Raw genomic sequence first — 115,343 nt, forward strand, 5'->3', positions numbered from 1 at the left:
AATTCACTCAGCTCGTATACTACCTTCGGCGGCACTTGATTAAAGACCGTTCGAGTAATGATCCCATCCTCCTCCAGTTCCCGAAGAGTCTGGGTCAACATCTTCTGCGTAATGTCCGGCATCTGCTTTTTAATTTCGCTCGTTCGCTTGGGACCATAACTTAAGTGGCACAGTACAATGACCTTCCACTTGCCACCGATCACATCCATCGTCGCTTCAGACGGAATATTGTATTTCCGCTCCCCGTTCACCCGTATACCCCTCCCCTCAAGCGTAGAGTTATATCGACTTCCTACAGGCACTTCCAGGTATTAATGATACTTTTGGGTACCTATAGAACTATTAAGTGCGTACTTCCTTCCTGTCATTATATGATACATAATCTCCTTAAGCCAGTGCTGCAGCAAATTATTGGAGGTGGAATCGCGATGACACTTATTTACATTGCTGGCGGTTATGGTGTAATCGGCAGTGCGCTTAGCATTTTGCTCTCCATTGAGCGCATTCTGGGCTGGGACGGCTCACCGCCTGCCCCGGGAGGCTTTTACCTGTCCGAAACATTAGTGCATGCAGATGCCGCAATGTCGCGTATTGAACAATTTGGCATACAAATTTTCAGAGAAGAAAGAGAAGGTGAATTTTTATGAAAGTACTAACGGTTGTCACACACCCACGGGAAAATTCCTTTACGTTTGCAGTTACCGCGAGATTTGTGCAGGGGCTTCGGGATGCCGGGCATGAAGCGGAAGTACTGGACCTTCATCGCATAGGTTTCAATCCGGTCCTATGGGAGGCCGACGAACCCGATTGGTCTGATCCTAAGAAGCTTTATTCTCCCGAGGTCGAGGCCGAAATATCACGAATGAAGGAGCACGATGCACTGGCTTACATCTTCCCGGTGTGGTGGTATGGGGTCCCCGCGATGCTGAAGGGGTATATCGACCGTGTCTGGAATCAAGGCTTTGCTTACGGCGGCGGCTCGAAGCTTCACCATAAACAGGTGTTATGGCTGGCCTTGGCAGGCGCTTCAGAAGACCATTTTGCCAAGCGCAGCTACGATCAAATGCTCTCCCATTCCCTCAATGTCGGGATCTCCAATTACTCCGGAATCGAGAATTCCCGAGTAGAGTTCTTCTACGACACCCTGGAAGCTATACCGGAGCACATGGAGGGCTTGCTGGAGCGCGCTTATCAGTTGGGACTGCATTATGCGGATCTCAAGGGATAAAGAAATCACTGCTTCATAAAATAGGGTCAAACGTTCGTACGACAAAAAAAGCGACCTCCCTCGGAGGCCGCTTTCTGATTGATAAAACCCTAACAGCTATCCATAGAACTCTGGAGTTTCTATGGATCCACATGCAATCCTGGTCCCAACACACGGGACAGTCTAACGAGCAGAACGGCTGCTTCCGCCCGCGTCATCGGCTCGTTCGGAGCAAAACGGTTAGCGCCTCTTCCTTGGAGCAGTCCATAATCTGCAGCCGCTTGTACGTACGGCTTAGCCCAGACTGGAATCCCGCTGTCATCAGCATAGGAGGTATTCCCGTCCATTTCACCGGACTCATTCATCACACGGGACAGCACCGCGGCGATCTCGGCGCGCGTAATCGGCTGGCCAGGCCGGAAGGTGCCGTCGGCATAACCGATCATAAGACCTTCCGTAACCGCCATATGAACCCCATCATGAGCCCAGGCAGGTATCGAATTGCCATCGGTAAAGCTTATGGAAGAGCCGGTTAGATCGGCTTTCAGCAATCTTCCCATCATAACCGCCCATTCGGCGCGGCTGACAGAAGCATGGGGACGGAAAGTACCGGATACGTCTCCCTTAACAATCCCGAGCGTAAAAGCCTTCTGGATGTCGGACTCGGCCCAATGCCCCTGTATGTCAATAAAAGAGTTCTGAATCTCTTGATTCGGCTGTTCCCCTGTCTCCTCCAATGGCTCCCGCTTCAAGGTAAGGCGATAGGTTGTCGCCGATCCATCCTCAGCCTGAACACGAATCGTCAAGACATTATCCCCGTCCTTTAGAGGAACCGTGTAACCGGAGGTTACCCGCTCACCGTTGATCTCAACTTTTGCAGCAGAATGCATGATACGAGGGCTCACTACAACTTGAGCTTCCTTGGTGGTTACCGTATAATCGTAAACCCCTGCCTGGAATGGTGGAGTCAATGTGATTGGTTGGTCCCCTGCCGTAAGGCTCAGCTGCTGCAGCCTGGATTCCGAAGATAGTACCGATGGAACGGAGCCCGAGGACGATGATCCTGATCCTGACCCTGACCCCGAGCCGGAACCCGGAGCTGATGCAGACTGAATGGTCCCTTCAAGCCCTGGGCTGGCATTTCGGGCCGCATCCACTGCTTTAATCGCAAAATTATAGGTCGTATTCGCGGCCAAGCCGTTTATTGTATAATTTCTAGTTGTTGCAGGAACAGATTGTATAATCGTACCGCTTTGATATATTTCATAAGCAGCAATTCCCCTGTCGTCACTTGCTGCTGGCCACTCCAGGGTAACGGCACTTGACGTAACACTGGAGAATATCAGCTTCGCGCCAGTTTGCCATGAAGGCGGGGACGTGTCCGGAGAATCCGGCGGCACATCCTTAACGAGTGTCATGGAGACAACGGCTGACGCCTCCTGAGCGGATTCATTGCCAGCGGCATCCGTTGCGGTCACAACGAATGCGTAGGTACCCGGACTGAGGTCACCGATATCAGCAGGCAGTATTGAGCCGTCGGCTGCACTGAAGCCCAGCCCAATCGGTGCTCCCCATTCTCCTGCATTTACTGTGCCGTCCGCATCGGCATCTACCCAAGGGTACGCCTTCACCATCGCTCCAGCTTCGCTGACCGCACCTGCCTCACCGTACAATTGATCCGGCATTCCCTGATACTGATCGATGATACGAAACTTGGAGACATCAAGGACAGGGGGCGTTGTATCCGGAACAGCTACCGGTTCACGAATCGTCACTTCGGCTCTCGCAGATGCTCCAAGAACAGCACCGTTCGTCGGATTACCCAGTTCAACAAAAAATGTCCGATCCCCCTGATCCCCATTCCTGCCTATAATGGAAATGGGATAAGACTTGGTTGTCTCTCCTTCATTAAACACAAGCAGCTCATCAACGGAGTTATAATCCGTACCGGCAATTGCTGTTCCTTCTATTGTGCGAAGCGAAACCTTGGTTTGACCGTAGCTGCCTGCTGCCCGGTAGACCGAAACCGTCACGCTTGCCGAATTCTCGGCAGCCTCGTATCGATCCTGCGCCAGGGACACAACACCCTCAGCAGCACTGTTGAAGATTTTAATATAGCCATAACTGATATCGATTATATCCGCTTTGCCGTCCCCGTTAAAATCCCCCGAAGCCACCGCAGATGACGGCCGGTCGAAATATGTCCGGGCAGATTGAAAGGTGCCATCCCCGTTGCCCAGCAGTATCGGATTGGATGAATCCTGGACTCCTCCGAGGAGATCCAGATTACCATCCCCATCAAAATCAGCAACCTCAAGATCTAGAGGAGAATGCCCCAATGGAAGTGTAATAACAGGCCTGAATGTTCCGTCCCCGTTACCAAGAAACACGTTCGCCGTGTGATCTCCATTGGCGGCTAACGCCAGGTCCATGTACCCGTCTGAATTCAAATCGGCTGCTTGAAGACCAATAGGCGATCTTCCCGAACTGATGGCCAATACGGAAGTAAACCCGCCCTGGCCGTCACCAAGCAATATGTTTACGTTATTCGATCCTACATTAGCAACAGCTAAATCCACGATCCCGTCGCTATTCAAATCCTCAGAGGCTACACTGCGAGGTGACATCCCTACAGGTACTGTGATCGCTGTCCTAAATGTTCCATCACCCATGCCCCGCAAGATGGATACGGTGTTGGAGCTGTTGTTCGTTACGGCGAGATCCAAGATCCCATCCCCGTTAAAATCCTTAGCTGCCAATCCCACTGGCCAATTGCCTGTCGGGTACGCCACTTGTTGTTCGAATGTCCCATCCCCGCGTCCTATCAGAATGCCTACCGTATTATCCACGGCATTCGACACTGCCACATCTGCATGCCCATCGCCATTAAAGTCGGCAACAGTGACCGCGCGAGGAGACCTCCCGACAGAAGTATCCTGCTTCATCTGGAAGGTTCCATCCCCGTTACCCAGGAGAACAGATATTTTATTTTCCACCAAATCGAAAACAATGACATCCGCTCTTCCGTCCCCATTGACGTCATCTGCCACAGCGTCGTAAGGATTTGTTCCCGCGTGGTATAACACGCCATCCTGAACTAGCAGTTTGTCCGCGGCATGCCCCTGTAAGGGTGCAGCCAACAGAGACAGACCCAGAAGGATCGGTAGCAATCTGCGGGCTCTGACTACACTTTTCTCCAGCTTCAACTCTCATTCCCCCTTTTAAGCAAATCTATTATATCTCAACCTTTCCAACGAAAAATCCCCCTGCAGGGGGATGTGGGGCCATTACTTATTGCTTCAGTAGGATCGTCGGCAGACATATTTCAAAATTTGAAACATTTCAACCATGGGTACCGTACATATAAACAATGAAAATTACGGACAGAAGGAGGTACCGTCGATGATGCCCCAAGGAATGTCTTTTGGCGGAGGGTTTGATTTTATGTTTACGCTGGTTCCCATTCTAATCGGGATTGTGTTCGTTATTGTGATTGTCGGCTTCATCTCCAATGGCGCCCGCTATGTCAAGAATGCCAAATCGCCACGCACTTCCGAATTTGCCCGGGTGGTCTCCAAACGGATGGACGTCCGCCATCATACCAATCACCACAACGACGACAACGGAATGATGCACGCGAACCACTCGTCCCGCACGTATTATTACATCACCCTCGAATTTGATAATGGAGAACGGAGAGAGTACCTCGACGTCAAAAATCTATACGGTCTTGTTGTGGAGGGAGATACCGGCTATGCTTCCATCCAGGGCGATTGGATCGTTGCGTTTGAGCGGAATCTGCAGCCGCGATCCTAATGGATATGAAGATCATACCATTCTAAATTGCAACCGTGCTCCTACTTAAAATATCGCCACAGAACGACAGCCTTAGCTCCGTGATCATCTCGGGACTAAGGCTGTTGTTCATAACATCGCAAGAAAGGCAGTGCCGTCGTAAGCCATTATTTTGGGATTGATATGGACACGGACAGCACTAATGACGCTGCCAGCAGCTCTCTCCGGGACATGCCGCCCTTCAAACCAAAGCCAATGCTTATTCAAATGTTGGGAAACTTCGCAGAATGGTTTCCTTACGCCCCTTCATGTACCACTGCCCCCACGGATGGAGGTTGTCGAACTTTCCCCCGCAGGCTTGGAACAGTTTGATATAACGGCCCATTTCCCGGAGCTTCATGAAGTATGGGATTTCCCGAAGCCACTTCTCCTCCAGCTGATGCTCTCTACGATATCCATCCAGGAACGGCATAAGGAATTTGCCCGGGTCCGGGTCGGCCCCTTCGGTTAAACTTGAGAAAAAAGCAGCCACCGCAATATCATCAATAAACCATGAATACCGACTCGCATCAAAATCAATCAAACACAGCGAATTCCCATGAACAAAAAAATTACCGTAATGAAAATCAGCATGAATCAATCCATAAGTCTCCGCTGACACCGGAAGGGCTGAGATATAATGAAACAATGCCTGGTACCGAGAGATGATCTCCTGTTCGGATGGTGGTAAATCGATATGCAACACCTTTTGGGCTTCAAATGACCAGTCCGGCCGTTTCGTGACAGGATCCTGGTGAACGTACGCTTGGGTGATGCGGTGCATATGGCCCATGAATTGGCCCATTCCCCTGTATAGATGCTCATTGGCATCATTCTCTCCCACCGGACGCCCCTTGGCCTCCTCGTAACATACGGCCGTATATTCACGGCCTTCCGCCGGGATGCGCTCCGCCAACTTCCCATCTACCGAGTACAGCGGTCTCGAAACACAGACACCCTTGCTTGCCAGAAACTCGACCCACTGTACTTCGCCTGCAATCTTCGCATACGGCTTGTGGGACTCATCGGTTATACGCAGGAAAACCTTGCGCTCTCCATCCCGATAGGAGGAAATCAAGCTATGCTCGGAGTCATGCGTTTGCTCCAGATTCTTTTCCAGCAGTCCGAATTTGTCTGCAGCTTCTATGCTCCACTTCATCCGGTGTTCCAATCCACAGCACCCCCTAACAAACTAAAGAACATTCCATTCCATCAGCCTAACCAAAAAGCGACCCTGTCAGATCTACGGATCACACTCCTCCTCTGCTCCAAGGGTAACCCTCCCAATCCCTTTTTCAATTCCAATTGTTGTGGTCAAAATGTTGGAGGGATATAATACGAGAGATAGATAAAATCGTCATGCATGAAAGAGGACCCCTATTATGAATCCTGAAACTCGCCATACCCGAACCCAACTCATCATAGAAGCAGCCGAGCATGTGTTTGCACATAAAGGCATTGAAAAAGCCACCATGCAGGATGTGGCCACCGAGGCCAAAATAGGCGTAGCGACCGTTTTTCGCTTTTTTCCCCGCAAAGAGAAGCTTGTTGTTGCGGTTGCGACGAAGAAGCTGGAGGCCGTCCTTGAGACCTTTCACTCCATCGCTGACCTGCCGATTTCCTGCATCGAGAAGCTGGAGCTGTTCTTCGACAACTTCATTTCCCTGCTGGAGCAAAAAGCCAGTTCCAACGTCAAGCTGCTCGAGAATTTCGAGAGTTATGCCGCTCAATTCACGGAGCCTCTCGAAGATATCGAGCTGTTTAACGCCGTCTACCGGAACATCTCCAAGGTATTCTCGACCATTGTCGAGCAAGGCATCCAGGACGGGTCGATTCAAGCCGACCTTCCGATCTCCGAGACGCTCTCTACCATCATCAATACGTTTGGTATTTTTGCCAGAAAGCTGTCCCTCCAGAAGAACATTCTGGTGGTCGAGCCTGACCTCGCGCCCGAGAAACAGCTGGCTATTCTTAAGCACATCCTGCTCAATTATTTGAGAACATAAGGATGAAGTCCCCATAAAAAAGAGTGCGCAGCACCCTATCTGCTCACTCTTATTTCGTTATGTCCACATCTACAAACCCAGCTTATGTCCCCGCTCCAAGCGCTGAATCTGCTCTTCGCCCGTTACGGCCAGTTCGCTGAACTGCTGGATCGTCTCCCGCATCCGCGGAAGAGCCTCCTGCTTGTAGGTGCTGATGGAATCCAGAGCCGACAGCACATCCGTGAACGCTTGCTTCAACGTATCCACGGAAATACTCGTTTCGAGCGATTGCTTGTGAATGGCAGCACCCTGATCCTTCAGCATTTTGGAGGTTGCGCTGATCAGGTTATTCGTGGTTTCGTTCAACAGCTCGATTTTCTTCAGGACAATCTTCTGATTATAGAGGGCGCTGGCTACCGTCACCGAGATTTTGAGCGCCGATACCGTTACGTTCCTTGCCCGATCCACGCCGCGGATCAACTCCTTGTTGTTCCGGATGACGACTTCAATAGCCATGATCCCCTGCTGGTTCACGACCAGCATCTGCTGCAGGTCCATCACCCGCTGGCGCAGCGGGAACAGTACCTCCTCGGTAATGAACCGGATTTTGTCCTCCGACTCCTGGCGTATTTTGGCCGCCTCAATCTGGGATTCGATTTCGGTGTCCATCAGCATACCCAGCTGAATTTCCTTTTGCAGCCTTTTGGTGAGCTCGCGGAGGGCCTGCTGCTCGATCTCGAGCGTGGTATTGTCGTTCTTTAATACCGTCTTTCCTTTATCCAGGGAAATGATGATATCCGAAATCACGGCATCCGCTTTTTGAAACTTGGCAAAATATCGCCGGAGCGGGTTAAACACCATGCCCAGAATCCCGCTCTTCGCAAAATCGATGACGCTCGGGTCCAGATCCTTCAGCTGCAGCTGCAGCTCCGTGAGCCCTCTGGCAACCTGGCCGCCTTCGTCCCCGGTTTTGGATAATCTTCCTACCGATACTTGCAGCAGTCCATTCTTCTCCGAAGAGGATCTCATCGTGCCCATACCGAAGGTGTCAATGGATTGCAGTACCTGTCTTCTCTTCTCGAGTGATTCGATATCCAGCTCCATGATGGCCTGCACGTTGCTCGCTGCCAGCTCCTTGAGCTGCGTGACTTCCTCTGGCTCGGGCTTCACCTGCTCTTCAATCGCATGCTTAATCTCTTCGGGACGAATGACTTCCATCGTAAATGACAATATAACCCCTCCTACAAGTTTCTGTAAAAACTTCGATATCAGAATAATATAAGATGCCCTTTCCTTCCGAGATAAGGGGTATGCCTCTAGAGTTTATGCTTGCTTATCTCTTAAAATGAGCGAGTATCACTTGGGATGAAACTACATCTGCACGTTCAGCAGCTGACCGATTTTATACACGACATCATCCGTATCGGCATTGATGCTGGCCGCTTCGTTAATGCTGGAGATGCTTTGAAGCGCCTGGATGTTGGCGTTATATCCAATTGTGTATACCGGGATTTTGAAGGCTTTAATGAGCTCCCGGATATCATCAAGGGAATGCCCTACGTTGGTCTCCCCGTCACTCAGCACAAAAATCAAAGGCTTCACGTCCGGATTCACCGCCATCTCGTCATGAAGCATCTTCATCGCCACCACAATGCCGTCAAATGTTGCGGTATTCCCGCTGGCCTCAAGGCTGTTAATCGCTCCAACAAACATCGACTGCTGGTTCAGGTCGTATTTGCCGATCGGAAGATTGATCGCGACATCCGTGGAATACGATACGAAGCCGATGCTGTTATCTCTGCCCAAATATTTCTGCCCCGTCAGCAAGGATTCCTTAAGACGGTGCAGAGGCTCGCCGTCCATGCTGCCTGATACGTCCGCTACAAATACAGCCGCAACCGGCTTGTTGCCATCCTTCTTCTCCTTCCACAGCTTCTGTGCGGACGGCAGCAGACTGCTGTCCACGATATCCAGCTCGGATTGGTAATCATTAAGGCCATTGAACCCTTTTTTATCGGCTAACTGTTGATATGGATCCTGTTCCACAAACGCTGCAAATTTCTTAATGATTTCTAACTTCTCCTTCGGCAAGTTCCCCAGTGCATACAAGGGACTGTCGTGCCTTACGCCAAACGGAGTAAACACGTAACCGCTCTTCATATCCGCCGCATTGACATAAGTCTGGTACTCCAGAACAAAAGCGTCCAGCATGCCCGACTTCGCCGCATCACGCATCTGGATCGTGGTTGAGGCCGTGAAAGGGACGTTCGCCTGGAATTTCTCGAAGCCCTGCACTGCTTTTTCGCTGAGCAGGTCTGAACTGTCAAACGTTTCAAGTGCCGTAATCAGGAAGTTGAGACCCGTGGAGCTGGCAAAAGGATCCGTGTAACCCATCGCCAGCTCATTATTGGATATCGCATCCGTCAGCGTCTTGACGTTCAGGGAGCCGTACTTCTCCACCAGCTCATCGTATTTGGCCTTTCTGGTCACAACACCGGTCACATTTCCGGTCAGACGCTTGGATACAAGCTCCGCCTTGACGCCATATTCCTTAACCATTGCCCCCCACAGCTCATTCGAGGGCGTAAACGCATCCGGTACGTACTTGCCTGATGTTATGTAATCGGTTGCGGTTCCTGAAGCGATGTTGCGGATCTTTACAGATACCGGCTTTCCATTCACCACCGGCTTCGACAGGTTGAACTCCGTTGCTACTTCATTCAACCATCCGTCAATGCCCGGTCCTGCCTTCTCCGGAGATGAGAAGATTTCGACGAAGAGCTCCGTTGTATTCTCAACCGAGATCGGGAATTTGGATATGTCGGGCAAAGAATCCGCTACGGCGACCGGATCCAGGTCAACCTGACCTTTGATCGGGTCCGCCGCCGTGACCACAATGTCCTTGTAGATTTTGTTTATTTTCTTAGCTGCATCTTCCGAGTTAACCTCGGCTTGGCTTTTTCCCAGATTGGAGGTTAACGTAATCCCCGCATACACCAGAACAAACACAACGACCGCAATGGCCACTAGGACAACAAAGGCACTCCCTTTGCTTCGCATACTCATCTCCCTCTCTTATTGCTTGTATAATTTGGTTTGCTTGATCAACGCATCGATTTCCTTCATGCACGGCATATCTTCAACATCCCGGTAATCGGAACTGCCCAGTAATGAGATTTCCAGCAGCAGCTTATCCAGCTTCAGCATAATTTCCTCGTTGGCATCCAGATAACCGGCAACGTATGCCAGGTACTCCTGGTACAGTTCCGTTTTCTTCTGAGCGACCTTGCTGGATAGCCGGGCTGATTTCTGCGGATTGGACATATTCGTGAAATCGGAAGCGGTGAAGGCACCAAGCTTGTTAAGAATCCCTCTGATATTGAGATAGAAGAGTTTCTCCACCTCGTCAATGACCGCCATGAATTTCTTGTAGCTGAGCTCCGTCGGTTCAAAGCGTTCACCCAGAACGCTTAGCAGCGCGCTTCTCTTTTTCTCGATTCGTTCCAATTGGTCCAGGGCAAGGTCAATGTCGTTCTTCAGCACTTTCACATGGCGGTAATGGTGAAGGGAGTTTATGTAATCCTCGCGGGTTTGAATCGTTTTGATCGGCTTCACAGCCGGAGACTTGAATAACAAGGCATAACTGCCATAGAACAATAGAAGAGCGCTGACAACCCATACCGTAACAACCGATGCCGTCTCGAAGGCGCTGTCGCCGCCGATGTGGAATCCCAGCAAGCCGGGCGAAACAAGCACAACATTCACCATGGCGATAACCGCCATAAGCAGGAGCAGCTTCACAGGTTTCGAGCCATTCAAGAAATTAACACCTCCCCTACTCCTAAAGAGCGATAACTGGTTCTTCCCTATAACAGCCTCTCAAATATCCATAAATCCATAGACAACTGAAGGATATAACACATACTACGTCTTCATTCGAAGTTAGATGCATTTTCCTCACGGGATGGGCCTGGCGATTTACAATTCATGATTCATGGCATACTTATCGGATTTGCGCCTGACCCTGATAATACCCATATTATCGTCCTTGCCTGGAAATTCGTGAGTGATCCTAAAAGAAACTGCCGTACTAACAGGGGATTCAAAGATGAGGTAAGTCAGATCATAGAGGTAGCGTAACTATATCAAAATTACATAAATAATCCAATGGTTCTGCGTCAAAAGACACAAAAAAAGTCTTCCAGGCCATCCCATCCCTGAAAGACTTTTGTTTCTTATAAATAGCTTAAGCTCCGATCAGCGGGCAGCAGCCTTACGCCTTCCCACGCGGGAGTTTATCCGCATACCTTGTCCGCAGTTTCCCCAAATCATCCAGCTTCTTGAGCACCTGCTCCTTGTTCAGCATGCCAATGCTCAAGATCAACTGCTCCACGAGCAGCAGCGGCGTCACCATGGAATGAAATTCTCCCATATCCCCCCGACTGACAAAAAACGAGAGCTGAGCCGGTGTTCCATACCGGAAATCCTCCCGGTCGGTGATCATGATGGCTGCATTTCGAACACGACTCACACAGTCCAGGATGACCTCCGTTTCCGGCAGCATTCGGGTGAAGCTGAAGATGAGCACGACATCGTCCTGTTCCAAATGCGCGAGCGATTCCAGCAGCTCATGGCCGCTTCCGGCCATAAGCCGAATGGACATGCCGAACCGGGACAGGCGATACGATAACAGCTCCCCGAGCGATAAGGACGGTCCCGGCGCATACACATACACACGTCTGGCCGAAGCCATCAGCCTGGCCGCCTGCTCCAGATCATCCGGATCCGTCTTCTTCGATGTCTCTTGAAGATGGTGCACGGCCTGCTCCAGCATCTTTACCGGCAAGCTGGATGCATCCATCTCGGATATCGTTTTTTCCAGCTTCACAGCCGGTGTCTTGTCCGAGGTCTCCCGAAGCTTCAGCTTAAACGCCTTGGCATTCTCGTACCCGACAGCACGCCAGAACCGGGATACGGTTGCAATGCTGGTACCCAGCCGGTCCGCGATTTCCTGCTCCGTCATGAACAGCATCTCCTCGGGATAGCGTTCGATGAAATCGGCGATTTTGAGCTGACTCGGCGAGAATCCGGATTTATCGGAAAATAGGTTCTTCAATTGCGCTGCACTCCTTCTACAGTGGGAATCTTGGGCGTCTTCTTACCAGTCCATCATACGCCGTGATTGTTATGTAAGTTTTATTTCATGATTATATTTATGTAAAAAATATTACACTGCGTTGACATACTACTCCGTTCATTTTAATAATCGCCTCCTATACTAATAGCAAATCCCATTTCCAAGGAGGCTTTTCTTAATGGCAAGCAATTCACGGGTGTACACCCTCACATCTTCCCAGAAAATGATGATCTTTGTTCTGTCCATGTCCCTGTACGGACTATCCAACATGTTCACGGAACTCATCCCGTCATTCCGATTAGGTCCTGTCGAGCTTTCCGTTGAGTATTTCGCTTTTATCCCCCTCACCCTTTGCATGCTGTTTCATCCTTTTTATGCAGCTGTAGGAGCGGCGCTTGGCGAGGTCATCTTCGGTGAACTGATGCTGGGTCAATTCGGTGGATTGGGCGAGCTGGAGAAATTCCTTACCTTCTCCTTCGCCATGTACGTTGCCGGACGCATGGTGAAGGATCCTCTTAACCGGACGCAAGTAGGCGTTGCTGCCATGACCGGCGTTATCATCCATCAGTTGTGCAGCTCATTGGTGGATATCGGCAAGGTATGGATCGGCGTCGAAGAATTTGAAGCCGTTCCCGGCCTTGCGCAGAGCGTGGTTCTGGTTGAAGGCGTCGGCTTCCTGAATGATGTGCTGTTCTCCGGCATTCTGTTTGCCCTGCTGCCTACATTATATCTGGTTCCCCGATTGTATGGAAAAATCGAGCCGCTGCTTGGCATCAAGCCCCGGCAGAAGCTGACCCAGTATGAAGCGGCCGGCATCATCTCGCCGAAACTGGTTATCCTCGGGATCGTGCTTGCGCTCGTTGCCTTCGGAGCCGAATCCCTCTCCGAGACGGACTGGAACTTCGGGGAATGGGACAGCGGCTTTGCAGATCGGTTCGGTGTCGGCGCCATCTGGATCAGTATCGCAGCAGCTGCGATTATCGCCTTGGCCGTGCTGGTGTTCATGCGGGTCCGCAGAAACCGCAGTATGAAAGAAGAACATGCAGCGGAGAAACTGCCTTATGTCTAAACAAGTTCCCCATCCTAATGCCCCGGCTGTAAACATAACCGATGTAACGTTTGTCTATCCCGGCTCCGAGCAGCCGGTGCTGAATGGAGCTTCCCTTACGATTGGCCGGGGCAGCTTCACGGCGATCATCGGCGGGAATGGCTGCGGCAAATCAACGCTATGCAAGCTGTTCAACGGCCTGATCCCCCATTATTATTCAGGGGATTTCACGGGAACCGTTGAAATATGCGGGCTATCCGCCGAGAAGCATACCGTCTCGGAGCTGTCCCGTATGGTGGGTTATGTATATCAGGATTTTGATAACCAGCTGGTCCGACCGACCGTGCTGGATGAAGCGGTATTCGCTCCGCTGAATTATGGTCTGGCCGAATATCGGGAGATGGGTTCCCGCGCCCTTGAGCTGTGCGGACTGACACATCTGAAAGACCGCTACATATGGGAGCTGAGCGGCGGTCAGAAGCATCTGCTCGCCTTGGCGGGAGCGCTCTCGCTGGAGCCGGATATTCTTGTCGTTGATGAGCCGGTATCCCAGCTCGACCCCCAGCATGCCAGGCAAGTATATGATGTGCTGCGCCAGCTGAACCGCGTACACGGGAAGACCATCATTGTAATTGAACATCATACAGAGTTTATTGCCGACTACTGCGAGGAAGTCTGCCTAATGGAGCAGGGAACCGTAAGATGGCAGCGGCCCGTAGCAGAGGCGCTGAACAGCCTTGAGGACCTGGAGCGGCTGGGTATCCAGCCCCCAGAGGTTACCAAGGCGGCCGTCCAGCTGGCGGTCATGCTGAATCGTAGCGACATGGCTGCAGACCGTCCGCTTGGAGCACAGCCGATGCCGACCGGCTCCGAATCCGGATCCCGCGCTGCCGGACTCGCTGAATCTCCGATCAAGCAGCCTTATCCGATTACCGCGGAAGCCGCCGAGATCTACTTCCGCGATCTTCTAACTCGGCAGGATGATCATTCACAGATGAATCGCAAACCACCCGCTCCGGGAGCGAATGATGATGCCCTCTTTACCGGCTTACACACGAAGCGACGAATTCCTGAACCGCTGATGCAGGAAGAGGAGTTAGAGAGGCATCGGCGGCCAAGCACGGCTGTGCAGGAAGAGGTGGCAGGGCCGCTCTGGAAGCACAGCACGGCTGGGCGGGAAGACGTGGCAGAGCCGTTCCGGAAGCACAGCACGGCTGGGCGGGAAGACGTGGCAGGGCCGTTCCGAAAGCACAGCACGGCTGGGCGGGAAGACGTGGCAGGGCCGTTCCGGAAGCACAGCACGGTTGTGCAGTTGAATCAGGCCGCACTAAGGTACCGCACGATCCGCAAAGCAGATCATGAAGTGCTGCGAGGCATCGATTTGAGCTTGCACGAAGGCGAACGGATCGCTCTTGTAGGCAACAATGGTGCAGGCAAATCGTCCCTTCTGAAGCTGATCGCCGGAATCGCCAAGCCTTCAAGCGGCTCTGTGGAAATTATGGGACAAAGCACAGCGTTATCGTCGATGGAACAGATCTCCTCAAAGGTGGCTTATGTCTTTCAGAATCCGGAGGATATGTTCATTGAGGATAGCGTGTATAAGGAAGTTGCCTACGGCTTGACGAGCCGCCACTACCCGGAAGCGGAAGACAGGGCCAATCGAATGCTGGCCCACTTCCGCCTCGAGCCCTTCAGGGAACGAGATGCCCGGCTTCTCAGTGGAGGGCAGCAGCGGCGTGTATCGCTGGCGATAGGCTCGGCGATGATGCCTCATCTTATTCTGCTGGATGAGCCTACCGCCAATCTGGATTTAGCCACCCGTGAAGAGCTGCTGGGCACGCTGAAGGAGCTGGAGCAGCAGGTCCGTACGGTCATCATCGCCACGCATGACATGCAGTTGGTCCACCAATGGGCAACCCGAGTGATTGTGCTGCATCATGGCATGGTCGCTGGGGATGGCTCGGCTTCCGACATTTTTGCTGATCCTGCCTTAATCCATCGAGCCGGGCTAGCGCCTACCCAGATGATGGATTTATCCGCAAGGCTCGGCATCAACCCGCCGTACAGCTCTCCCACTGGGTTGGCACAGCATGTATACGCGATGATGACAGAACAGGAGGGAAGACACGATGCAGCTCGTCCGCAGCTGGTTTAACAAAATTACCATCGAACGCATTCAGCTTGAGCTGATGAATACCGCCTATGGGAGCGGTCATGCCACGCTATCTCGGCTCGATCCGCGCGGGATGCTGATCTGGTATCTGTTTTTTGCCATCGCGCCATGGTTTATCTCCAGTATGACCGTGCTGGCCGGATTGTTTCTCATGATGGTGGTCACCACGATCCTGTCGCGGGTAACGCCGTTTATTATTTTAGTCCTCTGTCTGGGCTTGATCGGGCAAGTCGGCTGGCTGTTTATCCTGTCTCTCTTTTTTGGCGGGGACATCAGCTCGGCCTTGCCGCTGCTGAAGCTGACGCTCAAGCTATCGGTCGTGTCGCTGGCCAGCATCACGGTTTTCTCCGGAATGGATCCTGAAAAAATCAGCGACGGTCTGTTGGCGCTCGGCATGCCGGCCGCTTTCTCGTTCAGTCTGTCTTACGGCTACCGGATTCTGCCGGTACTGTTCGAGGAGTTCCGCCATGTGCTGCTCTCCTACCGACTGCGGGGTAAAGCGCCGGATCAACCCGGCTTTCTCTACTGGCGGCTCGGCGTCTATTATTTGAAGCTGCTGGTGCTATCCTTCTTCCCATTAATGCTGGCCACGGCCAAGCGTTCCCGCACGACGGTGGAAGCGCTGGAAACCCGCGGTTTTTCTTATGGCATGAAGAATCCGGCAGCGAAGAAGCTGAAGCTGTCCCATCTGAAACTAACGTCGCAGGATATGCTCTTCCTATCCGGTACCGCCGGATATACGGCTCTACTGTTCTGGGTCGGCTAACTCTAATACAGATTTTATAAGGAGTGTTTGAATATGAAGATTGATCTGCACACCCATGCCAAATTGTCCAAGGCATCAGACTTCTCACAGACCTACTATGAAGAGATGGTCCGCGAAGCCATGGATAACGGGCTGCATGCACTCGCGCTCACCGAGCATTTTAACACACGCAACTTCGACGAGGTGTACCAGCAGCTGGACCGGATGTTTCCTTACAATGGCGAGTATTATGATGCAGGCGGTTTAAAAATATTCCCCGGCATGGAAGTCGACATTCGGGAGACCGGCCACATTCTGCTCATCGGACGGAAGGAGTTCATTCTGGAAACCCGCCGCCAGTTGAACGATTATACGGAGAAGGGTGCTTTTATTCCCTTTGATGATCTGATGGATCTGGCCGAAGCCCTGCCACTGCTCAAAATCGGAGCCCATCCGTTCCGGGAGAGCACGCCACTCCATCATTTGGACCACAGCCAGCTCCAGCGTCTGGATGCCTTTGATCTCAATGCCAAGGACATGTACCAATACGGCTGTGAGGCCAATCAGGATCAGGTCCAGCGTTTTGCCGCCAAACTCGGCAAGCCGGTGACGGCGGGCAGCGATACCCATCAATGCCTGCAATATGGAAGTGTCTACAACGAGCTGGATATGCCCTGTGAAACTGTTGCCGAGCTGAAGCACGCGATTCTTCAGGGTGCTTACCGGCTTCATGTCTCGGATAGCCTCCCTCTTCAGGTCAAGGCGTCCGTCATGCTGAAAAAGCTGATGAAACAAATCATCCGACTCGAGACAGCTCCAGGCATCGTATAAGGTCACGGAATACGTTGTCAGCCCAGAGGCGGCTGGGTCATAAAAATGACTCGGCCGTCTCTTGGCTGTCTAGTCCCTTAAGTATAAGTAGAAGGGGAATCTGCGGTGAGGAAGGGGAAAAACCTAAGATAATCCATCGAATCTGTGGCTATTGAGCGCAAGAGTGGATAGCAAATCTTGTGACTAATCAATGAATCTGTAACTAACTATTGAACACCAACGTGGGGCAATCTATGCCCATTCAACGAGTCTGTGACTATTGAAAGCCGAGAGTGGAAAGTAAATGTTATGACTAACCAAATGAATCTGTAACAATTGAGCGCCAACGTGGAGCAAATCTATGCTGTTCAACGAGTCTGTGACTATTGAAAGCCAAGAGTGGAAAGTAAAAGTTATGACTAACCAAATGAATCTGTAACTTTTGAGCACCAATCTGGAGAAAATCTATGCGTATCAACGAGTCTGTGGCTATTGAGCGCCAAGAGTGGATAGCAAATCTTGTGACTAATCAATGAATCCGTAACTAACTATTGAATACCAACGTGGGGCAAAACTATGCCCATTCAACGAGTCTGTGACTATTGAACACCAATGTGGAAAGCAGGAGTTGCTATGGCGCTTGAGCTCTACCAAACATGGTAACTAGAACTTCTCTTGACGGATGCCCGTCTATGCGGCTTACGGACCCTGAGTACGCTATTACCGCAAAAATAGTACTTTTCAAATTATAACGGACCGTAGGGACCTTATTTTGCCTTTAATTGCGGTTACGCACGGTTTTTTTGCTAAATAACGGCTGTGGTGTCCGATAAACCACGAAATTATGCGGATGATTGATAATAGCGTACCCTCGGTCCGTTAGATCCGGCCATTGCCAAGCAAACAGGCAGGTGGTGGGTATGTGTGTGTGTGTTACTCACCAAGCGAGCTGAGGAAAGGTGAATGCGGTGACACCATCAGGCGAGTCAAGGATGGTGCACGCACGTTGCCATCATCAAGCAAGCCGAGAATTGGCAAGTCCGATGATATCATCAGGCGAGCCAACGATAGCCGCACGCGGTAACAACACGCGTGCCGAGGATTCGTGCGCACGCAGCATCCCCTAACAGAAACAAGGGGGTGTCCCGCCAGATCCAAGATCTGCTGGGACACCCCCTTTTGATGCATCAGCCGAACCGACCGCTGATGTAATCCTGTGTACGCGAGTCAACGGGATTGGCGAACAGCTGCCGGGTAGCGTCGTGCTCGATAACCTCGCCGTTCAGGAAGAACACCGTCTGCTGCGATACGCGCGCCGCCTGCTGCATATTGTGCGTAACCATGACGATGGTATAGCGATCCTTCAGCTCATGGGTCAACTCCTCGATCTTGAAGGTCGAGATGGGGTCCAGCGCCGAGGTCGCTTCATCCATCAGCAGAATATCGGGCTCTACCGCGAGCGCCCGGGCAATACAGAGCCGCTGCTGCTGTCCTCCCGACAAACTGAGCGCAGGACGCCTCAAGTCGTCCTTCACCTCATCCCACAGCACGGCAGAACGAAGGCTTTGTTCAACGAGTTCGTCCAGCTTCTTCTTGCCGCGAATTCCGTGCTGCTTGGGTCCAAAAGAGACATTATCGTAGATCGATTTCGGGAACGGGTTCGGCTGCTGGAATACCATTCCGATTTTTTTGCGGAGGGATTCCACATGCACCTCCCCGGAATAAATATCGATTCCGCCAATGGCTACCCTGCCTTCAACCCGTGCACCCGGAATCCGGTCATTCATCCGATTAAGGGTCCGCAGCAGCGTGGACTTGCCGCACCCGGACGGTCCGATAAAGGCGGTAATCGCACGCTCCGGAATCTGAACCGAAACATCCTTAAGGGCATGGAACTCGCCATAATACAAGTTCAGTTTGTTCATTTCAATGAAAGGCTGCATGACATGTCCTCCCGGTGTTGTTTTTGACGTGTTATCCAGATCGGCTTGACCCCATCAGGCTTTATTTTTACGTTCATTCAGCCACAGCGGCACACGGAATACGATATTAATGAGCAATGCAACAATGATCAGCACCGCCGTGGTCTTCTGGGCAATCTCCTGGGCATCCGGCACAATGGCCTCGGATTGGACATACCACAGATGTACGGCAAGGGTTCCACCCGGCGATAATAGATTGAAATCCCACATTTCCCCGGAGGTGGATACCCCGGCGGTCAAAATAATGACGGCACTCTCGCCGAACGCCCGGCCTGCTGTCAGGCAGATGCCCGTCATGATACCGTTCATAGCCACCGGCAGCAGCACACGGCGGATCGTCTGCAGATGGGTGGAGCCGAGCGCAAAGGACGCATTGCGAAGCTCAACCGGAACCGCCCGGATCGATTCTTCGGTCACTCTTGTAAGTACGGGCAGATTCAGGAAAGCTAAACTAATAGCCGCACCTAGAATCGTAAGACCGATCTCGAAGAATTCCACGAACAGCGCAATGCCAAACAATCCGAAGATGATCGACGGAACGGATGACAGTCCCTCCACGCATATGCGGACCACCTCAATCAGTTTATTGTTCGGGGCAAATTCCGCCAAATAAATACCGGCTGCTATGCCGATCGGGATGGAGACAATGAGGGAGATGATGAGCACATAGAATGAGTTAAACAGTGCCGGTCCGATGCCGCCGCCCTCTTCAATCTCGCTTGGCAGCCCGTACAGGAAGTTCCAGCTCAGCTGTGGCAGCCCTTTTTCAAGCAGCAGAAACAATAACCCGACAATAAATAAAATCACGATGATGCCGGTACCCCATACGAGTCCCGTAAACAGTCGATCCAGAAGGACGGAGGCCCCTCTGCGTTTGCCAAAGGAATAGGCCAGAGTAGAATGAGCCGGCTTCTTCACACTCATGAGTAGCGCCCCCCTTTTTTCTGAAGTATTCTAACCGCTACGATCATCAGCAGCGAGATGGCGAGCAGAATGAAACCCATCATGTACAAGCCATAATTCCAGGTGGAATCAAATTCCACGCTTGAAATCTGCATGACGATGTTACTTGTCAGCACGGCTGTCGGGGTAAACAGGCTGTTTGGCAGCTGGGCCGTGTTGCCGATGACCATGACTACGGCCATGGTTTCGCCGATCGCACGGGCCATGCCCAGAATTACGGCATACATGATGCCGCTTCTGGCCGCTGGCAGCACGACCCGGAACACGGTCTGAAACCGGTTCGCACCAAGCGCGTAAGCCGCGTCGCGATATTTATTGGGCACGGCAGAGATGGCGTCGTCACTGATCCGGCTGATCGTTGGAAGCACCATGATCGTCAGAACGATGGAAGCCGCAAGCAGACCGTCAGCCAGATCATGTCCGCTGAGGTTGCGAAGCCAAGGAATGAGCAGGGTTAATCCCAAAAAACCGTACACCACCGAAGGAATTCCTACGAGCAGATCCAGCACGGGGCGCAGCAGATTGCGAAGCCACTTCGGCGTCATTTCGGCCAGGAATACAGCGATGATGACAGAAATCGGAATCGATATCAGCATTGTCAGGCTGGTTAGCGCCAGCGTTCCGAGAATAAAGGTAAGCGCTCCATAGTGCTCATTCTCCGGGTCCCAATTGGTGGAGAAGAAAAATTCCGTCAGCGAGACGTTCGAGAAGGTCAGGACGCCTGTACGGAGCATAAGGACCAATATGCATAACAGGACCAGGCATACAAACAGGGCGCTGCCGATACAGATCATGCGAAAAAGTTGGTTGGACCAGCGAAGACGCGCCTTCCGGTCAAACTTGGAGCCGGAAGTCTTGCCAAAGCTTTGACCCAGCTCGGCCGGGGCCTTGCTGTTCGTGGACGGGTTCATATCGATCATGTGGGGCTCTTCCTTTCACATAGAGAAGCCAGCTTGGCGTCCGTGCGCTGAAGCTGGCTAACCCTTTCCTTATGGAATACGCGTATGACGAATGCTCAAAGCGCGCTTATTTAACGGCGGAAAGCGGAATGAATTTCAGCTTTTTGAGGGAACCGTTCTGGAACTTGCTGCTTTGGATGTATTCGATGAAAGCTTTCGTTGCTCCAGTCGGCTGGCCTTTGGTCATGTAATAGCCGATGCCCCACACTTTGTAGCTTCCGTTAAGCACGTTTTTCTCTGTTGGCGCCACACCGTTGATCGACAATGCCTTCATCTTGCTGGTGACGTAAGGAAGGTCGATATAACCGATGGCATTCGGCGTTGTCTCAATCGTGGTTTTCATATCGCCACTGGAGCCAACCTCTTTGTAGTTATCGCCTTTGTTCATAAACTCTTTGCCATCCAGCGCTTTTTGCTGGAAGTTAACGCGGGTACCGGAACCGAACTTACGGTTAACGACTACGATTTTGGCATCCGAGCCGCCAACTTCCTTCCAGTTTGTCACTTTGCCGGAGAAGATGTCCTGAAGCTGCTTGGTCGTCAGGCTGTTTACGCCCACATTCGGATTCGCAACGGCTGTGAACACCGTTACCGCAACGGGGTTTGCTACCAAGCCATCGAATTTATTAAATCCAGGGACGTTCTTGGATGCGTCCCAATCCACTGCGCCGATGTCGGCAATGCCTTTACGTACCGATTGAGGACCCGTGATCGAGCCTGCTGCGGAAGCCGAGATTTTCACTTTCGGATTCTCTTTCTTGAATTCACTCGCGGCTTGAAGCGTAAGCGGCAGCAATGCGGAGGAACCGTTGATGACAATATTGCCTTTCAGGTTGCTTTTGGCTTCTACAGCAGACGAAGCGCCGCCGATCAGAGACACGGCCACCATCACCGCTGTCAGGGATTTCATCCATTTTTTCATGTTATATAAACTCCTCTCGAATTGGAAAAAGATGGTCTATCCTTGATTGAAAACATTACTTCGTAACCGCTCTCCAGCTGTCGCCTGCATTCACCAAAACCCGGCCGTTCTCGATGATGGCGATTTGCGATCCGGCTACGGTGATGGCGGATACGTCAGCAGATACCGTGTACAGCTTGGTTTGTTTGCCCGTCGCCGTATCAATGGAATAGATCACGCTGTTGCTGTCGTCTTGGGCAGCCAGCACATATAGTACTCCACCGGACAGAATCGCTTGCTCCACATCGTAATCGGCAAACACGTTGGCTGCCTTCTGAGAAGCATCCACCGACAACAGCGTGGCTTGATCATCTGTGGACGGGACGCTAACGTAGTATGCTTTCAGTCCATCCGTGGACAGTACAAACACTTTATCATCCGAGGTCGTAGTCAGCTTCACAGCTTCCGGTTTCGATCCGTCGATGTTAAACGAAAAGATTTGCTGCTGATTGGATGAGAAATCAATGGACACATTGTCTTCATCGATATTCGTGGTATCGGAGGTTACCGTACCGAGTGTGGTCACAGTGTAAATGAATTTCTTGCCGTCGGCGGAAACGCTCAGATTTTCCTTATAGTCCACCTTGTCCTCCACCAATTTCGCGATGGAACCGTCGGCCAGACTCAGCTTGGCGATCACGGTGCCTTTATCCCCTTGCAGAAAATAGATAGCACTGCCGTCAGCCGACCACACGAGCTCCGGTTTAATGCTGTTATCGTTCGTGATCTGACGGGAAGCTTTGCTATTCAGATCCAGCACATATACCGCACCTTCTGCGTCCGTGTAGGCTACTTGATTGCCGCTGGGCGCCACCACCAGATCGGACCCGCCGCTTGTTGTCAGCAGCAGCTCGAACTTACCGCTTGTTGTATCAACCAGGTAATCCGTTCTGCCATTCTCATCGCTCTTGGAAACGATCAGTTTGCCCGCTCCGGCAAAACGAGGGTTCTCTGCGCCTTCCAGAAGTGGTACCGTGCTGATCTCAAGCACGCCTGCTCTGCGGGCAATGGTTCCGCCAAGCCCTGATACCAGTGGACGTAATGCAACATAGCTTGTGCCACTAACATTTGTGACAGGCTGGGCCAGCGTGGATTTCACTCCATCTACCATCATCTGAGTCGAATTGGCTTTCAGTACAACGGTATGTCCGTTCAGCGTTATTGTCGTAGTGCCGCTATGTACTTCTGCTTGCGCGCCGGTTGCCTTGATCACATCGCGCAGCGATACAAGCGTCTCGCCTTTCTTCACCATGGAACGAACCACAACCGTGCTGCCATTGATGGTGAACGAGGAATTTTGCACCTGGGCTGCAGCTGCAGCAGGCTTTACAGCCGGTGCGGCCGATACGGCGCTAACAACAGAAGTACCAACTACTGCGGCTACCATGGATACTACGAATGCTTTCTTCATTGACATTGGCTCTTGTCACCCTTCTCTTTTAACATTCTATTGGTTTAGGACTGTTTCACCCTGCTGCCCGGAACTCTGCTATTCTATTTATGAGAGCGTACCTGGCTCATCCCCCCAAACTCCTATCGTTCATGGTAAGCAGTAACCCTGCTTGATTGCTATTATAGGAGCGAATTGTAAACGGAAAATGTTGGAATTGTTATCTTAGTGTCAATATTTTCATATGCAAACAAAAAAGAGCCGCTGGAATCATCCAGGGCTCTCCTTCTCGTATCGCATGGTGTTACTTCATTTGATTCAATAGATTCAGCATGGCCTGTGCGCTTTCAGCACGGGTGGCAATCGCCTTGGGTGCGAATGTTCCGTTCGTATGACCCTTCATCAATCCAAGGGACAAAGCCTGATTCACCTCTTGGGCTGCCCATGCCGATATCTGCGACTGATCCTTCAGCTTCGGAGCTTCCACGGCGGTAGCGTTCCCCTTCAACTGGTAGGCACGGAAGAGCATGACAGCCAGCTCCTCTCGGGTGACAGCCGCATTCGGTGCGAAGGTGTCTTGGCTTCTGCCTTTCACCAACCCATGCTGATGAGCTGCCGCAACAGCGGACGCATACCAGGCATCGCTGCTCACATCATTGAAGATCGTACCTTGAGCATCTTCAAGGTTCAGGGCCGAAGCGAGCATCGCGGCAAACTGAGCCCGTGTCAGCTGCTGATTCGGGCTGAATTTTGTATCACTGGTGCCTTGCACCACCTGTTTTGCCGCAAGCGCTTTTACCGCCTGCTCCGCCCAATGGCCAACCAGATCGGTAAATGATTTGTTGTACTCCAGTACGGCATATGTGCTGAAATGGCTCACCTCTGCCGTCAGCAGCCCATTCACGAGCTTGCCGCCTGCATAAGACAATCGGCCTTGGTCTGAGATTTGGTAGATTCCAGCCAAGCTGCCCTGTATGCCACTGTCAACTGCGAAACCAAGCCGTACGGGTGCGGTGAACTTCTCCTGTACATATTCCTTGCCGTCTTTGGTCTTCACGGAAAGGTTAAAATCATACATCTTGCTGCCCTGCTTCAGCTCAGCCTTCCCGAAAGCAGCGGCTTTAGCTATGAGTGAGGCAGCGGTCTGAGATGCAACCTCTTCCAGCTTGAAGGAAATCATCGCATCCTTGGCTTGATCCGCTGGCACAAGCTGCCGCAGCGCTTTGAGCAGTGCTGACGGAAGCTGGACAACCAGACCGTCTCTCTTTAGTTCCAGCGGCTTCGAACCGAGAATTTCTCCTGCTGTCAGTGGCAGGAGAATCTCGTTATCCTCTGCTCCAAGCTGAATCGTTACGTTCTCTTGCCCGCCTCGCAGTGACTCTTCGGAGATCACGCCCTGCCCCTTATCCGGCTTCGTTCCCGGATCGGTAGACGGGCTACCGCTTGTTCCTCCATTGCCGTTGCCGCTTCCGCTTCCGGAACCGGGATTGCTGCCGTTGCCGCCGCCGCTCTTGGCGTCCGTCTTAATGACAACAGCCGTGAGAGGCTCAAGCGTGATCGAGCCAGCTGTTAATGCAAAGCCCGATTTTGCCTTGACGCCAACCGTGCCTGCCTCGTCATTATCCACAAGCACCGTGCCGGAAGTCAGGTCCTCGCTCAGCGTCAGCGATCTCGACTGGTTATCGGCATTAACAAACACATAGTAGCTGCCTGTTCCGTCCGTCGCTTTGTTTTTGTAGGCTATAACCAGATCCTGGGCTTTCACTTCAGGGATCTGCTGGAGCGTCACATTCGAATCCACTACAGACTTGTCGCCCAAACGGAAAGCATCGGACGATTTTCTTAACTCAATCAATCCGGTAGTGTACTCGCGCGTCTTGTTATTCTCCGGGTATTTGACTTCATTAGTCGCCTTCTCCCAATCAAACATGTTGATGGCATCGGAAGAGTCATATGAGTCATGAATGAAATATCCGAATCCCTTGCCTGTCTCATCAACCAATTCATGATACTTCTGTTCCGGAACGCCAGGCGCTTTCCACTGTTTCGTACGGCCGTATTCCTGCCCGGCATGGAGGAAAGACGTCCCTTGGGAAGTCAGAGTAAGCAGGTTCCCAAGACGTATCCGTTTATGGATCTCCAGATCATGAGCTGCCGCCGAAGGGTCCTTCTTGATGGACTGTGCAATAATATCGTATAACGGCAGATTGTCATGGGCTTCAATGTATTGAACCATGTCGCCCGGATCGTCCTGCTTGGTATTGCTTGGCTGCGCCTTGATATTGTTAAAAATCGTTTGGATATCGCGCGCGCCGCCTGTAATGAATCTAGGCTCGCCTTCGTTACCGAAGCCGGATTTCAATTCGTTGCGGAATTCATCGGAGAATACGCCGACGTCATTCGTTTTGTCCATCCAATTCTGGTCTGCGCCCTTACCCGCCAGGGAAGGATCAGACAGATGTCCTCCGAAGGTTACCCAGCCTTCACCGATAAACAACGCCTTCGGATTAATGGCAGCTGCGGCATCGTATGCGTTCTGTACCGCGTCATACGTGGCGTCGCCCATCATATCCCAGCGCATGCCGTCGATCTTGTACTCCTCGAACCAGTATTTCACGGAGTCTACCATCAGCTTCTCCGCCATTTTGTGGTTCGTTGCCAGGTTGTTGCCGAAGCCCCCAATGAAATTGCCGTTAGCATCCTGGAAGGCATAATAGTTAGGCACGATATCGTTTAAAAATTCAGCCTTGGCCATATGGGTGTACACCACGTCGAGAACGACGCCCATATCCGCCTCATGAATGGCGTCAATCATCGCCTTCAGCTCTTTGATTCGAAGCTCCGGATCCGCAGGATCCTCGGAGTATGCACCGTCAGGCGAGAAGTAACTGTGCGGATCATACCCCCAGTTATACTCGTTGTCTTTTGCCGAATAGTCCAGTTCTCTATTCTTCATGGCAGCTTCGTCCCCGTAATACCAAGCCATCACAGGCAGCAGCTGGACATGAGTCACGCCCAGTGACTTAATATATTCGAGCTTGGTTTTGAAAGCATCGTACGACCCCCAAGTAGCGTTATGCAGGTCATTCTCGATGGTTGGATCTGAGGTAAAATCCCGAACATGGATCTCCCAGATGATGGCGTCTTCCCGCTGCTCATAACCCGGAATATCCGCGAAATCAAACCCGGCCGGATTCGTCTGGCTTAAGTCAACGATGGCCGCTTTGCCGACGGTATCGCCGTCAGGCCCAACTTCGCCCTTCGTATTCACTCTGAATTGCGCCATGGATTTAGCGTATGGATCAAGCACATTTTTCGTTACGCCGTTATGGCTCACCTCGTATTGATAGAAGTATCCTCTGAAGTCCTGAATGCCAAGGTCCCCAGGCTTCACCTGGACAGACCAGACGCCTTTATCGCCTTTTTGCAAAGCGACGTTGCCAATAAACTGCGCAGCATCATCCTTGTCGTATACGTTTGCGGTAACCGTGGTTGCCGTCGGTGCCCACAGCTTGAGCTCGGCCCCGCCAGCCTGGTAGGTTGCCCCAAGATCATTCCCATCGTAAGCATACATTTCATCCAGCATTCTCCAGCCTGTGGAGGCCGATATGGTTTTACCCGCGTAGCTTACCTTCAAGGGAATCTGATCCAGCTGGAATAACGCCATAACTTCAATCGTGGTGTTACCGGTAATCTCCACGTTCTGGATGTTAACGCTACCCCCGTCTTTGTCCTTGATTTGGAGCTCATTCTTCAGGGTCTCCGCTTCCAGACCTTCGGTCATCGTAAAACCAAGCTGGAGCTTCCCGGGTGCCAGCACCTCAGCCGAGACTAATCCGGTAGGCACTTCACCATATGGCGATGTGTACACCGTGTTATCTCCCTCTTTAATAAACAGGTGCTGGTACCGGTCTACCAAAGTGAAGCCTTTGTCACCAGCTTCCTTGCCCGCATCTCCCTTGGATGGATCAAGGACCAGGAAATTCATCTTCTGAGCTCCCGATTTCATCGGGATATCCACATAAGCGCCATAGCGGTCCGTTTGACCCGCAGGGAACATCGTTGCGCCGGTCGGCCAGTCATTCGATGGCGCCGCTACATCTCCCCATAACCATAGACCAAACGGTTGGTAGTTCTGATCCTGTCTTGCATAGTGAACACGTACCGTATCTGCTGGAAGATCCACCGGTTCAAAGCTGTACACCGTATCGGAGCCTTCCTTAAGCCATACTTCCTTCATGTCCGGTGAAGCCAGCGCGAATTTCTTGTCTCCGCCGTCTTTATTGCCGCTGACGCGGTCAACAACGACGATGCCCACCTTCTGTGCCGCATCCTTCAGCGGAATGTCGACGAACGCGCCATAGTTGTCCAGCTGCCCATTCGGGAATGGCGTTGCCCCGTTTGACCAGTTGGCCGAAGGAGCCGCAACGTCGTCGAATACCCACAGCCCTGTGCTGCCGTAATTCGCGTCAGCCCGATTATAATGGACACGCAGGTGGTTTGCGGGAACCGGAATTCCCGGATCTACAGGCACTGTAAAATCGGCAGCAACCTGATGATTGACAGCATTGTAACTGAACGTTACCTTAACATCCTGGGGCAGTTGAAGCGCCTCTCGGTTAGCCGGATACACCGGGCTAGCCGCGTCACCCCCTAAGGCAATCTGGTATTCGTGATCACCGCCATACACATCGGCTGTGACCGTATACACATTGTCATAATCGGCATCCTGCATGATCAGTCGTGCATCCGCCGGCGACCAGTCGGCCGCTTCGCCGATGCCTGATTGGAAGCTTCCTATGACTCTTGGAAGCTTATTCGCTTCCATCGGCGCGTAGTATGTAGAATCTGCGATCCGGTGGGTTCCATGATTGTAATAAAAGGTGACTTGGGCGTCCTGGCTTAGATCGATGAGAATATTGCCGTCCTTGTTGGCACCGCTGGTATTGGAGTAATTAGCGAATCCATAACTCTCCGTCCAATCCCCGTCAATGGCGATCTTGTATTCGTAAGATCCCGCAGGCAAGTGACCGGTAAACCTGTATTCGCCGTTCCCCATATCATTCATGGTGGTTGCGGCTGCTGTTGGATCCCAATCCGTGTTATGACCAAGCTCGGACTGCAAAGTCCCGACCAACGTGACCTGGCTTGGTGCGCTATTGGCATTGGCCGCCGATGGCGGAATGCCTAGCATGGAGATAATCAAAGAAAAAATCATAATGATGGACCACGTTCGCTTGCTTGCTGCAGTCATTCTCATTAACAAATAGCCTCCTTCTGTTTTTTAAATCAGGTAAGTGGTTGATGCTATTCTGATGCCATTCTTTGCGCAAACGCTTGCATTAATGAGTTTAAGCTTCCATCGTTTCAGGGAACGACAATTACTGACAATTGGGGTAGAATCACTCCGATATCTAGTGCTGGAACATGAGATGAAAGCGATTTCAATGAAAACGTTTGCATTTCTTATTGTAGTATCGCATCTCAAGGTCGTCAACCACATTTTGACCTGTTTTTAAAAAGTATTTTTCAGCTTGAATCAAGCTCTATCCAGCAGTATCTAGCTATAACAAATAAAGGGAAACAGCGACTGTATGGCTGATTTCCCTTCAATCTTATTGAACCGTTTCTTGAACGGTTGACATGTCTTATTCCTCTAAGGTGTGCACATTAAACGTCTCGGTGGCTAATGAAACACCATCGATGCCTAGAGCCTGAACATCTACATGGTTATGGAGTGATTGGTCCTTGATATCCCATACCAAAGACCAGCCGTCTTCTCCATCACTATCATACCCTATGAGTTTCCGTTCCTTGCCAACCTCCGTTCCTGTAGGAGATGACCAGAATAACACAGTGTCGGCATGCTGTACCTCCACATAAATGGTTATTGTGTCAGCATCCCTTGGGACAACCCACCATCCATTTTCCTCCTCGGCATCTGTATATACTTTGTCCATCATCACGGATGTTTTGCTGAATCCGGAAGGAGCATCGGAATTTGCTTTATATGGAATGGTTTCAGGTTCCTCGTTGCGAGAACAAGCTGATGCCAGAATCATGGTCAGTATCAGAAATGAGACTGCGATTATTTTTTTCATATAGATCCCCCATGTGTGGTTACTTTGCAAGACTAATGAATTTCTAGATAATAATGTTTTGATGATGATCCGGATGATCTGTTGAATGATCCCCATGCTGTTTTATCGGCTGTCTAGGATATGTGACGTTATATCAAGCATAGGAATTAGCTAATACCCCAGCATAGGACTTATTAGCTACTGCCGCAGCATAAGAGACTTCTCTTTTGCTCTAATATTTACTGTTCATATATATATTAACTCTTAACACAAGCAATGGTTACGCAAAATTTTAGAGAGTTATGCCGCCATACCACTAGTGTTCGCAAAACTTAGGATTGATTTCCCTCAACGATTCCAATAACATTAAACATTATAATGATATAATGTTTAATGTTTGCAAAATCTTGGATGCAGGGGGATTTCATATGAAATTTCGTTTCGCGGGTGCTGTATCGGATATACTGCCCGGTGCGCAGCTGCTGCTAGACGAACTTGGCGTAGAACTTGGGGAAGGCGGAGTCACGGTTGAGATAGCATTGTCCGAGGGCGAGCTTCAAGTCGGACGAGAACATACCCGAGCTTACATTCGTTACGGCAGAAAGCATCAATTCTTCCGGGGGCTCGGCTTGCTCATTCAACATAGCCGCCATAGCGATACGTTCCATCTTCAAGAGAACCAGCAATTTGACCAGATCGGCCCAATGTTTGACCTGTCCCGGAACGCCGTGCTCACGGTGGACAGCTTTAAACTCATGCTGAACAAGATGGCCTTGATGGGAATGAACAGCGTGATGTTATACATGGAGGATACCTACGAGATCAAAGGCGAGCCCTATTTCGGATACATGCGCGGCCGCTACACGCAGGCGGAGCTAAAAGAAATTGACGATTATGCCGACCAGTTCGGCATTGAGGCTTTTCCAAGCATTCAAACCTTGGCGCACCTGGAGGAGTTTCTGAAATGGGAGCCCATCAAGCATTACCGTGATACAAAGGGTGCCCTTCTCGTCGGCAGCGAGCAGACCGATTCCCTGATTGAACGGATGATCGAGGCTGCAAGTGCCCCTTTTCGCAGCAATAAAATTCATATTGGCATGGACGAAGCAGAGGAGCTTGGACGAGGCAAATATTTGGATCACAACGGCTATGTGAGCCGCTTCGATATTATGATCGCCCATCTGGAGAAGGTTCTGGCAGCCGTTCGAAGGCGCGGCCTGAAACCGATGATGTGGAGCGACATGTTCCTGAAGCTCGCTTCCGGCGGAGGCGGCGATGCGGCGTATTACGATAAGGAAGCCTCGATTCCGGAGGAAATGGCCCGCCAGATTCCGAAGGATGTGGACATGGTGTACTGGGACTATACCCATATGGAGCCGGAGGATTACGAAAAGGTGATTGCCAATCATCGGCCGCTCGGCTGCAATCTCGTGTTTGCGGGAGCAGTCTGGATTTTTAACACGTTCGGCGTAAACTACGGTCTGTCCCTGAACGCTTCCGATGTGGCGCTGCAAGTGTGCAAGCAGGAAGGGATCCGTGAGGTATACGCCACGATGTGGGGCGATGATGGCAACGAAGGAAATCCCTTTGCAGCCCTGCTTGGCCTCCAGCTCTATGCCGAGCATGCCTATTCGGAACAGAAGCCTTCACTGGCTCTGTTGGCGGAACGAGTGAAATTCTGTACGGGCATCGATATGGATACGTTCCTCCTGCTGAAGGATCTGGACGAAATTCCAGGCCAGGAGCCGAACAACGCCAAGCAGAGCAACCCGTCGAAATTTTTGCTGTATCAGGACGTGCTCCTCGGGATGTTCGACAAACAGATCGAAGGCCTGGACCTCTCGAACCACTATGCCGAGCTGGAGCAAAACCTGCGCGCGAAGCGCGATAGCAGCGCCGAGTTGGACTATCTGTTCGAGATGCCGGAGAAGCTGAGCGCCGTCCTCAAACGCAAGAGCGAGATTGGCATTCTGCTGAAGCAAGCCTATGATGCCAAGGACACCGATACTTTAAGACATATGGCCAAGAACGTGCTCCCTGCCATTTCCAAAGCCGTTCAAGAGCTGCGCATTGCCCACCGTACGCAGTGGCACCGGATGTTCAAGCCCTTCGGCTGGGAGGTCATCGACATCCGCTATGGCGGCGTTATCACCCGCCTGGACACTGCGTCGTTCCGCATTCTGGAATACGCCGAGGGGCGAGTGGCACGAATCGAAGAACTCGAGCAGGAACGGCTCGTGTTCAGCACGACCCACCGCGGCAACCACAAGGGTGTCGGCTGGTGCAGCCATTATTACCGGATGGCTTCGCCGAACGTGTTCTACCATGTGCTGAATCCTTTTTAAGGGTCCAAGCTGCCTGAAATTGCAATACTTTTCACCAACACATCATGAAAAAGCCCCGGAGACCGGGGCTTTTTTGCATAATCGCTAAGTCTTAGATGATATGCCCTAATCCACGCTTAAGATCCTTGATTTTGCACTTCCTCATACCAGACTCGTACATCCCGGCTAAGGCGCTCCACGATCTCGGGATAACGGTCCGCCAAGTTGGATCGCTCTCCCGGATCCTTGGACAGATCGGACAGATGAACCTGATCCGGAACCACGCGATCGAAATCGAGTTTTCCGTTCAGCACCAGCTTCCAGTTGCCTTCCCGGACAGCCAGTTGACCTTGATACTCCCAGAACAATTGCTTATGCGGTGACGGCTTGCCCCTGAACAGCATCTCCTTCAGGCTGCTCCCATCCAGGGTAATCCCTTGAAGCGGTCCCGCCGCCAGATCGACGCCCGCCAGATCCAAGAAGGTCGGAACGATGTCCATCATGGCCGCGACCTCATCGCGCACTTGTCCGCCTTCCCATCCGTTCGGCCAGTTCAGTATGGCAGGTTCGCGGATTCCACCTTCGAACAGGCTTGCCTTATGCCCCCGAAAGATCCCCGCGCTCCCGCCGTAATAAATGTCTTCCGTCCCGTCCAGCCAGTTACGGCTCTCGGAAGACGGCCCATTATCACTGGAGAAAAAGATGACCGTATCCTCATAACAGCCGGCTTCCTTCAGCGCCTTCACGATCTCCCCGACGCCGTCATCCACCGCTGCAATCATGGCGGCCATGACCTGCCGATCCCAAGGCAAATGCGCAAACCGGTCCATGTATTCCTGTGGTGCATGCATCGGATAATGCGGCGCATTGTATGACGTAAACAAGAAGAACGGAGCCTCCTGCTCCCGAGACCGCTTAATGAAATCAACCGATCGTTCTGTAATCAGTTCAGTCATATACCGGCCGTTCTCCCAAACCTCCGTTTCGTTTTCCCATAGATCATGCAGGGGATTGACGCCATGACCTTGCCCCCAATAAAAAATGTGCGAGTAAAAATCGACGCAGCCTGCCTTAAATCCAAAGAACTCATCGAACCCATGCGCATTCGGGCTGGTTTCCTTGGACAGGCCCAAATGCCATTTTCCATAAAGTGCCGTCCTGTACCCGGCAGGCTTAAGCGCCTTGGCCAACGTCACCTCGGCGGCAGGTAGCCCATGGGAACTGCGCTTCGCCCCCAGGATTTCACCGACTCCCGCTCGGACCGGATATTTGCCTGTCAACAAAGAGGCTCGTGACGGAGAGCAGACCGGGGAATTCGAATACCAATTCGTAAAACGAACGCCTTCATCTGCCAATCCGTCCAGATGCGGGGTTCTCACGGAATCCGAACCATAACATCCAAGATCCCCGTAGCCTAGGTCATCACAATAAACGACGACAAAATTCGGTTGTTTCATATCTCCATTCACCTCGGCTATGCTCGACTTGTTCCTCATATCGTACCCTGTCGCGGATCAACACGGAATGTCCAATCCTTGCAATCGTTATACAATATGTTGCATATTAGCATTATCAAGCGAAGTGATCTTGTTTAGCTGGAAGGAGGGAGCAAAAGCATGACAGTGAACCAACGGCCATCCCGAGAAGAATACTTTAACAACCCGGCTCACTTTGAGACCCAACTGGGATTATGGATATTCAAATCCGGATCCCACCCCTTTTTCACCGAAAAAGTCGGTCCCCGGTCCGTCGAATTTTATAGTATACATTTCGTTGCCAGCGGCAAGGTGCGGTTCGGATGGGACGGCAGCAGCGTCTCCCTCTCGGAAGGCGATCTGTTCTGCCTCTTCCCCGGCTCGGTCTATACATATGCCAAGGACTGTGACCAGCCGTCTACGATGATCACCTGGACGGCCTTTATGGGCGAGTTGATGCCGTCCATATTGAAGCATGTCGATTTATGTCCGGAACGGCCCTATCGTCAAAATGCCTTCAGGGACGATGCCTTGGCTGTCATCAAGGAAATTCAGGGATTGCTCCGGCAGCCCCAACAGGATCACAGCCTTCAGCTGATGTCGCTGGGCTTCCAATTGATCCACAGCATCGATCCGAACCGGAACCAGCGACATCCGGCTTCTTCGTCTGCTTCCGATTGGCTCGAATCCGTTCCCGGGTATATGAAGCTTTATTGCACAGAGAACCTATCTGTGGAGGAGCTTGCTGCGTGGGCCGGTGTGCATCGCAGTCATTTCACCCGTGCGTTTACCCGCCGATACGGTATCTCTCCGTCCCGCTACATGCAGCAGCTCATTATGGAGAAAGCGACCCGCCTGTTATCCGCTGAGGGAACCAGCATCACGCATACCGCTTTATCTCTGGGGTATTCGGATTTGTTTACATTCTCCCGCGCCTTTACCCGGTATTTTGGTATGACGCCGAGTGCATTCGTAAAAGGTCATCGCTCTTCATCGACGGCACGCGAATAAGAAGAAGCCATTGCGCTGAACAAACGCCCTACTCTTCCATCCGTTCCCACAGCGCCGTGAAAGCCTCGGCATCCAATTGAAAGAATACAGGAGCGTTTGCGTATCTTACATATTCCCCGTCTCTGAACAATCTTAACTGGACTTCCGTTCCGTCCTGGAGCTTAATATACAGAAATTTCTGTTCTCCCGATCCGGTCTCGTAGATCCCTTGCTCGAATAGAGGATCGGCCGCAATCGGCTTCGCCTCATACAAGGCCTCGACGAAGGCTTGCACCTCCGACTCGCCGGAAAAATCGTGCAGCTTGTTCTCCCCCATGTTCCAGCTGTCAAAATCCTGCCATTTTACCGATGTCATTCGATCCCTTAAATTCAGCTTGCCTATCAAGTCCTCGCCCTTGGTCACCGTAATCCCATTCAAATGCTCATACAGTTCAGCGTAGATCTCCCCATCATGCTCTACATAGGACATGATTCTAAAATCCAAGTCATACCCTTTTACCGAGTAAATGTCCATTTCTCCTATTGTCGAAGCAAGCTCCGTGTAATCATCAGGGGAGTTCCATTCCGTAATCCCCGACTTCGACCGTCCGAGCTTGTCGCCCAGCAGCTGCTTGGCGGTTTCCGGCGATATTCGCGTGCCGGTCTGGGTGTAGATATTCCCCTGATATACAACCAACCCGATCATGTCGGCTTTAACGCCGCTCTCTCTCGGAAGCTCAATCTTCGGAATGATCACCGGATCGTGACCGACCTTAGCGATCGGTGTCGTGTTCTCTCCGGTCCCGGGAGTCACCGGGGTATTGCTGACAACTGGAGCATCTTCTCCATTCAACATGAGCGAAATAACCAACACCACACCCAGCATGACAGCCGCACTAACACCAGCCATCCCCATCCGGTTCCTTCTTGGCGTTTGGCGCCCATTCTGTTTCATTCCATTCATAAGCCGCTCCTCCAATCCTTGGTCAGGTTCTATTTGATCTATCAATTGGTTATAGTCATTCCGATTCATCAATCGTCCTCTCCTTCCAAGTCCATTCGCAGCAGCTTCCTGCCGCGCTGAAGGCGCATCTTGACCGCGGATTCGTTAATCTGCAATATCCCGGCAATCTCCTTAACAGAATAATCCTCGTAATAAAACAGGTGGATGACCGACTTATATTTGAACGGCAAACTCATGACATGGTCCATCAGCATCCGTTCAGATGGCTCAGCAAAATAATCGTTCATATGCTCCATTTTGGTTACCCGCCTGCGCCACAGGCTTCCTTGCATGTTCTTGCAATAGTTGGTTATCACCCGAATCAGCCAAGCCTTCTTATGCTCCTGGTCGCTGAATTCAGGCGCTTTATGCATCAATTTGATGAATGTTTCCTGAATAGCTTCTTCTACATCCTGTTTGTTCCCAAGGTACACCATCGCTATTTTAAAAAGCATATTGCCATATAATTCATAGGTTTCCGTAAAATCTCCGCCCGGCCGGAGCGAATCCATCTGCATCGCGTGTAGACCTCCTTTTACCCTTAACACAGTTATGGACGTGGATCGGTCACATTTTGTTTTTGCTTTTACGAACTAAAAAAAAGAGCTGCCCCTGAGGGGCAGCTCTTTCTCGCCAACCAATATCTCCGCTTATTGGAACACGAACACTGATGTGAACATCCAATCTCCATAAGCCGCATGCACTGCATGTTTATTTTACATACGTCAAATCCTGAATCATGCGATGAAGCACAGCGGCGCTTTCGGCTCGGGTTGCGCTGGACTGAGGATTGAAGCGCAGCTTCGGATCCCCGTTCAGAATACCAAGACCCGCCAATTCATATACAGCTGCCTGCGACCATGCGCTGATCGAGGACGCGTCAGCGAATTGGGCTTTTGCCGCGTCTGCCTGATGGTATCCGGCATAGTCCATAGCTTTGTATACCATCAGCGCCATCTGTTCGCGTGTAATGTCCCGATTCGGCTTAAAGTTGCCGTCCAAATATCCGGTTATGATGCCGGCATCGGCTGCCGCCTGGATCTCACCGGCATACCAGTCGGATAACGCAATATCCTGGAAAGCCACTGCCTTAGTGTCGGCCGTGAGGCCCAGCGCCCGGACTACCAGTGCCGCGAATTCGGCTCGGGTTATCGGAGCATTCGGAACAAAGTTCTGCTCCGAACGTCCGGTCACGATCATGTTCGCTGCAAGGGATTCAACGTCTCCCTTGGACCAATGTGTCTCCATATCCTGGAACGTTACCGGGTTCAGAAGAACCAGGTACGTGCTGTTCATTTGACTGTAGATATCGATTCGTTGACCATTCACTTTGAACGGCACCGGCGTGTATTCACTGCCTGTTCCGTCAACCCGAACAACCGCAATTTCGGAGGAACGATAGTTCTTGGCAACATTCAGGGACCGCTTCACATACGATTGGAACTTATCCAGCGTGATGGTTTTGCCGCTGCCGGACGTTGCGGTTACCGTGTAGCTTAGGGCTTGCAGCGCATTATGTCCTTTGGAGGCTGCCGATTTAAGAGCATTCGAATCCACGGCAAGTTGAATGACCAGCTGGATACTGTTTATATCCGATCCGGCTTGAGTTGCCAGAGCCTGCAGGTTGATCTCCCGCTTCGGAAGCTCGTAGCTTCCGTATGGAGTGACCACGTTCAGCACTTGAGCGCTTGATTGATCAAGCCATGCCCGCAGCGCTTCATTCTCAATCGTAATGGATGAAGACTCTATAGGCTGCGCACTTGTAACCTCAATGGTGACTTTCCCGTCTGAAGGCAGCTTCAACGCTTCCTTCATAGCCGCTCCGGTTACGGAGCCTGCTGCCGCGCCATTCTCCACTTTAACCGGAACCTTCACCTTGCCTGCTTCCGCCGGTGGCGTCGTGCCAGGGTTTGTAGGATTCACTGGAGGCGTCGTTGGTCCTGGAGTTCCAGGCGTGCCCGGGTTCCCAGGGTTGCCTGTCCCAGGCTCTCCTGGCCCGCCAGGAAGCGGCGCTCCTTTCAGGTCTGTAATCCGACCCTCGACGGCCGAGGTCTTGTCCGTGATGGTGCCTACTTTTTTCACGTAATTCGAGAATACCTCATAGTCAGGCATATAGAGCAGGTTCACGCGCCCTTCCAAATATGCCTTTTCGAGCGAAGCGTAGAAATCGCCGCCCTTAGCGGTAAATGCATTTGTCGCTACCTCATATGATTTGTTCATATCAATCGGCTCGTAGCCGTTCTTGCCTTTCACCTCGATACGCAGTACGCGCGATCCAACCGGTTTGGTTGAATCGTAGATAAACTTCATGCCCGCAATATGCGGGAAGCGTCCATCCTCGGCCGGGGTTTTGGAAACCCCGTTCTCCAACGCTTCTTTAATCTCGGAGCCCGTCAGCGTGATGGTGACGAGATCATTGTTAAACGGCAGGACGGTCATTACGTCACCCATCGTAACTTTGCCGGCTCCAATCGAATCGCGAATTCCGCCGCCATTCTGCAAGGCAATGACCGCATTCGTTCCGGCTGCTTGCGCCGCATCCAGCATTCCGTCCGCGATGAGATTTCCGAGATTCGTTTCCTTCGTGCGCACATCGGCACGGACGCCGTTCAGTTTCACTTCCGTTGTACCAACCTCGGTTTGTTTTAACTGATCTACGCCAGGTTTGTACTTGGCATTCAAAATGGCAAGTGCTTCTGTATCCGGCTGAATGACATACTCGCCTTTGCTGTTTTTCTCGTCAACTGAAATGAGGCGGCTGTTCCACTCCTGCAGAACGCCCTCGTTGTCAAATACGACCTCTAGCTGGCCTAAGAATTGGCCTTTTTCACCTGTCTGCACGATCAGTTTCGGCTCGCTGTCCGAACGGTCTACAACCGCCTGATCCAGCTTGGTATGGCTATGACCGCCCACGATGATGTCGATGCCTTCAACTTGCTTCGCCAGGTTGACATCCACGTCATAACCGAGGTGCGACAGCACAACGATTTTGTTGATGCCTTCATTCTTCAGCATCGTGACGGTGTCTTTTGCCTTTTGCACCGCATCATCAAAGGTAACGTCTCCAGGGGAAGCGATGTTTGCCGTGTCTTCGGTCGTAAGACCGATCAAGCCGACCTGCTCACCGTCTACCTCCATGATGATGGCCGGGTAGATGGTTGCATCCTTGGCATCCCGGGCTACTTCATTCTTGAACTTTTGGCTTAATATAGCATCGGCTGAGAAATTCACGTTCGATGAAACAAACGGGAACTTCGCATGCTCAATGAAATCATTCAGTACTTCGGATCCTTTATCGAATTCATGATTCCCGAAGGTCATAGCATCATATTGAACCATATTCATGAACTCCAGATCCGCAAGTCCCAAGTATTGGTTGAAATAGAGTGTGCCGGAGAATACATCCCCCGCATCCACGAGCAGTGGATTGACCGCATGCGCTCTCGCCTCTTTAATTGCCGTGACCCGGCGAGCAACGTTGTTCGGAGAGCTTGTGGTATCCAGATTGGCATGCGTGTCATTGGTATGCAGGATCGTAAGCGGGAACCCGTTAGCGGCCTCTCCTTGCAAATCGATCTGCGCGACAACCGGATCATGATCCGATACGCGGCCCTTGGAAGCCGGGAAATCGGCGTTCAGGTGCACTACATCGACTTGCGTAGAACGGGTCAGGTTCTTGCTGACCAGAATATGATCCAGCACCTGCGAATTTCCGTCATACGTGTACGTATACTGCTCTTTCAGCGGCAGCGTATCAATCAAGTTATCTAATTCATTCCCTTTCAAAATCGTTGCCGTCTGCGTAAATTGGAAATCATTCAAATCGCCCAGAACAACAACGTTTGCGTCCGGATTTGCGGTTACCACGCTCTTAACAAATCCGTTAACGACAGCCGCGATCTGATGGCGCTGCGCTTCGCTGGAGAGAACCGGCGGCTGCGTATTGCCAAATGGTCCCTGGTCCCCAGATTTCGAGTTAAAATGATTCGCAATCACAATCACTTTCTCGCCCCGGAATTCAAACTGCGCGGCCAGCGGCTTGCGTGAGGCATTAAATGCAGGATTCTGCGGATCAATTCTGCCTGGATTATAGGTCAGCTGATCCTTAGCTGCATCATAGGCCACGGAATCCGTGGAAGAGCCTTTTTTGTTGTTTACACTGTCCGATAATTGAACACGGTCCGGGTTGTAGAGGAATCCGACACGAATGTTGGCTCCCGGCGCTCCCCCGTCATTATTATTAACCGGATCAATGTCGGTAAAGCTGTAGGTTGGGCCTCCCGCTGCCTTAATGGCTTTAATCAGAGCATCGTAGCTTAAGTCTGCTGCGGTGGTTCCATTGTTCTGCTCACCGTTGTTGTCCTGCACTTCTACAAGCCCGATAATATCCGGGGACTTGATGCTGCTAACAATCGACTCGGCCAGCTTGTTGATTTTGCTGGAGCCTACGCCCGGATAGAAGTTCTCGATATTATATGTCGCCACCCGAAGCTGCTCGGCATTCACATCAATGGTGGATACCTCTTGTTGAAATGGGCTGCTGTTAATTGCAGGCAATTCGCCTTTGCCCGGAATCACCTTGAAATTGCCGCTGTTGTATCCGATCACACCGATCACATCATCAGCAAACGTATCCCCGGTGCTTACTTCCTGTCCTGGATTGCCATAGGCAATAATAAGGCGCTGCGGATTGAAATTCCCTTGTTCTTTCAGAACGAGACCGCCAGCCGGCGTAATCACATCTGCTATATGATTTTCCACGCGGGTCGCGATATTGTACGTTCCGCTGCTTGTCCAGTACGGACTAATGATGGTTGGCTGCGGAAGTCTGACCCGCATACCCTCCAGGGACTCATAGAAATCGATAGCGTCTTCCTGCGGCTCGAATGCTGTCATCCCGTCGTTATCGATAATGGCAGCCGGAATCGGACGTCCACCCTTACCTAAAGTAACAGGCTCCGGCAGTGGTTGACCCTGATCCAGATTCTTCAAAGATTGCAGCTCAATTTGAGTCGATGTCAGATTGCTTGAGCTTCCTTCGTTAAATTCGGCCACTTTACCGGTGACGCTGACCAAATCTCCGATCTGAGGCCGGCTTGGATCCGTAGAATACACAAAGATCGCATCAGAGGTATTCGGATTGGAATCCGGCTTCGGATCCTGAATATAAAAACCTTTGATGTTGCCGTTAGAGAAAGTATAGCCGTACTGCGTGACAACACCCTCGATATCTTTTACGGTTTGACCGTTGTAAGGCGAGGCATGGGTTTCCCCCTGAATGTCCGCAATGCGCGGCTGCTGTGTAGCCTTGTAGGCAAATTCGTATACCTTGCTTACATCCACACCAGAAACAACAATCGCTTTGATAGTCGTATCACGGTCAATTGGAATTGGCGAGCTGTACTGCGTGCTGGATGTCGTCGGAACCGATCCGTCCAGCGTATAATAAATGTTTGCACCTTGCGTAGGGCTGGACAGCGTTACCTTTCCGCCGGTAACAATCGGTCCGGCACCCGGGCTCGCCATCACAGAGAATAACTCTTCGATTAAGGCATCCTCACCCAGGGGGATCAGTTCATAAATACTTCCGAACTGCTTCACCACACCCGTAACGAGGCTGAACGATTTAACTGTCTTCAGCTTGGACAAGCCGGAATAGATAATGAATTCATGCCCGCCCTGTTCGGCTGTATACTCACCCGGCTTGTTCTCCGACTTGATGGTTACATCCTCCAGGGAGACGAGCCTTGCTTCGTATGTCTCTCCTGTAGCTGGAGACAGGTCAGCCCCGGTGATTGGGAGAGCCTGCGGCAATCCCACTTGGGTGCCCGTTACGCTGTTCGGCAGCAAGGCGTGTGGTTTAATCTCCTGAAGATTGTTGTAAATCTCCATCACGCCTGCCACACTGACCCGGTCGCCAACACCAGCATTCAGCGGGTAGTCATAAAGCACGATACCGGCCGCGTCGTCTTGAATATAGGTTTCTCTGCCTTCAATATGCGTAATGATGCCTTCTGTCCACACATGCTCGCCTTTTGCCTTGCTGCGGGCTTCCGTAACGGATTTCTGTGTTAAAACATCGTATTGGAACGAGGTTACCGGTCCATCCGGTTGGCCGTCCTGGGCTGCGTACGCATCCACTCGTGTTGGCTCGTTGATCACAATTGGGTTATTGACGAGCTGGAAGCCGGACCCATTCCCGCCGGACAAGTACACATCCGCATAGACGGAAGCTCCCACCGTAGGAGGACTTAGCGTAATCTCCGTTCCGGCTGGCCAAGCATTCGGTCCTGGATTAGCCGTTACCAGGCCAAGTCCATTCCCCGGATTGACCGGTGTTGCAGGAGCTGCACTGTTACGCGGATCCGGCGTCGCAACGATAAAATCCGCTGCATTGTTATCCGTATCAAGACCACGATCCGATTGACCAGTGGTCAATTCTTTGCGAATCGCTGCCGTGCCGTTGGACAAAGCTGCCGTTGGATTCGTTTCAGATTCTATTGCAGTTGATCCATAACCAATGAGATCGATACGATCTCCCGCCGCATTCACCAGATCCACGATTCCGTTGCTGCCGCTTAAATTAAGCGATCCTAGAACATCGGGTGTCGGCAGAGCATTCCCTGTTGTGCCACCACTCTGTTGGACTAATAGATAGGTATAAGGCTCCATAATGCCGTTTAAAGAGGTTGTACCGTTAAATGCACCCGAGGCTGCGCTGGCATAACGTACCTTCCAGCCTGTGAGATCAACTGGACTGCCCGTTGGATTGAACAGCTCGATAAAATCATTCTTATATTGCGCTCCGCTGTTTCCCCCTCCCCCGTATACCTGGCTGATGACAACCTGATCATTGTGGGGAGCAGCCTCCGCAACCTTCACGGGACTGAAAGGAACAAGGATACTCAGGAGCATCACGATGGCCAAAAGCATGCTGAGATGCTTTTGGTACTTATGTAATCGAATGTGCATTCAGGTTTTTCACTCCTCTATTCTATTAAATTTTGTAGCCTTATTAACTATATATAACAGATATGTTTGGGGAGTTCTAACATAAAGTATGCCCTATGTAAAAAAACCTCCGATAGACCTAACCCATAATCTGGATAAGCATATCAGAGGTTCTACTTATGTTACATTTCCTTGCGTATACGTTACCGTTTACCTGAATCGAACGGCTCCCCTACCGCCTTCGGCGCATTCGAGGATTTGGAGAAAATAACCAAAGCGATTAGTGTCACCACATAAGGGAAAATCTTAAGAATAACCGGTGGGAACACCGCCAGCGATGGAATGACCTGCGATACGTTGGCTACCGTCGTGGCAAACCCGAAGAACAAGGTCGCCAGCAGGATGCCAAGCGGCTTCCATTGTCCGAAGATGAGCGAAGCCAAGGCAAGGAACCCTAGTCCCGCAACGTTCCCCGTAAATTCGCCAGAATACGTCAACAGGATAACAGCTCCCCCAAGCCCGGAAAAAGCCCCCGAGATCATGACGCCGACATACCGCATGGACTGGACTTTAATCCCTGCTGCTTCCGCCGCATGCGGATGCTCACCGCAGGACCGAAGTCGCAGGCCGAACGGTGTTCTGTACAATGCCAGTGCACTGAGCACCAGCACCAACAGAACTAACCAGGTCGTAGCATAGGTTTTAGTAAAAAATAAATCTCCGATGATCGGTATCTTCGACAGCCAAGGCACATCGAACGGCGCGAAACCATTCGTGATGCTGATCTTGCCGCTGCCCGTAATGTTGCGGGCCAGGAAAATCGTCAAGGCGCCTGCAATCATGTTGATCGCCGTTCCGCTTATGATCTGGTTGGCACTGAGGTTAATGCTGGCAAAGGCATGCAGCAGAGAGAACAGCGCACTCGCTGCGGCCGCTGCTAACAGCCCTACCCATAATACCCACGATTGGCCGGGCCATTGCGCCTGCATTTTGAAAATAACAAAAGCTCCGATGAAAGAACCGACAATCATCAACCCGTCAAGGCCGATATTCACGACTCCGCTTCGTTCACTGAACAGCGCGCCCAAGGCGGTAATCAAAAGCGGGATCGTGTAAGCGATGGCATACGGAAAAATCTGTTCAATCGTTGTCCACATATGTCCTTACTCCCCCTGCTTTTTATTTGCCGCACGACGCAGCTTCAATTTGCGGTAAAGACGTTCGATCAAGATGCTGGTTGCTGCAAAATAGATAATAATAGCGATGATCGAATCGGCAATCTCCGGCGGAATCTCCGTCATGGCATTCATAAACCCTCTGCCCGAGTAGAGAATCCCGAAGAACAAGGCCGACACCAATACGCCGAGCGGCGCGTTAATTCCGAGCAGGGCAACAGCGATGCCGTCGAATCCCTGGCTTGGCAGCACGCCGATCTGCATGCTGGATGCATTCCCCGCATATTGCGCAACGCCGGCAAGGCCCGCGAGCCCCCCGGAGATGAACATGGACAGGACGATGCTGCGTTTTACGGCAATCCCCGCATATTCGGACGCATGGCGGTTGAACCCAACTGCCTTCAGCTCATATCCCAGCGTCGTTTTGTTAATCAGGAAAGCTACAATCAATACGGCGATGACCGCGATAAAAAAGCCCAGATTGACATAGGAGCCTTGGAACATATCGCTGAGCCACTGCTGATGCAGCATCGCATCCGGCGGAAGCTGGCGAGATTCCGTCTCCAGGCTTGTCCCTTTGAAATAAGCTGGAATGACATAATAAACGGTCCAGTAGGCCGTCCAGTTCATCATGATGGTGGACACGACCTCATGCACGTTATATTTGGCCTTCAAAAAACCGGGAACGACCGCCCATAGCGCACCGCCGATAAACCCGGCCAGCACCATCACCAACAGGAGCAGGGCACGCGGCAGATCCAGCGAGAGACCAACTGCCGTCGCGCAAAAGCCGCCGAACAGCATTTGTCCCGCTGCACCGATATTAAACAGTCCGGTACGGAAGGCAAAGGCTACCGACAAACCGGTCAGAATAAGCGGAGTTGCCGTCGCCAGCGTATTTCCGATCCTCTCCGGGTTCTTGAGTCCACCCTGGATGAGATACTTATACCCTTCTACCGGATTATGACCGGTCAGCGCCATAAGCAGTGCCCCCGCGATGAGTCCGAACAGGACGGCAAGCAACGATTTTACGCTGTTATTCATGTGGTGCCTCCTCTTTTTGATACCCGGCCATCATCAGCCCGAGCTCTCTTTCGTTCGTTTCGGAGGTTTTGACGATACCTACCAGTTCACCGTTATTTATAACGGCAATCCGGTCCGACAAGTTCAGCACTTCATCAAGCTCCAGGGAAACCAGCAGAACGGCCTTCCCTTTATCACGCTGTTCGATCAGACGACGGTGAATGTATTCAATCGAGCCTACGTCAAGGCCGCGGGTCGGCTGGACCGCAATGAGCAGATCGGGATCACGTTCAACCTCGCGTCCGATAATCGCTTTTTGCTGGTTGCCCCCGGACATTGAACGCACGATCGACCGGCCGCCCGTTCCTGACCGTACATCAAAGCTCTGGATGATATGCTCCGCATGCTTGCGAATCGCAGCAGGCTGAAGCAGGCCATTCTTGGAGTAAGGAGGCTTGTTATACACCTCGAGAATCAGATTCTCTTCGATTGTATAGTCCAGAACAAGTCCTCTTTTTTGGCGATCCTCCGGGATATGACCGATCCCGCTCTCATTCCGCTGACGGACAGATAGGCCGTTCAACGCTTTGCCGTTCAGGTTTACCGTTCCACTCTCCGCTTGTCGAAGACCGGTGATGGCTTCGATCAGTTCGGATTGGCCATTGCCATCCACGCCCGCAATGCCCACAATTTCTCCGGCATGCAGATCCAGGCTAAAGCCTTTGAGTGCATCAACCTTCTTGCTGTTTTTCACTGTGAGCGACTGAATTTGAAGAACGGTTTTACCCGGGCTGCTCTCCTGCTTGTCTACCTTGAAGGAGACGCTGCGGCCCACCATCATTTCGGCCATGGCCTCGCGGCTGGTGTCCGCGACATCGACGGTGCCGATTGTTTTGCCCCGGCGGATGACGGTACAGCGGTCCGCAACCGCTTTAATTTCTTTCAATTTATGCGTGATCAGAATGATCGATTTGCCTTCCTTGACCAAATTTCTCATGATGCCCTGCAAATCTTCGATTTCCTGCGGCGTCAGCACCGCGGTTGGCTCGTCAAATATGAGTACTTCCGCATCGCGGTACAGCATTTTGAGAATTTCTACCCGCTGCTGCATACCTACCGAGATATCCTCGATTGTGGCGTAAGGGTCTACGTTGAGGCCGTATCGTTTGGACAATTCCTCCACCCGCTTGGCAGCGGATTTTACATCCAGGCCAAAGTAATATTTGCGCGTCTCACTGCCCAGAATAATATTCTCGGTCACTGTGAACGGGTCGACCAATTTAAAATGCTGATGCACCATCCCGATTCCGAGTTTATTTGCCACATTCGGATTGGAAATCCGCACTTCCTTGCCGTTGACCTTGATCGTGCCACGGTCAGGCTGATACATGCCGAACAGGATACTCATCAGGGTTGACTTGCCCGCTCCGTTTTCCCCAAGCAGAGCATGAATCTCGCCCTTCTTCAGCCTGATCGTGATATCGTCATTGGCCACAATCCCCGGAAATTCCTTGCGGATGCCCACCATCTCGACAACATAGTCCATGGTTTAGGGTCCTCTCCTTCTTCTTGGTTAAATATCTTCTGTGTTCAAAAATTGCTTAAAAAACGCGGATCGACTCACTTCCAAACAGCCAGAACGCAGTTAAATAGTTCTGATTCTATTCAATATCAGGATGCAATCGCTTGCGCCGGTGATACGGTCTGATACCTAAAATAGCCCCACAAAGTGGAGCCTATGCTTCGATGCTTGTTCCAAATACTTTGCGGGGGCCCCAAAACATATAAATGCGATTACAGAATTGCTTACGCTTCGCTGAAATAACTTATTATTTCTAATACCTTAAAAAAAGACGGAAGGAAATCCGTCTTTTTTTCATGCGGTATCGCTGCTTTTCAAGTAAGTCTATCCACGCTCTGCTAATGCTCTTGTTGTCTTGAATTACTTAATCAATTCGCCTTGCTCTCCGGCTACTTTAATTTCCCCGGCTTTGATCTTGTTGAACACATCATCCACTTGCTTGAGGATGTCTTCGCTCAGGTTCGGGTTCTTCTCAGGAAGACCGACACCGTCATTGGTAGCATCCAGTGTGAGTGTTTGTCCACCTGGGAATTTACCTTCGGTTTCCGCTTTGATCATATCGTAAGCCGCTTGGTCGATTTTCTTAACAGCGGAAGTCAGAACGACGGACTTGTCGCCTTCGTAAACGCCATCTTGATACTGGTCAACGTCAACGCCAACGATCCAAACGTCTTTGCCGTTCTGAACGCGGGTCTTCGCTTCGTTAATCGCACCAACACCTACGCCGCCAGCTGCCGCGAAAATGACATTGACACCGCGGTCATACATTTGAGCCGCCAATTGGTTACCTGCTGCAACATCGTCGAAAGTTCCTTGGTATACCACGTTTTCTTTGTTAATAACCAATTTTGTTCCGAGATTATCGTTCGCATAAGTCACACCTTGCTGGAAGCCCCAGTTGAACTTCTGTACAGGCGGAATTTCCATGCCGCCGATAAATCCGGCTTGTCCATCCTTCACATGAAGCGCAGTCGCTACGCCAGCCAGGAAGCCAGCTTCATGCTCAGCGAAGAAGATCGATACCGTATTTTCTTTAACTACCGGGGCTGCGCCTTCTTCTCCTGAATGAGGCGTTCCGTCGATAATAACGAATTTAGCGTCTGTATACTTGTCCTGTGCTTTGAACACGGCTGTTTCAAATTTGAAACCCGGGGTTACGATAAATTTAAATCCGGCATCGTACAGGTTTCCGATCTCTTTGGTGTAGTCAGCTTCTGTTGTTCCTGCAGGCTTCAGGTATTTATACTCCATTTTGAAGTCCTCATTGGCCTTCACAATGCCCTCATATGTTCCCTGGTTAAACGACTTGTCATCAATGGTTCCCGCGTCCGTAACCATACCAACCTTAAAGTTCGCTTTAGGTGCGTCTCCTCCTGCACCGCCGCTTGGTTCTGTAGCTGGTTTGTCGCCGCAACCTGCCAGCATTGTGACAGATAACGCCAAACTGATTAAAGATATGACCCCTTTTTTCATTAAGGATAACCCTCCTAGGTATATATGCCCGAATACTAGATTCGTGCTATTTACAATATATTAATAAAACAGACCCTTTTCAACATAAATTTGGGGGATTCTGTCAAACTGCATCTGTGCCGCGGTGAAACGTTTAAGACATGTTTTATCCCAATTTTAGAAGACTTAGGTAACCGCTCTCAACATGATGTTGATATAACGGTTTTTATAGATAACACGGGGGTTACAGGTGATGTGATACACAAAGCGAGGAGGATATAATATCAACTAAACTTCAAAAAAAATAAATAGACTTTATTCTACCACATTTGTATTTGGGCTTGTTTGTTATGGCTGCGTTAAGTATTAAGGCCTACTGTTTACATTCTGTTCTTGTACAAAAATACAGGTCGTCGGAATGAGACACATTACCAAAACTCCTACTTCCATTCCTTTCGTCACCCGCAAGCTTCCATATCCTGAAAGAAAGCACCTCGGCAAGGTGCTTGAGCAGGATGTCATCCATCCTGTAGCTTGAATTATTATTCATTTACGGCGAACTTTCATCATGCGGTTATACATGACAAATGCGGCAATAATCATCGCAATAAAACCGAGATTGCTCGCCGACTCCGGCGACATGCCGAACACCGCAGCCAGGTTCGAAACCAAGCCGTTCGTAAGCAGCGCAACCGCAATCAGCATGATCGGACGCCACACATTATACCTTCTCATCCTCGAAACACCCCCAAGCCAGTTTCGCAAGCAGAATACCAGAACATCAGAATACCTGAGATCATAGACTATTAGCTGTCATTATACCATGAATAAGAATGCGTTTACATTAATAATTAGATTCATAGGGGAATTTATGAGTCGATTGATTCAATAACAAATCCAAAGTCAAAAAAGAATCGGAGCCGGGATGAGAACGAAATTTCGAGAAAGCTGCTTCATTTGAAAAAGATATTTTATATAGAAGAAACAGCAATTGATTTGTAGAACAAACACCTAATTATAGTAAAACGAACAGCCCCCCGCTCCTTTGAGCGGGGGGCTGTTTTCATGAAGTAATCGATAATTCGCTGGCTCCAGCCAACACTAGTATCGTGAAGTAACGAGTCTGAAACTGCTCAGCGTAACCATATGTTGTGCGGCTATTTCAAGTTAGAGCGAAACTCAGCCCAGCTTATGTCCACAATTCGGACAGAAATTCGCCCCTTCGTTCTTCGCGCCGCAGTTCGGGCAGAAGTTAGGCTTCTTATTGCCTTCGGAGGAAGATGAAGCCGCAGTTGACGCAGATTTCTCCTTCTCAGCTGGTGGCTGCTGGTTTTGGTTTTGGCTCTGGCTCTGGTTTTGGTTCATATTTTTCATCATCTCATTGGCCATGTTCATGCCCATCATCATACCCGCCATATCCGAAGCAGCGCCGCCGCCCTGCACCTTGCCAGATGCGATACCGTCGGTCATGCTGACCTGCTGGTACTTTTGCAGATTGCCAATCATTTCATGGGAAGCCGTCTTCGTAATCATATCCTGAATTTCCTTCGGATAATTGAAGCTCATCACCTGGAAGCCGGTGATTGTCATCCCGTTGTCCATCACCTGCATATCCAGATCTTCACGAATCCCTTGTGCAATATCCGCGGCATTCGCCTGCAGATTGAACATATCCTTGCCTTCTCGACTGATCCACTTCATCAGCAGTTGATCGAGCACCGACGTAATCCGGATCTTCACATCCTCTACAAGGTAACTCTCTTTCATGCCGGCAATTTTGTCGATCAGTGTAACATAATCGGTCACTTTGAAATTGAACGTGCCGTTGGCACGAATTGGCATACCCCCGGGCAGCTGGGGAGTCGGGATCAGAACCGGATTCTGCGTCCCCCACCTGACGGTGAATTCCTTGGTGTTAACGAATAACACCTCCACGCGCATGCCGCTGTTAAAGCCGAATTTAAACCCTTTTAACGTGGACAGGAATGGAATGATATCCGAGTCAATGCTGTATACCCCTTCATCCTCGAAGATCCCTTCGATCTTGCCGTTATTTACAAATATTGCGTCTTGCCCGGAGCGAATGACCAGCTTGCTTCCTTTTTTGATCTCCCGGTTGCTCCATTTCCAGAAAATCATGTCATCTCTAAACTCTTCCCATTCCACGACATTGGAGAATTGGTTCTTAAAAAATCCCATCTATACAATCCATCCCTTCCATTAAAATTTCCCGCTGCTGCTGCTGTGCGAATGCCCACCCCTGGTGACGCCTCCGCCTCCTCCGCCACCCGAACCTCCGCCCGTGTTGCGCTCAATCTTCCGCTTCGTTGTTGTTGTTCGAATGTATCGGTCCTGATGATCCATGATTCCCGATGTGCTGGCATCCTCATAGGTTCGACGGTTGACCGTCACACGGCCGCCGGAGCGGTAAGCCATGATGCCTACGGCAATTGCGCCGATGGCAGCGGCACTGCCAAGTTGGAACCAAATGTTAAACAGGACATTATCCGGGTTCACACCAGGCTCAAAGCCCATATAGCGGTGAGCGGTTTTGATGTATTTTTCAAAAGCCTGTTTATAATCACCATTCGATAAATCGGGTGTAATCTTGCTGCGTATTTTCGTAAGCCTGCCGGAGTCCAGATACTTCTCAGCCTTATAATAACCTTCCAAATGCACGTTCCGAGTACCATCACGAGCACTCATGACCATGGTCAAAATGACGGTATTGCCGTGCGGCTTGTCATACCCGGGTGCATACTCATCGTAAAAATTTTCCGTCCATAACTCATAATCGTCATTGGGGACGCTGTTAACCGTAAGGATCATAAAGTCCGTCTCGCGCTTTGCGCCGTACTCATTCGCCATTGCATTCAGCTCATTGCGTTCTTCCGGACTAAGCAGATTCGCTTCATCGAAGATCAACGGTTTCATATCCGCAGCTGCCACTGCACCGGCGGGAACCATCCAATATACAGCCAGTAAGAATAAGACCGCCCATAACGTATATCGTCTTCTCACAGGAACCCTCCCCCCATCGCCCAGGAGATTAGCTTCAATGATAGCAAGGAGACGCCAGAAATGCCTGCAAACCATGCAGCCACCTTGGCTTTGCTGATCGGCGGTTTGCCGACGACCTTACCCGTCTGACCATTCATCGCAAAGGTATGCTCGAATTTATTGTAGTCATAGTGAACCATCCATACCGGAAGCAGCACATAATCGGCTTGTTTTAAAGTTGTATCGATCTGTTTGTTGGTGTAACTCACGGTTGTATAACCTGACACCGCTGTCGAAATATAGGAATCAATGTAGGAGCTGATTTTTTCTTTGGCGCGTGGATAGAGCTGCTCGTCGTTCTGACTGTATTTCTCCGCTATGTAACCGGCAAGATACGGCGTCTTGAACTCCTTCAGCTGCTGATAGGGAAATGGCTCCAGCTTATCCATCAACTCATCGTTCATCTTCTCCGAAGCGTCAATTGGCACCTTCACATAGTTCAGGCGAATTTTCCGATAGATATCAAAATGCTGCGTTTCCGTGTACTGATAATCGCCTCTCGTGTAGGTTCTCACCTTCGTACCGCGGGCATGAACCTCGACCCGGTTATGCAGTTCATACAACCAGAAGGGCACATACATCCCCGTAATGCCCTTGATGCGATCCGCGGTCATAAACCCGCCTGGCGTCAGCAGGCCGTTTCTGCACCATTTCTTGAAAGCCTTCATGGCCTCTTCCTTCGTAATCGAAAAAGGGATCACCATCACCGGAGCCAAATTACCGCTCAATCGATCGCTGAGCACAACGGCCGAACCGCAGAAGCTGCAGGTCGTTGCACTTGTCTCCGGTTCGGTCACGATGACAGCCCCGCAGCTGTTGCAATGATACTCCTTCACCTCGTCCTCGATAAAAACCTGCTTCTTCAGGGGATCCGGGATTTGCTCGATATTGTCTTTTCTACCGCAGCTTGGGCAGGATAACCTCCCTGTATTACCGTCAAAAACCATGCCACTGCCGCAATTGGGGCATTTGTATTCAATAACCGGCATCTGCTCACCTCAATAACAAAGAAATGGTTAGTCCTTCTTATTCAGCTTTTCCTTCATGGCTTCCAGTTCATCCACGGCATGGGGAGCCTTGGTTGAACCGGCTACGCCCTTCTCCATGTTCTTCTCCAATTCGGCGATCAGATCATCCAGATCATCTTCCTTAGCACCCGCACGAAGCTCAGCCAAGGCGATCGCTTCATCCAGCGCGCGGCTCGCCTTCTCTTCCATCGAATGAAAGGCTGAATTCGCGCCACCCGAGGAAGAGCGGGAATTTAATTCCTGCTGAGCCTTGGCAGCGGTCATTTTCCCTTTCAGCTCGGCATGGCGTGCTTCCAGCTGGCTCATATCCGATACAAGTTTATCCTGCATTCGCTTCATATTCGCGGCGTTTGAGGAAGCGGCATCATATGCAGCCTGCAAATCGTCCAGCTTCTCAGCCTGCACCGCTTTTCTCTGCAGGAACTTCAAGGCATCGTCCTCGTTCCCCGCTTCCACAGCCTTCTCCGCATATCGCTGCAGCTTCTTGATCTCGGCGCTGCACTCATCAAGCGCCCGCTTTGCCCTGCGCTCATCCGATAGCACGGAGGCCGTCTCCGCTTTCACCTTGCCCAGATCACTGCTCAAGCTCCGCATATAACTGTCCACTGTTTTCTCCGGATCTTCGGTCCGTTCCAACAATGAATTCACGTTGACCATCATAACATCCTTAAACCTCGATAAGATTCCCATCATGAGTTTCCCCCTCGAAAAGTTTACATTTATCCTATAATACCCTATGTACCGACGAAAGGTTTCATTTGCCGAAATTCGATGGAATATATGTAAATTTATAACTATTAATCACAGAAAAGAACCCCCCGACCCTAAGGATCGGAGGGTTCGTATAGGATTAGATATCATCCCGAATCTGGATGCGTTTCTTACCGGAGTTAGGCTGCTTCGGTATTTCAAGCTTAAGCACCCCATCCTTCAGCGATGCCGAGATTTGGTCCTCCGCAATCTGCTGAACGTAAAATCTGCGGACATACTCGCCATAACGGCGTTCCTTCCGGACGATGTGCTGGTCCGTATCCTCTACGCTGTGATCTTCCTTGCGAACGGCTTTGATCGTTAAGTAAGGGTCAGCGTAGCTGATTTCGATGTCTTCTTTTTGGAAACCGGGCAGCTCCGCCTCAACCAGATAAGCCTGCTCACTCTCTTTAATGTCCGTCTTGAAGGACATCATCGAGCCCTTAAACGGCGCAAACACGTCATCATTAAAGGCATCATGAAACGACTTCACCAGCTGACCGAAGGCATCTTCTCTGCGCTTCCCAAAAGGAATCAATTCAAACATCATCTATTTCCCCTTTCTTTGACCTTGTTTGACCTTACGCCTTTATTATATGCCGGGAGAACGTAGATGCCAAAACCGATTTAGAAGGAAAACAGACCAAAATAACGCGTTTTCAGCCAATTTACGTGGGTAATTTAGTTTGATCTTTTCGTCTGACCTTTTTTGACCTTCGGACTTATTCACTCTGGATTCATTTCTCATTAAGTAGCGTGAAATTAAAGAAAAGGACATCCCTGAGGATGCCCTTCCATATCGGCTTATCGTTTCTTCATAATCTGATCGATTTCACTCTTCAACAAAAGGTATCGATGCACGCTTCGCATGATCGGAACTTTGGTTAGCTTATTCTGATCGACATAGCTTTTCATTTGATCCTTAGACAGACCTAACAAATTACCTGCTTCAGAAACGGTTAATACCACTTCGTTGCTTGTCGCATTAAACGTTTTCTTCACCTTTAGATTCCAATCCTCGAATACCTGCATGAGATTCTCAACCTTTCTTATACTTAACTAATGAAACGAACAAACCATCTTCTATCGGAATTGCAGGAGCCTGCCTCTTACGATTTAGTATCCTTGCGCTGATTCTTGCGGTAAAGTTTGATTTGCTGATCGGACGAAACGAGTATCGGCAAAATCTTATTGCTGCTGACCATGGACGACGCGCACTGTGAACAAACGGGAACTTCCTTGAACGAGAAGCTGTCTCGAATCCAACCGTTGCACCCTTCCTTCGTACAGGACCAAATGGCGGTCAACTCTTCTGGCAAATTTTCCAGTGGTCTATTCCAAGAGTAAGACATTGAATTTCCCCCTTAGCTACATTTTTAACGCCCTCATTGCCCTTTTACAAAGCTTGCCTTTTATAAAAAAATCCCCAAACGATACGTTTGGGGATCCTTTCAGAAATCTACAGTTTTACAACGTTCTCGGCTTGCTGTCCGCGGTTACCTTGGACTACGTTAAATTCAACGCGTTGTCCTTCGTCCAGCGACTTGAAACCGTCACCTGTGATCGCACTAAAGTGTACGAATACGTCTTCTCCACCTTCAACCTCGATGAAGCCAAATCCTTTTTCTGCGTTAAACCATTTCACTGTTCCTGTTTGCATAGAAACACCTCCTAAATTTATATGATTTTCTCATTTTGGTTAAAAAACAAAAAATTCACATATTGAACAAGGTTAATAATCAAAATAATAACCCTCTGCAATATGTGAATCCCAGGTCAAAATCCCAATAAACTTATTATACCCCAAGGGTCAGGAAATAGCAAATGATAAATCATTTCCAATAACATCTGCACAATTAACGTAAATAAATAAGGTAAACATCGTTTTAAAGATGAAGAAGAAGCCCGCTCCTCGAGCGGACTTCTAAATATTTCACAAAGACAATGGCATACAGATCATGCAGCGTTTTGCCAACGATGCTGTCTAAACCCGTTTAAATTCAATCCAATCGATCTGTAGGCCAGGTTTGACAAAATCCAGCTTCATCTCATAATTACCGGCCTCCAACCGGACTTTGACGAGCTTCTGTTTGATCCATCTGCCGTCCGTGCCGTTCGTTTGAATCGTTGTCACCGGCTGATCATTCAGCGTCACGTTGCACGCGCTTTGCGCCAGCTCGGATTCCGGCGACATGATACGTACAATGATGCGGTATTCGCCAGGCTCCTCCACGTTCACATAAGTCGATCCGCCTGCGGCAGGCTTCACCTGCATATTCCCGGATAAGGTCTGAGCCTGTTCCGGCGAGAGGGAACGATTGGATTTAAAAGCACCAACGGCCTCCTCCTTCACCTGTTTCCTGGAGAATACCGGAGCGTGCATCAGAAATTCGCATATGTTCATCGCGCTGCGCTGCAGCTCCCCACGGGTAAGCGTACCATTTTCGAGGGATTCCAGCGTATTGTCTTCCCACGCATTGATTTCCGCGCCATAGTTCATGACCACCATGTACAGATCATTTTGCGCCCGGATCATCCAGTTCGTATTTTTTCGATCAGCTGGACCCCCGTTTACCACATCATTCATAATGGCCCACCAGTCGGTCATCACGATGCCTTGAAAACCCCACTCCCCGCGCAGGATCGTAGTATTCAGATCATAGTTGGATGCTGCCCAGTGCCCGTTAATCGGGTTATAGGAGGTCATGATGCAATTCGCCCCGCCCTGCTTCACCGCAATTTCGAAGCCTTTCAAATAAATCTCGCGAAGGGCTCGTTCGGACACAATCGCATCCACCTTACTCCGATGTTTTTCCTGATTATTGCAGGCAAAATGCTTCAGGGTAGCGTTGGAGCCGCCCTTCATAATCCCGCGCGTGCACGCCGCAGCAAATGCCCCGGAGATCAGCGGATCTTCCGAGAAATATTCGAAGTTTCGTCCATTCAGCGGACTCCGCCGAATGTTCAGTCCCGGTCCAAGCAGCGCATCAATGTTGTAACTGAGCAGTTCCCGGCCTTCCATAACATACAGCTCTTCGACCAGTTCCGTATTCCAGGTCGCTGCGAGCAGTGTGCCAATCGCAACCTGTGTGGCCTGCTGTCCGCTGTCCATCCGAATCCCGGACGGGCCATCCGCCGTACAAGCCACCGGAATTCCGTAGTCGAGCAAGCTGTCGCTTAACCCGCCGAATGCGGAGGCCGTTCCCGCTGTCACCAGCGGGCTGCTCATGCCCTCCCCTCTGACAATCACCGCGAGATCCTGGTCGCTAAGCTGAGCGACAAAGTCCTCCATGCTGGCTTTGCCCTCATAGACATCCCTCAATGTATAGCCGCGATTACCCGTTTGCTCCAAGGCAGCGGGCAGATTATGCTGGATCCGGTCCGCCATGGATACCTTGCGCTGCGGAACTTCCTCGAAGATCAGTTCATAGGAGCCGTCATCCTTGCGGGCACCCGGCTTCATTCTTGTGAAGCTTTCCGTTGGCGCCATGGCTTCCTGAAGCTGCTCCACCACTCGAAGCGTATCCACCACGTAGCCGCTGTGACCCTCCATACCGATGGGCTCCACGCTTCTCACGCTGGTTCCCACGTACAAGTTATAGATCCCGGCTTCTAACACATACGCGGAAGGCCGCCCCGTCACACCGGCATCATCATAAGAAGCCATTGCATGAACCGGGAAGCTGATCGTAAGCTGCTGCGAAGCACCCGGTTGGAGCTCCCGCGTCTTACCGAATGCGGCCAACACTTTGGCGGGCTGACCCAGCTTTCCTTGCGGCGCTTCGTAATAAACCTGCAAGACCTCTTTACCTGCATAGGTGGACCCTGTATTTTTTACGTTTACACGGACTTCAATGGATTCTTCACTATCTTTGACCGTTCGCTTGGCTTCTTCAAGGGCAACTTCGAACTCGGTATAGGACAATCCGAAGCCGAACTCATACTGAACTTGGCTGGGTCGAAACGTTTCGAAAAAACGGTACCCTACATAAATGTCTTCCTGATACAGGTTCTTCTGTTCATTGCCATAGTTACGGGTGGATGGATAATCCTCGATTGAATAAGCAATGGTGTCGGTTAACTTCCCGCTAGGGGTCACCTCACCGACCAATACGTCCGCAATCGCGTTGCCACCTTCCATGCCACCGTGCCAAGCGTAAATGACACTGGAAATCGGGTGTGCGTAACCTTCATCATTCATCCAGCTCATATCAATAATGTTGGATACATTCAACACAACAACGGTCTTATCAAAATATGATGTCACCTGCTTCAGCATCGCTTGTTCCTCTGCCGTTAACTGGTAGCTGCCGGACTCGTCGGCATTATCCTGGTCTTCTCCCGCGGTGCGGCCGATTACGACAATCGCTTTGTCGGATATATGTCTTGCTGCGGATACCAGTTCATCCGTTAGAGGCATTTCCTTCTGGTGCCACGGCTCAGCCGCCCAGCCACCACCGCCATTATCGAAGGGGTTCTGCTCAATCCACTGTTCATAGGCAGCTGCTAATTCCTCGTTAATCGCAATGCTTTTCTTATCCCGAAGTCCGTCAAGCAGATTCGTGGTATGGGAAACATGAACACTCCCTCCCGAACCGGTACCGCTGCGGTAATAGTTAATCTGCGTTCTGCCAAAAACAGATACGGTATCGTGTGCTTGAAGAGGAAGCACCTGTCCTTCATTCTGTAACAGTACGGCACCTTCGGCGGAGACTTTTCGGCTGAATTCAGCAAAGCCTTCCAAAGGAACTCCTAATCTCTCTGTGCTCAATAGATTCCCTCCTAATAAATAATCGACATCTATTCACTATCATAGTAACAAATTCTGTATATGAATATGTAAAAAACTCTTGTAAGGAAATTCTTATCCTATTTCTTGCAAATAAAATAATTACGATCGAATGGTGAAGCTGGTATACTTGAAGGTATAACGTTTATCTTGATTGGATTGGCACGCTTTTTTTGAGAATATAACTGCGAATGGATCTATATAGACTGAATTAATGAACTGCATTTTGACAAATCATGCGTTCCTAAGTGGGGTAATAAAAGGAAAATAACCATTTTAGGACGTGATCTTATGACAATCACTGATGAAAAGCATCGAGTTGAACTGGCGTTGCGTGAAACTTCCGACAAACGGATGTATGAACGTTATTTGGCAGTTCTCCACCGCCTTGAGGGCCACACAATTAAAGACATTTCGAAGATGATCAAACGTACAGAGAAAACTACCGCCGGATACATTCATCGTTTTGAGCGTGATGGAATCAAAGGTCTGGCGATGGGCCATTCACCTGGCAAACCTCGCCGTCTTACTGACGAGCAAGAGGGGATTCTGGCAGACACAGTTGCTAACAAACGCCCGGTCGACGTAGGGATCGAGGCCAAGTATACCTGGACTCTAAAACTGGCCATGCTCTATGTCGAACGAGAGTTCGGCGAAAGCTACACGGAAAAAGGAATGTCCGTCCTGCTGCACCGGCTCGGATTCAGCCATACCAAAGCGACCTATACGATGGAGTTAGCCGATCCTGCGGAGCAGGAAGCGTTCAAGTCGGTGACCTTTCCCGCACTAAAAAAAAGCTGATGAACCAAGAGATCGACCATTTGCTGTTTGAAGACGAATGTATGATTCGTGCGTATCAGTCGCTGCAATATAACTGGTTCCCTGTGGGGCAGCAGCGAAAGGTTCCGACTTATGGCCGCCATGAAGGTGCGAAGCTGTTTGGCGTATTGAACTATGAGACCGGACACGTGCTTTACCGTGACGGCGAGCGGTATGATGCTCCTGCTTTTATCCAGTTTCTTAATGCTGTGCTGGAGGCATATCCTGAAGGCAAAATCGTGATGGTTCTGGATAATGGCCGAATTCATCGTTCCGCTCAAGTACAAGCCTACTTGCGAAAACATAAACGGTTGCAGTTCGTTTTTCTGCCGAAATACTCCCCGGATCTGAACTTGATTGAAGGCTTATGGAAGTGGCTGAAAAGCGATGTAATTCATAACGTATTTTACAAGAAGTTTTATCACATTCGCATCAACGTAGCCGCCTTCATGAAACGTGTAAATGCCAAGTCCATGGAGGTCATCAATCGGCTGTGTGTCCGCATGTAAATCAAAAATTCAGTCTATATAGTACCTTAATATAATCTGCTTTCAATAAAAGGAGGCACTCCCTTGAAGATCATCTCCAGGCTGTTTTCTGAGTACTTGCTTATCCCCCGGCCTTTTCGGCTATTGATTTTATGGGGCTGGATTTTCCTCTTTTTTGCCATTGGCATTAAGCTCAATTGGTTTTTTAACTTTTAACAACGTACAACCTCCATATTGGAAGTACGACAAAATACAACGATTAAGAATCCCATCTCCGATGGCGGAAATCACAACCCATTACTAAGAAATTGCAGGTAGTCTCCTGGTTCAGATAAAAATTCAATTGCTAAACCAGATATTCCTATTAAAACACCATACAGAATATGAACCTTTTTCTCGCTTAACTTTGTTTTTTCAAAGATAACAATTAATGATATAAGAATCACCAAATAAACAAGATTACTGGCACTACTTTCTTTAACAAAGTTAGATAAGAATAAAGAAACACCAAGAGCAAACAAAAACAACGGTATTCTTAAGGTGACCATTTTATTCATAAACTCCTTCCTTTCTGGGTGCTCAGTGTGCGGAAGCTGTATCGATGGATTCGTCGGAAGCTAAACAAGCAAAAACCACCGTCTAAGGTTGGAGCCTGTTTACGGTGGTTTGTCGTTAGATGATTAAATTATGTCTCAAACGCACGCCGTGGGTTTCACAGCCTTTGATCCTGAACTTTAGAGTCTTCACCGTTCCCGCGGTGAGGGCTCTATTTCTATTATAGTTAGTAATACTACGACGAAATTACTCTTTGTAATCATATTTTTGCGTAAAACAAAAATATTCCTAAACCTGTTGTAACGTTTATCATGATTTACGGATATATAGTTTGGGGAGGCGAACAGATGCAAGACACCGATGAATTATACAGGGAATATTCGACCCAAGTATATAAATTCGTATTCAGTTTTTGCCACAATCACTTGCTGGCCGAAGAAATCACACAAGAAACTTTTTATAGAGCTATAAAATCCATACATAGATACGATGGAACGTGCAAAGTGTACGTGTGGCTTTGTCAGATAGCTAAGCATGTGTGGTACCAGGAGCTGGACAAGCAGAACAAGAGAAAGGCTGACCCGTTGGAAGACAGTTCCTTATCCGAATCCTCCCATTCCACAGAATCTCAGTTCATTCTGGCTCAAGAGAAAATGGACTTGTTCAAACAGCTTCATTTACTGGATCCCCATACAAAAGAAGTCATGTATCTGCGCATGACCGGAGAATTCAGCTTTCGGGAAATCGGCGAAATTCTGGGCAGAGACGAAACGTGGGCCAGAGTTACCTTCTACAGAGGAAAACAAAAATTGATGAAAGGAAGAATGTCATGAAATGCGATATGGCTCGGGACTTGTTACCCTCCTATATTGAGAAACTAACTTCTTCGCACAGTAACGAAGAAATCGAAAAGCATCTGCAAACGTGCGAAGAATGCCTCCAGTATTACAAGGAAATGACCAAACCAACGGATCTCTCCGTGCCCGTCATGGATAAAGAAGAGGTTGAAAACATCAACTTTTTGAAAAAGGTGAAGCAAAAGAACAGAAAAACACTCCTTCTCTCTATCTTGGCGGTGCTCATATTGGTGGCTGCCATTATTAAGCTGTTTGCCATCGGCTTTACGGTGTCATCTCAGGATGTAGATATCGTTCATCAGAAAGTGAATGGTCGCCTGGAGGTACACCTATCTCTGAAGAAGAACGGCCAGGACTTGGTGTTCTCGGGCAATAGCAAATTTATCTATGATGAGAATGACAATGTAATCGGCTACGAAACTCGTTACACCCCTAAAGGCGTGCTTCATAATCCTTTTGATGATGTGGGCGATGAGATTATGCTGGGTACAGAGATGAACAACGATACGGATTATTCGAACACGTTTATTCTTGTATTCAAAGATAAAACCATGACGTTCATCGATGGCGTTCTGGTGGAATAGAATACATCGGATAACATCCGGTCACAGCCTATGCAAAATTAAAGCCAGTCCCGCTCATTTCTTGCGGGACTGGCTTATTGTAACTCCAGCGGTTCATCCATTATCCTTCAGCTATAAGTCTAGCTTCGTGGCTGCCGCCGAAACGAAACGCCCAACCAATCATTCGGTAAAGTCTCTGAGCTTCTTGAATTAATGCACCTGATCGAGCAATTGATAGGCTTGCTCCTTCGTTGTCACCGCCAATAGCGCTTCTCGGAAATCATCATCCATCAGCTTGCGGGACAGCATCTGCAGCACTTTCAAATGCGCATTCTGTTTACTATTCCGCGGCACGGCAATCATAAAGATCAGTTTGGCTTCACTGCCGTCCAGACTCTTCCAATCCACACCATCCTGTTTGATGCCAAAAACCACGCTTGGTTTCAGGACAGCATCCGATTTACCGTGAGGGATCGCAATATTCAGGCCGATGCCGGTGGAGCTTTCTTGTTCCCGGGCTAAAATGGCCTGTTTAAAATCTCCATCAGCGCGTACCGACCCGTTCCGCTCCAAGATCCCGATCATTTCGTCAATAACGGCATCCTGTGTCGTTCCAACCAGATTCAGATTTATAAGCTCCGGTGTTACAATATCCGTCAATTTCTCAACCCGAATAACAGGTGGTTCCGTTACTGTCCCCTTATTACTCTCGATCGAGGACACTTCAGCTGAGTTCCGAGCCAGAGGTACACCTGCACCTGCGTCTTCGTCTGCTGTCAATCCCTCACCTGATCCGGCAGGATTACCAGCCGCTCCTCCTCCAACAGCTGCCGGCGTCACAGCTGCCACATCTTTCTTGAGCAGGCTTACCATCATCACCGATACGGCTGCGCCGACCATGACCGCGATGAAGAACATCAACACATTATCAACGGCACCAAGTACGGCTACAATCGGACCGCCATGGGCTACGCTGTCACCGACACTGCCAAACATCGCAATTACCGAACCTGTCATCGAACCGACCATGATACTCGGTATGACGCGCAGCGGATCTTGCGCAGCGAATGGAATCGCTCCTTCGGTAATACCGAACAGTCCCATCGTAAAGGTTGCCTTCCCAGCTTCACGTTCCGAAGGCGTAAATTTCCTTTTGTTCATCATGGCTGCCAGTCCCATCGCAATCGGAGGAACACAGATGGCAACGGCAATTTGGCCCATAATCTCATAATTTCCTTCACCGATCATAGCCGAGCCGAACAGGAACGCAACCTTATTCACGGGCCCACCCATGTCAAAAGAAATCATCGCGCCCAGAATAAGCGCTAACAGAATCGAACTTGTGCCCTGCATTCCCGCGAGCCATGCGGTCAACGCTTCGAACAGGTCCGCAACCGGAGCACCAATCACAAAGACGAAGATTAACCCTACAACCAGTGAAGCCAGCACCGGAATAACGATAATGGGCATAATCGGCTGCAACGACCGGGGAACCTTGATCTTTTTAATCGCAAGTGCAACATAACCTGCCAGGAAACCGGCAATAATCCCCCCGATGAATCCAGCTCCCGCTTCACTTCCGTAAAAGCTGCCGTTCGCAGCTATGAACCCGCCGACCATACCTGGTGCAAGGCCCGGCCTGTCCGCAATACTCATTGCGATAAATCCGGCCAGGATCGGAACCATGAAGGTAAACGCAGCCCCGCCGATACTCTCAATCGTTTTCCAGATCGAGCCTTCCGGTATAACCAGACCGCCCGGCGTTTTCACACCGCCCATCGTCAGTGCAATCGCAATGAGCAGCCCGCCGATCACGATAAACGGTACCATATAGGATACACCGTTCATCAAGTGACGGTAGATCGGATTTTGTTTCGGTTTGTTCTCTCCTGTATCTTCAACAGACTTGGACTGTGCCTGATAGACGGGCACATCCCCTCTCATCATCCGTTGGATCAGCTCTTCCGGACGACGGATACCCTCCTGCACCCCAACAACAAGCAGTTTTTTACCCACAAACCGGTCTTTCACCACCGTTTTATCCGCTGCGATGATAATACCATCGGCTTCACGGATATCCTGCTCCGTGAATTGGTTCTCCACGCCAATGGAGCCCTGAGTCTCAACCTTCAGATCAACGCCCAGCTTCGCGCCTGCCTTCTGCAGATTCTCAGCGGCCATATACGTATGTGCAATTCCGTTAGGACATGAGGTAATCGCTAATATTTTCATGATCGTCATTCCCCTTCTTTCCTGTCATGTTCCCGCTTACATTTATAGTGTACACGCTGAAAACGCTGTTATCGGACGAACTTTTTACCGGAACTTCCGGAAAAACAGGTTTATTTCGCAATAAAATATCCCGCAAAGTGGAGCCTATGCTACGCCGCTTATTCCAAATACTTTGCCGGGACCCGAAAAAAATGTAAAAAGCAGGACGTATACGCCCTGCTTCATCATCACAAACACTACTATTCATGTTACCCTTTTAACGTATTCAGCAATCGAATCGCATCGGTCTCCTTAGCCAACACACTGACCAATGCCGGCTGCTCACTGATCCGCGACAATTCTTTGAACAGCTGTCGCATTTCTTTCCGCTCATCATGCTTAATCGCAAGCAAGAACACAAGCTCTACCTTCTCGGTTCCCCAGGTGATGGGCTGCTTCAGAGTAACAACAGCGATGCAGGACTGTTTGACCCACTCCGAGCTGCCATGTGGAATGGCAATGCCGCCCCCTATCGTCGTAGCCGACATGTGTTCACGATCCAGCACGCTTTTCGTATACCCTGCCTCGACATACCCTTTGTCCTCCAGCATGAGCGCAAACTTGGCGATTAACTGTTCTGGACGCTCTGCCTCCTGCTGAGGAAAGACAAGAAAAGGTGTCGTATATTTCAAGAAAACCGATTCCTCAGCCGTTCGGCTGTCCGGCTCATCAAGCCGGCGGATCGCCTGCTCCAGCTTCCGTTCATCATTCGCCTCGAGCAGAGGGGAGACGAGGATATGAGGTGATTTTAACTCGGGCAGCTCAACGGTCGTAATAACAAGATCCACCTCATGAGCTGCCAGATAATCCTCAACCTCCGCTCTGGACATCGTTGTCTCCACATGCACGGACGGGAATCTCCGTTCCACCTTCGCTAGAAGCAATTGTGACATTCCAACGCCCATGTGACACACAATAATCACCTTCTGAGGGTGACTCTCATTCTGGTGAAGCCGTTCCACGGACGCCTGAAAGTGCAGCGTCAAATAGGCGGCCTCCTCTTCGGGAAAGTGCAGATGGAGCGCTCCCCCTACCTCTTCCAGTGCGATAATGACCCGATCGAACATATAGGGATACATCCTTTTGATCTCGGCCAGCATCGGATTGGACACAGCCAGACCGTATTCAAGACGATTTATGGTTGTGTACAAATGCACTTTCAACCCGTTCAATAATACCTGGTCCTTGGAAAACGGGATCATATTCAGTTCCGACATTCGCTGAATCAGCTGCTCAACCAATTGGGGCAACAGGGGGTGGCTATCCGCCAGCTCGCTCCGTCCAACGCCCCCATCCTCCTGACTGTATCGGAACTTCCCGCCAAGCAGGTGCAGGGTAAGATAAGCCGTTTCTTCCTTGGAAAAAGGGACCGCGAACAGCTTTTGCAGCTGCTTCAAAAAGCCTATCGCCCATGCAAACTCCGCTTTGTTCTCCAAAAAGGCAATATCCTGCCCGGAAAGCGAGATCGGCTGTCCCAGCTTGGTCCGCTTGACCATGAGCAGAATATGCAGCATCAGGCTTTCAAAGGTTTCATCGGTGAAGCGAAGCTGATGCTGCTGTTGCAAAACCTTCAACTCATTGTATACGGTTGCAATCTCGTGCGGTTCATACTGGTTGCGCATCATCTGTCCCGTTAACTCGGGACGGTTGATCAACTGGTTCAACCGTGCCAGTGCCGTCCGTTTGTTCTTCTCCGAGCCTTCAATCATGAAGCCCACGCGCTGCTTGGTCACCAAGCTCAGATCAAAGCTCCGCAGCCAGTTCTGAATCTTTTCCATATCCCGGCGGATAATCGCCTTATTCACGTAAAATGGGGAAGCCAAATTCTGCAGCGTTACGGGTTTCGCGCTCATCAAGAGCCGATATGCCAGGTGCAGCACCCTTTCCTCATCGGATTCATCGCCGGTGGTGCTCTCGTTGGAATATAAGCGGTGGAATAAATCAGCCTGATCCGCTTCGCTGATCTCCAGATAGATGCCAAGTCCCGGCCTTTTCACCAGATGACCACCGGAGTGCGTAACTATATATTCTTCAATCACCTTCAGATCGTTTCGGATCGTCTTCTCCGAGCAATCGGTCTGATCCGCCAGATCCTGCACGAGCCACAACCGGTTCGGTTCCATTAACAAATTGCGAAAAATCTCTTTTTGCCTGTTATTCATTCCAATCTCCCATATTCAGCTTATTTGGAGAGCTCACGAATCGTGAGCAGGTACTTGGTCCTACTGTATATCATATCCGGCCTGTGTGGCAATCGGATCGGGGAAATGGCAGCAAAAGATATTTAAAAAGCAAAGGATCATCTTTAATTTACAATAAGACTCGCACTCCTGCCGGATGATAAAATTGGGAAAAGGAAAGGAGGTCTCTCACCACATTATGTAAGCGCTTAAATTAATTCATTCATCACGATAAAGGGAGGACAGTAAATGAATAAATGGACCCAACAAGTCATCTCGATGATGACCGCGGCAGCTTTGCTCATACCTTCAGGCTGGTATGCTTCGGACGTAAACGCGGATGCACAGGCATCACTAAATATCGAGACCGTATATCATGAAAGCTTTGAGACCGGAGTTGGAAAAGCCGTGCAATCTGGCAGTGCCAGCTTAACGCACGTTGCCGACAAAGCGTTTGAAGGGAATGATGACGGCGGAGCTCTGTATGTGAGCAATAGAGCAAACAACTGGGATGCCGTTGACTTCAAATATGCCGACATCGGCTTGAAGAATGGCGAGACGTATACGGTAACCGCATCCGTCTACGTGGACGCAGACGTGATCGTGCCAAGCGGCGCACAAGCGTTTTTGCAAACGGTAAACAGCTACGGCTGGCTGGACGGCAAGGATTTTACAGCCGGAAGCGCTGCCGTGCTTAGCAAGGAATTTACGGTCAATACCAGGACGGATTCAGCCCTGCGGATTCAATCCAACGATGAAGGGAAGGCCGTTCCGTTTTACCTCGGAGATGTACGCATTACCAAGAAAGTGACTCCCGGCGGCGGTGAGGAGGAATTACCGAGAGACCCCGCCCTGCCTTTCACCACCATCGACTTTGAAAACCAAACGACAGGCGGCTTTGAAGGCAGGGCAGGCACCGAAACGCTGAGCGTAACAGAGGAAGCCAACCATACGGAGGGCGGCTCGTACGCTTTGAAAGTCGAAGGCCGGACAACCTCATGGCATGGCCCTTCATTGCGAGTGGAGAAATACGTAAATAAGGGCAGCGAATATAAAATATCAGCATGGGTCAAATTGATCGAGCCCGCCAGCTCACAGCTTCAGCTGTCCACCCAGGTTGGCTCTGGAAGCAGTGCGAATTATGTAACTCTGGCACCCAAGACGATCAGTACCAGCGACGGATGGGTTCAATTTGAAGGAACTTACCGTTATAACAGTGTGGGGGACGAATACTTAACCATCTATGTAGAAAGCTCGAATAACGGGTCTGCATCCTTTTATATCGACGACATCAGCTTTACAGCAACAAGCGCGGGCCCCGTCGAAATCGAGAAGGACTTGATTCCCATCAAGCAGGCGTATCAGAACGAATTCCTGATCGGCAATGCCATCACGGCGGAGGATCTGGAAGGTGTGCGACTTGAGCTGTTATCCATGCACCACAATGTCGCCACGGCAGGCAACGCGATGAAGCCGGATGCGATGCAGCCGACAAAAGGCAATTTTACGTTTAGCTCAGCGGACGCCATGGTCGATAAAGTCCTGGCAGAAAATATGCAGATGCACGGACACGTGCTTGTCTGGCACCAGCAATCACCGGCGTGGATGAATACGGCGCAGGACGGACAAGGAAACTCTGTGCCGTTAAGCCGCAATGAAGCACTTGAGAATTTGCGGACGCATATCCGCACCGTCATGGAGCATTTTGGCGACAAGGTCATCTCCTGGGATGTTGTCAATGAAGCAATGAACGACAATCCGCCAAATCCGGCTGATTGGGAAGCTTCGCTCCGCCAATCCCCGTGGTATCAAGCCATTGGACCGGACTATGTCGAGCAGGCCTTCCTTGCGGCAAGGGAAGTGCTGGATGATCATCCCGAGTGGGATGTCAAGCTTCATTACAACGATTACAACGAAGATAACCAGAACAAAGCTACTGCCATTTACAACATGGTAAAATCCATGAACGACAAATATGCAGAAACTCACCCAGGTAAATTGCTGGTTGACGGTGTCGGCATGCAAGGGCACTACAACATCAACACAAATCCGGAAAATGTAAAGCGGTCCCTGGAGAAGTTTATCTCCCTGGGTGTAGAGGTTACCATCAGCGAGCTGGACATCACCGCAGGAAGCGACTACCAGCTTCCCGAGCCGCTTGCGAATAAACAGGGCTATTTATACGCCCAATTGATGAAGATCTTCCGGGACCATGCGGACAGCATCAGCCGCGTGACCTTCTGGGGGATGGACGATAGCACAAGCTGGCGGGCTTCATCCAATCCATTGTTATTTGATAAGAACCTTAAGGCCAAGCCTGCCTACTACGGCGTCATTGATCCTGACACCTTTATCGAAGAACATCAGCCCGGCTCGGAGAATGTCAACCAATCCAGTGCGGCGTATGGTACACCTACCATCGACGGGACCATCGATGCCCTGTGGAATCAGGCTCCCGCCATGCCGATCAATCGGTATCAGATGGCTTGGCAAGGTGCGACCGGCGTGGCAAAAGCGCTCTGGGATGAACACAATCTGTACGTACTGATTCAGGTTAGCGACGCGCAGCTGGATAAATCCAGCACCAACGTCTGGGAGCAGGACTCCGTCGAAATCTTCGTGGACCAAAACAATGCAAAAACGACATTTTACCAAGATGACGACGGGCAGTACCGAATCAACTTCGACAACGAAACTTCATTCAGCCCACTGAAAATCGCCGAAGGCTTCGTATCGGCAACGCAGGTATCAGGCACCAACTATACCGTGGAAGCGAAGATTCCGCTCAAAGCGATCACTCCGGCAAACGGAGTCAAAATCGGCTTCGACTCGCAAATTAACGACGCCAAGAGCGGCGCTCGCCAAAGTGTAGCTGCCTGGAATGATACAACCGGCAACGGTTATCAGGATCCATCCATATTCGGCGTGCTGACCCTTACCGGCAAACCCGGAAGTCCAGGCGGGAATGGCCCCGGCAGCGGGGACGGCAGCAGCGGTGGTCAGAATAACAGTGGCGGCAGCAGCAGTCATAGCAGCAATGGTGCCGGCAGCCCATCCGGCATCTCTGTGAGCGAAAATGGCGTAGTAACCATCAAGGCGGAAGTGAAGGTCATAGGCGGACGCGCAGTGGCTGTCATTTCCAGTGACCTCCTGAAGAAAGCACTTGAGCAAGCTGCTCAAATGGTCAACGGCAAGAAACAGATTATTGTTGAGGTGACCCAACAGAACGATGTCGATTCATACGACATACAGCTGCCTAGCCAAAGCTTGAAGGGTCAGGAAGCCTTTGAGCTATTGCTGAAGACCGAACACGCGGTCCTTCATATTCCAAGCAACATGCTTTCGAGTACAGCGGATCTCGCTGAGCCCGTGTCCGTTCGCATCGGCACAGCCTCTACAGCCCCAATGAGCGCAGCGGACATAGAACGGGTTGGCACCCGTCCGGTGATCCAGCTGGAACTGCTAGCAGGCGGCCATGTCATCGACTGGAACAATCCCAAGGCACCCGTAACAGTAGAAATTCCTTACGCGCCGGCTGTGACGGAACGGATTCATTCCGATCACATCGTGGTGTGGTATATCGATGGCAATGGCAAGGTTCATCCTATTCCAAATAGCCGATATGATGCGGGATCTGGCAGGGCTATTTTCCATACAACCCATTTTAGCACCTTCGCGGTAGCCTATGTGTCCCACGCGTTCGGAGATCTGGCAAGCGTCCCTTGGGCGAAGGATGCCATTATGCACATGGCGGCACGCGATGTCATCAAGGGTACAACTGCGAGCAGCTTCTCCCCGGAGACCTTTATCACGAGAGCTGACTTTGCAGCGCTGTTGGTTCGGGCTCTGGAATTGCAGAGCAGCGGAAACCCTGCGGCTGCCTTTAACGATATCGAGCCAAGCGCTTATTACAGAGATGCCATAGACACTGCGCTTTCCCTTGGCCTCGTGAATGGATTCAAGGACCAGACCTTCAGACCAAACAGCCCCATTTCCCGGCAGGATATGATGTCGATGGCAGCACGGGCATTGTCTGCAGCCGGCAAGAAAGCCGAGGGCAGCGGAAGCTTGGACGGGTATCTGGATGCAGCAAGCATCTCCGGCTATGCCATGGACAGCGTTGCGGCCTTAGTGAAGTCCGGAATCGTAAACGGCAAGAACGGCAAGATCGCTCCGCATGACTCGCTTACCCGCGCGGAAGCGGCGGTGATTTTGCACCGAATTTGGAACCTGTAATGCAGCGATAGAGCCTTCATAAACAGAAACAGACGCCAGTCGATGACTGGCGTCTGCTGTATTTTCAGCACACAATGCAAACCGTTATCCTAAAGCTTACATGTCTCTTTGACGATCTGCGATCTTGGTTTTGGTATCTCAATATCCTCGGGAATACTCTGGACTTTCTTTCAGTTGGACTATATCATGGCCCGTCGGATTCTGGAAGGCACGAAGCCCGAATGTCGGGGCGACGGCAAAAATATGATCAAAAATATCGGCCTGAATCGATTCATACACTGCCCAGTTGATATCATTGGTGAAAGTGTAGATTTCCAGTGGCAGTCCATTATCTCCCGGTGCCAGCTGTCTGACAATCAGCGTCATATCCTTATGAATTTTCGGATGATTTCTTAGATATTGATGGATATATTCTCTGAACACACCTACATTCGTAAGCTGTCTGCCGTTCACTTTGCTATCCGTATTAATCTGATGCTCCATGTTATAAGCGTTAATTTCATTTAATCTGGTCGTGACATAATCACTAAGGTAGTGAATCTTCTGAAATTCCTCAATCATGTCCTGAGTACAGAAGCTTATGCTGCTCGTATCAATGTAGAAGCTGCGCTTAATCCTTCTGCCGCCGGATACCTGCATGCCTCTCCAATTCTTGAACGAGTCCGAGATGAGGGCATAGCTCGGAATCATCGTGATCGTTTTATCGAAATTCATCACCTTTACGGTGTTCAAGGTAATGTCGATGACGTCACCGTCCGCATTATATTTGGGCATTTCAATCCAGTCGCCTACGCGTACCATATCATTCGATGATAGCTGAATGCCTGCTACCAGACCTAGTATGGAATCCTTGAAGACCAGCATAAGAACAGCCGATAAGGCACCCAGCCCACTGAGAATGATCAACGGATTCTGACCGATCAGGTTCGAGATCACCACAATGCCGCCGATGATGAACAGAATGATGTTCGCCACCTGAATGTATCCCTTGATCGGTCTGATCTTGGAGATTTCAAACGAACGATAAATCGCGTCAAAGGCGTTGAGCAGCGCATTAAATACCATGATGGTTACGATAATCATATACGTCATGGCCGCTTTTTCAATCAGAACCTGGTACGAGGGAAAGATGGATGCCGAGAAATAGATGATGATGGCCGGCACCAAATGCGACAGCTTGTGGAACACCTTTTTCTCCACAATGATGTTGTCCCATGTGTAGCGATTGCTGTTGACGATATGTATAATCGTCTTCAGTACGATTTTTTTAGTTATGATATTTGCCAGAATTGAGATCAATGCGATAAATAAGACCATGATCATACTCGAAAGATACACAATGGTCTGTTCACTCATGCCATATCCGTCTAGTTGATTTTTGATAAAATCCATTGGTTCCTCCTACCGCTGTTTATATTAGCCTATTATTATAGAATAGATTCCAGCACGAAGCAAAAGAACAAAAATTCCCATCCGCGACCTCATGTGGGTAATGAACATACAGGTTCAATATCCAGCAGCGGAGATTCGCCATGCTTGCAGGGTGCGATTCCGATATAAGTTGGCTATAATGGAGGTACGCGCCTGCATCTCGCAAGAACGAGGTACACGGCCAATTGATTTATACAAAAAGGCAGGATAAATATGAGTATACATGTCCATATGATTGCTCCATATGAAGCGATGATTCCCGTAATACAAGAGTGTATTCCCCATTTTCCCGAACTAGACATTCAGTATGCGGTCGGCGATTTGATGAAAGGGGCTGAGCTGGCAGCCCATGCTGAGAAAAACGGAGCCGAAGTCATTATCAGCCGCGGCGGAACGGCGCAGCGCATCAAGGACGCCGTCACGATTCCCGTCATTGACATCCACCTGTCGGGATACGACATGATCCGTTCTCTCACGCTGGCGAGTCAGTTTAACGGAAAAACAGCCATCGTGGGCTTTTCCAATATTACTTCCGGCGCACAATCGATTATTGAGCTGATGGATTTGCCATTAAAGGTATACACCATCCATAGCTCCGAAGACGTTGCCAGATTACTGCTGGAGCTGAAGTCTGACGGCTACCGCCAGATTGTCGGCGATGTCATCACCGTGAATACAGCCCAGGCATACGGCTTAAAGGGCTTGTTAATCCATTCAGGCAAAGAATCGATCATAAGAGCTCTGGAGGATGCCCAGCTTATCTATCGCTATCTCAGCAAAAGCAACGTCGTTTCCATGATACTGAACGATCTCGTTACACTGGAGCATCCCAATCTCGTTATTCTGAACGATCGGAATGAGGTCATATTTGAGCGATTGACGGATTTTGACCACAGCCCTTTGACGGACCATCATATTTTTCTGACTAATACCAGCCTGGAATTCCACAAATCCAAAATTCAGAATATGTTCATGGTCGATGATTTCCAGTTGGCGGTCACAGCTTATGAAACAACCTTGAATCATATAAGTTATAAAGTATACACGCTGGAAAAAGAACAGCCTTATGCGTTTGCGCAGACAGGCGTAAAGGCATATCAAGAAGCACTAGCCGAACCTGTTGTCGCGGAATCCCCCGCTATGCGCAGGGCATTGGACCATATCCAAGCGCTCTATCAGCACCATGAGCCCATTCATCTGCTTGGGGAGAAGGATACGGGGAAGTCCTTCCTTGTTCAATATTTTCATCAGTTGTACTCGGACGGCGGCTTGCTGCTTCAGATCGATATGGCCCAAATCTCCCCGGATCAGTTAGAGAAAATTCCGTTGTCCAACGTTCGCAATGTGGAATTCATCCATATCGAACAAAGCGTACCTGATCCTCGTTTTGCTGCATTCGTTCAGGCCTGCCTTCATAGGCAGATCGGCGTATTCATGCTCAGTGAACAGCAGCTTGACCAAGCCGGAACCGGACATATACAGCTCAATACAGTCATCATGCCGTCCCTGTCTGACCGATTGGATGACCTCCCTTCGCTCATTCAGCATTTTCTAAGCCGATACCATCAAAAATACGGAACCAATGCAGTAAAAATAAAGGATGACGCATTGCAGCTGATACGGCAGTCCGCTTCGTTTATGACAATCGGCCAATTAAAACAGCTCATCAAGCAAGCGGCCCTGAACGAGACGGATTACGTGATTTCAGCCGAAACCTTATCTCGCCTGCTGGATGGGCATTCTGCCTCAAACCCTATCCAGCTTGAAGGAACCCTAAAAGAGATCGAGAAAGAAATCATTCAACATGTACTCCGTGAGGAGAATAATAATCAATCAAGGGCGGCAGAACGATTAGGGATTAATCGGGCCACGCTTTGGCGCAAACTTAAAGAATGAATTTAAGTTTGCGTCTTTTTTTCGTTATATATGTTGCAATTTTAAACAGTTAAATAAAATTTTAATATTTACATAAATTATATGTTGCTAAAATAAGCAATATAGACTAGTATAATGACTGCAAGCGCTTCAATAAAACGATTACATTAAGGAGCTAATACTATGAAAATCAAAGCGACATTAGATCGTATCCCTGGCGGTATGATGGTTGTTCCCCTCCTCGTCGGAGCGTGCATCAATACATTCGCACCTAATGCTTTGCGCATCGGCGGTTTCACGGAGGCTTTATTCGTGAACAGCTCGAGTACACTCATTGCCCTGTTCCTGCTGATTGCCGGAACGCAAATCACGTTTAAAACAGCAGGGTCCTCTGTTGGTAAGGGTGTCACACTGCTGGTGTTTAAATGGGCTATCGGTGCACTATTAGGATTGATCGCCATTATGTTTGCCGATTCCAATGGATTATTCCTGGGTCTTGCCCCTCTTGCCATTATCGCAGCGATGACAAATTCCAACGGCGGACTGTATATAGCGCTAGCCGGACAATATGGAAAAGAGGATGACAAGGCTGCTTATCCTTTCCTTGCTTTAAGCGACGGACCGTTCTTGACGATGGTGGCCCTCTCGATCTTCGGCGCTATGGGTTTTGCCAACGGCATGTTCTCGCCGATGTCTTTTGTTGCGGTACTGCTTCCCCTGCTCGTCGGTGTCGTGATCGGGAACCTGGACCGCGATATGGCCGATTGGCTGCATAAAGGCAGTGACAAGCTGGTTCCTTTCTTCGCTTTCTCGCTGGGTATGGGCATCAATTTCTCGTCCATCATTCAGGGTGGACTGAGCGGCATCCTGCTTGGGGTGATGACCGTATTGATTACGGGCGGCATTGGATTCCTTCTCTTCAGAGCCATCGGCTGGAACCCGATTGTCGGTGCTTCAGAAGGCTCCACAGCCGGTAACGCAGTTGGAACGCCGGCTGCAATTTTGGCTGCCAACGCCTCATTCGCTCCCATCGCTGAACTTGCAACTGTACAAATCGCCGCGAGTGTCGTGACCACGGCCATCCTGCTGCCGATCTTTATCGGCTTCCTGTCCAAGAGATTGGAGAAATCAGGCGGCGTAGCCAAATACAATAATCCAACATCATAGAGGTTTTTTTAAGAACCCCTCTATCCATCAGTTTTTTGAGAGGAGGTAGCAGCATGAAATTAGCTATTATCGCAGATGATTTGACAGGTGCCAATGACAGCGGGGTCCAACTCGCCCGTCATGGCTTGAAAACAAGTGTGTTATTCGATATGGACGAAGATAATATTCATCACTATGATGCTGTTGTCTTCGATACGGACAGTCGTTCCATTACATCAGAGGAGGCATATCGGCGAGTAAGCCGAGCCGCCCAATTTTTAACGGATGCCGGGTTTGACACGATTTTCAAAAAAATGGACTCCACCATGCGCGGCAATATCGGGATCGAGATCGATGCCCTGTACGACATAGTGAAGCCTGACTTCATGATGATCGTCCCGGGTTATCCCAAAAACAATCGCACCATTCTAGATGGAACTCATTATCTGAATGGCGTGCCGCTGGCAGAGACGGAGATTGCCAACGATCCCAAGACACCGGTCACCCATTCCTATCTGCCGGACCTGCTTCAATTGCAGACCAAACATGCCGTCGGCGTGATTTCAGTCCGCGATCTGAACGCTGGCAGGGACCATATTAAGAATAAGTTAAAGGAATGGATAGAACAGGATATCCCGTATGTGCTGGTGGACTCCACGGAAGAAGCGCATTTAGAGCAGATCCTGCGAATAACCAAACAACTGGACTATGACTTCGCATGGGCTGGATCTGCAGGCATTGCCAACTATCTTCCTTCTCATTACGATATTTCGAGCCGTCCTGTCGAGCTCACCATCAAGCAAAATCAGGGGCCAATCCTTACCGTCGTGGGCAGCGTGAACAAGAATTCCCGCGCACAGCTTAAACTTCTGCTTGAACAAACCGATGTTTATCCGGTACCATTCAGCTCCTATAAGGCTGTATCCGCGCAAGCAGAGCGCGATGAGGAAATCCAGCGCGTGTATGAAGAAGTGAAGACCCAGGCACTGCAAGGCAAGGACATCGTCATCTACTCAACCGCAGAGCAGTCTGATGTTGACCAAGCACGAGCAGTTGGTGAGACTAGAGGACTTAATCACACCGAGGTCAGCAATGAGATTGTGCGCGCCATTGGTGAAATCTGCGCCAAGCTACTGGAGAACGGGTATTTCCAGGGTGTATCCATGACTGGCGGAGATACCGCCAAGCAGATCTGCATGAAATGGAAGATTAGCGGCTTTGAATTGTTGGACGAGCTTGAGATTGGCGTGCCGATCTCGAAATTTTTAAGCGTTGACGACCTGTATGTCATCACCAAGGCAGGCGGATTCGGCAAACCAGACGTATTTATCCACGCGATTCATAAGTTAAAAGGAGGTCATACCGCATGAAACCGACCGTTGGAATTACGATGGGCGATGCCGCAGGCATCGGACCCGAGATTATTATGAAGGCACTCTCCCATCAGGAGATGTACGATAACTGCAATCCACTTGTTATTGGAGATGCAAAAATTTTAGAGCGGGTACTGCCCATTATCGGTTCAGACTTACAGGTACGCGCCATTCAGGATCCATCCGAGGCCAAATATGAATTTGGCACCGTGGATGTTATCGATCTGGATCTCGTTCCGGCCGACCTTAAATTCGGCGAAGTATCCGCTATTGCGGGAGATGCAGCCTTTCAATTCCTGGCCAGAGCGATCGAGCTGGCGAAACAGCACAAGATCCACTCCATCTGCACAGCTCCACTAAACAAGGAAGCTTTACATCAAGGCGGGCATCTGTATCCCGGTCACACCGAGATCCTGGCGGACCTCACCGATACAACAGATTTCTCGATGATGCTGACAACGCCGAACTTGCGGGTGATTCACCTGACTACACATATGGGGTTGATCGAAGCCATTCAGAGCATCACCCCGGAAAGAACGTATACCGTCGTCAAGCTGGCTCACGATACTCTGAAAAAAGCCGGTTTCGACAATCCAAGAGTGGCCGTCTGCGGAATCAACCCGCATGCGGGCGAGAACGGGCTCTTCGGCAACGGAGAAGAAGAGAAACAACTGCAGCCGGGCATCGAGCGTGCCCAGCAGGAAGGTATTAATGTTGTGGGCCCCCTGCCTGCGGACACCTTATTCTTCAGAGCAGGCAGAGGCGATTTCGATATCGTGGTTGCTTGCTACCATGACCAGGGACATGCCCCCATCAAGGTCATGGGCATCGAAGAAGGCGTGAACATCACGGTCGGACTGAAGGGCGGCATCATCCGCACCTCGGTCGACCATGGCACCGCCTTCGATATTGCCGGGAAGAACATCGCCGACGACAAGAGCATGCTCGCCGCGATTCGCTCGGCCATTGAGCTGGCTCCGAAGGATTGGATTTAGTCGAGTGATGATTTGAAGATGTCACATGTGGAAGACCCGGCCTCTGCCGGGTCTTTTTTTGCTGCACACAATAACGGTTTCTGCAGCTTGCCCTCAATTCAGGCCAATGCGGTAACCACGAATAACCGAATACCAGCCAGCACATACTAAACATCACAATCGATTCCAGTACAAGGAGGACCTTTCCATTGAGCGACCATCAACCGGACAAGAACCTGATCAACACGGTGAAAGACCTCGAAGCGACACCCGTGAACAGCCTGGAGGCCCAGCAGCAGCAGCAGGCCCGCAATGATCGCCGGAAGCAAGCCCAGCATGACAGCAACGGCAAATACAAGGAGAATGAATCCAAGAACTATCATTAACCGCGTTGTGACCATATGGGCTTCTATACATGCCAATCCCCCCTCATATTACACGTCAAAAAAGCGGCCCGTTAGGGACGCTTTTTTGTTTGGCTTAAACGCTTATTCTTTTGTAGTTACATGCTCATACAAATCGCCGCCACTGCTTTCTATTCCTTCCAATTTTCAATTCCGGTTTCGAGCTGCTCGAACGAATGCGGAATCGAAGCTTCCATGATGTCGGAATAGTAGTCATGTCCTTCCGGAACATCGGTCCATTTCGGTTCAACCTTGATATCCCAAGGCTTACGATCCAGCAGCTGGTTAAGGATCCGAATGACCTCTACCCTTGTGATGGATTGGTTCGGATTGAAGGACTTCTCCGTGAAATCGAACAGCAGTCCCTGTTCCTGGGCCGTTGCGATGGCTTTTTCAGCCCAGTGTCCCGTTACGTCCGTATATGTGCTTTCCTGTACGGCATCCCATTGGTACACATTCATAAGGATCTGCGCAAATTCCGCCCGCGTGATCTGTTTCTTCGGTTTGAACGTGTTGTCGCTAAAACCGACCATCCATTTATTATGAGTTGCCGTCGTGATGGCGTTCATTGCCCAATGTTTTGCAGTTACATCCGAATAGGATACTTTGTTAGCTCCCGCTTCAGCTGTATACAAACGGGACAGAATCGCAGCCATCTCCGAACGGATAATTCCGCGGTCCGCTTGGAACGTGCCGTCTGGATATCCGACCATGTAAGCACGATGATCGCCTGAAGCCTTCACTTTCGGCTGTGCAGAGAAACTGAATTTCACGATGGTATCACCGACGTGGATGACTCCGTCCTTAATGTAGCTGTCATTCCCGAAGCGCTCTTCACGCTTGTCATTACGGCTGTCAAACACGATGTAACCATTCTTCTCGCCTAGGAAATAGTAATCGCCATCTGCGTAAACCATCCAGCCGTATTGGCCGCTGTCAGAGCTGCTCTGCGGGTTGTGGTTTTTGTTCGGCGAAAAATCCGGAAGCTCCGGCAGTTGAACAACCGTTCCCGGCACTCTGCCTTTGGAACGATTCAGCTCCGTATCTGCCCAATACAACTGCATATTCACTCCTGCAACCGGCTGACTTGTCACCTTATCGAGAATCGTGCCATATGGATCGACCAGATCAACCGATAGCTTTGCATTACCATTGCTGTCAACGCTTAACTTGCCGGCAGGGCCCGCCAGCTTCTCTCCGTTAGGTGCGATTACATTCAGCGACAATGTATACTCGCCGGCAGCAACTTTCGGAAGCGTAAAGCTGCCGTCCTGGTTCATTACGATACTCGGCAGATTCAGCTCTTGCCCGGTTGCCGACTTTATTTTCCCGGATACTTTTAAGTTGTCGCCGACAAGCTTCGTAATTTTCTCCTGAACGACTTTGCCCCCGTTCGCTTGGTCGGAAACAACCACTTCCGCTTTCATTGTGGCTGCAGGTTGTTGTTGTACAACGCCCGTGTTCCCTGCAGGTGGAGTTTCTTCCAGTACCTCAGGCGCGTGAGGTTTGACGCTGACCACATTGGACACGCCTGCATGTGGACCCGATTGGACGATTAATCGGAAATAGTAGGTTTCACGGCTGGATAAACCGGCTATGGTTGCACTTGTGGAGCCGCTATCCAGCGTCTCTAATGGGCTAACCGGTGTGAAGGTAGTACCGTCTGTAGATCGTTCAATTACAATGCTTGATGCCCCCGTTAGAGCAGGGAAATTCAATGTCACTTGTCCGATGCCTGCAACGGCCGACAACGTGGTGATCGGTTCCGAAGGCAACGCTTCGACCACATTGGATACGCCTGCATACGGACCTGATCCGACGTTCAATCGGAAATAATAGGTTTCGCCGTTCGTTAATCCGGTCAAGGTTGCACTCGTTGAAGCCGCATCCAGCGGCTCTGATGGGCTAACCGGTGTAAAGGTAGTTCCATCGGTAGATTGTTCAACAACAATGCTTGATGCCCCTGTTAGAGCAGGGAAATTCAACGTCACCTGCCCGCTGCCTGCAACGGCCGACAACGTGGTTAACGATTTCGAAGGCGAAGCCTGGACCACATTGGATATGCCGTCATATAGCCCCGATTCAACGTTTAGCCGGAAATGGTAGGTTTCACCGTTCGTTAACCCGGTTACTGTTGCGCTTGTAGAAGTCGCATCCAACGTCTCCAAAGGGCTAACCGGCGTAAAGGTGGTTCCATCAATAGATTGTTCAACAACGATGTTCGATGCCCCCGTTAGAGCAGGGAATTTCAATGTCACTTCCCCATTGCCAGAAGCGGCGGTCAACGTGCCTAAAGGAGCCGGATCAGCCGCATTCACATACACGGTGAATGTCTTCTCGCTTGTAAGCCCGTCCTTGGTGATGGTTGCCGTCAAGGTCACGTAAGTTCCCGACTGGGTGATAACCGGTCTGGTTACGGTTCCGTCGGGCGCGATGATCGACGGCTGGTCAGAGGACCAGACGGTAGTTACTTCATCGTCCTGCTGCAGGGTAAGATTGTTTTTTACCGAGTTTTTGGTGTCGCCGGGCTGAAACCCGATATCGGTATTGCTCTCTGCCTCTTCGATGTCCAGAATAGCCGCTTTATAATCTGTAATCAGTTGATCTGCGATACGATCGGCAATCTCTTGAATGATATCGGCGCTGGATTTGTCGGAATGGATATGTAGTCCGCCGCCTGTAATGCCGTCGATAAACGTTTGGTCGATGTCCGCATACGTGGCGCTGGTTACACCAACATATTGTGCACCGGTGTTATTGAACGAGTTTGTCAGATTGGATTGATTCGAGCCCCCGTCCAAATCCCCGCGAGGGTCATCGTTAATGTTCACGACATAGCGCAGTGGCGACGTTCCCCAAAGGATATTATCCGCAGCCACATCCAGTGTCTTGCTCGACGTTGAATACAACTTCATATTATCAAATGAAAAAATCGAGATGATCTCGCAGCCATGGCCGATATGACTAACAATGGGCCCAAATTCACTCCCGTAAACATCCGGAAGGGTTAAATTCCGAATGATCTGGTCGCCATTATCCCACATGCTCAGCGTGGTGTCCGTTGCTACGATTTTGATGCTGTGATGAGTGGATGCCCCTTTCGGAAAACTTCCGATCGAGGTAACGCCTGTCATCGAACTCAAATCTCTTCCCGTCTCATGATGCAGCGCGGATGCATCCACACCATTGATTTTATATACCTTGACGGCGCTTTGAACATATAAAATCGAATAACCGCTCAACTTTCCGTTGCCATCGATCTGCGTATTAAATAGAAAACCGCCGCCTTCCATGCTGTGGTAATCCACTTTGGATTCGTCCATGTCGAAGGTAATGATCTTTTTGCCCGAAGGGCTTCCCTGCGTCAGCATGTAATCCTTATAAGCAGGCGAGGTATAACCATAGAAGGTTAACGTGCCGCCATTGTTGGAAATTTGAACATGATTGTAATCGGCGGTTTCAACCGCCGGGCGAGTGGCATAAGGTCCGCCTATATACCAGCTGTCATAACCGTTATGGACATACGTCGTATCCGTTACCGTTGCCCGGTCTGCACTCGCGTCCATGATCGACACATATTTGGGATTTACGCCTTCCGCTATCAGCCTGGCTTTAATCGCATCATTTAATTGGCTCTCAAAATCACTAGAATCATAGATGCTCGTCCCAGCATTATAGTAGACCTCTGCTACCGGCGAGAGCGCATATGCCATCGGCATGTTCGTAACAATTAACAGTGCTGCCACTATCATGGATATGATTTTTTTCTTCAACTGTTTCACCCATCCTGTAAGTTTAGTAACCGTCTGACATTCTACACCGACATGTGACCCCTTATCCCCATTTTTGAATAAATTGTGCGGATAACACCCTCCAGCAGATCAGATTGTAAAGAATGTAATTCCAACATATCAGAAGCATCTCTCAAAAATCTCTCAAATTCGACTTCGATCGACAGGTAGATTTTTGAGAGATCTTTGCCATATGATAGAGTCCATAGGGGTGTGACTATACATGAAGAAATGGATTGGTTGTCTGGGTGCCATATGTGCCCTAATCGCCATTCTCTATATGATCTTTAGCGATCAGGATACAGGTGCCGTCAAAATCAAAGCCGTAAACGGCGTGCTTGACCTGCGAGAGCTCAAGGAGACATCGTTTGTCTCGTTAGCAGGCGATTGGAAATTCACCGGCGAAGCTTTTGTTGCCCCGACAGACTTTTCCAGTGAAGCCGAACATCTGCCGGTACCCGGTCCCTGGGCATCGGAGGTCGAGTGGGGCTCCTATCAATTAATGGTATATCTGCCGGACCACTGGTCGGGAGAGATCGGTCTCCGCGTTCGCAATATCTGGTCCGCTCACACCATCTATGTGGATGGCGTAGCCCTCTCGAAAATAGGAGCCGTGGCAGCAACCAAACAAGCGACAACACCGGACAATCCATCCTATGAAGCGTACTTTAAACCGGACAGCCGGCAGCTCCTTATCACCATTCACGCATCCAACTTCTACAATACGAGAGGCGGCATCGTCCTGCCGATTGATTTCGGCGACGCCGAACTGATGAAGGAAGACGTGCAGCGGGATCTGTCCCTGGAGTGGACAGCTACCTTATGTTTGCTGCTGTTCAGCATGTTCCATATGACAATCTACCTGCTGCGAACAAAGGATGAAGCCTTCTTGTACAGCGGGCTGCACTTTCTGCTATTAGCCCTGGTCATCGTGCTGCGAGGGGAACGGCTATTCATTCGGGAGTTCCCCTCGTTTCCTTTTGAGCTCTATTTTCGGCTGCAGGATACCTTTACCTTCCTGGCCTCCATCCTGCTGATTGTCTTTATCGTCAAAATGATTCCTTCCATCATGAGTCGAAAGACGATGTATCTGCTGTTTCTGCCGATCCTGGCCTATGCATTCTTCAATGCGGTTCTCCCGGCCAGAACCCTGTCGGTTACGCAGTACCCGCTCTTTTATTACAACGATGGATTAATCCTGGGCATTATTATTCGCATCTTCTATTTGACGCTTAAAAAGCGAATCAACATACGCCGAAATGAAGCAATCATCCTAATGTCCATGCTGCTGTTTCTTGCCGTATTTGCGATAAGCGCTTCATCGGACAATTTATTCTTTACCGGGCGAAATTACATGAACCGTATCGGGTTGATCGGGTTTGTCATGACAATGAATGTTTTTCTCGGTATACGTCTAATGAACCGGGCTGAGGAATCGGAACAGCTGAGCACGAGGCTGCAAAAGGCAAACGATGCGAAGGATGCCTTCCTGAAAGTCACGACCCAGGACTTGCAGAGGCCATTGCACGATGCCATCCATCTCGTGGGAGCCATGAATCGGGAGCCCGATCGCGAGAAGCAAGGCCAGCAATTGTACTTGGCTGAGCAGCTAATGGGGAACATGGTTTATTTATTGAGGGATCTGCATGATTTTACCCGTCTTCGATTTGATGATTATGCGATCCAGCTTAAGTCCACCAATCTTCGGATGGTCATGCTTCATGTCATTCAGCTGATGCAGTTTACCTTCACGAATAAAAAAATCGCAATCCATGAACAGATTCCGAAGCAGCTTTACGTATGGGCGGATGAGCAGCGCTTAACGCAGGTATTCATCCGGATCATGACAGAGATCTCTCACGATATCGCAGAAGACCAACTGACGATTGAAGCTATACAGGTGGGCACGGATATCCTGCTTAAAGTGACGTCAACCGGCGAATCAACGCCAGTGAATCGGGATCGCCCGCATTCTTCGGGACTCATGATGACAGAAGAACTTGTCCAACAGATGAACGGAAGCATCGCATATGAACGTTTGCAAGGCAGAATTCGCTTTACGGTCACACTGGCTTTCAGCGAATGTAAAGAGCCGGTTACCACAGCCGAATATGAATACAACCTGGAATCTGCGGCACACGCAGAAGATCGGGATCTGGGAACGCTCCTGATTGTCGATGACGATGCGATGCATGCGGAGGTCATGAGGGACATGCTGGGGGATGCCTACCGGGTACGAATCGCGTATACGGCTCAAGAAGCGCTTGATTATTATAGGAATCATCCAAAAATCGCGATGATGATCATGGATGATATCATTCCTGGCGACATGAATAGTCTGGAGCTGCTTCAACAAATCCGTAATCAGGCATCCGTAATGGACCTGCCGGTCTTAATGATGATTTCTTCCGAGTATCCCAGACATATCGAAATGATTTTCGCTGCTGGCGCTAATGATTATTTACTGAAGCCTTTTTCCAAAGAGACCTTGATGGCCCGCTTGAATGCCGCAGAACAAACGAAGCAGTCTATGCAGAAGGCGATTGAATATGAAATGGCCTTTCTGCAGACCCAAATCAAACCGCATTTTCTCTATAATGCGCTCAGCAACATCATTGCCTTTTGTTATACGGACGGGGAGCGTGCAGCCTATCTTCTGACGATGCTCAGCTCTTTCCTGCGTTATATATTTGAGACGAGCCGGGACGGACAATTCTCTACCTTGCAGAAGGAGCTAGAGATTATCGACGCCTATGTAGAGGTGGAAAAAGCCAGATTTGGCGAACGGTTAACCTTCGCTTATGACATCGACCCGTCCATTGCCGCGGAGCATGTTCTGATTCCGAGTCTGCTCCTGCAGCCTTTAGTCGAGAACGCGATTCGCCACGGCCTGTTCGACAAGGAAGGTCCGGGTCATGTTCAGGTCACGGTTTCCTTGCAGGGTTCCTGCTTGAATATCCGCGTCGCCGATGACGGGGTAGGTATGTCGGCCTTGCAATGCGCTCAATTAATGGGGGGAACGGCTGCCCATGCCGGAATCGGATTTACGAATGTACGTCGGCGCGTGCATGACCTATCCCAAGGGAGCCTGGAGATTGACTCCTCGCCGGGTAATGGAACAACCATTCAAATCATGATTCCCGTGAAGGAGGGACAAGGGTAATGTGGAAGATCATCATCGTGGAGGATGAGAAACCGATTCTGGGCCTGCATGCCCGATTGCTTGAAACGTATGGCCCGTTTCAAATTGTAGGCTGCTTCGAATCGCCATTTGATGCGCTGCAGGAAATACCCAAGCTGGATCTGGACGCACTCGTGCTCGACATTGAAATGCCGAGAATGACGGGACTTCAGCTGGCCCAGAACTTGGTGGAGAACGGGATCGACGTGCCTGTGATCTTCACGACCGCTCACCAGCAATATGCCGTGCAGGCCTTTCGCGTGCAAGCCCTGGATTATCTCTTGAAACCGATGACCATGAATATGGTGAAGCAGCTGGATGAACGCCTTCAGAAGTATTATGGTCAGAGACCAAAGCCGATCCCTAAGAATACACTCGATGTCCAGTTATACGGAGAAGCATCCGTTATGAGAGGAGACCAGCTTGTAAAATGGCCTACCCGCTTAACGGAGGAGCTGTTTTACTATTTGCTGCTTCATGAAAATAAGTTATGCCATAAATGGAGAATCATCGATGATCTCTGGACGAACGTAGAGGAGAAGCGAGCGCTGTCCAATTTGTATAATACGATTTATCGGATGCGTCAGCTGTTGATGGAACTGGATATTCCCATCGTCATCGAGCGAATGAATGAAGGTTACATCATGAATACAAACAACAGCATCGTTGTGAAATCGAAGGAAGGGCCGGATGCCCTTCTGCTGGAATCGAAAGGATATCTGTGGGCCTACGCTTTCGAATCCGCACGATAAGCAAAAACCACATTCGCATGCGGATGTGGTTTTTGCATTTTTCAAATCCGATCTCAATATCCTCGTGAATATTCCGGGCTTTCTTTAAGATGGACGTTAGCAAGATATCCGCTTGAATCGATTCATACACTCCCCAGGCGGTCTTTCAAGATGAGCCGTACTAACTTACCGTTTTACCTAAGCCAAAGTTGCAGCAAAAGAGCCCAGCGTCTTTCTGCATGCAGAGAAGGATTGCAGCTCAATGCAAATCTGTGGTTCCTCATTTCTGTCCGCTTCCTGATTACGTACAATCCAGACCCCTTCATTAGCAGGAAGCACAAACAAAATATCCTCGATGGCCGTCTGATTTCCGCTGCCAATTCTTATCGTGCTTAGATTGTCCATGGTACGGGCATTGTTTTGAAAATCCTGCTGCCATTTTGCAATCAGCTGCTGCTGGTCAGATGAAAGCTCATCATGAAGAGGGGAGGCAGGGAATTCACCAGATGTCAGCTGGTTCCACAATTCTTCAGTGATCACAACCTTGGATTCGGATAAAGTCGTCCCTTCGGCTTTCGAAGGCTCCACTCCATAGAAACGTACAAGCTCCTCTTCCCAATCCGCCGGCGCTGTCCAGGTTAGAAAATGAAGCGTATGATTGTCAGACAAGTGATACAAATACCGCTGCTGCAGCTCGTGGATCGTCAGTACTTTGTTAGAATTCCGATCCGTAATGCCTCTGAGCATATAATTGCTGTACAGCAAATGCTGAATCATTTGCGTAATTTCGGAAGGAAAACGAACCTCTCCGTTCTCTTCATCAATCGATTCTATAAAACCTTTGGACATCAAGCTATGTGTAGCGGCCTGAAACAAAAGCTCCCATCTGTCTTCAGACAGATCTCCATAATATGCCTTCATAAGTCCTGCAGCCATTTCCTCCCCTTGATGAACGGCCAAGGCGTAACCCAGCTCTTCTAATGAAAATATATAGGTATGCTTGCTCATGTAAGCAAATCCTCCAATACAAATCTATTTCGATTCCTTTCCGTTACGGCTGATCAGCCCCCGCAGGCGCTTCATGGCAGATTGAATTTCGGTATCAGTCAACAAATAATACGTATTCACGGTCCAGGTCTCTCTGTTTTTCAAATGAAAAATCAGCACAGGAAATTTCGGAAGCAGCCACTTCCGAATGGAAGGGCCGCTGTAGCTGATGCTTGTAATCTCCGCCCAAGCTACGGTCCGGGTACCATCTGAAATGGAATGTTGATCGTAGGTGAGCAGCTGCGTATCTGATTTCAGCGCCTTTGGCAAGCTGGCAACCAAATATCCTCCAAAAAAAGGAATTCCTATGATGGCTGATGTGATACAAAAAAACTTGCGAATAAAGGAAGTATCCATAAAAAAAGCCGCGTACAGCAGAAACAGGCAGGCCAGCACAAACAGTAAACTGCCAAGTGATTTGCCCCATGCCACGGATTTCCGATATGATATTGCGTTCATGATTTAGCGCCTTCCTGAAATTATTTGAACAGTCCGCTAATCCAGCGAACTCCTTTTTCGACCACTTTAGCTGCGCCATCACCGACAAAGGCTCCAACCGTACCGCCTACATAGGAACCGATGGCCGCACCAACCGGACCGCCAATCATCGCTCCGACGGCTCCGCCTGCTACAGCTCCGCCATAGGTGGCGGCTGTTTTTACAACAACGTTGGATGCGGCTACAGCTACTTCTTCTCCGTTAAGCTTGCCTTCACGATACTTACTGACAAGGCCGGAAGCCTCACCGATCACATTAAAGGTTGCGTTAATCGGGAATATCTTTTTGGCGATCATGCCTGGGATTTTCTTGGTAGCGATCCCATATCTACCTTTTTCCACGCCGACTATGACTTGTCTAGTCCATTGAGGAAAATTCTTAGCTTGACTAAAGCCTAGCCCAAAATTGAGACCGAATTTGCTTGCCGCTCTATCAAAGCCTTTGATTCCTTTCATCATGAAGCCTGGGTTCACAATCTGGCGATTTATGCCTCTTGCCAGGTTCTTCAAGAATGTATTGTTCCCTTTGCCTTTAACCCATGGCGCATTATGAATTTTGGCTCGGGACGGATTTCTAGGATCTACTCTGAGTTGTACCGTCTTGGTTAAGACTAAGGAAGCGCCCACAGAGCTGTAAAGGAGAGTTCCCCACTTTTCCAGATTATCTCTTGCCTCAAGCGAGCTGTCTAACACGTTCTGGGTTTGATCAATCGGATCGGCGACCGTCCTTGCCTGTAAAGAAACTTGAGTGGAATCGGTCTCTTTAAAACGGTTGACAATCGTATGTAATTCCGTGCTGACTGAACCCACCGCTGCGGTGAAATTATCCATTTGCTGACGGGCCAGCTGGAAATTTTGATAGAATTGTTGCCTTGTCGTACCTTCCCATCCACTTTCAAGGATTTGAATCTGCTGGGTAAGGTGGCTGCAAATTTGCACCCCAATCTCCCTGGCCTGTGCAAACTGTTGGGATATCTCCATAAGTCTTTCCGGAGGAACTAATATTTTACCCATGGCACTCACCTCAACAATATACAGATTAATGTAATTATTGTAGTAAAGGTTATCCATCTTCACAAAAGGAACAAGTAACAGAATAGTAAAGAATCGTTAGGACCTTGGGACCATTTTCCTTCTCCCCATAGTCGGAGGACAGAGCCGATTACGAATTAAACCCATATCGTTCAGTCAAAAGTAAAATACCTAGTGCCAAATAGACCAAATAATCTTCAGTTGTTCAAATAAATCACGCTTCAAGTAGTGGAATTAAAAAAGAGAGCTTCTAAAGCTCTCTATACGCCGTATGCATCATCCCTTGAGCGGGCTGATCCTCTTCGAACTCATAATATTGCGATTGAACAGGTGCTTCCACTGGTACTGACGGTTGCGGATATGGCTCATCCACATACATGATTCTGCGCTGAATTTGCATCAGCCCATTTACGACGCGAAGTGCGATCCAAAAAAGAACAAGTCCAACGCCTGCGTACAGCAGATATTGCTGATTATAGGTCCAATCGATATGAAAATAACTAAACAAGCTATTCTCTAAAATATCAAGCTGCATTTCATTCATCAAAATGATATGCACGACTGGCAGAGCAATCAATCCCAGTGCTAGTGAAATCACCGTTACCATAACAACAAAGAATACGATACCCGTTACAAATCTTAGTAAAACGAGCAGCAGATTTCGAATAAATAAGCCGCCGTCAAAACCTCTCACCATTCGTTTCAACCAGTTCTGCCCCACTTCAGACTGTTGATGGTTGCTATACGCTACAGGAGGATTAGATAAACCTAAAATTTGTCTAATCAAGCTCTGTTCAAAAATCACAATCCCATTCAACAGCTTGGCTACTCCAAAAAACAGCGGTATTCCGATAAATATTGGAGTTAATCCAATGGATAGTACAATTCCCGTGATGGCCACTGTAAAATAGATAATCCCTAATGGGAGGGATAGCATTAAGTAGAGGATCGTTGCATAGGTTTTTGGATTAAAAAGCACCCAGTTCACCTTACCTGCCCGTGCCTTGGCGGTCGTTTCCATTGCCTTCATATTCAAACACTCCTTGGCTTCATAAGTCACGCTCTCAGATATACATCCATTATATCTGCCTTATTTGCCCGACATAACCGTCTTAGGGGGTATCTGATCCTAGACTTTAGACTAGGGACTGGGCTGGCTTAGAGGAACTTGTTGAAGTAAAAGTAGACCTATTAAAATTATCTTTACCCTATGTTTTCATCTAATTTTTTTCGTATTGCTGAATTTACGAGAGACAAGCCATATGAAATTAAGTAATGAATTAGACCAACTAATGACGTCAAAGAGATCGATATGAATCTCACATTGAAGCTCCAAATATCTTTGAAAAGAAAATATGACGCAAAAAATGATAAACCATATAATATTACACTAAGCAAAATTTTAATTGAAATCTTTCTAATGAAGAATCGATTAATAAGAAACGATAATATTGAGAAAAGAATAAAGAAACTCGGTAAAAATATGAAAACCATAAATATATCAGTAAACAAAGGGAAATCGTTATCGACATATCTCGGCCAGAAGACAATTATACCGATAATTGATACGAATGAAGTAAGAAACATCCAGAGTTTTAATAGACCATTCAATCATAAACACCTCCTGCTTGAAACAATAACAAGATAATCGTAAAAAAGAGAACCAACTTAAGGGTACTCTTCAGTACAGAGCTTAAAATAGAGTGATGGCACTATTTTCAACAATCAATCTTTTTTAGAAACTTCAATTCAAAACACAAGTTATGGAGCCTTAACCCTCTCCACTTCAGATGACAGGATTATCACCGAACTCTATGTAAATCATTTCACCTTATACAATATAGAGCTTAACAGCTCCCTAATCCTCTGTTCTACTTCGCTCTTCCTCATCTGATTGCTTACCTCCATTACCTCGGAGCTCTCCTTAATCCAACCATCCCTTGCTACGTGCGATATCTATCGCCTCAATCCGTGTATTCGCCCCAAGCTTCCCAATCGCTTCTGACATATAGTTCCGTACCGTTCCATAGGATAGAAACAGCTGTGCTCCAATATCTTGAAGAACTAAACCTTGGGCAGCCAACTTCATGACTTCACGCTCCCTGGGTGATAATGGACATGGATCATCCCATACCGCGAGCGACAATTCTGAATTGATGACACGTTTCCCATCATAGACCCGACGAATCGCATCAGCCAGTTCCTCGCTGCCCGTATCTTTAAGAAGATATCCATAAACTCCTGCCTGCATAGCCCGCTGGAAATATCCGGGACGCGCGAATGTCGTCAAGATGATGACACGACAAGCCGACTTATTTTTTTGAACCGATTCCGCAATATCTAACCCCGTTTTCAGTGGCATCTCAATATCCAGAACAGCGACATCGGGTTCATATTGCTGAATCATGGACATCACTTCTTCCCCATTTTCAGCTTGACCGACTACTTCAATATCATCTTCTAACGAGAGTAAAGTTGCCAGTGCTCCCCTTAATAACTTTTGATCTTCTGCCAAAACAATACGAATCATCTAAGCTCTACCTACCTTTTCATTTCGTATTACCCTAGGTATATGTAAGGTGACTTCCGTCCCCTTGCCTGAGGCCGAAGACAGCGACATACGTCCGTCGATCATAACCAACCGTTGCCGCAATCCGGCGAGGCCATTACTGCTAGTATAGAATTGTTCCGTATCTGCTCCAATACCGTCATCACGTACAGATACACGAACTTCCCCTTCCTGAATGTCTAGATGAACGTTACACTTTGTTGCCCGGCTATGTCGAACCACATTTGTAATCGTCTCGCGAAAACACATCGCCAAAATCGTCTCCTGCAAGGGTGTTAACGGAAGCGGATTGTTCACTAAAGCGTCTTCCATCCCTACATTAGAAGGTCTGGGATCTGAAATCGATTGATATTGAAATAAAAGCGGTATGCCCGCAGCTGAACATAACGATACAGCATGCTTATACTCGTCAGCGAAATATGTAACTTTCATCTCCGTAACCAATTCACGCATCTGTTTCAAGGCTGCACGTGCCGTTTCTCGTATTTCTCGAGCCTCTTCTATCGCTCTCTGGGGATGACGATTGACCAGTTTCTCAACGACCTCCCCTTTTAATGCGATTAATGACAGCGTATGTCCCAATGTATCATGTAATTCACGTGCGATCCGCTGGCGCTCCTCCTGCTGTGCCATTCGTTCAGCAGTTTCTGCCCGCAGCCGCGCAGACTTCTGTTGAAATCGAGTCGACGTTCGAATAATATACGGCAGAATACAGATGCCAAACATAGGCACCAGCCCTATCCATACTAGGCTGCCCATCCGATCCAAGTAAGGAACAGCGATAAATCCCATAGATACAGTGAAAACGATCGTTATAGAGAGTAATATCGGCAGCTTTTGTTTGCTCAGCGGAGCAGCTATCATAAAACCTATAAATGTATACATAGGGTGAAATACAGCTGCTAAAATTAGAAGTATACCCACCTGAACGATCAATATTGGCGTGGCCCACTTTGCATAAAAGTAGGATTGTCGAAACGATAGAACGAATATGCCTAACAGAACAAAGCCAAGCCACTGTATACTTGATGGCTCATAGAGTAAAAAGTACATGGGTATCATTAAATTTGTTAACAAAATATAAGGGGCGACTCCTTCCGATTTTGGAAAGAGACGCCACTTTTCTCTATTCAATTAGACCGCATCCCGTCGATTATATATATAGATTGATAGTAGCATAAAGAGGAGACCGCATCCTGTCAAAATTATGAAATCAATACTTGCTGGATTTTTTCCAGCGATCATATTCCATGCCCCATTGGCATAACGGTGAGATGGAAGCCATTCCCCGACCGAGCCCATCCAACTTGGCAAAGTACTAAGCGGCATCCATAGCCCCCCCACAATGGCAAGCCCCATCTGTAATACATTTCCGATGGCAACGGAGGTATTCGCATTTTTAAGCGTTCCTAACAAGGCACCAAGCGCCAGAAAAGATATGCTCCCAATCCATAACCATAATCCGCATAAAATCCATTGCCCGGCTGTTAATTGTATATCATGAACAAGGCCAGCAGATAAAAATATAACTACAATGACGATCAAGTGAACAGCCATTTGCGATACAATTTTGCTGCCAATCCAGACTGCAGGAGATAGTGGAGTCAGCTTCAACAGGCGTACCCACCCATCTTGATGCTCAAACGATAGACGGATACCGAATTGAGATACGGCTGTACCAATCAAACTGAATGCAGTCATCGACATCAATGAAAAGACACCCCAAGTTGTTGATTGAATCGATTTATCTACCCCATTCATACTCGCAAATAAAAAGTAGAAAGCAAGCGGCATCGCAATGGAGAAGAGTAAGAAAAATGGACTGCGGATAATTCGTATACTTTCTGCTTTGGTCTGGGCAACAAACATATGTATCATAATTAATTTCCTCCTAAAAATGTTTATTCTCGTATAATCGTTGATTTATGTGCACCTGTGAGACTTAGGAATGTATCTTCTAAGCTGGCGGATTGTATATCAATATCTGAAATCCCCCATTCAGACTGCATCAGTGTAAATAACAATACATCGGTCTCTTGAGCATACAGACGAATTCGCTCTCCGTTGCATTCTGCCTTTTCTACACCAGGTAATGTGAGCCATTCCTGCTCAGCTGGCGCGTTCGCCGCTCGGAATGAAACTGTTCTAAGTGCTGTTTGAGCCTTTAAACGTTCTGGAGTCCCTTCAGCAACGACCTGTCCTCTAGCGATTACTGCGATGTGATCTGCGACAGCATCAGCTTCCTCTAAATGATGTGTAGTCAAGAGCACAGTACGTCCGTCACTTGCCAGCGCTTGGATGGTGTCCCAAAAGCGGCCACGAGCCTCGATATCCATTCCGACGGTTGGTTCATCAAGCAGGAGAAGCTCTGGATTTCCCGCCAAACTCTGGGCGAAAGCTAATCTACGGCGTTGTCCTCCAGACAGGGAGGATGCGCGCCGTTTCTGATCCGCGTGCAGACCCGAAATGTCTAACAATCGTTCTAGCGACATCGGATTACGATAATAACTGCGGAACAATTGAAGCACTTCTTTGACCGTAAGTCCATCTGCTGCTTTAACATCCTGCAAAAGCGCTCCAACGCGTTGCCGTAATTCTTTTGTTCCAGACGGCATCCCCAAGACCCTGACTTCTCCTGATGTTGGCTTGATCATTCCGAGTATTATGGAAATGGTTGTTGTCTTGCCTGCACCATTCGGTCCGAGCAATGCCGTTATTTGACCTTTCTCAAATGATAGATTCATATGATCAACGGCACAGTAGTCGCCAAATTTTTTTACTAGATTTATACACTCAATCGCCTTTGTCATTTTGTACTAACCTCCGCTAATTTCTTCTTCGTTACTTGATGTCCTCATTATATTGAAAAAGCGCGAGATTCAATTAGTGTGGGTTGTCACAAGCCGGTTATGACAAATGTCAGAAAAAAAGAGAGCAAAAAAAGAAGGACCTCTTGGCCCTTCTTCAACATAACGTGCATTTGACACTCTTTGAGTGAAATGCCTTGTTTTGCAAGCTTATATTATCTTTCCCTCTGTGAATATAAATTTATATACGAAGACTCTGGAGACCCTCATTATTCAATCGCTTCTATTTCTGACGATTTCTCGATGTTTGAGCATCTAATGAACAGGATGATTGAGATGGAACGGAAAGTGACCAAATTCGGCAACAGCCTTCGGTATAACCATGACTGATGTTTTGAAGCAAATTGGACTGGATCAAGGCGACACAGTCAGTATTGAGGTTAGTCCAGCCACAGGAGAAATCATTATTAAGAAGTCAACAAAGGTCTCCCTACCTGAAGGAATAAGTGCGGACTTCATGGATACTTTGACGATGTCATTGAAGAATACGATCAAACGCTTCGAGGACTTAAGGACAGATGACATCCATCCGCTATTTATCCGTCCAACATGATACAACGATATAGCTCGGGGAACATATTGGAGTTAAAGAACCTGAATTGCTCGAATCGACTGTCCATCGACCTCAATCTTCTGCCTTTGGCGAAGATGCTTATCCTACTATTTTCGAAATAGCCGCAGCTTTGTTCGAATCCCTTGGTCAAAACAGCACTGGTTGTACTCCTACGCTTTAATGGCCTGCACTTCAAGATGGATGCAAGAAAGCCGAAAATTTTACAGTGGATATGGTTAACCATCAATGCGATCGTCAACAAACGGCTGCGATCATTGAAGCTCACTGCACCACGATTCCCAAATCATAAATCTAAGCCTTTACTCAAGTGTCCCTTTTTTCATTTGACGATGTCTGTATTTAGCTAGAAAGATACGCCAGCAAAGCTTCATAAGATTTGGAACAGAGTGTGCGTTTTCTTTGAGATAGGACAATGCAGAACGGTTTCCTCGTTTCGTATTGCATTCGCTGCATGAAGCGATCAGGTTTTGCGGAAGATCCGAGCCGCCTTTGCTTGAGGGGATAATATGGTCCACTGTCGTAGCGTGTCGTCCGCACCACAAACAAGTGTGATGATCTCGTTTCAGTGCAGCTTTTCGATAGTCCCGAAATAAGAACGGATTATAAAGCAATTGGATCGTCTGCTCATCAATCCAGACAGCTCGCGATCGCTCAACTTCCCGCCAAGCCCGATGGGGTAAACATGGTGTTAGTTGTTGACCATCCATATTGAGTACCGTTATCAATGGTTCCTCTCCATCATGACTATGATTCATCGATTTCACTCCATCTGTACGACATATTCTAACCTATAGTATTAATATAAAACAAAAACACCATCCTCATGCGGATGGTGTTCATTATGATGGAACCGAGGGGAGTCGAACGTTAAAAGAGAAAACTGTAACTAATAAATTGAAATTGGTGATGATTACCTCCGCTTGTAACCGGATATCGCTCTTTATAGGTTTTTTCAGAAGATAATGGCTCAAAGCACTATCCGGATCTACATAATGTAGTTTTACAATTGCTTTGCCAAAAAAGCTTCCTTGTTCTCCTGTTCATCCTCACTCTTCACATGGTTTGAAATCGCGCGCCAATAATCCAGAATCTGACGCCCTTCAGCGTTTTGGGTACTACTACTCCTAACTTGAATACGTCCACTATCGTATGTACGAATACTTCCATTGTTGAAACACACCCGAATCTTTGGACCGAAATCTAGCACCCGTCTTACATTATAAAATAAGGATACTCATCGTAAAAAACAGCCATATCCTCCGTTATGTCCTGAACGGTCGGCGTCAGTATCTGTATATCATTGAGTTGATAAGGATAAGCCTTGGAAGAACCTTTATATATAATCCTTACTCTTGGAGGATCCATTTCATATGTGCATACATCCTGTGTCTTGTCATCACCTTTAACGATGATCATAAATCTCTCTTGGTCCATAGCAGCCTCTTTTGTATGTATAGTCGATGTTATACAGAGATTTCTATAAATTGGGGGAATATCCCTGCCGCGTGAAGGAAATTTAGAGCGAAGATACCTTATGGGCAGCTGTATGCGTGTGAAATTCGTTTTTTGTGATATCCGAAGTAGGAGCTGATAGTCAATATTTTACGATATAAAAAAAGACACGTGGTTCGTGTCTATACGGCAGTTCTATGAGTGTTCTTACTGATCACACTATTCAGAGTACACCTCGATGATCATCGTCGCTCCCAGTCTGAAACCATCAGTAAAAGAAGCAGCCATTTCCAGCCCTTGGACTTGTCGACATAAATCAAATAGATCTTCAAGCTCATGAAAATCATCATCGGAAAGCTTCTTCTTCCAGACTTCCATAGACTCGGATAATTGTCGGCTCAATTGCCGATACTGAGGATCGGTGGAAACAGCCTTCTCTACAGGATTCAACTGTCCGTAATATAGGGATTCCAGAAAGCTTGGCATGGGATTCTCCTTCCTTTGTGCGTTAAGACTTTTAAATGATAAAGTTAGCGTACCATAATGTTAATGCAATATGTGGTACGCTTATGCGTGTAACGGCATGTCTTGCATAAGAGAAATTCAAAAAATTTTTCATGAATATAAGCACAGATTTCAGAAAATCTCCCTGAGAGATTCCTATAAAATTAAAAAGAGCACCTTATCGTTTCAACCAAAAGTTTGCCATTAATTAAACCATTAATTTGCCGTAAGTACCTATTTTAATGACCCGATTTCTGTGTTCACGCATAGTCATTCAAGCAAACATTTGCCGATAGTGTATTTTTCTATCAAACATTTGCCGAAAAAAAGCCAACGTAAATTATTACTACGTTGGCTTTTATCTATTCGTCATTATGGTCTCCCAAATTTTTCAAGTAACTTTAGACGGGCTTCGCGAACCTCAAGGATCAAACTACACCGAAGCCAGTGAATTGATCCTTATACCAAGAGGAGCCAGGACAATTCAGGACATGTTGGCCGGTGCGAGAACAAATGTGTATGCTCTTGCACAAGCCGATCAACAGCTTCAATTAGAATAGGGTACAAGAAGTCGTGAATCGCCGGCATAAGACGGCGATTCTTTGTTTCTACCCCTAAATGGCCAGATTCCTCTGGAAAACGGATCAGACCTTCGGTCCGGCCATCTGGTCTGATCCCTTAATTCTCTGTGGTCTGAGAAAATAAAGTATTGGACCGAACAGTGTTGGTATCCTATGGGTTTTCAATTCGAAACTCGATAGACTTAGGAAAGGAACCGTGTCAGACAAGGACGGGAAAATAAAGTCCCAGACTGCCACAGTTTTTTTTGTTGAACAAATGTATTCCGTTAATTCCTTAACGAGTACAATATGGATTGATCCATAGGAGTTGCTATTTTCAACTTAGCAAAACGTCACAATTCAATGTACTTAAATGTGAAAAAAAATTATCCTGCCCATTAACATAATGAAGCTGCCGATCAGCGCCGGCACTTCGTCTTGGTCGTTTATTCAACTAACGTTTCCCGTTAGCTCAATGAACTTTTTTTACAATATTAAATTCTATGAGTTCCCCATAAAACCGCAGTTTTATTTTTATTGTGATTCAACTTTTTGTGGGGTTGCGCACCTATCGTTTGTCCGGTGAGCGTTTCCCGTTAGTCGAACAACAATTTCTAATATCAGTACTCTCTTTTATTTCCCTTCTTTACGAATTCCCACTCAATCTCAATATTTTTTCTAACTCTATGCAGAAGATGAAACAATGTTTCGGATTCTTCTTCAGAAAGTCCCGCTAACGCAACCGAGTTAGAATAATCCCCTTCTCTCTTTAGAAAGGGGTACACTTGCTTACCCTTTTCAGTTGAAAATAGCCTTTTAATTTTTTTGTTTGTTTCATCGTCTTTCTTTTCAACAAACCCAGAGATTTCGAGTTTTTGTATCGCACGTGCTGCAGTTGTTCGGTCCACCTTTATCATTTCCGCTAGCTTTTCTTGAATAATTCCCGGGTTCTCACATATACGAACCAGATATAAGTACTGCCCTTTTGTAAGATCTAATTCCTTGAACTCAATATTGCTTATGGAGTCCAAAGCTCTAGCGATCATTCCAACTTCGCGAAGTATTTCCCTCATTCGAACACCTACCAATAGATTTTTTGTTGCATTTACAACAATATTATTTTATTATATATCTGTTATTAATGCTAAATTCATTATGGCGGTTTTTTTAAAAAAAATAAATCCAGAGAGGAATAAAAACGTGAATACAACAAGAATCACACGACCTGAGGAATTAGAAAATGCATTCTTAATTAGAAAGAAAGTATTTGTTGATGAACAGGGCGTACCACTTAAAGATGAATTTGATGAATTTGATGCGCTGAATGGACAATGTGAACATATACTCGCCTATTACAATGGGCAACCAATTGGTACAGGAAGGATTCGCATTCTTGATGGAGTAGGTAAATTAGAACGTATCTGTATTTTAGAACCATACCGGAAATTGGGGATTGGGAAAAAAATCATTTCCGCATTAGAAGAAATCGCTGTTGAAAAAGGAAATCATCAAGTTAAATTGCACGGGCAATCTCAGGCAGAGGGGTTTTATAGAAAACTGGGCTATCAGGCTTCATCAGCTGAATTTATTGAGGATGGTATCCCTCATATTGTAATGATTAAAGATATTCTTTCACAATAATGAAGAAGTTTGGAGTAACGACATTTTCCCTTTTCAGCTGTGGGATATTCATATTAGCTCTTGGAGTTTCACTAACAATACTCTCCCAACTTGGAGCTTCACCTTTTGATGCACTTTTAGTCGGTCTATCCAAAAATGTAGGTCTTACAGTGGGAAGTTGGGAAGTGCTAATCGCAATACTATTGATTGGATGTAATTCATGTTTATCCAGACATCGACCGGAAATATTAGGTATGGTAACTGCATTGATAACAGGTCTCGGTATCGACTTATGGATTTTTTTATTAAAGGATCTGATCGAGCCTAAGCTGTGGATCAGTAAACTATCTTTTTTGGGTTTAGGTTTAATATTAATTGGGTTAGGTACTTCTATTTATTTGCACGCGAATTTCGCGCCAATTCCAGTGGACAGACTAACATTAGTCTTACAAACGATTACTGGGCTCAATATACTATTTACGCGCACAATCATATATCTGTTTTTCTTGATAGCCGCAATTATTTTCAATGGGCCAATTGGTATTGGAACTCTACTAACCGTATGTCTGGGCGGTTTAACTCTTAATTACTTTATGCCACTTACACAGAAAACCTTGAACCTATTGATAAAAACAAGTGGACACACATAAGTGCCTGTTTTTGATAAAAGGCATCCACAATAATAATATTTATGGAAGGATTATTATGAAATGAAAACAAAAATAACAGGTGTGATTTTATACCCTTTGTTTAGTGAATATGAATTAACCGTTGCCCTATCCATTCTTAAGCAGGGAGATCACCCGATAAAGACAATAGGGATTACTTCAGAACCAATAATAGGTGAATCGGATCTAACTTGCATTTCTGATACAACGATCTATGATGTCGATATCAATACGCTAGATAGTCTATTACTTCCAGGATGTATGGATATTTCAACGCTGTATGATAATGAAGATCTGATAGACTTTATAAATAGATGTTCCCTATATAATAAGGATCTTGTAATTGCAGCAATCTCAAGTTCTCCATATCTATTAGCAAAAGCAGGATTGTTAGAAGATCGTAAATACACAATTGGCATGTATGAAGAACATAGAAAGGAAACAGGTTTTTTTAAAGAAGAGAATTATTGTAATGATCTTGTAGTCCAAGATGGGAATATACTGACTGCAAGAGGGAGAGGGTTTATTGAATTCGGCGAGAGATTTGGACAATTATTGAAGTTGGATTTCGATTCCAATTGGTATCATGGAGTATGATTTGAAAAAAAATTCAATGATGACAGTTACTAAAATAACATCATGATGTTGGTCAGTAAGTTTAGATTACAACTTATCGACCTTTCAGATAAACTGCCTGTGCTTAATAAAAACAAGGAGCAGCTGCCGTAGCAAACTGCTCCTCGCTCTGTTCAACTATCGTTTCCCGTTAGTTCAAAACCAAATACGCTATAAAAATGACATATATACGCCCTTACCTTGTATTAACTTAAATCCGAGTTGCTTGTACAAAGTACGAGCGGGTGCATTATCATCATCTGTTTCTAGCTGTAATCGTGTGGCTTTGTTTGATATAGCTAATTTAATTGCATGCTCCATTAACTTCCTACCTATGCCTTTATTTCTATGCTTTGCTGATGAGTATAAAGCCTCTATCCTTAATACTGGGTAGCCTTTACTTATTGAAAAGCTCCATGAAAGGATGATGAACCCAATATACTCATGATCTTTCTTGGCCAAATAACAATAAGCTGAGCTGCCATTAGTAAAACGATATAATATTTGTTCACATTGTTCTAGCTGCTTTGGTGATGGATTTAATTCGTCCACTGGATTGGAAGAAGAATTTAAGTAGCCAGCAATCAAACCTTTAACTTTAGGAATGTGAGATTCATCAAGAGGTATGATAGTTATTTCCAATAAAGACCCTCCCATAAAAATAAATAAAATCTATATAATAATTCAATAATTTATATAAGTATCCTACCGGTTAGCTTAATAATATGAGCAGGCTGCTGCAGCCTGCTCAACATTAAGTTTTATTCAACTAACGTTTCCCGTTAGCTTAACGGGCTACCGATCATCCCCACCACTTTCCCCACACTTTATCCGTTGCTCAAATTCAATTATTTTATCTTCACAGCGTTTTGTAGCAGCATGATGATTAGTTTTTATTCTGTCTTGCTTTAGCCACTCTCGGTAATTGTTTCTCAAAAATGGATAATACATTTGAGTTCAAATGTTCGCTCGGACTTTTGTTGTCTTTTAAAAGTGCATATATAAGGTTCAAGAAAGTCTTTGCATCTTTCTCTGTTAAACTTTTGATTGATTCCATGGTGCTATCATTTAGAAAATTTTCTTCCTTCGTCTCCATAATTATTCCTCCAACATTAAATATCATTTATTCTTCCGTTACAAAATATTAATGCGTTGCTTCCAAGCTACCTCCCTTGATTAAAACGTTTCCAGTGGTTGGAAAGTTGTTTTAATGTTTCCCGTTAATTTAATCACCTATTGTTAGCTGCTCTTCGTAGTCCTTCTTCATAGAAAGCTTTATTTGCTTCGACCCAAGCAATTTTTAATGCCTCTTCTGGTTTGAACAGCCCTCTTCCGTTTGTTTCATAAGTATTTTGAAAATCATCAAGCCTTATGATTCTTGCAGAATAAAAGACCATATAGCTCTCTGGATATGGATACTTATAATTCTCTGGCTTGTTATATAGTCTTATCAATTCATATCCGAGAACGTGAGGAGATTCAATCAAAGCACCCGTTTCTTCATAAAGCTCCCTTTTCATTGCCTCAATTGGCGTTTCCCCAGGTTCAATATGCCCTCCAGGTATATCCCATCCTCTTTCATTCAAATTAGTTAATAGCAATGCGTCTTCTTGAAATGCAAGTACAAACGAGCACGTTATTAATTCTTGACGAGGAATAACTTCAGACAATACTAATTGTGTTATGTTAGGCAAAGGGAGCCCTCTAACGTTTTTTTCTTCTCTGATAATTTTCATTTCAAAATTTTACCTCTTCAATACATTGGAATTTAAAGCAATACTTTAGAGTCACAAAATTTCTATAAAACTGCCCGTTAGTTTAATTAAGGCAGCTGATCAAACTGACTGGCTGCTTTCTTGTCTTTATTCAACTAACTTCTCCAGTTAGCGCAATAAGGCTGTCGATGATCCGACAACAGCCAAGAGTTACATGCTATCTTAACACCATTAACAAATCATCAAATTTCCCTCGCCATTCTCGGTGAGTCGTCCATTTAACATCTTGATTGTCACCATGTCTCCTAGGAACAATATGGAAATGGGTGTGAAACACATCTTGTTGTGCCTCGGGTCCTGAACTGTTAATTATCTGGACATTTTTGATTCCTAACTTTGTGTTATATAACATAGTTATCTTTTTAACAACTGACATCACTTTTATCAATTCATCTTCAGGTGTGTCAAAAATGTCCTCATAATGCCTTTTTGGAATAATTAAAGTATGATATTCATTTACGGGATTTATATCGAGAAAAGCATAAACCGACTCATTTTCACAAACCTTCCAATAATTGGCTTCACCTTTTTTTACGATTTTGCAGAATATACAGTCTTCCATTAACACTCTCTCCTCCTTACCCCATTAACAGAACATTTACCAGGTGGGTCATTTTTTTAGAGGTTGTCATCTCCTCGGCGACCTCGTTGTACAGAAGTATTCAACAAAATTATTACGCTATCCTGCCCGTTAGCTTAATAAGGTGCAATCGCGCCAGACATTAGATAACCATCTAATCGGCCAAGTAATCCAAGTTCTTGTCAATTTCGGCTTAGAACAAAAAGACCGCAACTTTGGTATTCTCCCCTCATGGTAGACAATGAAAAAGAGACATCTGTTAAGATGGACTTGCATGTTGTCTGCTGAAGGGGGATTTTTTTCATGGGGAAAACAGGGCGTACACACAAGAGTTATTCTAAGGAAGTTAAAAGGCGGCCGTGCGGCTGGCTATTGAAGAGAATGTGTCCTATCGAGAGGTGGCCAGGCGACTGGGGTTCGGAATAAGACACAAGTTGAGGTATGGGTGAAATGGCATCAAGAAGGTAGAGCTTTAGAACAAGAAGCCTTTCACAAAGGGCGGTCGAAGACTAAGTTTCAGCCTTGAAGAAGAAGTGGCTTATTTAAAGGCGGAGATCGCATACCTAAAAAAGCGGTATCCAAATCTACACGGGAAGTGACGAGCAAAGCCATTCGTTGCGAGATCATCGAGGAATTGAGACAGGAATATCCGCTGAAATGGCTTCTGCAGCTAGCGGACGTTTCGCGGGCCGGTTATTACAAATGGCGCCAGAGGGCTTCCGAGATGGATGCGCGCAAACAGCAAGAACGATTGTTAGAAGAGCATATTATGGCGCTCCACCGCCTACACCCCTAACAAGCGGAGCTATCTCACATTAAAAGCCAAAAAGAACAGGCTGATAACAAAAAGCGCCGCTATCTCGATTTATACGAGTTGGGGAACATGGATAAGACTCTATTCTCTGGACGTGTGCAGGAACTACAGACTGAATTGAACAAACTCCATTCGGAGAAGTTCCGAATAGAGCTTGAACTAACCGATGGCAATACATCTCCTGTATCCTTCGAGCAGGTGCGTGAGTTGATTCATGGATTCAATCTGCTACTTACTGCCGCGCCATTCGAACAGCGAAAAACGTTGATGCCCTTTTCATCAAACGAATTACGATGAATACAAGCAAGAAGATCGAGACAATTGATCTGAGCTTTGACGAAATACGGATTCCTACCTCTCATCTTCCGTGGTAACGGCGGCGGAATCATTTCAGCATAAACAAGCAAGGAAGCGGGAGAAAATCGAAATCGCCGTCTAAGCTATTGAAAGCGATTGTATTCATTTCAATTCAACGGTCTGTCTGCTCGTCAATGGACATAGGTCAAGCTTACCTGAACAACCAGTAGGGTGAGCTTTCCTTTTATGGGCACAACGTATAGAAAGCAACACGACACTCACACTCCTCATATGAATATGTGCTTGTTAAATTACATCAGCTTAAATCTGTATTAGCGTCGTTGGGCATGGATGTATATTACGGGTATACAGCTTTACGATACGGGGTGAACATGATGAAAGTGATAAGACCTGTGACTGCGATCGAAGCTATGGAGTTGAAAAAAGCTCTCCAATGGTAGCACAGGGGCTATACTCAATATGAGCCTGGAAGAGATCAAGCTGCGTGAGGACGTTCGGAACAGGCCATCACAGCTGCCATTCTGGAGTTCGTCCCAGAGGATCAGCATGATGCTGTGATCATGCGATGTGACGCTGAATACTACCGATCCATTGGCCTGGGTGAAGCGTATGCGCAGGTGGAAGCGCTGGAAGACATGGTTAAGTGATATGAAAAAGGAAGACAGGAGAACACTGTGATGTTCGTTCTCCTTTAACTTATTCCGGAGTATAACTCGCTTAATACCTTCTGAATTTGGTAAACATTATCGGAATAACACATTGACTGTATATTCAATATCTTGTATATAAATTGATAACTATCCCGAGATATACTCTTCTGCTGCGTTTCTTAAAATTCTTGATCGAACAGGACCAATAAGATATACAGACTGTAATTGTTCAAGCGTGGTGAATAATATGTCCTTAACTTTTTTATACCGTCCATCAACTTTAACTGATCGCAAGACAATTTGGGGAATAGCCAGCTTGTCAATATCATCATCTAATAAGCTGGGTAGTATGCTATCCTTTGAATAAGGAACCATACAATAAGGACATCCCGCATGTTGGGGATTCTCTCTCTCCCTTCCACAATTAGTACAAGGAGGTAGAGAATCATTATGAACTTGAACTAGTTCTTCAAAAGTTTGATCTGTTGAATAAAATTCTCGATAGTCATCTTTCGAGATTAATTTTATAGCATCCGCAGGTTGCCTTGCAAAAGGCTTTGCAAATGCCTTATCTGTTGCAATTATTCCAAGATTAATTGCATACCTTTGTGCGGTTTTTCTATCCCTAATCTTCACTAATCCCATTTTCGTTATTAATCCTGAATAACACAATAATTGCATTGCTCTATGAATTCGAAAGTGGCATTCCTTCTCTAACGTAAAAAACACTGTCTGCTTACGGAAGTTCGGAGCTTTTCCTTCATTTTTCCTTTGAATTTCCCCTACAACATAGTGTCTTAAGACATCATATCCTAGATCAACTATATTGGAGAGCTTGGGTAATCGTTTAGAAAGCTCTTTATGATAAATCACTAGTTCATTTTCAACATATTCAGCAGTAGCCAAAATAGCATTTCTTGTCGAAAACTCCTTATCACGTTCTAATTTAGACATTATGTGCAAGAACGCCCTGGGGTTTCCATTTGACAGGTAGATCGCTAAATCTAAGACCTCACCTTTACTAAAAAAAGTTTTCGCTAAGGGTGATTTTCCTAAACGTTTTTGTAATAATTGTCGGAAGAACGATTTTAATCCCTCTCTGCTTGTAGCCGTGTACATGTCATAGCGTTCCAAGGGGATTGGAATGGCATCTTGACCGTATTCAAAGTTTCCGCCATAGCTTGTAACACCAGGATAAACAGCTACCTTAATACTAACAACATCCCCATGTAGCAATTTCACCATTTCAAAGAATATCTTTTGTTGCTCAGGTATAAATGTATGAGCTGCTTCATCAAATAAGAATACAATACGCTTTAATTTTATTTTATTACAGACCTCACGTATTGTCTCTGTAATTAATTCCACATTATTAAAAGTACCAGCAAAATCCGTACCAATTTCGGATTCGATTATTCTACGCTCTTCATTATCCTTAGTAAGTGCCAGCTTTTGTAGTTTAATTATTTTCTGATCAAGTGATTTCCCATATGTATTAATATCATTTACATTAAGTAATCTATTATACGGATCAAGCGTACTTTCTCCTTCAATTAAACCTAGCTCAAGCAATTTATTTGTGAATTCCTGCAAAATTTTTGCCATAACCCAAATTTTAAATGAGTAGTACTCACTACTGAATCGATCATTCTCCAATAAAATAGAAGTTTTAAAATTAACATAGACTCCTACCACTTTTTCTACTGGAAAACTCTCATCTAACGATAATTCCGCCAATCTTAGCAGCATTGATTTTCCCACGCCCCGACTACCTTCTAAGAGATGACAACCAGGGCCACACAATAGCTTAAGAATACTCTGCTCATTATTACTTACGCATCCATATTCAATTATTTCTTCTGAAGTCAGATCTTCAGTCCGGGCTTGCTGCAAAGCTGTACTTGGATCTTGTGTCAATTGCAACCTTATGACCTCCTACTCCTCACGATATGCATTTCTAAAAAATGGATACATTTTGCTGATATCGGGAAACAGGTCACTAAAACGATATGATACTAGATTCATGATGCAAGTAAACACATCTTCAAATGATCGTATAAACTCTAATGATCTGTCTTTGTTAAACTGTAGAATTGCTCCTTCATTTAAAGTTGTCATAAAGCCATATTTCCCGTGTACAAATTGCGAAAGATATCTATACTGATTCCGTATCTTACTTTCACTAGGAGGAGAATGAACTCCCAGCGCGTGGGCATAGCTTTCTGATAAAATCTCCTTAATCAAACTGAACTGAAAATCCCATTTGTCATTTTTCCATTGGGCAAATTCAATCAAATGATCGTAGAAATAAACAGCAGCGACTGTTAGTTCAAGTGAAGAACGCAAGGATTGATATGCTAAGCGATATTGTCCATTCAAGCAAGATGATATTGATTGAAATAAATCAACAAAAATCTCTTCGAACAATGGAGCAATTTCACTGTTATTGTCTCTTGTTTCCAATAAAACTTTCCCAATAAAATAACAACAACGAGCTTTTTTCTCTAAACTATCAAATTCTATATCAAGTTCTTTGAGTGAAGACTTGGAATTTTTTTGAAACACCTTCATTGCATTGTTTAAAACTTCACTCATGAAAATCACCTCTGCTACTTTTTTAAATCCAGATTCTAACATAACATAAATTACAAAACGATAGAAGATCAGGAGGACAGTATATTTAATCCCTTTTTTCGCCGTCACTTATGGCACTGTTTCCCCGATTAATCTAACCGCCTCCTGCTCCAGCAGAGCACATGCATCAGTTGGTCTGCGGCCGAATGAGAACTTCATGTCGGTTTTCGGCGCCGAGCAAGGCTGAGGGCGATTCCCAAATTAATTATCATGAGAATTACTCGATGGGAAGCGCGCAGCAGCGTCGATGGAGAACCTGATTCATAAATTTGAACACCAACCATTTTACAGAGGTATGCATTTGTAAAATAATACACTTTCACGATTCTAAGTCCTTCAATGTGAGCAGGTTTATCTTTTCTCGTTTTTTCTGCCAGACTACGATCTTCACCTTAGAAGGATACGTGAATTTTATACGGCTCACTTTAAATGTCCATATAATGAGTTCAAGCAATTCTTGATCCGATATATTCTCATATTCTCTAAAGCGAGTGATCCCGGAACCCAAAACGGGCAAGGCAACAGTTCTCCCGGCATAGACTCTGTCTATCTCATTCCAGAAGTTCAACAGGCAGTTTATATAGTCGTTTATCTCGAGATACGCTTTGTTACTTTCATCGAAACGTGAGAACGCCGTAAGGAGATAATCGTCTACCGTGCATATTGTTCCAAGCCTATATTTAGTCTTCTTTCCGTGAGTCCTACCCACATTCTCGCGGGCGATCATCTCCGGCAAGTGGGTGTCAGAAGAGATGATTTCGTCTAAAGCAGTGACTCTGCCCTGATAGAATTTCTTAATATATATTCCATTGAGAGAATTGCTTGAGATGACTTTCTCGTCTACCAATGTGTCGAAATATTCATTAAAAGCGATCGCCTTCAGATCGGCTTCCTCAGAAAATATATCACCGTACTTCACCTCAATCTCCGAAGTGTTAATCGTTAGTTTGATGCTCTGGCGCACATTGGCATGGATCCAGATTCCGATGTAAACAAGGACCAATAATGCCAGTGCTCCTCCGCCAATGGCGGCCTTGCATGTAGAGTCAATTTCAACAAAAAGAAAGACAATAGAGGTGAGGACGCTTATCACGCTTAGAAAGCCGTAGAAAGTATGTAGTATCTTTTTATCGAAGAAAGGGACTTGCATTCGCATCTTCTCCTTTATCGAATCAGGCCCCATTTGATTTGCGCATCACGGCTGTAATAATTCTTCCCACTGCTAAGATGCTCACCATTCACATGAAAACGCGTGATAGCATCCAAGATGCAATCTTTATTAAATGCGATATGGATTGCCTCTATATGGGTATTATTGATACGGTCGGCAAGCGCCTTTGGCCAAATGTCACTGTGGCTCTCCACATGCAAAATGGATGAAAATTCGGGATAGGCGATAATAACCGGAATTTTGTATGTGTCTATGGCTTGCTCGATCTCGTAGGACAAAACACTTCCGGTATAACGAGTCTTACTCGTAAGGATGACGAGCATGTTTTTTGATGCTCTAAGCCGTTCTTGAATGCGCGCATACAATGTTGCCCGTTTACTTGTATCGCGTACCGCATCCGTTTTCTCGTGACTGTTAGTCAGCGAAAACTCAATGTATTTGTTCGTACTCCATGCTTGAAGAGTGGCATAGTATTTAAAGTCAGACTTTGTAGGGTCTCTTTCCCCTAAACCATCAAAAGCGACATAGGTTCCTGTCCGATTTGCCATGAGTAAATCCCCCATTATAAAGTTTAATGTTTTTGCCTGTTATCACGCTCATTCTTAGTTTTGTATAAACGTGCTAACTTCGTGAAATCCCCCATGCATCCGAAACCAATTACCCTCTTATCATACCATAGTTCTGGAAAATGGTGGGTGTATTTCTAGTTAGAAAGAACTAAGAAACTCCCGAGCTAAATGGTCTCAGGAGCCCTAATGCCCCATTATTCAACATGCTCAACAACAATTCTAGTCTTATCACCTTCTAGATTTTTCGCCGTTACTTGTGGTACGGTTCACCGCGCTGTTTGTAATGGCAAGTTTTAGGGTTGTTTTTGGCAGTGGCGGTGCTGTGTAATCATATGAAGGTTGGAGGGTGTGAGCGGTCCCCGAATCGGCTTGTAACTGATCTAATTCGCGAGAAACTTCGTAAGGTTAGATTCTAATTTATGCCTTAAAATGAAGGGCCCGACAACATTTTAAAGTCGGGCCTATTTACTTTATACAGGGCAGCCGAGCAATATCTAATCAGCATTTGCCGAAAAAAAGCCGACGTAAATTATTTCTACGTTGGCTTTTATCTATCCGTCATTATGGGCTCCTAATCTTTCAAGTAACTTTAGATGGGCCTCGCGAACCTCAAGGATTAAAATACTTCTAGGATTGTCCACTAATCTGAACAGCCAAATCTTTAGCATGGTTGTATATTATGCTTGTCGGGTAATTTATACGTCTACTTACCTCACTTAGACTAGGAGAGTCTGTAAAATAGTTTGTGTAAACTCCCAAATCTATTAAAATGGAAAGTAATAGAAAGGTTGGGGAGAACACATGGGACTATGGACAAAAGAGCAACTACGGACGTTCATTAAGGAGAACAAGCTGGTAACGGCTCAGGATGCGCAGAATGCCCTGAAAGAACTGTTTGCTGAAACTCTCAAGAGATGCTGGAAGCAGAGCTCGATACGCATTTAGGCTACGAAAAGCATGAGGTCAAAGCCAAGATGACGCCAAACAGCCGAAATGGCAAGAGCAAGAAGACGGTGGTCAGCGAATACGGAGAGCAGGAAATTGCGGTTCCAAGGGATCGGATGGGTGAGTTCGAGCCGGTTGTTGTGCAGAAGCACCAGAAGAATGTAACCGGCATCAGATCATCGCCCTGTACGCTAAAGGAGTCAGCACACGAGAGATTCAAGACCATCTGCAAAACCTGTACGGCATCGAAGTCTCGCCTACGCTCATTTCCAATGTTACCAACAAAATCGTGCCTCTCATTAAGGAATGGCAGAATCGGCCGCTTCAAGGCGTGTACGCCGTCGTTTACCTGGATGCGATTCATTTCAAAGTGAAGCAGGACGGTGCCATTGTAAACAAAGCGGCCTACATGGTTATCGGCATCGACCTGGACGGAAACAAGGATGTGCTCAGCATGTGGATCGGGGAGAATGAATCCAGTAAGTTCTGGCTAAGGGGCCTAAATGACCTGCGAGATCGTGGTGTCCAAGACATTCTCATCATCTGTGTGGACAATCTCAGTGGTTTCTCCGAAGCGATTGCTGCCTGCTATCCAAAGACCGAGATCCAAAAGTGTATTATCCACCAAATTCGTAATTCCACTCGCTACGTGTCGTACAAGGATCTCAAGAAAGTCACTGCGGACCTGAAGCCGATTTACAAGGCTGCAACGGAGGAAGGGGCGCTCTTGGAACTGGACCGCTTCGAGGAAGTCTGGGGCGTCAAGTATCCGCTCATTGTCCGCTCTTGGCGCAACAACTGGGAGGAGCTCTCGACCTTCTTCAAGTACCCACCTGAGATCCGCAAGCTCATCTACACAACAAATATGATTGAGAGTTACCACCGACAGCTTCGCAAGGTGACCAAGGGAAAGAGTATTTTTCCGACTGATGAAGCTCTGCTGAAAATGCTCTATCTGGCCACGATGGATGTGACCCGCAAATGGACAGGCCGCGTCCAAAACTGGGGACAGATGCTGCTTCAGCTTTCGGTCTTCTTTCCGGATCGGATCAGCAACTACTTACGTTAGAAACGCCAAATCCCCCCTCGGGGGGATTGCTTGGAAATGAGTTTACACAGAAATCTTGACAGACCCCTTCAGCCAGTTAGAATTACTCATTTAAAAGTATTTAAAAACCATTTTGCAGGTTTTGATGTAGATTCTGTTTTTAAAATCTCTTTGATTTCTTTCTCTTCACGCAATGAGTACCCTAATGTGATCATATTATTTACTAATTCATTGGTTTTTTTGTTGTATATGGATACCCCATAAGTTCCCTCACCATATAATCTAACATTATCAAGTTCCATTTCTTTTCCGCCTCCCGTACTAATTACAAACTCAGAAGCTTCAAGAATAGGATCAAGGGGAAGAAAAACCATTTCTACATAACCTATTTTGTTATCCTTATCAAGAACAACCTCACTAACTTCATAGTCAAATTTCACTTTCTCTATGTTTCTTTCAATCCCATGTGAAATTGTAACTGTGTTTGTTAGTACTTTCTTTATATTTTCTTCTGTATCCATATAGGTCGAATAGTTATTTGTAATATAACTGTACGCGGCTAAATTTATGAAAACACTAACTAAAATTCCCCATAAAAATCTATTCCATAAAATTTCTTTTAACATAAAAATCAAAAATTCTTGATATTTACTTTTTTTATGTATTTCTTTCCTTGAAACAGTTATGGGTTCCATAGAGTTACTCCTATCGTCTTAGATTATTCCGCTCCAGTATACAGTATTCATGAATGGTCTTAAAGTCTCAACCTATAACAAATAAGTTTGAGATAGGCTCAACATAATACAATAATAGCTAGTTTTTTAACTTGCTTGTCTTTCTCGAATTAACTTATTTAGCAATCCCAGAATTAGACTATTTTTCTTAATTCCATACAAAAAAACGGCCACCAAATGGTGGCCGTCACTGATACTACTAATGGAGGCGAGGGGAGTCGAACCCCTGTCCGAAGATAACGACAACACAAGCTTCTACGGGTGTAGTGACAGATTTGATGTCACCCTAGGAACTCCCTGTCACCGGATTCCCTTCAGGTCAGCCTGATTGTCTTCTTCAGCTAGCCCCAGGCGGAGACTAGACAGCGTATCCCACTAAAGTTGAGCCCTCATCCCGGTACATGGGCGATACAGAGCGAGAGCACGCTCACAGGTTATTAAGCTGCGAAAGCGTAGTTGTTTTGTTGTTTGCCGTTTAATTGGCTTTAGCGTTGATGAAGTGGACGCGTCCCCACTACCCGCTACTCATGCCCGAACTATCCCCGTCGAATCCAAAAACGCCCCCTTAAGTTGGAGAAATGCCAGTGCTTCGCACCTTGGCGTTCCTGCCAAAAAGGGCTATCGGATTAAATCAAAGAATATTCAGCCATAGCAGTCGATTGATGCCGCTCACTCTTTCCCTCCAAGAAAGAAGAATGCGCCAACTGTATGCTGATTGTCAAAGATCTTATTGATCTCTCTTACATCACTTAGTATATCACATTTTACATCAAAATGATATATACATTGCAGGTAACACAGCTAAAAGCTGCCATCCCACTGTTAACGTTCCTTAAACATTATGCCGATTTCCTAAATGACATGCCACGTATAACCGTAATTACCTTGCAATCTTCTGCTTCTCACGCAGCGCACGCTGGATATCGCGTTGTGCATCTTTCTTGGCGGCATCGGCGCGCTTATCGTACTGACGCTTACCTTTACCCAGGCCCAGCAATAACTTGGCATAGCCATTCCGGATGTAGATCTTCAACGGTACAATCGCGTAGCCATCCTGCTTGGACAGGCCCAGCAGTTTGCGGATCTGCTCCTTATGCAGCAGCAGCTTCCGTGTACGCGTAGGGTCCGTCGGGTTGTTGCGGTTCCCCTGCTCGAACGGGCTGATATGCATGTTATGGATATGAATCTCGCCATTCCGAATGGTTGCGAACGCATCTCCAATATTGGCACGGCCGTTCCGTATGGATTTGATCTCCGTTCCGGTCAACACCATCCCGGCTTCATACGTATCCTCGATGAAATAATCATGGGAAGCTTTTTTGTTCTGGGCCAGAACCTTCCCGTCACTTTTCTTACCCATGGTCTCACCCCTTGTCATCAACAATGATAATGGAAAAAGGACTTCCGGCAGACCGCCAATCGCAATCTCACCAGAAGTCCATTGTATCAAACGTCAGCCTCCAAAAGCAAGGTGGGGCAAGCGCCTCCAGCGATCGATCAGGAGGAGAATGTTACTTTTTCTTCTTGCGGACAAAAGCGGCCGTGCCGTTTCCGCCCTTGCTCTTCCGTTTGCGGCCACTGCCGCCGCCGGAGTTGCCTCCAGCATTGCCGCCTGGAGTTGGGCCTTCGCCGATGAAAATGCCGCTGCCCGCCGTTTTCTTACGCCGGCTCTTCCCGCCGGCACCGCCAGAGCTGCGAGCATTGCGATCGAAGCCTAGTGCACCGCCGCCTGCGGAACTGTAGCCGCCTTTGCCGGAACCAAAGGCGAAGTTCGACGCCTGCTGCTCGCCAGCACCAGCGGCAGCGCCCGCTCCAGCCGGCGCCTCGCCGCTCCGCTTGCCGCGGCCACCCTGGCCGCCGGCGCTGTCACTGCGGCGTCCGCCTGGCGCGCCACCTTCGGCCGCGCCGCGCTTACCGCCGCGGCCCTTACCCCCGCGGGCTGCGCCATCGCGGGCACCAAATCCGCGGCCACCGTTGCCGCCGCGGTCGCCTTCGCCGCGCCCTTGACGGCGCGGCTTCATATCCACCATCTCAAAATCGATGGTGTGATCATCCATGTTCACCTTCGCCACGCGAACCTTCACATCATCACCGATGCGGTATACCTTCGAGGTCCGCTCACCGATCAGCGCCATATGGCCCTCATCGAAATGATAATAATCGTCGGTCATCGCACTGAGACGAATCAAGCCTTCGACCGTGTTCTCCAACTCAATGAACATGCCGAAGCTGGTCACGCTGCTGATAATGCCTTCGAACTCTTCGCCGACCTTATCCAGCATGAACTCGGCTTTCTTAAGGGCTTCCGTATCCCGCTCCGCATCCACAGCCACGCGCTCGCGCTCGGAGGATTGCCGAGCGATATCAGCCATCCGGCCCGCCAGATGCTCATGACGCTTCTCATCAAGCGCACCGCCGCTTTCCAGTACTTCCCGGATGACCCGATGAATGACCAGATCGGGATAACGACGAATCGGAGACGTGAAGTGGGAGTAATATTCCGCAGCAAGACCAAAGTGGCCCGTGCTCTCTGCGTCATATTTCGCCTGCTTCATCGAACGGAGCATCATCGTACTGAGCACCGTTTGCTCCTTCGTGCCTTGAATGGCTTCCAGCAGGTTTTGCAGGGCGCGCGGATGGATCGAGTTGCCCCGTCCCTTCACCTGATGCCCGAAATTGGCCGCGAATGCCATAAAGTTCTGCAGCTTCTCCTGATCCGGGTCTTCATGGATCCGGTAGATGAACGGTACCTTGAGCCAATGGAAATGCTCTGCCACGGTTTCGTTGGCCGCCAGCATGAATTCCTCAATGATCTGCTCCGCAATGGAACGTTCTCTTTTGACGATATCCACGGGCTTGCCGTTCTCGTCCACGATGACCTTGGATTCCACAAAATCAAAATCCACCGCGCCACGGCGCATCCGGCGATTCCGCAGCTTCAGCGCCAGCTCACGCATCAAGCGGAAATCTTCCACGAGGTCACTGTAACGCTCGATCAGCTCTGGATCCTCATCAACGAGAATTTTGCGTACATTGTTATATGTCATCCGTTCTTTCGTACGAATAACACTGGTAAAGATATCGTGCTTCACGACTTTCATCTGCTCGTTGAATTCCATCTCACAGGACATCGTCAGACGATCCACCTGCGGATTCAAGCTGCAAATCCCGTTGGACAGACGATGCGGCAGCATCGGAATGACCCGATCCACCAAATACACGCTGCAGCCGCGATCGTAAGCTTCCTTATCCAGCTCGGAGCGCTCGCGCACGTAATAACTGACATCGGCAATATGAACGCCCAGACGGTAGTTCCCGTTCGGCAGACGTTCCACATTCACCGCATCATCGAGATCCTTGGCATCTTCGCCGTCAATTGTCACAATGTTCAGACCGCGCAGATCGCGGCGGCCCTGCTGTACGATTTCTTCCTCCGTAATGGCATCGGGCGCTCCATCCGCCTCGGCCAACACTTCCTCCGGAAAACCTTCCGGCAGCTGATGCTTGCGGATAATGGACAGGATGTCGACACCCGGATCATCCTTGTGACCCAGAATCTCCACAACTTCACCCTCGGCCGCAGCTCTTCCTTCCGGATAGCTGACCAGCTTCACCACGACTTTCACGCCATCAACGGCTCCGTTAATCGCATGCTTCGGAATAAAAATATCCCGATTGATCCGCTTGTCATCCGGCAGCACGAAGCCATAGGCTTCATGGTTCTGGAATACACCCACGACTTGGGTGACGGCGCGCGTCACAATACGGACCACTTCGCCTTCCATTTTGCCGCCATCGCTGCTTTTGGAACTGATCCGGATAAGCACGATATCTCCATTCATCGCACTCTTCAAGTCATTGGCATGAATGTACACATCCGGGTGCTCGCGATCATCGGGAATCAAGAATGCAAAACCCTTCGCATGAGCCTGCAGACGTCCGCGCAGCAAATTCATCCGTTCCGGCACGCCATATCGCTGGGTGCTGGTCAGAATGATTTTTCCGGATTGCTCAAGCTCATTCAGCAGTTTCAAGAATTCCCTGAATTCATGGGCATCCTTAATGGCAAAATGCTGCTCCAATTCCTGGTACGTCATCGGTTTGTATGCAGTTTCCCGCATAAAATTCAGTAATATTTCTTCAGTTATCATCATTATCACCTCGGGGAACCTGCAATTTCATCGTTCCGCTATCCATTCTTTACCTTCATATACTCATACCCTAGTATACACGAATTTAATCTCCGGTATCCTTCCGACACCGTCTTAACCTATGTATTCCGAAATTCAGGCAAATAAAAAACCCCCGCTCTTCCAAGAGTGAAAAAGCGAGGGTAACGTTCATTGTTATTTCAACATAGCAACAACGATGGCCAAAATCATAAATCCTGCTGCAAGACCTACCGTTGTACGCTGCAGTACGAGATCCATACCGCGAGCCTTTGTTTTACCAAAAAGATGTTCCGCACCGCCGGAGATGGCACCGGCAAGACCTGCGCTTTTCCCTTTTTGGAGAAGAACGACAGTAATCAATCCGATGGAGAAAATAACAAGCAACACTTCAAAAAATACAACCATGACTTCCACCTCCTACGTATGTAAACATCTAAATTTATTATCTTAAGAGACATCCTAGATTCTACATGAAAAACAGCATTTTTATTGTACCACAGCTTTATCGACCTGACAAGGAGTAAGGGGGAATCACTCCATAACTCCGACCAAGATCCTGCCATCCCTGCTTCTCGGTGTTAATACCATGAAGAGGACCCCGTACTGGGTGGATCTGGAGCTTTGTTAACCTTTTAGAACCGCCGTATGCGGACCCGCATGTACGGTGGTATGAGAGGACGGTGGTTAGCCGCCCCTCCTACTCGATGATCTTGGTCATAAGCTCAATGGATTGGAAGCTACTGAGCGAAGTTACTCATACGACCCCCCGACCCATTTTCTGCCCACCCAAAAAATAAATGGCCTGCCCCTCCAGCGTTGGCAGACCACCTGTTTCATAGCAGCCAAGGCTGCTTTATTTCACTCGGAAGGACCCTGTGCTGATCGCCACAAGCTCACCCTTCTCGTTCGTAATTCTGCATTCCGTTGTGACCGAACGGTGCGTCTGATGCACGATGCTTGCCGTTACGGTGAGGACACCTGCTCTGGCCGGCATGACAAAATGCACGTTCAGATTGCTCGTCACCGTTGATTCGCCCGGGCGCTCCAGCATGACGGCAATGCCCATGGCGTTATCCATCAGTGAGGAGAGTACGCCGCCATGCACGATGCCCATCATATTCATATGATGAGGCTGCGCATCCAGCGTGACAATAACCGCCTCCGAGCTGGCTGACGCAAGTTTGCAGCCGAGATATCCCCAGAAGGTGGGCTCTGCCGCTTTGGTCATGGCCTCGATGTACGCCTCCCGGTCGATTTCCGGCTGTTCGGCCTTCGCGTTGGGGTTGACATTGGTATGATTCATCAGGCCGCCTCCTTTTTTCTTCTGACGTTGTTAGATACTGTATCCATTCCAGCGGAATAACATGAATCGTTGATCGTGCCTAACGCTGCTGTTCTTTCGCTCTCAGCCCGTTCTGCCTTCCTCTTCCTCCTCCAGCAGCTTGCGGCGCAGCACCTTGCCTACCATCGTCTTCGGCAGCGAATCGCGGAACACGTACTCGCGCGGCACCTTATAGGCTGCCAGCTGACTGCGGCAAAACTTCTCAAGGCCCGAAAGGTCCGGAGACGCGCCATCCTTCAGCACAATATATGCTCTCACGGTTTCGCCGCGATAATCGTCCTTCGTTCCGACCACGACGGCTTCCTTTACGGAAGGATGCTCATACAGCACTTCCTCGATCTCCCGAGGGTAAATATTGAAACCGCTTGCAATGATCATGTCTTTCTTGCGGTCGATGATCGTAAAATACCCCTCTTCGTCCATCGTTACCATATCACCCGTGAACAGCCAGCCGTTGCGCAGCGTGTCGAACGTGTCCTCCGGCCGGTTCCAGTACCCTATCATCACCTGCGGCCCTTTCACAATTAGCTCGCCAGGCTCGCCGATGGGCATTTCTTCGCCCGTGTCGGGGTCCACCACCTTGGCATCCGTATCCGGAACCGGTACGCCAATGGTGCCGATCTTGCGCCTTCCCCAGATCGGGTTCACATGGGTAACCGGGGAAGCTTCGGTCAGGCCGTAGCCTTCGATCAGCCGCCCTTTGGTCAGCTCCTCGAACTTATCCTGCACCTCGACCGGAAGCCCCGCAGAGCCGCTGACGCAAGCATTGATCGAAGACAGATCATATTCCTTGATCCGCGGGTGATTAATCAGCGCGATGTACATGGTCGGCGCG

The 115,343-nt window shown here is 48.3% G+C and carries 87 protein-coding genes, 1 other RNA gene and 2 pseudogenes (2 of these 90 only partly in view); 27 read left to right on the forward strand and 63 right to left on the reverse strand.

The window, feature by feature from the left end; all coding sequences use genetic code 11:
• Positions 1-209: the 5' portion of a winged helix-turn-helix transcriptional regulator gene (locus WDY75_RS28870; RefSeq protein WP_051449079.1), read on the reverse strand. 100 nt of this gene lie to the left of the window's left edge; only the first 209 of its 309 coding nucleotides appear in the window; it begins with the start codon at positions 207-209; its stop codon lies off the left edge, out of view.
• Positions 210-428: 219 nt separating this feature from the next.
• Between WDY75_RS28870 and WDY75_RS28875 the strand changes: the two genes are divergently transcribed.
• Together WDY75_RS28875 and WDY75_RS28880 are read left to right on the forward strand one after the other, a co-directional pair.
• Positions 429-647 carry a hypothetical protein gene (locus tag WDY75_RS28875; RefSeq protein ID WP_006207732.1) on the forward strand — a complete coding sequence of 73 codons (219 nt, stop codon included), beginning with the start codon at positions 429-431 and terminating at the stop codon, positions 645-647.
• The gene (locus WDY75_RS28880) at positions 644-1,228 is read left to right on the forward strand and encodes an NAD(P)H oxidoreductase (protein ID WP_063478364.1); all 585 of its coding nucleotides are present in this window, start codon (positions 644-646) and stop codon (positions 1,226-1,228) included. Before WDY75_RS28875 ends, WDY75_RS28880 begins: the two co-directional genes overlap by 4 nt.
• A gap of 119 nt (positions 1,229-1,347) precedes the next feature.
• Here WDY75_RS28880 and WDY75_RS28885 read toward each other — a convergent pair whose 3' ends face one another.
• Complete coding sequence (locus WDY75_RS28885; RefSeq protein WP_082834281.1) at positions 1,348-4,413, reverse strand: FG-GAP-like repeat-containing protein; 3,066 nt, start codon at positions 4,411-4,413, stop codon at positions 1,348-1,350.
• A gap of 196 nt (positions 4,414-4,609) precedes the next feature.
• Here WDY75_RS28885 and WDY75_RS28890 point away from each other — a divergent pair, with 196 nt between their 5' ends.
• Positions 4,610-5,023, forward strand: coding sequence for a DUF2500 domain-containing protein (locus WDY75_RS28890; RefSeq protein ID WP_063478363.1), 414 nt, complete (start codon positions 4,610-4,612; stop codon positions 5,021-5,023).
• Positions 5,024-5,261: 238 nt separating this feature from the next.
• Here WDY75_RS28890 and WDY75_RS28895 read toward each other — a convergent pair whose 3' ends face one another.
• A complete protein-coding gene (locus WDY75_RS28895) occupies positions 5,262-6,212 on the reverse strand; it encodes a phosphotransferase enzyme family protein (RefSeq protein ID WP_063478362.1) in 951 nt (316 codons plus the stop codon).
• A 211-nt stretch (positions 6,213-6,423) separates the two neighbouring features.
• On the opposite strand from WDY75_RS28895, the gene WDY75_RS28900 reads away from it, so the two are divergent.
• Complete coding sequence (locus tag WDY75_RS28900) at positions 6,424-7,047, forward strand: TetR/AcrR family transcriptional regulator (RefSeq protein WP_006207727.1); 624 nt, start codon at positions 6,424-6,426, stop codon at positions 7,045-7,047.
• Between the two features lie 69 nt (positions 7,048-7,116).
• Here the strand turns inward: WDY75_RS28900 and WDY75_RS28905 are convergent, their stop codons facing one another.
• The 4 genes from WDY75_RS28905 to WDY75_RS28920 all read right to left on the reverse strand — a co-directional run bounded on the left by WDY75_RS28905 (position 7,117) and on the right by WDY75_RS28920 (position 12,142).
• Positions 7,117-8,256: a toxic anion resistance protein gene (locus WDY75_RS28905; RefSeq protein ID WP_006207726.1), complete on the reverse strand. Its 1,140-nt coding sequence runs from the start codon at positions 8,254-8,256 to the stop codon at positions 7,117-7,119.
• A gap of 141 nt (positions 8,257-8,397) precedes the next feature.
• Positions 8,398-10,086, reverse strand: a complete 1,689-nt coding sequence (locus WDY75_RS28910) for a vWA domain-containing protein (protein ID WP_063478361.1) — start codon at positions 10,084-10,086, stop codon at positions 8,398-8,400.
• A 15-nt stretch (positions 10,087-10,101) separates the two neighbouring features.
• Complete coding sequence (locus WDY75_RS28915) at positions 10,102-10,845, reverse strand: hypothetical protein (protein ID WP_036636443.1); 744 nt, start codon at positions 10,843-10,845, stop codon at positions 10,102-10,104.
• 454 nt (positions 10,846-11,299) lie between these two features.
• A complete protein-coding gene (locus WDY75_RS28920; RefSeq protein WP_006207723.1) occupies positions 11,300-12,142 on the reverse strand; it encodes a MurR/RpiR family transcriptional regulator in 843 nt (280 codons plus the stop codon).
• 199 nt (positions 12,143-12,341) lie between these two features.
• On the opposite strand from WDY75_RS28920, the gene WDY75_RS28925 reads away from it, so the two are divergent.
• From WDY75_RS28925 to WDY75_RS28940, 4 genes are read left to right on the forward strand one after another with little or no spacing between them, the layout of a single operon-like run.
• Positions 12,342-13,232: a hypothetical protein gene (locus tag WDY75_RS28925; RefSeq protein WP_036636440.1), complete on the forward strand. Its 891-nt coding sequence runs from the start codon at positions 12,342-12,344 to the stop codon at positions 13,230-13,232.
• Positions 13,225-15,366, forward strand: a complete 2,142-nt coding sequence (locus WDY75_RS28930; RefSeq protein WP_063478360.1) for an ABC transporter ATP-binding protein — start codon at positions 13,225-13,227, stop codon at positions 15,364-15,366. Before WDY75_RS28925 ends, WDY75_RS28930 begins: the two co-directional genes overlap by 8 nt.
• Complete coding sequence (locus WDY75_RS28935; protein WP_036636435.1) at positions 15,341-16,150, forward strand: energy-coupling factor transporter transmembrane protein EcfT; 810 nt, start codon at positions 15,341-15,343, stop codon at positions 16,148-16,150. The genes WDY75_RS28930 and WDY75_RS28935 overlap by 26 nt, the downstream gene beginning before the upstream one ends.
• A 33-nt stretch (positions 16,151-16,183) precedes the next feature.
• Positions 16,184-16,960, forward strand: a complete 777-nt coding sequence (locus WDY75_RS28940; protein ID WP_006207719.1) for a PHP domain-containing protein — start codon at positions 16,184-16,186, stop codon at positions 16,958-16,960.
• A 1,166-nt stretch (positions 16,961-18,126) separates the two neighbouring features.
• Here WDY75_RS28940 and pstB read toward each other — a convergent pair.
• The 7 genes from pstB to WDY75_RS28975 form a co-directional block, all read right to left on the reverse strand.
• Positions 18,127-18,882 (reverse strand): phosphate ABC transporter ATP-binding protein PstB, encoded by a 756-nt coding sequence (pstB, locus tag WDY75_RS28945; RefSeq protein ID WP_063478359.1) that lies wholly within the window; start codon positions 18,880-18,882, stop codon positions 18,127-18,129.
• Positions 18,883-18,936: 54 nt separating this feature from the next.
• Positions 18,937-19,845 (reverse strand): phosphate ABC transporter permease PstA, encoded by a 909-nt coding sequence (gene pstA, locus WDY75_RS28950; RefSeq protein ID WP_063478358.1) that lies wholly within the window; start codon positions 19,843-19,845, stop codon positions 18,937-18,939.
• Positions 19,842-20,804, reverse strand: coding sequence for a phosphate ABC transporter permease subunit PstC (gene pstC / locus WDY75_RS28955; protein WP_006207717.1), 963 nt, complete (start codon positions 20,802-20,804; stop codon positions 19,842-19,844). The genes pstA and pstC overlap by 4 nt, the downstream gene beginning before the upstream one ends.
• A 106-nt stretch (positions 20,805-20,910) precedes the next feature.
• On the reverse strand, positions 20,911-21,765 hold the full coding sequence (locus tag WDY75_RS28960; RefSeq protein WP_006207716.1) for a phosphate ABC transporter substrate-binding protein: 855 nt from the start codon (positions 21,763-21,765) through the stop codon (positions 20,911-20,913).
• Between the two features lie 55 nt (positions 21,766-21,820).
• The gene (locus WDY75_RS28965; protein WP_231887978.1) at positions 21,821-23,215 is read right to left on the reverse strand and encodes a stalk domain-containing protein; all 1,395 of its coding nucleotides are present in this window, start codon (positions 23,213-23,215) and stop codon (positions 21,821-21,823) included.
• 283 nt (positions 23,216-23,498) lie between these two features.
• Complete coding sequence (locus WDY75_RS28970) at positions 23,499-28,454, reverse strand: pullulanase (RefSeq protein ID WP_063478357.1); 4,956 nt, start codon at positions 28,452-28,454, stop codon at positions 23,499-23,501.
• A gap of 388 nt (positions 28,455-28,842) precedes the next feature.
• Positions 28,843-29,295: a hypothetical protein gene (locus WDY75_RS28975; protein ID WP_231887977.1), complete on the reverse strand. Its 453-nt coding sequence runs from the start codon at positions 29,293-29,295 to the stop codon at positions 28,843-28,845.
• Positions 29,296-29,702: 407 nt separating this feature from the next.
• Between WDY75_RS28975 and WDY75_RS28980 the strand changes: the two genes are divergently transcribed.
• Positions 29,703-31,619: a beta-N-acetylhexosaminidase gene (locus tag WDY75_RS28980; RefSeq protein ID WP_063478356.1), complete on the forward strand. Its 1,917-nt coding sequence runs from the start codon at positions 29,703-29,705 to the stop codon at positions 31,617-31,619.
• Between the two features lie 116 nt (positions 31,620-31,735).
• Here WDY75_RS28980 and WDY75_RS28985 read toward each other — a convergent pair whose 3' ends face one another.
• Positions 31,736-33,055, reverse strand: a complete 1,320-nt coding sequence (locus tag WDY75_RS28985) for a sulfatase-like hydrolase/transferase (protein WP_063478355.1) — start codon at positions 33,053-33,055, stop codon at positions 31,736-31,738.
• Between the two features lie 159 nt (positions 33,056-33,214).
• Between WDY75_RS28985 and WDY75_RS28990 the strand changes: the two genes are divergently transcribed.
• Entirely contained in the window at positions 33,215-34,084 is an 870-nt protein-coding gene (locus tag WDY75_RS28990) for an AraC family transcriptional regulator (RefSeq protein WP_063478354.1), read from the forward strand.
• Positions 34,085-34,112: 28 nt separating this feature from the next.
• On the opposite strand, the gene WDY75_RS28995 is transcribed toward WDY75_RS28990, so the two are convergent.
• From WDY75_RS28995 to WDY75_RS29075, 17 genes are all read right to left on the reverse strand, one after another.
• Positions 34,113-35,096, reverse strand: coding sequence for a hypothetical protein (locus WDY75_RS28995; RefSeq protein ID WP_063478353.1), 984 nt, complete (start codon positions 35,094-35,096; stop codon positions 34,113-34,115).
• Entirely contained in the window at positions 35,096-35,584 is a 489-nt protein-coding gene (locus WDY75_RS29000; protein ID WP_036636417.1) for an RNA polymerase sigma factor, read from the reverse strand. The genes WDY75_RS28995 and WDY75_RS29000 overlap by 1 nt, the downstream gene beginning before the upstream one ends.
• A 193-nt stretch (positions 35,585-35,777) precedes the next feature.
• Positions 35,778-42,038 carry a 5'-nucleotidase C-terminal domain-containing protein gene (locus WDY75_RS29005; protein WP_063478352.1) on the reverse strand — a complete coding sequence of 2,087 codons (6,261 nt, stop codon included), beginning with the start codon at positions 42,036-42,038 and terminating at the stop codon, positions 35,778-35,780.
• Positions 42,039-42,220: 182 nt separating this feature from the next.
• A complete protein-coding gene (locus WDY75_RS29010) occupies positions 42,221-43,174 on the reverse strand; it encodes an ABC transporter permease (RefSeq protein ID WP_006207705.1) in 954 nt (317 codons plus the stop codon).
• Positions 43,175-43,180: 6 nt separating this feature from the next.
• Positions 43,181-44,236 (reverse strand): ABC transporter permease, encoded by a 1,056-nt coding sequence (locus tag WDY75_RS29015; protein WP_006207704.1) that lies wholly within the window; start codon positions 44,234-44,236, stop codon positions 43,181-43,183.
• On the reverse strand, positions 44,229-45,761 hold the full coding sequence (locus WDY75_RS29020; protein ID WP_063478351.1) for an ABC transporter ATP-binding protein: 1,533 nt from the start codon (positions 45,759-45,761) through the stop codon (positions 44,229-44,231). Before WDY75_RS29020 ends, WDY75_RS29015 begins: the two co-directional genes overlap by 8 nt.
• A gap of 396 nt (positions 45,762-46,157) precedes the next feature.
• Positions 46,158-47,270 carry a BMP family protein gene (locus WDY75_RS29025; RefSeq protein ID WP_006207702.1) on the reverse strand — a complete coding sequence of 371 codons (1,113 nt, stop codon included), beginning with the start codon at positions 47,268-47,270 and terminating at the stop codon, positions 46,158-46,160.
• 525 nt (positions 47,271-47,795) lie between these two features.
• Entirely contained in the window at positions 47,796-47,984 is a 189-nt protein-coding gene (locus WDY75_RS29030) for a hypothetical protein (protein ID WP_006207700.1), read from the reverse strand.
• Positions 47,985-48,428: 444 nt separating this feature from the next.
• Positions 48,429-49,448, reverse strand: a complete 1,020-nt coding sequence (locus tag WDY75_RS29035; RefSeq protein WP_006207699.1) for an SPFH domain-containing protein — start codon at positions 49,446-49,448, stop codon at positions 48,429-48,431.
• Positions 49,449-49,469: 21 nt separating this feature from the next.
• Positions 49,470-50,270 carry a TPM domain-containing protein gene (locus tag WDY75_RS29040; RefSeq protein ID WP_063478350.1) on the reverse strand — a complete coding sequence of 267 codons (801 nt, stop codon included), beginning with the start codon at positions 50,268-50,270 and terminating at the stop codon, positions 49,470-49,472.
• The gene (locus WDY75_RS29045; RefSeq protein WP_063478349.1) at positions 50,267-51,298 is read right to left on the reverse strand and encodes a TFIIB-type zinc ribbon-containing protein; all 1,032 of its coding nucleotides are present in this window, start codon (positions 51,296-51,298) and stop codon (positions 50,267-50,269) included. Before WDY75_RS29045 ends, WDY75_RS29040 begins: the two co-directional genes overlap by 4 nt.
• 27 nt (positions 51,299-51,325) lie before the next feature.
• Positions 51,326-52,027 carry a PspA/IM30 family protein gene (locus WDY75_RS29050; RefSeq protein WP_197477141.1) on the reverse strand — a complete coding sequence of 234 codons (702 nt, stop codon included), beginning with the start codon at positions 52,025-52,027 and terminating at the stop codon, positions 51,326-51,328.
• Between the two features lie 160 nt (positions 52,028-52,187).
• Positions 52,188-52,634 (reverse strand): Hsp20/alpha crystallin family protein, encoded by a 447-nt coding sequence (locus WDY75_RS29055; RefSeq protein WP_006207695.1) that lies wholly within the window; start codon positions 52,632-52,634, stop codon positions 52,188-52,190.
• Positions 52,635-52,891: 257 nt separating this feature from the next.
• The gene (locus tag WDY75_RS29060) at positions 52,892-53,119 is read right to left on the reverse strand and encodes a helix-turn-helix domain-containing protein (RefSeq protein ID WP_006207694.1); all 228 of its coding nucleotides are present in this window, start codon (positions 53,117-53,119) and stop codon (positions 52,892-52,894) included.
• 77 nt (positions 53,120-53,196) lie between these two features.
• The gene (locus WDY75_RS29065) at positions 53,197-53,439 is read right to left on the reverse strand and encodes a cold-shock protein (RefSeq protein WP_006207693.1); all 243 of its coding nucleotides are present in this window, start codon (positions 53,437-53,439) and stop codon (positions 53,197-53,199) included.
• A gap of 107 nt (positions 53,440-53,546) precedes the next feature.
• Positions 53,547-53,747: a cold-shock protein gene (locus WDY75_RS29070; RefSeq protein WP_006207692.1), complete on the reverse strand. Its 201-nt coding sequence runs from the start codon at positions 53,745-53,747 to the stop codon at positions 53,547-53,549.
• A 324-nt stretch (positions 53,748-54,071) separates the two neighbouring features.
• The gene (locus WDY75_RS29075) at positions 54,072-56,858 is read right to left on the reverse strand and encodes a glycoside hydrolase family 3 C-terminal domain-containing protein (protein WP_063478347.1); all 2,787 of its coding nucleotides are present in this window, start codon (positions 56,856-56,858) and stop codon (positions 54,072-54,074) included.
• Positions 56,859-57,230: 372 nt separating this feature from the next.
• Between WDY75_RS29075 and WDY75_RS29080 the strand changes: the two are divergent.
• Together WDY75_RS29080 and WDY75_RS29085 are read left to right on the forward strand one after the other, a co-directional pair.
• Positions 57,231-57,584: pseudogene (locus tag WDY75_RS29080) on the forward strand (helix-turn-helix domain-containing protein); the annotation flags it as partial.
• Positions 57,485-58,204 carry an IS630 family transposase gene (locus WDY75_RS29085; RefSeq protein WP_231888103.1) on the forward strand — a complete coding sequence of 240 codons (720 nt, stop codon included), beginning with the start codon at positions 57,485-57,487 and terminating at the stop codon, positions 58,202-58,204. The pseudogene WDY75_RS29080 and the gene WDY75_RS29085, both read left to right, overlap by 100 nt.
• Positions 58,205-58,470: 266 nt before the next feature.
• Here WDY75_RS29085 and WDY75_RS29090 read toward each other — a convergent pair whose 3' ends face one another.
• Entirely contained in the window at positions 58,471-58,740 is a 270-nt protein-coding gene (locus WDY75_RS29090; RefSeq protein ID WP_040680145.1) for a hypothetical protein, read from the reverse strand.
• 345 nt (positions 58,741-59,085) lie between these two features.
• On the opposite strand from WDY75_RS29090, the gene WDY75_RS29095 reads away from it, so the two are divergent.
• Positions 59,086-59,571, forward strand: a complete 486-nt coding sequence (locus WDY75_RS29095) for an RNA polymerase sigma factor (RefSeq protein ID WP_006207689.1) — start codon at positions 59,086-59,088, stop codon at positions 59,569-59,571.
• Positions 59,568-60,179: a zf-HC2 domain-containing protein gene (locus WDY75_RS29100; protein ID WP_006207688.1), complete on the forward strand. Its 612-nt coding sequence runs from the start codon at positions 59,568-59,570 to the stop codon at positions 60,177-60,179. The genes WDY75_RS29095 and WDY75_RS29100 overlap by 4 nt, the downstream gene beginning before the upstream one ends.
• 189 nt (positions 60,180-60,368) lie before the next feature.
• Here the strand turns inward: WDY75_RS29100 and WDY75_RS29105 are convergent, their stop codons facing one another.
• Both WDY75_RS29105 and WDY75_RS29110 read right to left on the reverse strand, forming a co-directional pair.
• A complete protein-coding gene (locus WDY75_RS29105; RefSeq protein ID WP_063479727.1) occupies positions 60,369-62,390 on the reverse strand; it encodes a fructose-specific PTS transporter subunit EIIC in 2,022 nt (673 codons plus the stop codon).
• Positions 62,391-62,638: 248 nt separating this feature from the next.
• Positions 62,639-64,591 carry a BglG family transcription antiterminator gene (locus WDY75_RS29110; RefSeq protein ID WP_063478345.1) on the reverse strand — a complete coding sequence of 651 codons (1,953 nt, stop codon included), beginning with the start codon at positions 64,589-64,591 and terminating at the stop codon, positions 62,639-62,641.
• Between the two features lie 267 nt (positions 64,592-64,858).
• Between WDY75_RS29110 and WDY75_RS29115 the strand changes: the two genes are divergently transcribed.
• Positions 64,859-68,845, forward strand: a complete 3,987-nt coding sequence (locus tag WDY75_RS29115) for an endo-1,4-beta-xylanase (protein ID WP_063478344.1) — start codon at positions 64,859-64,861, stop codon at positions 68,843-68,845.
• A 138-nt stretch (positions 68,846-68,983) separates the two neighbouring features.
• Here WDY75_RS29115 and WDY75_RS29120 read toward each other — a convergent pair whose 3' ends face one another.
• Entirely contained in the window at positions 68,984-70,237 is a 1,254-nt protein-coding gene (locus WDY75_RS29120) for a mechanosensitive ion channel family protein (protein WP_006207686.1), read from the reverse strand.
• A 252-nt stretch (positions 70,238-70,489) separates the two neighbouring features.
• On the opposite strand from WDY75_RS29120, the gene WDY75_RS29125 reads away from it, so the two are divergent.
• The 5 genes from WDY75_RS29125 to WDY75_RS29145 all read left to right on the forward strand — a co-directional run bounded on the left by WDY75_RS29125 (position 70,490) and on the right by WDY75_RS29145 (position 76,030).
• Positions 70,490-72,172 (forward strand): sigma-54-dependent transcriptional regulator, encoded by a 1,683-nt coding sequence (locus tag WDY75_RS29125; RefSeq protein ID WP_063478343.1) that lies wholly within the window; start codon positions 70,490-70,492, stop codon positions 72,170-72,172.
• 162 nt (positions 72,173-72,334) lie between these two features.
• Positions 72,335-73,318 carry a 2-keto-3-deoxygluconate permease gene (locus WDY75_RS29130; RefSeq protein WP_036636391.1) on the forward strand — a complete coding sequence of 328 codons (984 nt, stop codon included), beginning with the start codon at positions 72,335-72,337 and terminating at the stop codon, positions 73,316-73,318.
• A 53-nt stretch (positions 73,319-73,371) separates the two neighbouring features.
• Positions 73,372-74,667, forward strand: a complete 1,296-nt coding sequence (locus WDY75_RS29135) for a four-carbon acid sugar kinase family protein (protein ID WP_063478342.1) — start codon at positions 73,372-73,374, stop codon at positions 74,665-74,667.
• Positions 74,664-75,665, forward strand: coding sequence for a 4-hydroxythreonine-4-phosphate dehydrogenase PdxA (pdxA, locus tag WDY75_RS29140; RefSeq protein ID WP_006207682.1), 1,002 nt, complete (start codon positions 74,664-74,666; stop codon positions 75,663-75,665). Before WDY75_RS29135 ends, pdxA begins: the two co-directional genes overlap by 4 nt.
• 188 nt (positions 75,666-75,853) lie before the next feature.
• Positions 75,854-76,030 (forward strand): hypothetical protein, encoded by a 177-nt coding sequence (locus WDY75_RS29145; RefSeq protein ID WP_006207681.1) that lies wholly within the window; start codon positions 75,854-75,856, stop codon positions 76,028-76,030.
• A 149-nt stretch (positions 76,031-76,179) separates the two neighbouring features.
• Here the strand turns inward: WDY75_RS29145 and WDY75_RS29150 are convergent, their stop codons facing one another.
• Positions 76,180-79,821, reverse strand: coding sequence for an S-layer homology domain-containing protein (locus WDY75_RS29150; protein ID WP_338841513.1), 3,642 nt, complete (start codon positions 79,819-79,821; stop codon positions 76,180-76,182).
• A 241-nt stretch (positions 79,822-80,062) separates the two neighbouring features.
• Between WDY75_RS29150 and WDY75_RS29155 the strand changes: the two genes are divergently transcribed.
• On the forward strand, positions 80,063-83,002 hold the full coding sequence (locus tag WDY75_RS29155; protein WP_063478341.1) for a histidine kinase: 2,940 nt from the start codon (positions 80,063-80,065) through the stop codon (positions 83,000-83,002).
• Positions 83,002-83,772: a response regulator gene (locus WDY75_RS29160; protein ID WP_063478340.1), complete on the forward strand. Its 771-nt coding sequence runs from the start codon at positions 83,002-83,004 to the stop codon at positions 83,770-83,772. Before WDY75_RS29155 ends, WDY75_RS29160 begins: the two co-directional genes overlap by 1 nt.
• Positions 83,773-83,949: 177 nt before the next feature.
• On the opposite strand, the gene WDY75_RS29165 is transcribed toward WDY75_RS29160, so the two are convergent.
• The 11 genes from WDY75_RS29165 to WDY75_RS29220 form a co-directional block, all read right to left on the reverse strand.
• On the reverse strand, positions 83,950-84,759 hold the full coding sequence (locus WDY75_RS29165) for a hypothetical protein (protein ID WP_063478339.1): 810 nt from the start codon (positions 84,757-84,759) through the stop codon (positions 83,950-83,952).
• A 24-nt stretch (positions 84,760-84,783) separates the two neighbouring features.
• Positions 84,784-85,257, reverse strand: a complete 474-nt coding sequence (locus WDY75_RS29170) for a DUF5381 family protein (RefSeq protein WP_063478338.1) — start codon at positions 85,255-85,257, stop codon at positions 84,784-84,786.
• Positions 85,258-85,277: 20 nt separating this feature from the next.
• Positions 85,278-86,309: a WXG100 family type VII secretion target gene (locus tag WDY75_RS29175; protein ID WP_063478337.1), complete on the reverse strand. Its 1,032-nt coding sequence runs from the start codon at positions 86,307-86,309 to the stop codon at positions 85,278-85,280.
• Between the two features lie 268 nt (positions 86,310-86,577).
• Positions 86,578-87,357 (reverse strand): sensor domain-containing protein, encoded by a 780-nt coding sequence (locus WDY75_RS29180; RefSeq protein WP_063478336.1) that lies wholly within the window; start codon positions 87,355-87,357, stop codon positions 86,578-86,580.
• 894 nt (positions 87,358-88,251) lie between these two features.
• On the reverse strand, positions 88,252-88,857 hold the full coding sequence (locus WDY75_RS29185; RefSeq protein ID WP_006207670.1) for a response regulator transcription factor: 606 nt from the start codon (positions 88,855-88,857) through the stop codon (positions 88,252-88,254).
• A complete protein-coding gene (locus WDY75_RS29190) occupies positions 88,858-90,030 on the reverse strand; it encodes a sensor histidine kinase (RefSeq protein ID WP_063478335.1) in 1,173 nt (390 codons plus the stop codon). It abuts the gene before it with no gap.
• Entirely contained in the window at positions 90,031-90,774 is a 744-nt protein-coding gene (locus tag WDY75_RS29195) for an ABC transporter permease (RefSeq protein WP_063478334.1), read from the reverse strand.
• A gap of 23 nt (positions 90,775-90,797) precedes the next feature.
• A complete protein-coding gene (locus WDY75_RS29200) occupies positions 90,798-91,706 on the reverse strand; it encodes an ABC transporter ATP-binding protein (protein ID WP_063478333.1) in 909 nt (302 codons plus the stop codon).
• A gap of 930 nt (positions 91,707-92,636) precedes the next feature.
• Positions 92,637-93,092 (reverse strand): HNH endonuclease, encoded by a 456-nt coding sequence (locus WDY75_RS29210; protein WP_074961820.1) that lies wholly within the window; start codon positions 93,090-93,092, stop codon positions 92,637-92,639.
• A gap of 916 nt (positions 93,093-94,008) precedes the next feature.
• A complete protein-coding gene (locus tag WDY75_RS29215; RefSeq protein ID WP_063478331.1) occupies positions 94,009-94,275 on the reverse strand; it encodes a DUF6809 family protein in 267 nt (88 codons plus the stop codon).
• Between the two features lie 1,198 nt (positions 94,276-95,473).
• Positions 95,474-95,926 carry a MarR family winged helix-turn-helix transcriptional regulator gene (locus tag WDY75_RS29220; RefSeq protein ID WP_063478330.1) on the reverse strand — a complete coding sequence of 151 codons (453 nt, stop codon included), beginning with the start codon at positions 95,924-95,926 and terminating at the stop codon, positions 95,474-95,476.
• A gap of 127 nt (positions 95,927-96,053) precedes the next feature.
• On the opposite strand from WDY75_RS29220, the gene WDY75_RS29225 reads away from it, so the two are divergent.
• The 3 genes from WDY75_RS29225 to WDY75_RS29235 are packed head-to-tail and all read left to right on the forward strand — an operon-like array spanning position 96,054 to position 97,738.
• Positions 96,054-96,494: a GNAT family N-acetyltransferase gene (locus tag WDY75_RS29225; RefSeq protein ID WP_063478329.1), complete on the forward strand. Its 441-nt coding sequence runs from the start codon at positions 96,054-96,056 to the stop codon at positions 96,492-96,494.
• Entirely contained in the window at positions 96,494-97,123 is a 630-nt protein-coding gene (locus tag WDY75_RS29230) for a YitT family protein (protein ID WP_063478328.1), read from the forward strand. Before WDY75_RS29225 ends, WDY75_RS29230 begins: the two co-directional genes overlap by 1 nt.
• A 60-nt stretch (positions 97,124-97,183) precedes the next feature.
• The gene (locus WDY75_RS29235) at positions 97,184-97,738 is read left to right on the forward strand and encodes a DJ-1/PfpI family protein (RefSeq protein ID WP_063478327.1); all 555 of its coding nucleotides are present in this window, start codon (positions 97,184-97,186) and stop codon (positions 97,736-97,738) included.
• A 189-nt stretch (positions 97,739-97,927) separates the two neighbouring features.
• On the opposite strand, the gene WDY75_RS29240 is transcribed toward WDY75_RS29235, so the two are convergent.
• The 4 genes from WDY75_RS29240 to WDY75_RS29255 form a co-directional block, all read right to left on the reverse strand.
• A complete protein-coding gene (locus tag WDY75_RS29240; protein ID WP_063478326.1) occupies positions 97,928-98,398 on the reverse strand; it encodes a GNAT family N-acetyltransferase in 471 nt (156 codons plus the stop codon).
• Between the two features lie 244 nt (positions 98,399-98,642).
• The gene (locus WDY75_RS29245) at positions 98,643-98,852 is read right to left on the reverse strand and encodes a hypothetical protein (protein WP_063478325.1); all 210 of its coding nucleotides are present in this window, start codon (positions 98,850-98,852) and stop codon (positions 98,643-98,645) included.
• A 133-nt stretch (positions 98,853-98,985) separates the two neighbouring features.
• Positions 98,986-99,492, reverse strand: coding sequence for an NUDIX domain-containing protein (locus tag WDY75_RS29250; protein WP_063478324.1), 507 nt, complete (start codon positions 99,490-99,492; stop codon positions 98,986-98,988).
• Between the two features lie 196 nt (positions 99,493-99,688).
• Entirely contained in the window at positions 99,689-100,093 is a 405-nt protein-coding gene (locus WDY75_RS29255) for an HIT domain-containing protein (RefSeq protein WP_063478323.1), read from the reverse strand.
• 901 nt (positions 100,094-100,994) lie between these two features.
• Here WDY75_RS29255 and WDY75_RS29260 point away from each other — a divergent pair.
• Positions 100,995-101,222 (forward strand): hypothetical protein, encoded by a 228-nt coding sequence (locus WDY75_RS29260; RefSeq protein ID WP_063478322.1) that lies wholly within the window; start codon positions 100,995-100,997, stop codon positions 101,220-101,222.
• 818 nt (positions 101,223-102,040) lie between these two features.
• Here WDY75_RS29260 and WDY75_RS29265 read toward each other — a convergent pair.
• From WDY75_RS29265 to WDY75_RS29280, 4 genes are all read right to left on the reverse strand, one after another.
• Positions 102,041-103,816: a hypothetical protein gene (locus WDY75_RS29265; protein WP_082834279.1), complete on the reverse strand. Its 1,776-nt coding sequence runs from the start codon at positions 103,814-103,816 to the stop codon at positions 102,041-102,043.
• Positions 103,817-103,828: 12 nt separating this feature from the next.
• Positions 103,829-104,596: a hypothetical protein gene (locus WDY75_RS29270; RefSeq protein WP_063478320.1), complete on the reverse strand. Its 768-nt coding sequence runs from the start codon at positions 104,594-104,596 to the stop codon at positions 103,829-103,831.
• Positions 104,597-104,846: 250 nt separating this feature from the next.
• Complete coding sequence (locus WDY75_RS29275) at positions 104,847-105,677, reverse strand: macro domain-containing protein (protein WP_063478319.1); 831 nt, start codon at positions 105,675-105,677, stop codon at positions 104,847-104,849.
• Between the two features lie 14 nt (positions 105,678-105,691).
• The gene (locus WDY75_RS29280; protein WP_063478318.1) at positions 105,692-106,246 is read right to left on the reverse strand and encodes a TIR domain-containing protein; all 555 of its coding nucleotides are present in this window, start codon (positions 106,244-106,246) and stop codon (positions 105,692-105,694) included.
• An 822-nt stretch (positions 106,247-107,068) separates the two neighbouring features.
• On the opposite strand from WDY75_RS29280, the pseudogene WDY75_RS29285 reads away from it, so the two are divergent.
• Positions 107,069-108,281 (forward strand): annotated as a pseudogene (locus tag WDY75_RS29285) (IS256 family transposase).
• An 86-nt stretch (positions 108,282-108,367) separates the two neighbouring features.
• Here the strand turns inward: WDY75_RS29285 and WDY75_RS29290 are convergent.
• The 7 genes from WDY75_RS29290 to WDY75_RS29320 form a co-directional block, all read right to left on the reverse strand.
• Complete coding sequence (locus tag WDY75_RS29290; protein ID WP_063478317.1) at positions 108,368-108,955, reverse strand: hypothetical protein; 588 nt, start codon at positions 108,953-108,955, stop codon at positions 108,368-108,370.
• A gap of 239 nt (positions 108,956-109,194) precedes the next feature.
• Positions 109,195-109,559: a transfer-messenger RNA gene (gene ssrA, locus WDY75_RS29295) on the reverse strand.
• A 315-nt stretch (positions 109,560-109,874) separates the two neighbouring features.
• Positions 109,875-110,354, reverse strand: a complete 480-nt coding sequence (smpB, locus tag WDY75_RS29300) for an SsrA-binding protein SmpB (protein ID WP_009593386.1) — start codon at positions 110,352-110,354, stop codon at positions 109,875-109,877.
• A gap of 151 nt (positions 110,355-110,505) precedes the next feature.
• Entirely contained in the window at positions 110,506-113,145 is a 2,640-nt protein-coding gene (gene rnr / locus WDY75_RS29305; protein WP_063478316.1) for a ribonuclease R, read from the reverse strand.
• A gap of 195 nt (positions 113,146-113,340) precedes the next feature.
• Positions 113,341-113,571: a preprotein translocase subunit SecG gene (secG, locus tag WDY75_RS29310; RefSeq protein WP_009593367.1), complete on the reverse strand. Its 231-nt coding sequence runs from the start codon at positions 113,569-113,571 to the stop codon at positions 113,341-113,343.
• 448 nt (positions 113,572-114,019) lie between these two features.
• Positions 114,020-114,469 (reverse strand): PaaI family thioesterase, encoded by a 450-nt coding sequence (locus WDY75_RS29315; protein ID WP_063478315.1) that lies wholly within the window; start codon positions 114,467-114,469, stop codon positions 114,020-114,022.
• Positions 114,470-114,571: 102 nt separating this feature from the next.
• Positions 114,572-115,343: the end of a long-chain-fatty-acid--CoA ligase gene (locus WDY75_RS29320; protein ID WP_063478314.1), read on the reverse strand. The gene runs 905 nt beyond the window's last position; 772 of the gene's 1,677 nt are visible here — the last part of the coding sequence; its start codon lies beyond the right edge, outside the window; its stop codon occupies positions 114,572-114,574.

It is taken from the genome of Paenibacillus glucanolyticus, assembly GCF_037333485.1.
In the GTDB taxonomy this organism is placed as follows: domain Bacteria; phylum Bacillota; class Bacilli; order Paenibacillales; family Paenibacillaceae; genus Paenibacillus_AQ; species Paenibacillus_AQ glucanolyticus.

Bases quoted from the DNA above. Each gene is read 5' to 3' on its own strand.
- WDY75_RS28875 (WP_006207732.1), top strand. From the start codon at position 429: ATGACACTTATTTACATTGCTGGCGGTTATGGTGTAATCGGCAGTGCG.
- WDY75_RS28880 (WP_063478364.1), top strand. From the start codon at position 644: ATGAAAGTACTAACGGTTGTCACACACCCACGGGAAAATTCCTTTACG.
- WDY75_RS28890 (WP_063478363.1), top strand. From the start codon at position 4,610: ATGATGCCCCAAGGAATGTCTTTTGGCGGAGGGTTTGATTTTATGTTT.
- WDY75_RS28900 (WP_006207727.1), top strand. From the start codon at position 6,424: ATGAATCCTGAAACTCGCCATACCCGAACCCAACTCATCATAGAAGCA.
- WDY75_RS28910 (WP_063478361.1), bottom strand. From the start codon at position 10,086: ATGCGAAGCAAAGGGAGTGCCTTTGTTGTCCTAGTGGCCATTGCGGTC.
- WDY75_RS28925 (WP_036636440.1), top strand. From the start codon at position 12,342: ATGGCAAGCAATTCACGGGTGTACACCCTCACATCTTCCCAGAAAATG.
- WDY75_RS28930 (WP_063478360.1), top strand. From the start codon at position 13,225: ATGTCTAAACAAGTTCCCCATCCTAATGCCCCGGCTGTAAACATAACC.
- WDY75_RS28935 (WP_036636435.1), top strand. From the start codon at position 15,341: ATGCAGCTCGTCCGCAGCTGGTTTAACAAAATTACCATCGAACGCATT.
- WDY75_RS28940 (WP_006207719.1), top strand. From the start codon at position 16,184: ATGAAGATTGATCTGCACACCCATGCCAAATTGTCCAAGGCATCAGAC.
- pstB (WP_063478359.1), bottom strand. From the start codon at position 18,882: ATGCAGCCTTTCATTGAAATGAACAAACTGAACTTGTATTATGGCGAG.
- pstA (WP_063478358.1), bottom strand. From the start codon at position 19,845: ATGAGTGTGAAGAAGCCGGCTCATTCTACTCTGGCCTATTCCTTTGGC.
- pstC (WP_006207717.1), bottom strand. From the start codon at position 20,804: ATGATCGATATGAACCCGTCCACGAACAGCAAGGCCCCGGCCGAGCTG.
- WDY75_RS28960 (WP_006207716.1), bottom strand. From the start codon at position 21,765: ATGAAAAAATGGATGAAATCCCTGACAGCGGTGATGGTGGCCGTGTCT.
- WDY75_RS28965 (WP_231887978.1), bottom strand. From the start codon at position 23,215: ATGAAGAAAGCATTCGTAGTATCCATGGTAGCCGCAGTAGTTGGTACT.
- WDY75_RS28970 (WP_063478357.1), bottom strand. From the start codon at position 28,454: ATGAGAATGACTGCAGCAAGCAAGCGAACGTGGTCCATCATTATGATT.
- WDY75_RS28975 (WP_231887977.1), bottom strand. From the start codon at position 29,295: ATGAAAAAAATAATCGCAGTCTCATTTCTGATACTGACCATGATTCTG.
- WDY75_RS28980 (WP_063478356.1), top strand. From the start codon at position 29,703: ATGAAATTTCGTTTCGCGGGTGCTGTATCGGATATACTGCCCGGTGCG.
- WDY75_RS28985 (WP_063478355.1), bottom strand. From the start codon at position 33,055: ATGAAACAACCGAATTTTGTCGTCGTTTATTGTGATGACCTAGGCTAC.
- WDY75_RS28990 (WP_063478354.1), top strand. From the start codon at position 33,215: ATGACAGTGAACCAACGGCCATCCCGAGAAGAATACTTTAACAACCCG.
- WDY75_RS28995 (WP_063478353.1), bottom strand. From the start codon at position 35,096: ATGAATCGGAATGACTATAACCAATTGATAGATCAAATAGAACCTGAC.
- WDY75_RS29000 (WP_036636417.1), bottom strand. From the start codon at position 35,584: ATGCAGATGGATTCGCTCCGGCCGGGCGGAGATTTTACGGAAACCTAT.
- WDY75_RS29005 (WP_063478352.1), bottom strand. From the start codon at position 42,038: ATGCACATTCGATTACATAAGTACCAAAAGCATCTCAGCATGCTTTTG.
- WDY75_RS29010 (WP_006207705.1), bottom strand. From the start codon at position 43,174: ATGTGGACAACGATTGAACAGATTTTTCCGTATGCCATCGCTTACACG.
- WDY75_RS29015 (WP_006207704.1), bottom strand. From the start codon at position 44,236: ATGAATAACAGCGTAAAATCGTTGCTTGCCGTCCTGTTCGGACTCATC.
- WDY75_RS29020 (WP_063478351.1), bottom strand. From the start codon at position 45,761: ATGGACTATGTTGTCGAGATGGTGGGCATCCGCAAGGAATTTCCGGGG.
- WDY75_RS29025 (WP_006207702.1), bottom strand. From the start codon at position 47,270: ATGAAAAAAGGGGTCATATCTTTAATCAGTTTGGCGTTATCTGTCACA.
- WDY75_RS29030 (WP_006207700.1), bottom strand. From the start codon at position 47,984: ATGAGAAGGTATAATGTGTGGCGTCCGATCATGCTGATTGCGGTTGCG.
- WDY75_RS29035 (WP_006207699.1), bottom strand. From the start codon at position 49,448: ATGGGATTTTTTAAGAACCAATTCTCCAATGTCGTGGAATGGGAAGAG.
- WDY75_RS29045 (WP_063478349.1), bottom strand. From the start codon at position 51,298: ATGCCGGTTATTGAATACAAATGCCCCAATTGCGGCAGTGGCATGGTT.
- WDY75_RS29050 (WP_197477141.1), bottom strand. From the start codon at position 52,027: ATGGGAATCTTATCGAGGTTTAAGGATGTTATGATGGTCAACGTGAAT.
- WDY75_RS29055 (WP_006207695.1), bottom strand. From the start codon at position 52,634: ATGTTTGAATTGATTCCTTTTGGGAAGCGCAGAGAAGATGCCTTCGGT.
- WDY75_RS29060 (WP_006207694.1), bottom strand. From the start codon at position 53,119: ATGCAGGTATTCGAGGATTGGAATCTAAAGGTGAAGAAAACGTTTAAT.
- WDY75_RS29065 (WP_006207693.1), bottom strand. From the start codon at position 53,439: ATGTCTTACTCTTGGAATAGACCACTGGAAAATTTGCCAGAAGAGTTG.
- WDY75_RS29070 (WP_006207692.1), bottom strand. From the start codon at position 53,747: ATGCAAACAGGAACAGTGAAATGGTTTAACGCAGAAAAAGGATTTGGC.
- WDY75_RS29090 (WP_040680145.1), bottom strand. From the start codon at position 58,740: ATGAATAAAATGGTCACCTTAAGAATACCGTTGTTTTTGTTTGCTCTT.
- WDY75_RS29095 (WP_006207689.1), top strand. From the start codon at position 59,086: ATGCAAGACACCGATGAATTATACAGGGAATATTCGACCCAAGTATAT.
- WDY75_RS29100 (WP_006207688.1), top strand. From the start codon at position 59,568: ATGAAATGCGATATGGCTCGGGACTTGTTACCCTCCTATATTGAGAAA.
- WDY75_RS29105 (WP_063479727.1), bottom strand. From the start codon at position 62,390: ATGAAAATATTAGCGATTACCTCATGTCCTAACGGAATTGCACATACG.
- WDY75_RS29110 (WP_063478345.1), bottom strand. From the start codon at position 64,591: ATGAATAACAGGCAAAAAGAGATTTTTCGCAATTTGTTAATGGAACCG.
- WDY75_RS29115 (WP_063478344.1), top strand. From the start codon at position 64,859: ATGAATAAATGGACCCAACAAGTCATCTCGATGATGACCGCGGCAGCT.
- WDY75_RS29120 (WP_006207686.1), bottom strand. From the start codon at position 70,237: ATGGATTTTATCAAAAATCAACTAGACGGATATGGCATGAGTGAACAG.
- WDY75_RS29125 (WP_063478343.1), top strand. From the start codon at position 70,490: ATGAGTATACATGTCCATATGATTGCTCCATATGAAGCGATGATTCCC.
- WDY75_RS29130 (WP_036636391.1), top strand. From the start codon at position 72,335: ATGAAAATCAAAGCGACATTAGATCGTATCCCTGGCGGTATGATGGTT.
- WDY75_RS29135 (WP_063478342.1), top strand. From the start codon at position 73,372: ATGAAATTAGCTATTATCGCAGATGATTTGACAGGTGCCAATGACAGC.
- pdxA (WP_006207682.1), top strand. From the start codon at position 74,664: ATGAAACCGACCGTTGGAATTACGATGGGCGATGCCGCAGGCATCGGA.
- WDY75_RS29155 (WP_063478341.1), top strand. From the start codon at position 80,063: ATGAAGAAATGGATTGGTTGTCTGGGTGCCATATGTGCCCTAATCGCC.
- WDY75_RS29160 (WP_063478340.1), top strand. From the start codon at position 83,002: ATGTGGAAGATCATCATCGTGGAGGATGAGAAACCGATTCTGGGCCTG.
- WDY75_RS29165 (WP_063478339.1), bottom strand. From the start codon at position 84,759: ATGAGCAAGCATACCTATATATTTTCATTAGAAGAGCTGGGTTACGCC.
- WDY75_RS29170 (WP_063478338.1), bottom strand. From the start codon at position 85,257: ATGAACGCAATATCATATCGGAAATCCGTGGCATGGGGCAAATCACTT.
- WDY75_RS29175 (WP_063478337.1), bottom strand. From the start codon at position 86,309: ATGGGTAAAATATTAGTTCCTCCGGAAAGACTTATGGAGATATCCCAA.
- WDY75_RS29180 (WP_063478336.1), bottom strand. From the start codon at position 87,357: ATGAAGGCAATGGAAACGACCGCCAAGGCACGGGCAGGTAAGGTGAAC.
- WDY75_RS29185 (WP_006207670.1), bottom strand. From the start codon at position 88,857: ATGATTCGTATTGTTTTGGCAGAAGATCAAAAGTTATTAAGGGGAGCA.
- WDY75_RS29195 (WP_063478334.1), bottom strand. From the start codon at position 90,774: ATGATACATATGTTTGTTGCCCAGACCAAAGCAGAAAGTATACGAATT.
- WDY75_RS29200 (WP_063478333.1), bottom strand. From the start codon at position 91,706: ATGACAAAGGCGATTGAGTGTATAAATCTAGTAAAAAAATTTGGCGAC.
- WDY75_RS29210 (WP_074961820.1), bottom strand. From the start codon at position 93,092: ATGAATCATAGTCATGATGGAGAGGAACCATTGATAACGGTACTCAAT.
- WDY75_RS29215 (WP_063478331.1), bottom strand. From the start codon at position 94,275: ATGCCAAGCTTTCTGGAATCCCTATATTACGGACAGTTGAATCCTGTA.
- WDY75_RS29220 (WP_063478330.1), bottom strand. From the start codon at position 95,926: ATGAGGGAAATACTTCGCGAAGTTGGAATGATCGCTAGAGCTTTGGAC.
- WDY75_RS29230 (WP_063478328.1), top strand. From the start codon at position 96,494: ATGAAGAAGTTTGGAGTAACGACATTTTCCCTTTTCAGCTGTGGGATA.
- WDY75_RS29235 (WP_063478327.1), top strand. From the start codon at position 97,184: ATGAAAACAAAAATAACAGGTGTGATTTTATACCCTTTGTTTAGTGAA.
- WDY75_RS29245 (WP_063478325.1), bottom strand. From the start codon at position 98,852: ATGGAGACGAAGGAAGAAAATTTTCTAAATGATAGCACCATGGAATCA.
- WDY75_RS29250 (WP_063478324.1), bottom strand. From the start codon at position 99,492: ATGAAAATTATCAGAGAAGAAAAAAACGTTAGAGGGCTCCCTTTGCCT.
- WDY75_RS29255 (WP_063478323.1), bottom strand. From the start codon at position 100,093: ATGGAAGACTGTATATTCTGCAAAATCGTAAAAAAAGGTGAAGCCAAT.
- WDY75_RS29260 (WP_063478322.1), top strand. From the start codon at position 100,995: ATGGATAAGACTCTATTCTCTGGACGTGTGCAGGAACTACAGACTGAA.
- WDY75_RS29275 (WP_063478319.1), bottom strand. From the start codon at position 105,677: ATGCAAGTCCCTTTCTTCGATAAAAAGATACTACATACTTTCTACGGC.
- WDY75_RS29280 (WP_063478318.1), bottom strand. From the start codon at position 106,246: ATGGCAAATCGGACAGGAACCTATGTCGCTTTTGATGGTTTAGGGGAA.
- WDY75_RS29290 (WP_063478317.1), bottom strand. From the start codon at position 108,955: ATGGAACCCATAACTGTTTCAAGGAAAGAAATACATAAAAAAAGTAAA.
- smpB (WP_009593386.1), bottom strand. From the start codon at position 110,354: ATGGGTAAGAAAAGTGACGGGAAGGTTCTGGCCCAGAACAAAAAAGCT.
- rnr (WP_063478316.1), bottom strand. From the start codon at position 113,145: ATGATAACTGAAGAAATATTACTGAATTTTATGCGGGAAACTGCATAC.
- secG (WP_009593367.1), bottom strand. From the start codon at position 113,571: ATGGTTGTATTTTTTGAAGTGTTGCTTGTTATTTTCTCCATCGGATTG.
- WDY75_RS29315 (WP_063478315.1), bottom strand. From the start codon at position 114,469: ATGAATCATACCAATGTCAACCCCAACGCGAAGGCCGAACAGCCGGAA.